Genomic DNA, 115,343 nt, shown 5'->3' with positions numbered 1-115,343 from the left:
GCCGGTGTGGTGGGCGAGGGTGGTGATGATGGTGGTGCCGCGGCCGTGTTCGTCTGTGGGGCGGGTGGTGGCCCAGCTGGTGGTGGGGGAGGCGGTGTGGGGGCCGCCGTCGCTGACGTGGACTTGGACGCGGCCTGGGCCGTTGGTGGTGGTGTGCAGGTGCAGGGCGACGGGGGGCAGGGCGTGGGTGACGGCGTTGGTGACCAGTTCGGAGATGACCAGCAGGGCGTCGTAGAGCTGGTTCTCATCTAGTCCCCAGGAGGCCAGGATGGGGCGGGCGGCACGGCGGGCGGTGGCCGGTGCGAGCGGTCCGTGTTCCAGTGGCAGGCTGAACACGCGCGCACCGGCCGCGGCGGCGTGCGGCGCGGGGCGCTGCTGCCGGCTGCGGGAGATCGTGGTGGTCGTCATCAAGATCACTGCCTGTCCGGAAGGGGGCCGGAATGCTTCTTCTGGTACTTCCAGCACACTCCCGTCGAGCGCAGGCTCCCTGAGTAGACGATACCCAAAACATAAAAATCGGGCAATCGGCCCGTCCGGCCCTGGGATGACGGGTGGAGTTCGTCCGCGCGGACGACGGTGAGGAGGCATGGGCGGGCGAGAGGGACCCGGCAGTGCCAGGACGTCCCGTATCTGACCTGATGTTCGTCCAGCCCGGTCAGGTCCTTGCCGGACTGGAAGGACTCCTCGATCGTCCCTGTGTCTGGTGATCCGTACCAGGGTGGACAGTGGAACTCGGGTCACCGGCAGCGGTTGTAGAAGTGGTTGCGGCGCGGTCAGAAAAGGGTTGGCTGATGAGCGCCGTCCGGGCCGCGTAGGGGCGTCGTTGCCTTTGTCTCTAAAGCGTGTTGCACAACGCCGTGATGTTGCAGGTCAGGTCCCGACCACGGCTCTAGCCTCAATACCAGTGACTTAGGGTGGTGGCTGGTAGGGTGCGTGGCGGGGAGGTGCCGGGATGCCACGGCCGGGTCAGGTGAAGCCGGAGACGGACGAGCGGTTGTCGGATCGCATCGCGGTCGGGCTGTTGACGCGGTCGTTCCCGCCGGAGCTGGTGGATCGGGTGGTGGCCCAGTGCGGGAGGTCCGGGCAGCGTAACCGGCTGCTGCCGCCGCGCGTGGTGGTCTACTTCGTGCTGGCGATGTGCTTGTTCTCCGGCCAGGGCTACGAAGAGGTCGCTCGGCTGCTGACGCATGGGCTGACCTGGGCGAAGCGCTGGTCGGGGTCGTGGCAGGTACCGACCACGGGGGCGATCTCGAGAGCGCGCGCGAAACTCGGTCCAGAACCGCTGAAGGCCCTGTTCGCCTCGGTGGCCCGGCCGTTGGCCACGGAATCGACACCGGGTGCCTTCTACGGCCGGTGGCGGCTGATGGCCATCGACGGCACAGTCTTCGACGTTCCGGACAGCCAGGAGAACGTGGCGCACTTCGGGCGCCCGAAGACCCACCGCACCCAGCGGTGTGCGTATCCGCAGGTGCGGGTGGTCGCGCTGGCCGAGTGCGGCACCCATGCCATCACCACGGCGGCTCTCGGCCCATGCACCACGTCCGAACTCGTGCTGGCCCGCGAGCTGTTCGGTCACCTGGGCGAGGACGATCTGCTGCTGGCCGACCGCGGCTTCACCGGCCTGGAGCTGTGGCGGGCGGCCTCGGCCGGCGGTGCGGACCTGCTGTGGCGCATCCGTTCCCACCAGGTGCTGCCGGTCCGCGAAGAGCTGCCCGACGGCTCGTACTTGTCAGAGATCGTCGCGGCCAGAGACCACCGCAAGCGTGCCGACCCGGAAATGGTGCGGGTGATCGAGTACACCCTGGACGATCCCGGGCAGGACGCCCCTTACCGGCTGATCACCACGGTCCTCGATCCCGATGCCGCCCCGGCCACCGAGCTGGCCGCCCTCTACCACCAGCGGTGGGAGTTCGAGAACACGCTGGACGAGCTGAAGACCCATCAACGCGGACCTGCCCAGGTCCTGCGCTCCCGCTCACCCGAAGGCGTCGAGCAGGAGGTCTGGGCACACCTGCTGGTCCACCACGCCATCCGCACCCTGATGCACGACGCCGCCGAGCAGGCCGGCCTCGACCCCGACAGGCTCTCCTTCACCCGGAGCATCCGCCTCGCACGACGCCAGGTCACCGCGCAGGCGGCCTTTTCCCCTGACCGTCTGACCGCCGCCCTCACCGACGAACTCCGCGAGATCACCGCGCGCCTGTTACCCACCCGCCGCAGACGCTCCAACCCGCGCGTGGTCAAACGCAAGATGTCCAACTTCGGCGTCAAACGCGACGAGCACTACACCTGGCCTCAGCCCACCCGGGACCCAGCAGACGCCATGACCATCGCCCCGCACTGGCGCACCGCCCCGATCAACCCGTCAACCAAAGCCCGACGAAGCTAGGTCACTAAGTCACTGGTATTGAGGTTAGCGCTCGTTCGCACCGTCGCTCCCGAACTCCTCGTGCTGCAGGGCATCGGGCCCATCAGTGCCGCTCAGATCCTGATCAGCTGGTCGCACTCCGGCCGCTTTCGGTCCGAGGCAGCGTTCGCGGCCTTCGCAGGCGTCGCTCCAATCCCCGCTTCGTCAGGGCTGACCAACCGGCACAGGCTCAACCGCAGCGGAGACCGGCAGCTCAACCGGGCCCTCCATACGATCACCTTGATCCGCATCCGTCTCGATCCGATCACCCGTGCCTACGTTGCCCGCCGAATCAGCGAGGGGAAGACCGCGAGGGACGCCCAGCGCTGCCTCAAGCGCGCAATCTGCCGACAGCTCTTCAAGCTCCTCGAACGAGGAGATCAGCCCACACGGCAGATCGCTGCTGATGGTCTCCCTCAAGCAGCTTGACTTGATATAGCAGCCTCGGGGCGACCTTGCAGGTCCGAGCCCCGTGGACCGGGGTAAGCCAGGTTCCAAGATGCATGTCCTGTCCGACGCGAACGGACTGCCCTTACGGGTCGGGCTCTCCGCGGCCAACCCCCACGACAGTCTCGCGCTGAAGCCGATGCTGTCCCATTTCCACGTGGGACACGAATCCCACGCGGCCGACTCCAAACCCGTGCGTCTTCATGCAGACAAGGCGTACGACATCCCCCACCTGCGGCGATGGCTGTGGGGCAAACGCATTGGCGTCCGTATCGCCCGCAAGGGCATTGACTCCAGCGAGCGGCTCGGCCGTCGCAGGTGGGGCATCGAGCGCACCATGTCCTGGCTGACGGGCTACCGCCGTCTCAACCACCGCTACGAGTGGAAGCCAGGCACCTACCTGGCCTTTCTCGGCCTGGCATCCGCTCTCTGCTGCTACAAGCGGTTCCTCAAACTGACCATGTAGGACACTGAGGATTTTCAGCAGTAGCTCTCAAGGGTGAGGACGGCTTTGGCTGCGGTGGTGAGCCAGGTGGGGCTGCAGCGGGCTTTGCGGAAGATCCGCCAGGTCTTCAATCGGGCCATGCCGCGCTCGACCGGGTAGCGCAGGCGGGCATGAGCCCTGTTCAGCGATAGCTGCCGGCGGTTGAGTTCTTTGCCGGGAGAACGTCGGATCGGGGTGGTGATGGTGCCGCCGGCACCGAGGTAGCCGAGGTCGGCCAGGACCGGGATACCGAGTCTGCGGCAGGTGTCGATGATCCGGTGGGTGCGGGCGGCGGTGAGGTCGTGGGTGCGACCGGGCAGCGCCTTCGAGATCCATACGATGGTGCCGTCCGGATCGGTGACGACCTGCAGGTTCACACCGTGACGCCGGTGCTTTCCCGAGTAGTCCCCGCGGCCGTCACCGACCCGGTCGCACTCCGCGAGGGTGCCGTCCACCAGCACGTATTCCGCCCGGGCCTTCACTTCACGCAGGGCCCGCGTCAGCCCCGGAGCCCGGCGCGCCAGCAGGCCCACCACGGAGCGGACATAGGCGTGCGCGGTCCCGACGCTGATGCGGAAACCAGCGGCGATCTGGGCCAGCGTGGTGTGCTGGCGCAAGTACACGAGCGCGACAACCGCACGCGCGGACGGACGGAGCTTGCACCGGCGGTCACCCTCACGAAGGACGATCAGCATCGTGACCGTCTCCACGAGGGCATGCGGGAGGTCGAGTGCGGCAGGATACGTAATCAACGGGGCTCCCCGGCAACCGAGATCGCATGTCAGATACCTCTCTCAACTGCCTGGGAGCCTCGTCCGTTGCCCTGCCAGCCATCCCCTTGCATCACTCGATCAGTGGCCACCCTGAAAACGCTCACTGTCTAAGCTGGCCGTCTTCGAGCCGCCAGTCCGGCAGATCCGCCATAGCCTCGCCGATTTCCCAGGGTGCAAGCCGTTCGCGCTTCACGCTGCTTCCAGCCGGGCGATCGAATCGTCATCACACTCAGCCCAGAAGGTGCCCACCACATTCTCCAGGTGCTCGACAGAATCTGCGCAGAATAGCAGTTCCTGGTATTTTGTAATGTCATACTGGAAAGTGCCCATAGCTCGAAGGTCCAGGGGGCGAATGTGCATCGTCCTGAATTTTTCAATCTCACCGCAGGAAGATAGGATCCCTGCACCGTATGCCCGCAATTCGCCGCTCTCTTTCATCACGCCAAATTCCAGAGTGAACCAGAATATTTTGGATATAAACTCCAGAGCGGACTGGGTCTGGACCCTCCTGGCTGCCTCACCAGCCAGCCGGTATAGTCGGGCGAAACGGTCGGACGCGAGCATGTTCGCATGACCGATGACCTCGTGGATAACATCCGGCTCGGGTGTATAGAACGGCATGCTGATGTGCCGTATGTACTGCGTGGAGTGGAAGTATCCATCGGCGAGAACCTCGTAGAACTCGCGGAGCGGCACCAGTCCTGCGGCTGGCAGATATCGGAAGCCCGTCAAAGGCTCCAGCGCCTCGCTGACTTCCTGAAGCTGGGGAATCCTGTGCGCAGGAAGCCCCAGCCGCTCCGTCCCCTGCAGGAATTCTTCAACAGCGTACTTCTGATGCTTAGGGGAGAGTTCCTTACTGACATGGGCCCAAAGGGCATCCTCAAGGGCGGTGTACTCGACCACCGGAACCGGCTGCTCCCTTGCGTGCCCGAGCGTCAAGGCCGCGATGTCGTTGCGGCGCGCTCGGTACACTGGATCGCCGAAGCCCGGGTCGCTCTGCGCGAGTTCCACCACAACACCGCCGACCGTCTGCGAGACGGGCGCGAAATACTGCGCTTCTTCAAACATGTACCCGATGAGAACATCTCGCGACGTCGATAGGCAATCGCGGCACCGTACAGTAGAGCTCGACCAACGGCATTCCCCGTGCTGGCGTCGTCAGCTTCACGTTCCTGGCAGGGGTGGGCTGTCGGTGGTGTCCCGGATCCAGATGGCGTGTTCGGGTGTGTCCCGGATCGCTGGGGTGGTCTTGGCGATGTTATCCGCTTCCAGCGGCCGCAGTCTGCCGAGGGCCAGGTTCCGCAGAGCGGCCATTGCCCGCGGCGCGCTGCCGGTGTGGACGGTGGAGGCGTCCTTGGCGAACACCACATCTCTGACATGGTGGCTGGAATTTTTGATTGCCCGGTGCCCGCGCACGTATCCGCCCAGCTGGGCAGGGCTGGCCTGGTGGGTATCGAGGCTGGTGACGGCGTAGATCGTCTCCCGGGTGTGCCGCTTGCCGCTCTCTTGTCGGCGCTGGTGGATGCGTAGGGCCGTGCCGTGCTTGCGGGAAGGCGATCGGGTCCAGGTTCGCCGCGGTGGCCGTGGTCTTGGCCGAGTGGGATTCCCGCTGCCCGTGCCCGGTGCCGGAGACGGTGTGCGCTACGGGCATCTGTTCCCACGGCAGGGCTTTGACCTGGGCCGACGCGGTCGGCTGGGTTCCCTTGATCGGGTGAGGGCGGGGGCGTGGGTGACGGCGGACAGCAGGTGCCGGTGGCGCTGCTGCCGGTGCGCGGAGCCGGACAGTGCCTTGCCGTCCACCGCGATCGCCGGCCGCGCTTTCCCGTGCAGCAGATGCGTACCTGCGCGGGAGTAACCACGCCGGGCTTCTACCACTGGAGATCGAGGCCGATGTCGGCCACCGCGAAGCGCCGTGCGGAGCTGAGGGCAGTCATCCTCCAGGTCTTCTCCGACTCGCATGAGACCTACGGCTACCGGCGTGTCCACGCCGCGCTCCAGCGAATGAACGTGCAGCCGAAGCGGAACTGGTCCGTGCGCTGATGCGCGAGCTCGGCCCGGTGCCATGCCAGCCGCGGCCCCGGCGGGCGACCACGATCGCCGATGATACGGCGCCAGCCACCCCCGGCCTGCTGGCCCGTGAATTCACCGCTGACGCGCCCGGACACAAACTGGTCAGCGACATCACCTACGTTCACACCCGGGCCGGGTTCCCGTAGCGCGCGACCGTCATCGACTGCCACACCAAAGCAGTGGCCGGCTGGGCGATGGCCGTCTTCATGAGTTTCCGCAGGAAGCGCCTGGCCGCGGGCTCGTCGCGGCGGTTCTGCAGCAGGATGTCGAGCACGTTGCCGTCCTGGTCCAGGGCCCGCCACAGGTACCGCTGCCGTCCCTGGATCGTGACGAAGACCTCGTCGAGATGCCACTTGTCGCCCGGCTTCGGGCGCCAGCAGCGCAGCGCGTTGGCGTACGCGGGGCCGAATCGGCGGGTCAACTGGTGGATCGTCTCGTAAGACGGGTCTTCGACGTTAAAGTGGTGCAGGTCGCCTTTCGCCCTGACCGGTCGTCACGTCCGTGACTGTTGGGCTGTTTGTTCGTCCCTGGATGCGGGGCGCCCGTGGTCCTGGGTGATCATTTCTGTTCTTGACGCAGAACGATCATCTGGGGAGCCACGGGCGTGGTCAACGATACGAGGTTGTTGCTGGACCTGGCCGGGGTGTCCGTCGTCCGGGTCGAGCGGTTGGAGGACGGTGGGCGCCGGGTCCATCTGGCCACGGCAGACGAGACGGCCAGGGCGTGCCCGGTGCGCGGGTCTTTTCCTCCCGGGCGAGAGGGCCGGTGACCACCCGGCCGCGCGACCTTCCGTACGGCGAGAGCGGGCTGGAGTTCTTCTGGCACAAGCGCCGGTGGTGGTGCGGGGAGGTAACCTGTCCGCACAAGTCGTTCACCGAGCAGGTTCCGAAGATACCGGCCGGATCTGGATCACGACGCAGCTGCGGGCCTGGGCCGGACGCCGGGTGCGGGACGCCGGTTCCACGGTCGTGCAGGCCGGCCGTGACCTGGGCCTGTCCTGGCCGGTGGTGATGGGCGCCTTCCGTACCACGGCTTTGATGGTGGTCGAGGCGCCGCTGCCCGAGGTCGAGGTGCTGGGCATCGACGAGACCCGGCGCGGTGGCACCCGCTGGGAGCAGGATCCCGACACAGGGAAGTGGAAGCTCACGCGGGATGGGTGGCATACGGGGTTCGTCGACGCGCTCGGCACCGGTGGGCTGCTCGGCCAAATCGAGGGCCGCAGTGCCGCCGACGTCCTGGCTGTCCACTCCGCCCCTGGCCTGGCGCAAGAGCATCCGGTGCGTGGCCTTCGACATGTCGGCCACCTACCGGGCCGCGATCCGCACCGGACTCCCGGGCGCTGTGAGCGTGGTCGACCACTTCCACGTCGTCCAACGCGCGAACAAGGTGCTCTCCACCGTGCGGCGTCGCACCACCGCCGGGGTCCGGGGCCGGCGCGGACGGGCCACCGACCCAGAATGGACAGCCCGCCGACGGCTGCTCCGCAACCGCGAGAACCTCACCGACGAGCAGTTCGCGAAGATGTGGAACCCGCTGCTGAACGAGGGACCGATCGGGCAGAGACTGCTGACCGTGTGGATCGCCAGGGAAAGCCTGCGTACCCTCCTCGCCCTGGCCCGCACCGGCGCCGACCGTGAGCAAGCAGGCCATGCCCGGTGGAAGTTCCTTACCTGGTGCGCCGACTCCGGCATCCCCGCGCTCGCCATCACCGTCGACCGCTGGTGGCCCGAGATCGCGGCGTTCATCGATAACCGGACACGCGCTAAGAGTGAAGGAATCAACCGCGTCATCAAGCTTGTCGCCCGCAACGCCCTTCGGCTTTCGCAACGCAGACAGTCAACGCCTACGCACACACGCTGCGTCACCACTCGTCGAGCCCGCGGACACCTCCGCACCGCTTAACTTCGAAAACCCCGTAGAACACCTCGATGCCGCGCTCGAGCGTCAACTCCTCGACGTCGCGCACACTCGGCCTGAAGCTGATCCGGGCCTGGCTGCGGATGGGAGTCTTGGAGGGCGGGGTGACGTCCCCCACCGGGGCCGGTACCCCGCAGGGCTCACCGGTTCCCCGTTGCTGGCGAATATCGCGCTGCACGTTCTCGATGAGGCGTGGCAGAACGAAGGCCGCCGGCTGGGGATGCTGGTGAGGTACTGCGATGATTTCGTAGTCCTCTCGCCGACGGAGCAACGGGCCCAACAGGCTCGCGAGTTAGCGGCACGAGTGCTGGAACAGCTCGGAATGCGATTGCACCCCGAGAAGACCGGCATCGTCTGCCTCACCCGAGGCGGGCAGGGTTTCGACTTCCTCGGCTTCCACCACCGGAAGATGGAATCGTGGAAATGGCGGGGCAAGTACTACTTGCAACGCTGGCCCTCGGCCAGAGCGATGAGGGTACTGCGGGACAAAGTCCGCGCGGCGACCGCTCGTTCGAAGGCTGAACGGCCGGTATCCGCCGTGGTAGCCGATCTCAACCCCGTGCTGCGGGGCTGGGCTGCGTACTTCCGTAACGGCAACTCCGGACGGAAGTTCAATGTGGTCGACGGCTATGTCCACGAGCGGCTGGCGATCTTTGCCAGCGGGAAACACAGACTTGCGGGCAGGAACTGGACCACCCGTTTTACCTGGGATGGATCACTCGGCTCGGTGTCTACCGTCTTACCGGAAACGTGCACAGGGCGACGGCGCATGCCAGCCGGTGAACGATGTCGGAAAGCCGTGTGCGGGAGAACTGCATGCACGGTTTGAAGCGGCGGGGACTGGAAACGGGAGCATCAGCCGCCGCGCCAGTCCCCGACCCTACTGCAGTTACACCTCCCTGCACCGGGCGCGCGCCAGCAGTCGACGAGCTGCGTTCCACATATTTGAGTATGAGTTACCCGCTTCGCTTCGGCGTGAAGGGTGTGATTCTATGGTCGAGAATTTCCACACCTGAAATCCTGTGCTGTTTTGCAGATCGGCAGAGAGAAAGGCGTGGCCAACCTAAACGGCTGCGATGAATATTAGTGAACCGCTCTTCTTGAAGCGCCGCACCTTGGGGTCTTCCCAGCAGTCGGATGATCGATTGGGATTTAGTGAATCAACGTCTAAAATTTCCCGCCATTTCTGTACGTATTTCAGCGGACCTAGAAAGGGCCCGGCAGCGTAATATCGCCTGGATGTGCGAGCACAGCTTGTTGGTAACCGCTGAAGAGATCAACGGCTTCAACTCATGGCGCTTGCCGGAGCTGATTGCATACGCTTTTCCGAAGGCCCACGGGAAGGAACTCGACATATTGGTTGACATGCTCGGATGGTATACATTTGTCGATGACTACTTCGATGGCCCGGTGGGTCACTCTCGGATCTCTTCGAAAAATATCATCAAACCCATGATTGATACGCTGCATAATGACGCTTCGGACGTGGCAGGGGATATTTCCGTCCCAGTCCTTGCTGCTTGGGCGGATTTGTGGCATCGGCAGACGGAAGGTATGTCTACAGCCTGGAGAGGAAGGGCAGCAAAAGAATGGAAAGCATGCCTCGGGACATTTATAGATGAATCCTCTTACCGTGAGACGCGAAGCTTCATCAGCACAGAGGACTTGGTACCGCTACGCCGTCACGCCAGCTGCCTTTACCCTTTCATGAATATGCTTGAGCGCGTGTTGGGAGACGAGGTCCCCTCTCTTCTTCTCGATGACCGGGAAATGAAATATCTCCGTGCTCATACAGCCGATATCGCGACCTGTATAAATGACTTGTACTCCCTGGAGCGAGAGGAACGACAGGGGGAGCAGTTCAATATGGTGCTGAATTTGCAGCGAGTTCATGGCTGCGGTCGCGATGAGGCCATGGCGGCCACGCGTGCAAAAATTTATCAGCTTCTAGACGAATGCGTTCAATTGTCATCCAGTATCACCCAGTCTTATCCATCGAGCCTGCGATACGTGGAGGGGATTCAGGCTATGGTCAATGGCATTTATCTCTGGACTTCGAAGACGGATCGTTATGCACTTCCGGCGGATGTTGGGTTCGTCTCCGAGATATCAAAATAAAGGGCATTGTCAGGTTCTATGAAGGACCTCTGCTCTGGGATGATCGTCGGGTTCGTTGATCATCAGGGAGGAGGGGAATCCACCCTGGGGCCTAACCTCAATACCGGGACTCTGTTGGTGATCTTGTTAGGGGTGCTGACAGGTCGTCTGTTCGGCGGTTCGCTGGTGTGTGGCGGGGTGGTTCCGGAGAGAGGGCCGTGTCCTTACGGGCGCGGGGTTACCAGCGGATTCCGATGCGGGCGGCGTGGGCGGCGTGGGCGGCGTGTCCGAAGGGCACGCCGGGGATGCTGATGCGGGACCGGCTGGATGTGGTGTTCGAGGACGAGGGCTTCGCGGACCTGTACCCCAAGGACGGTCGGCGGGGCCTGTCGCCGGGACAGCTGGCGCTGGTGTCGGTGCTGCAGTTCGCGGAGAACCTGTCCGACCATACGGCCGCGAACGCGGTCCGCACCAGGATCGACTTGAAGTACGCGTTGCGCCTGGAACTGGGCGATCCCGACTTCGACCACTCGGTGCTGTGCGAGTTCCGGGCCTGGCTGGCCTGGGGCGACGCGGCCGACCGGCTGCTGCAGATGATGCTGCACCGGCTGACCGAGGCAGGACTGCTCACATCCGGTGGCTGGCAGCGCACCCGATGCGACCCATGTGCTGGCGGCGGTGCGCACACTGAGCCGGCTGGAGCTGGTCGGCGAGAGCCTGCGGTCCGCCCTCGAACAGCTCGCCCAGGCGGCCCCGGACTGGCTGCTCGGGCTGGTGGAACCGGAGTGGGACGAGCGCTACGGGCGCAAGGTCGACATCGGTAAGGTCCCCGGCGGGAAGGCCGGGGTAACCGCCCTTGCCGAGGCCTTCGGCCAGGACGGACGCAAGGTCCTGGCTGCCGCGTGGGCGGCGACGCCCCGCCCAGGCACCGGACGCTGGCGCAGGTAGAGATCCTGCGGCAGGTCTGGGTGCACCACTACTACCGGGATGTCCGTGGGCGGCTGCGCTGGCGTGGCGTCAAACGGGACACCGCCTGGTACGGCTACCGCACCCTTCACCGAAACGTGCACGTCACAGCTGCCGGAGGCAGTCGTGCACTTGGCCACCACGATCGCCCCGGTCCAGGACGGCGAACTCACCGCAAAGATCTACGACGACCTTGTGCCAATCGACCTGGCCCCGGCTGAGCATGCGGTCGACGCCGCCTACGTCAGCCCGGCCCAGATCGAACGCGCCCACCGGGTGCACGGCATCACCCTGCTCGGCCCTATCGTGCCGATGGGCCACCCGATACAACACCAGAAGGAGGCGCCAGCATCGGTCAGATCAGCCCGAACTCCTTCGAACAACGATCAGTTACGCTGACCACCGCCGCACGACAACCGGTGTCCACGATCCCGGGACAAGGCACCGCTCACCACGGCCGTCGGCCTCATCTCGGTCAGCGCACGCGAGCTGCTGACCATCCTGCGGGCAACCGCCCTGCCCCGGCTCCGCCACGACACGGCCATGTCCTGCACTGGTCCGCCTGGCGACGCCGACACCAGGCCATCGCGCAAGCCTGCCACCAGCGCTGGAACATCATCACCGCCGCCGCGACCACATGACCCCAGCCGCCTAACCAAGCGACATTGCTCTCAAGAGTGAGACGGCCCGTGGGACCCGCGGGCCGTCTCTTCTGTCTTGGTGCTTTCTCCCGAGATCAAGCCAACAGTACAAACGCGATGGGGTGGGGTTATCCATCGTGAAAGGGGCACAGGGCTCAGGTTGTCAATCCCAGTGATCGCGGCGTTTCGTTCATGAATTCTATTGCTTGGTCAGAAACTGTAGGTTGAAGCCAGTGTCAACGTAGGAGCCGGATGGGTTCTTGCAAAACAGTGTGACCTGCTCGGTCATGTTACTGGTGCTGTAAGAGCCCATCACGGAGCAGCGTGCCGCAGACCCGTCAGCCGTAGCCATGACACTTGGCCGAGTAATTCCCAAGGCCTGTTTCGGAAGGTTGACTACGTACACCCCCGGGGCGTTGCGGTTGACTGTTACTGTAAGGTTTTCCAGGCCATAGATTTTATTGTATGCCTGATCTTTCGTAAGGGCGGTCCACCCAGTATTGGTCATTTTGGGTGCGGACATATACGCCTCCCCAAGGTTGGCCCGACCGAGAATGTTCACGCCGCGAGCGTAGGTGACGCTCACTTTGGTATCGGCTGGCTGTCCCGTTACGGCGTCTGTGCAGGAAACGTCGACTCTGCGTGCCTGGCCGAGGCTTGTCTTCGCAATCGTCTTCTTGGTGACGCCACAGGTGACATCCCGTAGTTGCGTGCCGTACCACGGGCTGCCTGAGGCGAGCGCAGTGATTGCGAAGGTCTCCACTCCGGCGTTGCTCAGGTAGGGCAGGTCGAAACTATAGGCACCAGTACCAGAACGGTTGTAGGTTACGCTACCGGAGACGCTGGACTGCTGATATTGGGCAGTTCGCTGACCTGATGATGTAGCGAAGTCGTCATTGGTCAGGGCAGACACTACTTCGCCTGCAGTGTCAGATGCCCCTCCGGTATAGGTGATGGTGAACGGATTGTCAGCGTAGTGTCCGTTCGAGTCGAAGCAGACCACTGGTACGGCGACATAAGAGAGGCCATTGGCGTAGCCCTTGGTGACGGTGTGCTCGGGCACACAGTTGGCATCATTGATGGCTCGAACGTGTACCCCTACGGCTTTCATGGCCGTCGTCGCCGTGACCAGGCCTGGGAAACGGACCTGATAATACCCTGCTTTCACATGAAAGACGGATGCAGGGGGCCCTATTGGGTTGGCGCTGTTGTAAGCTGCGTTAGCTGACATGCCAATAAGCGATCCTATCGGCTCGTTTCCGTCAATCACAGCAAATCCAGCCGCTACTTGACCGGAGGCTGCGGCTGGGGAGACAGCACCGAGGGACAGGCCGCCGAGGCTACTGATGGCTGCGGCTGCAACACCGATCCGTCGAATGGCAGAACGTCGGAAGAACAAGTGACACTCCTTACCGAGAAAAAACGATCTCCACTATGTCCCGGAGGACGATCGCCTCACCCCTGGGGAGCTAGGTAGTTGATACCTCACTTGAAGTGAGCCTCCTCCTCGAGCCGGGGCGGTTGCAAGTTCCGGGATCGCATAGATCGTCGGTGTCGGCGGGAGCTGACGCAGCAAACACAGCCACCGGCCGCGTCTGGCCAGCCAGGCCACGAACTCGTGGGTGCCACCGCTGGAATCGTCCGGATCAGTGTGTGATGTCCGCGCCGGTACTTCTTCGGCAGCTGGGCCAGGGCGAGTTGGGCGGTGGTGATGTGGTCGGCGGCGGTGTTGCTGCCCACGTTGCCGGGCCGCAGCAAGCCCGCGACCGGTTCCCTGCTGCCGCCCCGGCCGTGATCGACGAAGGCCATGAGCGGGTGGTGTCCGAACGTCTTCCCTCCAGGTCGCGGTGGCGTCCTGTTTCTCGGAGTGGGCCAGGACGAGCACGCCGTCGATGTCCACGATCACCTGTCCGCCGACGTCCGGTGCGCTTGCCCGGCTAGTAGGCTGTCGCGACTAAGTGTCTTCCTGGTTGGTGGAGTTGGCCGAGCGAGCGTCACTTGTCGCTTCCGTTCGGCCGGGCAGGGGTGCCGTGTCCTCGCAGAAGAAGTATCCGGTCGCGTTGTGTGCCGAAGATCGTCGGGCTTTGGAGCGCGTGACGACGACGGGGGTCCGCAGCGCGTCGATGATCAGGCGGGCGCGGGTGCTGCTCGCGTTGGACACCTCGGCCGGCGCGGTCGCTCCGCGGGTGGTGATCGCGGACCGGGTCGGGGTCTCGTGCGATACGGTCCGCCTGATCTCGAAGCGGTACGCGGAGACCGGTGGTGATGTGTGGGCCACGGTCGGCCGGAAGGCACGCGCACTCCCGCCGGTACCCTCCGCAGTGACCGGCGAGGTCGAGGCGCGGTTGATCGCACTGGCCTGCTCGACGCCGCCCAAGGGACACGCCAGGTGGTCGCTGCGCCTGCTGGAGAAGCACGTCGCGCTGGTCGAGGACATCCCGGACCTGGACCACTCCACGATCGGCCGGGTGTTAAAAAACGGAATTGCGTCCTCATGTGAAGAAGTGCTGGACCATCCCGCCGGCTGCGAATGCGGCTTTCGCCGCGGCGATGGAGGACGTCCTGGCGGTCTACCGCCGACCCTTCGATCCGGCGCGCCCGGTGGTGTGCATGGATGAGAAGCCGTACCAGCCGCTCGGTCACGTCCGCGATCCGCTTCCCGCACGGCCGGGCCGTGACCGGCGCGAGGACAACGAGTACGTCCGCTCGGGGACCTGCTCGATCTTCTGCTGGGTCGAGCCGCTGCGCGGATGGCGGCGCGTGGACGCGCAGTCCCGCCGGACCAGGGTCGACTGGGCGCACCAGGTCGAGCACCTGCTGACCGTGGACTACCCCGACGCCGCCACGGTCGTGCTGGTCATGGACAACCTCAACACCCACACCACAGCCTCGCTCTATGAGGCGTTCGACCCGGCGAGGGCCTTCGCGCTCGCCCAGCGCCTGGAGATCCACCACACACCCAAACACGGTTCCTGGCTCAACATCGCCGAGATCGAGTTGTCCGCACTCACCCGCCAGTGCCTGGACCGCCGCATCCACGACCTCGCCGTGCTCAACACCGAACTCGCCGCCTGGCAGCAGTACACCAACAGCAACCAGCGCCAAGTCGACTGGCACTTCACCACCGACGACGCACGCGTGAAACTGCGCCACCTCTACCCAACAACACAGAGAAATTAAGGCGCGACAGTCTACTAGCACCAGCAGCCAGGTTCCCTCACCGACCACAAAGAGTCCCCCGGCCTAGAGACAAAGGCAACGACGCCCCTACGCGGCCCGGACGGCGCTCATCAGCCAACCCTTTTCTGACCGCGCCGCAACCACTTCTACAACCGCTGCCGGTGACCCGAGTTCCACTGTCCACCCTGGTACGGATCACCAGACACAGGGACGATCGAGGAGTCCTTCCAGTCCGGCAAGGACCTGACCGGGCTGGACGAACATCAGGTCAGATACGGGACGTCCTGGCACTGCCGGGTCCCTCTCGCCCGCCCATGCCTCCTCACCGTCGTCCGCGCGGACGAACTCCACCCGTCATCCCAGGGCCGGACGGGCCGATTGCCCGATTTTTTATGTTTTGGGTATCGTCTACTCAGGGAGCCTGCGCTCGACGGGAGTGTGCTGGAAGTACCAGAAGAAGCATTCCGGCCCCCTTCCGGACAGGCAGTGATCTTGATGACGACCACCACGATCTCCCGCAGCCGGCAGCAGCGCCCCGCGCCGCACGCCGCCGCGGCCGGTGCGCGCGTGTTCAGCCTGCCACTGGAACACGGACCGCTCGCACCGGCCACCGCCCGCCGTGCCGCCCGCCCCATCCTGGCCTCCTGGGGACTAGATGAGAACCAGCTCTACGACGCCCTGCTGGTCATCTCCGAACTGGTCACCAACGCCGTCACCCACGCCCTGCCCCCCGTCGCCCTGCACCTGCACACCACCACCAACGGCCCAGGCCGCGTCCAAGTCCACGTCAGCGACGGCGGCCCCCACACCGCCTCCCCCACCACCAGCTGGGCCACCACCCGCCCCACAGACGAACACGGCCGCGGCACCACCATCATCACCACCCTCGCCCACCACACCGGCACCACCCCCAACACCAACAACGACAACGACACCAACACCGACACCGACGGTCTCATCGACCACTGGGCCGACCTCGGCGCCGCCTGACCCCACCAGGCATCCTGGAAGAACCCCGCCCCACACGCGGGAGCACCAGGAAGCCAGCCAGCCCTGGCCCACCCGAACATCTCCGGAGGCGGCCATGCGAGCGGACCAACTGCTCCAGACCCACACCCTGTGGCACGGAGACACCGTCCTGCTCCGCCTGACCGGAGAACTCGACCTCGCCACCACCCCACTCGTCCACCAAGCACTCACCACAGCACTGGCCGGACATCCCTGGCGCCTCCACCTGGATCTCACCAACCTCGTCTTCTGCGACGGAACCGGCCTACGCGCGCTGCAACATCTCACTGACACCGTCCACGCCACCAACACCACCCTCCACATCACCAGCCTCCACCCCAACATCCACCGCACCCTCACCCGCCTCGGAACAGCCTCCCCCTGGACCCCACCCTTGCTCCTTGGCCTGACACACGCCACCAGCCCACCAAACAACACCCGTGGCCACGCCCCGCAACGGGACTGAGAGCCACCAGACAGCGGTTATCCCGGCCTGCCGCCGATCAGAAAACAGCCAGTGATCGTTCCCGGGAACGCGAGAGGGGCCAAGCCCTTCCCCAGCCCTTCGATCTTCCGCTCGAACGAGCCCTCCCGGTCACAGGGCACGGCAATCTCGACGGGTCCGACCTCGGTTCAGCACCGTTTCGGAGCGGGTTCCGTTGTGGGAGTTGCCCGTTCTTGCCCGCCGATCATGCCTGTCATTCCGAGGTGATCGGTGATCTCGCCCTCCAGAGCTGACACCAGACGCCCTGACGCACCGCCGGACGCCTCCACCCCCGACAAACGTGACAACGCTTCGCCGACTGGCCCACGCCCCGCTACAGCCGACCCCGTCGCCGCTCTCGTTGCGGCTCTCACCGACGCCACGCAGAACTGACGGATAAGCTGGCCAGGGACGCCCGAAGGAGGAGACGATGACGACCGCGTGGGACGCGCTCCCGCCCTGGATGCTGCCGCCCCGTCCGAGTGGGTGGGAAGCTGACGACCTCGACAACGCACCCGATCTTCCCCGACACACTGAGCTGATCGATGGAGCGCTGATCTTCATGATGTCCCCGCAGCGGTCCTGGCACGCCCGCGTCGTCACTCGCCTTACGACGGCTCTGGACGATCAGGCCCCCGAGGGATTCATGATCGACCGGGAAATGACGGTCAAGCTGAACGAGAAGAACCGGCCCGAGCCAGATGTCCTTGCTGTCACGGTCCCATACGAACCGGACCGTACGCGCTACCTCCCCGATCAGGTCGCTCTCGCCATCGAAGTCGTCTCAGACGAGTCCGCCGACCGGGACCGGTCGCTGAAGCCGTTCAAGTACGCGCAGGCGGGTATCGCGCACTACTGGCGTATTGAGGAGGAAAATGGCCTCCCCGTCATCCACACGTACGAGTTGGACGACACCACCCGCGCCTACGTCGCCACTGGCATTAACCGCGACCGCATGAAGACAGCGGCCCCTTTCGACATCGACATCGACCTGCCCCGTCTCGTCCGTTGATCAGGGGCGGCTCCCCGGTACTACTGCCGGGTGTCACGTGACGTGATCATGATCGTCTCATTGGCAGTGCATGGGGCTGGCACTGCCGCCGGGTCTGGTCCGGCGTGACGAGCTGACCACGGACGAGGTCCGGTGCTGGGATGAAGCTTCCCCTTGATCGTGGACACCTGGAGACTGGGATGTGAGAGCCCAGAGGGAGCAGTGCCAGGTGGGAAGCAAGTACACGAATCGGTACTCGGACGAGTACAAGCGGGACGCGATCGAGCTCGTGCGGTTGTCGGGCCGGACGATGACCGAGGTCGCCCGGGAGCTCGGGTCAGTTCGGAGTCCCTGCGGGGCTGGGTGAAGAAGGCCCGCGCCGCCCAGGACACCGGATCAGCCCCCGCCGCCGGTCAGGCCGGGCAGAGTGCCGCCGACCGGGACGAGGAGCTGAAGCGGCTGCGGAAGCTGACCGCCGAGCAGGCGAAGACGATCGAGATCTGAAGCGTCCGCCTTCTTCGCGAAGGAGAGCGACCGGTAAGCGAGATATGCCGGTTCATCCATGCGGAGAAGGCGAACTACACGCTCGTGCTGCTATGCAAGGTGATGAAGACGGCCCGCTCCACGTACTACGCGTGGGAGGCCGGAGCCGAGGCGGCGGGCCGATGAGGCCCTGGCGCACGCGATCACGGTGATCCACATCGCATCCCGGCGGAACTACGGCGTCCCGCGCGTCACCGCCGAACTGCGCCGGCAGGGCCGACCGGTCAACCGCGAGCGGGTGGCACGGGTCACGCGGGAACACGGCATCGCCGGGAACAGCCGGCGCACCGGCCGCCGCAGCCTTACCAAGGCCGACACCAAGGCAGCCCCGTCGCCGGACCTGATAGGCCGGGACTTCACCGCCACCCGCCCCGGAACGAAGATCGTCGGGACATCACCTACATCACCTACATCCCCACGGCCGCGGGCTGGCTCTACCTCGCCTCGCGGCTGGACCTGGCCATGCGCGAGATCATCGGGTACTCGATGGCCGACCACCACCGCGCTGAACTCGTCGTCGACACCCTGGACATGGCCGCCCACTGGGCCGCCTGGAACCCGGCTGCGTGATCCACAGCGACCGCGGGTCGCAGGGCGGATTCAACTGGTCGTCGCAACACCTTGATCACGGAGGTGTTGGATGGGACGGCCAAGGAAGCCGATGCCGCAGGTGCCGGCCGGGGCACGACGGCAGTGGGCCGCGGATCGGGCGATGCGGGCACCGATGCGCTCGCCCGGCCGCCCGGAGCCGTCGCGCGCTGTGCAACGGGAGTCTGGCGCCTGATCGCGTCCGGGGTCACAACGGTCCAGGCCGCCGAAGGGGTCGGCGTGTCGGCACCGGTCGGGATCCGATGGTTTCGACACGCTGGCGGGATGACGCCGCTGAGCCTGGACGAGCCCACCGGCCGGTACCTGTCGTTCGCCGAGCGTGAAGAGATCGCTCTGCTCAGGGCCCAGGACAAGGGCGTGCGGGAGATCGCTCGCAGGATCGGCCGAGACCCCGGGACCGTCTCTCGTGAACTGCGCCGAAACGCTGCGACCAGGGGCGGCAAGCCGGTATACCGCGCCGTGGTGGCGCAATGGAAGGCGCAGCAGGCCGCAAAGCGTCCGAAGCCGGCGAAGCTGGTGGGCAACGAGCGGCTGCGCGAGTACGTGCAGGACCGGCTCGCTGGCAACGTCCGTGGCATGACGGCACGATCGTCCCGGGCCCCAGGACACCGCCGTGGAAGGGGTTGAACAAGCCCCATCGCCGAGACCGACGGTGGTCGACGGCATGGAGCCCAGAGCAGATCGCGCATCGGCTGAAGGTCGACTTCCCCGATGATGAGTCCATGCGCATCAGCCACGAGGCTATCTATCAGTCGCTGTTCATCGAGGGGCGTGGTGCGCTCAAGCGTGAACTGGTCACCTGCCTCCGAACGGGGCGAGCGTTGCGGGAGCCGAGGGTCAGGTCACGGAACAAGCCCCAAGGGCATGTCACCGCCGATGTCGTCCTCAGCGAGCGCCCCGCCGAGGCCAACGACCGGGCCGTACCCGGGCATTGGGAAGGCGACCTGATTATCGGGACGGACAGGTCCGCGATCGGCACGCTTGTCGAGCGCAGCAGTCGTTCAACGCTCCTGGTCCACCTACCACGCATGGAAGGCTGGGGCGAGAAGCCGTATGTGAAAAACGGGCCGTCGCTCGGCGGCTACGGGGCCGTCGCGATGAACGCCGCGCTCACGGCGTCGATGACCAAGTTGCCCGACCAGTTGCGCAAGACCCTGACGTGGGATCGCGGGAAGGAGCTTTCGGGCCACGCGCAGTTCGCGCTGGAGACCGGAACGCGGGTGTTCTTCGCTGACCCGCACGCACCATGGCAGCGCCCGACGAATGAGAACACAAACGGTCTGCTGCGGCAGTACTTCCCCAGGCACCGACCGGTCGCGCTGGTCCGCTGACGAACTCGAGGCCGTCGCTCACGCGCTCAACAACCGGCCGCGAAGGATCCTCGGATGGAAGACGCCCGCTGAAGTCTTCGAGGAGCAACTACGCTCGCTTCAACAAGTCGGTGTTGCATCGACCAGTTGAACTCGCCCAATACACCTCCGGACAACTCCGTGACAGGATCAGCAAGTTGGGACACCGGCAGAGCATGGGCCGGACCGGGAGCTGCTTCGACAACGCCGCCGAGGAGAGCTTCTGGGCCGTACTCAAAGAGGAGATCGGCACCCGCTTCTGGCCCGACCGGGCCACCGCCCGCGCCGACATCTTCGACGTCCTCCAGCGTCTTGTGGTGCGGCAGCTTCGAGAACAGCAGAGACCGGCGGAAGCGGCGGTCGTCGCGGACCGCGAGTTCCTCGGACAGCACCAAGTCGAGGAAGTCGAGATAGCCGAGCTTGCCCTCCTCGGCCCGGCGGGCCACTGAGGATTTTCAGCAGTAGCTCTCAAGGGTGAGGACGGCTTTGGCTGCGGTGGTGAGCCAGGTGGGGCTGCAGCGGGCTTTGCGGAAGATCCGCCAGGTCTTCAATCGGGCCATGCCGCGCTCGACCGGGTAGCGCAGGCGGGCATGAGCCCTGTTCAGCGATAGCTGCCGGCGGTTGAGTTCTTTGCCGGGAGAACGTCGGATCGGGGTGGTGATGGTGCCGCCGGCACCGAGGTAGCCGAGGTCGGCCAGGACCGGGATACCGAGTCTGCGGCAGGTGTCGATGATCCGGTGGGTGCGGGCGGCGGTGAGGTCGTGGGTGCGACCGGGCAGCGCCTTCGAGATCCATACGATGGTGCCGTCCGGATCGGTGACGACCTGCAGGTTCACACCGTGACGCCGGTGCTTTCCCGAGTAGTCCCCGCGGCCGTCACCGACCCGGTCGCACTCCGCGAGGGTGCCGTCCACCAGCACGTATTCCGCCCGGGCCTTCACTTCACGCAGGGCCCGCGTCAGCCCCGGAGCCCGGCGCGCCAGCAGGCCCACCACGGAGCGGACATAGGCGTGCGCGGTCCCGACGCTGATGCGGAAACCAGCGGCGATCTGGGCCAGCGTGGTGTGCTGGCGCAAGTACACGAGCGCGACAACCGCACGCGCGGACGGACGGAGCTTGCACCGGCGGTCACCCTCACGAAGGACGATCAGCATCGTGACCGTCTCCACGAGGGCATGCGGGAGGTCGAGTGCGGCAGGATACGTAATCAACGGGGCTCCCCGGCAACCGAGATCGCATGTCAGATACCTCTCTCAACTGCCTGGGAGCCTCGTCCGTTGCCCTGCCAGCCATCCCCTTGCATCACTCGATCAGTGGCCACCCTGAAAACGCTCACTGGTCGGTCTGCAGATCCTGACTGGTGGTGAAGCAGCAGAACGGATCGCGGGGACAGGGTCATGTGGAACGAATAGACCTTCGGGATGCTCAGGTGGGCGAGAACCTTGCCCTCGTCGCCCCAGTCGGCCTGGGCCTGGGCCCGGGGCACGACCTCGAGGCGGCGGCGCATCCCCGCCAATTCCCGCGGCGAGATGCCCAGTTCCTCGGCAACTCGTGGACGGGCTTCCTGCAGATAGACCTTGACGCGCCGGTAGTTGATGGTGGAGCCGTAGTTCTTCACCAGGCGCTCGTGCACCACCGCACCCTTGATGAGGATCTCCGCCTTCAGCATCGCGTCGATCAGCAGCGCGACCTCGTCCACCGCCTTCTTGCGTGGCCTGCCGTTCGACACCCTCCTCGGCGGCGCGGCCGGGGCCTGCCCGGACAGATACATGCGGACCGGCTTCCGGTTCAGGCCCGTCTCCTTGGCGACCTCCGTCAGAGTCACCGCACCGGACTCGAACAGGGCACGGAAACGTCGCAGTTCCCACCAGCGTTGCGGGTCCAACACCATCGCCAGCTGCTGCCCTCCGCCGCCCCTTACCAACCAGCAGCAGAGTGCCGAGCAACAGGACTCACCGCATCAACAAGCCGCCCTTTCCACTCGTACGTCACTGGCCGCGTTCAGACGTACGGCGACAGCGAGATGGCTGGTGGAGAAGAAGGCGCACTACGTGCTCGTGGTCAAGCGGAACCAGCCGACGCTCCACGACGTGCTGCGCTCTTTGCCGTGGAACGAGGTGACCGCGCGACACTGCGAACGAGAGGCCAGGCACGGACGGCGCGAGAGGCCGCTCGGTCCGCACCCTCACCGTCACCGACCTTGCTATGGACTTCCCGCACGTGACGCAGGCCGCGAAGATCCACCGGCACCGCACCGACCTCAGGACGGGCGAGATCACCCGCGAGATGACCTGCCGGCACCTGCGGCATCACCGTAGGCCATCGACCAACTCGCCTGCGGTCACTGGGGCATTGAGGCCGTGCACCACGTGAGAGACACCACGTTCGGCGAGGACGCCCCCCGGACGCCCCGAAGATCCGCACCGGGCATGGGCCGGAGAACATGGCCACGCTGCGCAGCTTCGCGATCAGCACCCTGCGCGGCGCCGGACATCACGGCATCGCCGCCGGCTGGCGCGAGATCTCCTACGCGCCTTTCACCCGCCCGCTGGACCTGATCGGCCTACTCCGAGCAGCAACGCCACATGATCGCTGGGACTTTGAATCAGCCCTGGCGCCGGTGCGGGCCAGAGCAAGGAGGGTGCGCAGGCTTTCCTTGGCGATCCAGGCGGTCAGGCCTCCCACCATCACCAGAGTGACGACACCCTCCTGGACCTTCGAGTCCAAGTCGCTCGGGTGTCCAAGACCGGCCCAAGGCCCGACGTGAGTAGCAATTACCTGCGCGGGGCGCGTGAAGCGGTCCGTATTAGGCAGCAACACCACTTCGGTGGCTCGCTTCGGAGGGTGCTTCCTCCAGTCGAATTATAAGGAGAGATCATGTTCCTCACGCGAAGCCTTGCGGGTCTGGCGCTGGGTGCAACCGCTGTTGCCGGTGCGGTTCTCGTCCCGGCCGTGTCAGCCCAGGCCGTGGTTTTGGTTCCGCGGCACCAAACTGTTACCCCGACTTTCAACATGTTCGTCCACGCCGAGTCGGAGAATGCAGCCCCGGATGGCATCACGAATCCCGTACTCAAGTTCGAGGCACCTACGAAGATCGTGGCTTTCCAGAAAACCACCACCTGGACTATGCAGGCGTGTCAGGAAGACTTCACCGGTGAGGCGGTGCGCGTGGTAGCTGAACTGCGAGCAACGCTTGAGCAAGACGGCATGCACACCACAACCAAGATGAGCCTTTTCGACGGAGCTGGGTGCGGCAACACGGACTTCGACGGACTTTCCTCCTTCTCTCACCTTGTGAAGGGAAGGGGCAAGTCGGACGTGATCGGGGGCATGCGGGTGAACAACACAGCTGAGTACTCGTCCACTGCTGGCGACAGCCGGGACTATGCCAGTATGGCGATCAGCCTTAAGCACTGAAATTCACAGGAGGTTCGGCCTCGCCGCAGCCCCGGGGCTGCGGCGTAGTCGCTTGATGCCGCGATGATCTGCGACTTGGTGGGGTTCCGGCGGGAGCGTGACAGGCATGGGCTTCCAAGATCATGGAATTCTCGACGTCCCGTGATCCGAGTGGAAGAACGTGCCTGCCGACGCATCATCGCCGATTCCGTTTGCCTTTGACCGACTCCGCGACTCCGTGGCGCATTTCGCCGCGGGTGGAGGTCGGGTTCGGGAGGGTCTGTGAAGATTTCGGCTCTGGCCCGTAGTCGGTGGTAGTGCTGTGTAGTGCTCATTGAGCCCTTCAGCGGCCACTCCCCCAGGTGAATGGGTGCCGAAGGTTGACCGGGGCACGGCCTGCAGTGATCGGCAAGCTTTGCGGAGACGGCCGTCACCCGATCGTTGCCAAGCTGAAGAAGCTCATTGAGTTTCTTCGAGCTGGGCCCCGATCAGGTGACGCCCACCAAGCGCAGCGAGCGAGGCCTCCGGGCAGTTGATCGAGATGTCTGAGTGGGCGTTCTGCGAGCTTTTGCCGGCTGTCAGTCTGGGTGTGGGGCTGGCTGCGGAAGCGTGAAGAGGCCGGGTTCTGGTTCGGTGAGGATGCCGCGGCTGACCAGGCGTTCCAGCTTGGCGCGGGTGCCTTCAACGTGCCGGGGCTCGGTGCCGGTGTTCAGGGCGAGGCAGACTTCTTTGGGATGGAGGCCGTGTTCGGTGTCCTCGAACAGCGCGAGGATCTGGCGGTAGGCCGAGGGCAGCGGCTCGAGCCCGCCGGGGAGATCCGGGGCGATCTCCAGGATGGTCTCGTAGGTGATGCGCAGCCGCTGCAAGGCCCGTTCGGCGGCCTCGAGTTGGGTAGTGAGCTCGGCGATCTGGGAACGGAGCTTGTCGGCCAGGTCGCGGGCCGCGGCCTCGCGTATCTGGAGCTGTTCCAGGAACTGGTGCATGCTCACTCCGGCTCGTTCCGCTCGTTCCCACCGGGTCCCCGCGGTCGGGCGGGCGGCGGGTCGCGCCAGGTCAACGTCGTAGCGGCGGTGAGGCGGCGGGTCATCACGTCGGTCATCGACCAGCGGATCCATGAGGCCGAGCTGGCGGGCAGCGTTTCGTAGTCGCGGGCCAGGCGGCGGTGCAGCATCAGCGTGCCGAAGGTCTGCTCGACGATCCACCGCTTGGGCGCCGGCGTGAAGCCCTTGGTGTCCGGACCCCGCCGGACCACCTCGACGTCGATGCCCAGGGCGGCGCCATGGTTGATGACCGCGTTCTTGAACCCGGCGTCCACCCAGCTCTTGGTCACCGACGGGTTGTCCGCGGCGACCCGGTCCAGCAATGTGATGCCGATGGCGTTGTCGTGCACGCTCGCGCCCACCACGATCACCGCGATGAGCAGGCCGAGCACGTCAGTGGCGATGCCCCGCTTGCGGCCCCGGCTCTTCTTGCCCGGATCCAGCCCGGTCGTCTCCTTCGGTGCGTTGACCGAGGTGTGCACGGTCTGGGTGTCCATCACGATCGCGGACGGGTCCTCGCTCCGGCCGCGGCTCTCTCGGACCTGCCAGCGCAACAGGTCATGGATCACCTGGTCGGTGCAGTCGTCGCGCCACTTGCCGAAGTAGTAGTACACCGCGGTGTACGGCGGGAGATCGTGCGGCAGGTAGCGCCACTGGCAGCCCACCCGGGCCTGGTACAGGATCGCGTTGACGATCTCCCGCATCCCGTACTGGCCTTCGTGGCCGCTGACCGAGCGGTGCTGCCCCTTCCAGGACGTGATGACCGGCCGGATCAGCTCCCACGCCTCGTCCGACAGATCACTCGGGTACGGCTGCCGCTCGGCCACGTTTCCAGAACACCGCAGGACCGCTCAACCGCAACCCGCCAAACCGGACAACCGGCCACGACGACTCGCAGAACGCCCACTGACGTCTCAACCACGCTGCTCGGGGGCCTCGTTGGTCATCTATCCTGCCGCACTCGACCTGCCAGCATGCGCTCGCACTCGCCCGACTCACCGGCGAGTTCGCCACGCCCCTGACCCCGACCCAGGCCAACGACGACAAGCTCACCCAGTGGATCGCCACAGTCCGCACCGCTGGCCTGCCCCACCTGCACAGCTTCTGCAACGGCCTCGAACTCAACCGCACCGCCGTGAACGCCGGCCTCACCCTGCCCCACCACAACGGCCGGACAGAGGGCGTCAATACCCGAACCGAGAAGATCACGCGGCAGATGCACGGCCGAGCAGGATTCGACCTCCTCCGTCACCGCATCCTCCTGCAATGGGGAGAACGCACCGTCACCACCGACTACGGAACAGAGCCGTTAAATTGACACACCCCAACGACCCTCACGGACCAGCGGACACGCCACCCACGAGTGAAGCTGACTAAGCCCTACTAGCCTGCGCGTTTCACTTGCCGCGGTGTCCGGATCTTGATTTGGAAACGCGAAAGCGCCCTCTGAGCTGGGAAGATGAGGCTTGTCGAAGGTCTCTGTCATCCCAGCAGGAGGGCACTTTCTGCGTGCACACTACCGCCTCGCGCCCCAAGCCCGTCGTCTCGGCCGACGGCCACGGGGTGGTCAGCCATGCCGGGTCCCGGCTGTTGGCCGATCTCGCTGACACCACCGGTCTGACCGCCGCGTTCACCGACGCTCTGCGCCGTCGTCTGCGGCCACGCGGCACCGGAGACAACCCGGGCAGAATCGCGGTGGACCTGGCGGTGATGCTCGCGGACGGCGGCGAAGCCATCGCCGACTTGGCCCTACTGCGTGACCAGGCCGAGGTCTTCGGACCGGTGGCCTCTACTCCGACCGCCTGGCGCCTGCTGTCGGCATCGACCACACGGAACTGGAAGCACTGCACACGGCCCGAGCTGCAGCGCGCGAGGTCGCCTGGATGTAGGCCGCCGAGACGGGCCGCGGCATACCCGCGGCCCAAGCCGGCGGGCGGAACCTGCCCGGGCTGGTCACTGACATGGACGCCACCGTGGTCACCTGCCACTCCGAGAAAGAGCAGGCCGCAGCCACCTACAAGCGAGGCTTCGGCTATCACCCACTGCTGTGCTTCCCGGACAACACCGGCGGAGCCCTGGACCCGACTGCTGCGGCCGGGCAACGCAGGCGGGCGCCAACACCGCCGCCGACCACATCACCGTCCCAGAGCGTTCCTGGCTCACCTGCGGGCCCTGCACGCCCGAGGCGTCCACATATCCTTCTCGGTCGGACATCCCGTCACCGAGCCGGTACGCCGCGCGATCCGCGCCCTGCCCGACAAGGTCTGGCACCCCGCGCTGGAGCAGGATGGCACCCTGCGCGCCAGCGCCGAGGTCGCCGAGCTGACCGGCATGGTCGACCTGGACGGCTACCCCGGCGGCACCCGGATCATCGTCCGCCGCGAGCGCCCGCACCCCGCCGCCCAACTGTCCCTGTTCGACCTGGATGAGGGCATGCGCCACCGGGTCTTCCTGACCGACACCCCTATGGCGAAGGCTCGCTGCAGCACCTGGAAGTCCGCCACCGCGCGCACGCACGCGTCGAGGACCGCATCCGCTGCGGAAAGACCACCGGCTTCGGCCGCTTCCCCTCCCGCCACTTCCCCCTCAACCAAGCGTGCTGGAGCTGTCCCTGACCGCCACCGATCTGCTCGCGTGGACCCAGACCCTGCTGCTCGAAGGAGAGTTGGCCACCGCCGAGCCGAAGAAGCTGCGCTACCGGCTGCTGCACGCAGCCGCCCGCATCACTCGCGGCGGCCGCCGCCTTCGCCTGCGGATCGCCGCGACCTGGCCCTGGCGGCAAAAACTCATCAACGCCTTCGTCCGCCTCACCACACTACCCGCGCCCGACCACCTGAACTGCGGCAATGTCCCTGCCCTCCCACCACCGAGGAACCCGTTGGAGACCCCGGCCCGAGCGTCGGGCCCAAGCCATGCCCACACACCGAACCAGGGCCGACAGCACCAGTCCTCCGCCATCACTCCAGCTCAACCACTCGAAGCGAAACGGGGAGGCTAGCTTGCGCACGCCAGCACGCGGCGAGGCAGGCGCCCGCCCTGCCCGCTAACTCCCTAACCACGCAGCCGAGTTGGTCGGCCAGGCGGGTGGTGCGACGCTGGTAGCGCTCCACGACACAGGGAACCTGCTCACGGAACGTCTGCCGCGTACAGCCGAGCACCGGGCACATCAGCCGGCGCAACATCACCGAGACGACCACCCGACGTCCATCCACCGGCACGTTTGCGACCTCCGTCCCTGGAAGCCGTGCACGCGCCCCGCCGGCTGCCCGCACACCGGGCACGGCACCGGATTCCCGCGTCCGCGCCAACACCCAGATGACGTCTCCCTCGTCCGCCACGACTTCGACGACGAGGCCGACAAACCCGAAAACACCACGCCCACAAGCTCATTGACACCCATCACAAGATCATGATCACGTGCTGCTACTCGGTGTTACCACCGTTTACGGGCCAGAGCCGTTGATTAGACAGTCCCGCGGAAACAGCATGATCAGGGGGTGGTCACCAGGATCCCTTCCTCAAGGGCCTGCGAGAGGAGGTCGAGGATGTCGGCGTGCTCGGCATCAGCAGCGCTCATCACGCCGCTGAGTGTGGTCCGGCCGTCGATTTCGCGTAGGAGGCGTGACCAGGCGGGTGCGTCCTGCTCTCTGATCATGTACTCGACGGTCCCGTCGATGGCCAGGTACGAGATGTCGGAGTCTTTGTCGTCGCGTAACAGAAGCACGTTCTCCGCGAACGCGAGGACCGTGTCGTCGGGGGAATGTCGGCCGAGAGTGACCGACTCGATGTCGGTGCGCTGAGCGGACCACTCGGTTACCGAATAGGCCCGCGGCGCACGAGGTCCGTTTGCAATGATCAAATCAGGCGGGTCGGCTGCCATCGTCGCGAGAAGGCCGAGGTTGATCAACCGCAGCACCCGATCGACCATGTGTGAACTGGGTACGTCGCGCAGTTGCTTCAGCGCGGCGCGCAGGCCATCGGCGTGGAGTAGGTGAGCGGCTGCTGGGGTGGCAAGGGCTTCGTCCAGCAATTCGCCGTTGCTACTCGTAAGCATCTGGGCGAATACAGCCCGAGAGTGGCCGCCTCCGTGACCGAGGATGAAGGGGACCTTCGGGCGCTTGCGTATCGGGTCCGGCAGGACGTCCCGCATGGCGTCGCGGAGGATCCGTTTGTCCCACAGCAGGCGGGCGCGGCGCTGAGGCGGAATGGCTGCGGTCAGCTCGACCAAGCGCGGGTCGAGGAAGGGCACCCGGGCCTCTATTCCGTGGCCTGAGGCACTGCGGTCTTCGTGCCAACAGTTGTACCGTTCGATGTCGTGGTACTTCATGGTGATGAAAGCGGCGTAGGAATCGACAGGGGGAGAGAACGCCGGGAGAGCGGTGTCTCGCAGCAGCGGCTTGTCGGTGGTTTCCCACCACAGGCTCAGTTCCGGAGCGGAGGCCAGAGCGGTACGGCGGCTCATCCCGGTCAACTCGGCGATGAAGCCTTCCCAACCGTCGTCGCCCGCCATGTCCGCGGAATACCCGCCGTTGAACTCGTCCGAGCCCTGGCCGAGCAGCATGACCTTGAGCCCGGGCCGGACGCTTCGGACGTATCGGTACAGCTCGTATTTGTAGAACTGCTCTGGACCGCAGAGTGGTGTCTCCTGCAGCCAGAGCAGGTTCTTCCACTCTTGTCCGCTGGGGATGCGGTCACGTTCGAACAGCACTTGATGATTGGGCAGGCCCAGTCGGGAGGCATGGTGGTGAGCATGTTCGGCGTCGCCGTTCACCGTTGTAGTGCCGTTGAGCACGGTGAATGTATGCATGGCTGGCCCTGCGTCACCGGCCGTGGATGTTGCGAGGGCCGCGAGGGACGCAGAGTCCACGCCCCCGCTGAGCATCAGCCCGATTTCTACATCGGCCATGAGACAGTCGGTGACGGAGGAGCGGAGGATATCTCCATAGTGGCGGACGATCTCTGCGTCGCTCGCCCCTGTCTCGCCATGGCCAGAAGGCGGCGGGAATCGCCAGAAGGCATGCTCTGTGAGGTCTGCGGTCTTAAGATTGAAGTCGAGGATCGTACCGGGCCGGACCGCATCAACGCCTGTGAACCACGTCTGGGGCCGGCGGGTCACCAACAGTGGCTCCCAGGTCAGGGCGCGGTCGGCCAGAGCGTCTTCCCAGGCGATTGTGCGTGGGCACCGGGGATCTTGTAGCAGCGCCTTGATTTCCGACCCGTAAACGAGGCGTTCGCGGTCACGGTGGTAGAACAGTGGCTTGATTCCGAAGTAGTCCCTCGCCAGGAGGAGTCTGGCGCGGCGTCGATCCCACAGCGTTAGGGCGAACATGCCCCGGACGCCCTCCAAGAATTCCAGGCCACGGTGGTGGTAGAGATGTAGCAGCACCTCGCAGTCTGACTTGGAACGCCAAGTAGTGTCTTGCGGCAGGCCCTTGGCGAGTTCGCGGTGGTTGTAGATCTCGCCGTTCACGGTCAGGACGACGGAGCCGTCCTCGCTTACGAAGGGCTGCCGCCCACTGGGCAGATCGACGATGGCCAGGCGGCTGAAGCCCATTGCCACAGAGTGGTCGACGATCATGGCATTGTCGTCGGGCCCGCGCAGTGACAGGGTACGCAGCATTCGGCTGAGGGTCTGTTCGGTCTCTTCAGGGAGTTTTCGGCCACCGAAGGCGGCGTGTCCGGCTATGCCGCACATGCAGTCCCCTTGCGGTGCCTGTTCCATATGCTGCGGAGGATGTCCAGCTCTGACATGATAACTTCTTCGGTGGCGCTCCTGTTGTCGCGCTCGAGTATCACCGCTGCGGCGCCAGTGGTGCCGAGCGCGAAATCCAGCAGTTGCCATACCTCAGCGTCCACGTTGCTGTCGTGGGAGTCGACCAGTAGACCCCTGTAGTGGGCGTGGCCGGCGACGTGGAGGTAAGCGATCCTGTCGCCGTCAAGTGAGCGGATGTAGTCGTATGGATCGAACGAGTTGTTTTTGGCGTCGATGTAGAGATTGTTGACGTCGAGGACCATGCCGCAGTCTGCCGTGTTCAGGACAGTGTTGACGAACTGCGTCTCACTCATCGCGTCGCTTGGCTGAGAGAGGAAAGTGACCGGGTTCTCGATGGCGACGTTCATCTGCGCGGCCTCTCGCAGGGCGGCGATATTCCCGGCGATGCGATCCGCCTCGGCGGCCGTGCGAGTGCAGGAGAAAAAATTGGGCACGGAATATTCACCGACCGATGAATAGCTCAAGTGGTCACTGAGGAGGACGATGCCGTTGTCCCGGGCCTCTGCCAGGAGTAGGCGCAATTCCGGCTGGATCTGAAAGTCCGCCCGGGCTGGGGAGAGCGTCATGGCGTGAGCGGCCTTCTGATGCGGCCACCCGAGCACCTCGGTGCCTTCTTTTCCCACTGGAAACGATCCTTCAAAAAGGATCTCCACGCAGTCCACTACTTCCGCGAGGCGTTGCTGAAAATCCGCGAATTCTGGCCGGTACGAGATGCCGACTCCAGCGAATTCACTCATGTCTCATGTTCCTGTTCATCGCTTTGACGAGAATATAGGAGGCTATTCCCACCGTGGCGACGTAGGCCATGGTGGTCAGTGGTAGCGCGTCCGTTCGCAGCGCGCCGAATATGGTCAACGCAAGCAGTCCCGTGCCGTTGTTCACTAGGTCGCTGAGCGCGATGACGCGTCCCCGATACTGTGCGGGCACGGTAGGAACGATGGCGGCGAACAGCATGACGTTCAGCGTCGTTCTGGCGACTACGACGATGACGAATCCCAGCACGAACACGAGCGGGTCGGAGACACCCGAGATAGCGGCGAAGGCGACGACGGTCGCGGCAATGCATGCGCCTGTCGTCGCCACCTGACGACGATCGAGGATTCGGCTCTTGCTCAAGGTGAGATTCGCTGCGAACGCCGCTCCGAATCCCACCACCCAAAAAGCCGAGTAATGGATCGTTTGGGTGGACGGCATGGCTTGCAGCAGTTGCAACGCTACGCCGGTCAGTGGCAGCCCGAGGAGTCCTGCGCTTGCCTGCAGGCCAAGGAGCATGCCCAGTCTCGGTACAGTCCGGACGAGCCGGACTGCTGCTATAACCTGTGCCAGGATTTGGGTGCGCGGTCCGATTCCGCCGGGTCCGACACTCTCGTTGGCCCCAGGTGTCCGACCTACTCCGTAAGGCAGGCCTCGCGACGCGCAGCCATACAGCACCGCTGCGGCGACGATGAGGGCGGCGTTGAGTAGCAGAGCACCACCCCCGGTCAGGCCGTACACGGCCGGCCCTGCGCCGGTGCCGACCAGTTTGGCGGTGGTCAGCCAGGCCCCTCTTGTGGCGGTCCATCGCACCAGCTCGTCTGGCCCACTGAGGAAGGTGAACCAGACCCGGACCGCGTTTCCGGCGATCGTGGCGGCGATCTGAATGACGACGCTAAGCAAGAGGAACGGCCACACTCGGCCTGGCGACAACGCGACGTAGATCGTAATCAGCCCTGCGGCGCTGACAGCCGACGTGGCGATAATGGTCTTGTGTAGCGAGAAGCGGTCGGTGACAGCCCCGGCGACAAGCGTCGTAACGAGGCCGGCGATTGTCTGCACGGTGAGCAGCCAGGTGAGGAACGAGACTTCGCCCGTGAGGGCGACCACGTAGACGGGCAGGCCTGTCCATGTGAGCGACGTCCCCACTGTCTCGACCGTTCCCGCGACCAATCCCATCCGGACGGCTGCACTATGGGGAGCAACCTGCTCAACGGGTTTCAACGACGGCACCGGCATCGACAAGCATCCTGATCAGTTCATCGCTCACATCCTCGCCGCCTGCCAGGGCTACCCGGACCTCCGCCGAAGAGCGGGGACGGCGCAAATAGGCGAGAAGATCCGCCACGCTGCTGTCTACCTCCGATACGGTGACTGTGTTCTCGCCGCTGCTTTGCAGAACGTAGTGCCGGATCCCGTCGGCCTGACCGATCGTCCACAACTTGTCCGGCGGCGTCTCTAGAAGCTCGTCCAGGTCGAATCCGCTGCGAAACACAGCGGTGCGGGAAGCCCGCCGAAGGGTCCCCGGTTCGCCGTCGACGACCGGGGTCGAGCCGATCACTTGCAAAGTCATCTGGTAGCGGGCCAGGGCGACACCAGCACTGCCAGGAAACTCCTCGCCCAGCCAGGTGCAAAATGCCCGCAAGTCCGCGGAGTCTCGGGAGTCCTTAACCACGACCTGGCGTCTGAAGTTGGCCAGCAGCTGGTCCCATCCATCATCTGACATCCGGCCACGCAGCTCGTCGAAGATCAGACCGAAGAAGACGGCACGCGTGCCGTCGACCACGTCCCTGAAGACGGCGAGCTCGTCAGTGTCGAGCAGCTCTAGCTGTTCCCGATCGGTGGAGTCGAACTGATAGCGGCGGAGTACTCCATGCCTGTCCTGGACAAAATCTTGAAACAGGTGCTCATCAACGATGAGGCCTGCCACAAATCGCTGATACTCGAATACGCTCATCGGGCAACCCCCCTCTGGCCGATCGTTTCGTGCCCGCCCATCCGGACTGCATAATACGCAGCGTACGCCTTTCGGTAAAAGCGCAGGAATTCGTCCTTGTCATCACCTTCCCGCCCTTGGACCATCAGTCGATCGGTGGAGGAATTTTCCAGCACATACTTGAGCATTCTCAAAGAGAGCCCATTAATCCCCGCCCCATATTTGCGTCGCAATACGGGATTCATCGACCCTTCGGGAACGACGGTCACCATTGCGACGTTATCCAGATTGAAGAGCTTCAAATATTCCTCAGGCTCTTGACCGAGGGTAATTGCACTCACCGCGACGCTCTGCAGATTCAGTTGGAGACCGACCCCTGTTTCTTTAAGTAAGGTGTCGATAAAGTCGAGCTCACTGTATTGCGCCTTTGACTGAGTGACCAGCATGGCTACGTTTTCCAGCGCGAATGGACATGGCGTGCTATCCCTGACGACATTCACGCGATCATACAAATAATGCAGCATCTCATCGCTGTATTCTGGCGGCATATAAAGGTCGAGATTGATGTCGCCGGCACCCGTATAAGAGAGATGGTCTGAGTAGTATTCGCAGCCAGTTACCCGTGCAATGCGATCCGTTTTCTCGATCTGAAACCGGTCAAGTTCATTGTCACCACATATGGAGAGCCTCGTCGAGTGCAATACTATGGGATATCTTCCGGCGAGCTCAGTGATGGCGGATTCGACATCTGCGGTTAGATGAATAGCGTGTGGGTCGAGCTCGATGAAATCGAACTTCTCTCCGTCCCGACATACTACCTCGGCGCCCAATTCTGAAGTGAGTGCGATCCCCACCCCCGCGGCATGTGAAATCTGCAAAATCATCCCCCTATTTAGTGACCCACCCGACAGTAAACAGGATCTATTTCCGACCACCGGGCCTTGAATTGATGTGTGCGCAAGACCCGGTGACCGGCTAATTTACTGTCAGCAGAAACAGGTAAGGACAACCTGAGGCTGCTTCTTCAGAACCTTGACGCGCTTCACAATAACACCATCCCTTGACTTTGCATTTTTGTTGATTGGAGTGAATGTACTCATTTGCCAGAATGGGGATGCCACTTGACGTCATGAACCGTACATCGACTTAAAGTTAACCCCGAGGCCATTGCGACGACTTGAGTAATTGCAACTCAATCCGACCAACTCCCTTACATGGAGGGCAACCTGAGTGACCATCATGAGGATCTGTCAACGATGATCGGAGAAAACGCGGTTGACGGTGTTGTGTCCAGACTCTCCTTGTTTAAGGCAAGTGTGACGTCCCGTCAGTTTGCCTTTGTACTGAGCTTGTTCAGCGTGGCCACTGAGCTTCTTCAGCGTTGCTTCTCCAGGGTGAGGACGGCCTTGGCGATTGACGTGAGTGTGTTGGGACTGACGCGGGCTTTGCGGAAGATCCGCCAGGCTTTGAGTCGTGCGAAGGCCCGTTCGACGGGCGAGCGGAGTCGGGCGTGTGCCCGGTTGACGGCCTTCTCTTTGACGGTGAGCTCACGGTTTCGGTGTCTTTTGACGGGTGTGGCGAACGTTCCGCCGGCACCCTGGTACGCCTTGTCCGCGAGGGCGGGGATCTTCAGTCGCTCACAGATGGGGCGATGTTGTGGGTGCGGGCGGCTGTGATGTCCGCGGTCCGTCCGGGCAGGGCCGGCGAGTACCAGACGAGCTCACCGGCCGGGCCGGTGACCGTCTGGATGTTCACGCCGTGCTTGCCGTGCTTGCCTGAATAGTCGTCCTGGCTGTTGCCCACGCGGTCGCATTCGGCGAGCGTGCCGTCGACGAGGATGTACTCAGGGCGGGCTTGCCGCAGCGCGTGAGTGAGAGAGGGCGCGCGGGCGGCCAGGTGGGTGATCACGCTGTGTACATGTGCGTGGGCGGTGCTCTCGCTGATCCGGAAGCCGGCGGCGATCTGGGCGAGGGTGTCGTGCTTGCGTAGGTACACGAGCGTGATGAGGGCCCGCTGAGAGGCCGGCAGTTTGCACCGGCGGTCACCCTCGCGGGTGATGATCAGCATCGTGACCCACTCCACGAGGGCATGCGGAAGGTCGAGTGCGGCAGGATAGGTAACCAACAAGGCTCCCTGACAAATGAGTTGAGACGTGAGTGGGGCGTTCTGCGAGTCGTCGTGGCCGGTTGTCGGGTTTGGCGGGTTGCGGTTGAGCGGTCCTGCGGTGTTCTGGAAACGTGGCCGAGCGGCAGCCGTACCCGAGTGATCTGTCGGACGAGGCGTGGGAGCTGATCCGGCCGGTCATCACGTCCTGGAAGGGGCAGCACCGCTCGGTCAGCGGCCACGAAGGCCAGTACGGGATGGAGTGGGCCATCGCCTGCTCGCGGGTCGGTGAGGTGCTGGCCCCGGCGGGCGAGAGCGGGCAGGACCGCGCCCGGGTCGAGGGGACCGCGTCGGCCGCCGGGGAGCAGACCGGAAAGAGGTCGCAGGTGCCGGATGCGGCGAATATGAAGCCGCTGGTGCCGGTGTGGCGTGAGGGGCTGGCCTGGTCGGTGCTGTCGGTGGACTACCAGCGCATCCTGCAGGTGCTCGCGGACCGCCACCGGCTCCATCAAGGGCCGCTGACCTGCCAGGAGAGGGCCGCGGCGTTCGGCATGGAAGCAGTTGACCGCGTGCGCTGTGGTCGGCTTCGACGAGACCGGCACCCGCATCGCCGGACGCACCTGCTGGGTGCACACCGCCTGCACCCGCTCGCTGACGCTCTACCTGGTGCACACCCGGCGCGGGGTGGATGCGTTCGAGGCGATGGACGTGCTGCCCGACTTCACCGGGCTCGCGGTCCATGACGGCTGGAAGCCTTACAAGACCGACGCCGGCGCCGTCCATGCCCTGCAACGCGCACCACCTGCGCGAACTCGCGGCCGCGGTGGAGAACGCGACCGAGGACTCGCCGCAGGAGTGGGCCCAAGACCTCGCCGGGCTGCTGGTGGAGGTCTGGGACCAGATCAAGGACATCCGGGCCACCCACGAGCAGGCCTGCGGCTTCACCGTGAAACACTGGAGCGCATCACGGCCCGCGAGGAGATCATCGCCGCCGGACGGACCCTGCACCCGCCGCGCGCACCCGGCCAGCCCCGCCGGAAGCGGTCGAAGCCGGCGAACCTGCTCGACCGGTTGGACGCCGAACGCGACCAGGTGCTGCGGTTCGCCTTCGACTGGCGGGTGCCGTTCGACAGCAACACCAGCGAGCAGGCCATCCGGATAAACAAGGTGCAGCAGAAGATCACCGGCGGCTGGCGCACGATGCCCGGCGCCGAACGCTTCTTACGCGGCTACCTGTCCACCGCCACGAAACAGGGCAAGAACCTGCTCGACGCCATCATTCGGCTCTTCGACGACCGAGGCGCCTGGATCCCCACCCCGACCTGACCACCAAACCAGTCACACCCGGGAAAGACCTCACACTCAAACAGAAGTGCGTCAACCGGGCTCACTCGCGAGTCCGTTGGTCTGTTGAACGGACCATCGCGGAGATCAAGACCTGGCGCATCCTCCGCAAAGCGCGCTGCCACCCCACCGCAATCACGTCAATCACCAAAGCCATCCTCACCCTGGAGACTCATCGCTGAACAAGCTCACTGAGCTTCAAAGCGTGGTGTCGGCACGGGCTGACGGCTCATGATCCCTGCGGTATGCCGACCTGCATGAGGTATGTGCAAGGGGGCGGGCTGACCGGCGAGCGGCAGGCGTTCCGCGAGAAGTTGAGGTTGGAAACGGCCGTGCGGTTCGCCCAGGGCGACGAGAACGTGGTCATCAGGTACGACCTGCGGGTGAGCGTCCGGTCGGTTCAGCGCTGGCGCAGGGTGGTCCCAGGACGGGCCGAGAGCCCTGGCCTCCAGAGGGCCGGCGTCGTTGCCGCGGCTCAGTGACGAGTTGTTCGCCGTGCTGGAACGGGAGCTGGCCAAGGTCCGGTGGCACACGGCTGGCCGGACCAGACCTGGACCCTGTCACGGATCAGGACCCTCATCGGGCGCCGGTTCCATAAGAGCTACACCGTGCAGGGTGTAGCCGCGCTGCTCAAGCGGCACGGCTGGAGCTGCCAGGTCCCCGCCCGGCGGGCGATCGAGAGGGACGAAGAGGTCGTCGAACCGGGCCGCGTACTCCTCCAACGGACCCGGCGCGGGCGGACACGGGCGGCGAGCAGCCATCTTCAGCCCCCAACAAGGCAGTTGACTCCTACCACCGGCCTATGACCAACCCAACCCGTCGTCAATCCCCACCACCGGCCGGATTTAACGAACTACCGTTACTGACTTCGGCTCGTTAGGGTGAATCTTCGCGAAGTCCCTGAGGGGCCTGTGGTGGTGGCTGTATTCCGTGGTGTGTGAGGTATGCGGATGGGGGCGGGCTGACCTCTGCGGGGCGCCGGCGCCGGGAAACGATACGGATGCGGGCAGCCGAGTTGTTCGAGCAGAAGATCAAGCCGCCGGAGGTTGCAAGGCGCCTGCGGGTGAGCCTGAAATCGGCTTACCGATGGCACCAGTTGTGGCGGGACGGAGGTCGTGAGGCTCTGACCTCGCGTGGCCCGAGCGGGTCGCGATGCCGTTTGTCACCGCGCTGCCTGGAGAAGCTCGCCGGGTATCTCGAGCAGGGACCAGCCGCGCATGGATGGGTGGAGGACCAGGTGTGGACCGCTGCTCGGGTGGCCACGCTGATCGGCAGGAAGTTCCACCTCTCCTACAGCGTCTCGGGAGCCACCAGGCTGATGCACCGGCTCGGCTTCAGCCCACAGGTCCCCGCGCGGCGGATTGCCGAACGCGACGAGCAGGCCGTCACCGCGTGGAAGGAGACGACCTGGGCGGAGATAAAAGAGCCCGGGCGGCCTGCGGAGGCTACATCTGCTTCGAGGACGAAGCGGGTTTCACCCGCCGACCGCCCAAAGGGCGAACCTGGGGCCGGCGCGGCCGCACCCCGGTCGTGACGGTCAGCGGCCGCCGCTCGGGGCGCCTGTCGGTGGCCGGGCTGATCGCCATGCGGCCAGGCTCACGAACCCGGCTGTGCCACCGCCTGCGCACCCACCCCGCAGGCAAGGGCAAGCGCCGCAGCATGGGCGAGCGCGACTTCATCGCGCTGATCGACGGCGTCCACCACCTCCTCAAGGCGCCGATCGTGCTGGTGTGGGACCGGCTCAACACCCACGTCTCCCACGCCATGCGTGAACTGATCGCCGAACGTGAATGGCTCAAGGTGTTCCTGCTCCCCGCCTACTCACCCGACCTCAACCCCGTCGAGTGGGTATGGGCGCACGTCAAACGGAGCCTGGCCAACCTCGCCGTCGTCGCCCTCGACCGGCTCCAAACCCTCGTTCGCAACCGGCTCAAACGCCTCCAGTACCGGCCCGACACCCTCGACGGCTTCATAGCCGGCACCGGCCTGACCCTCGACAATCCAGCGTCACCCTGACAAGCCGAAGTCAGTAACGCCCACGGCACCACGTCGTAAGGCCTTCGAGCGCGAGAACGACGGGCCGCGATCCAGAACACTGCCGTCACTCAATTGCCAATGCCCGGCCTTGACCAGGCAGTATGGGCGTTTCGCCGCGTTTGGGTAGTGGTTGCTCACCCCTCCCACCGCCCTGCGGGTGTGTCCTTAAAAACAGGTCCACCAGATCTCCGTCCACCCGGATCAGGCAGTGATTACCGATGACTCCCCCCACCACCACACCTCCCCGACAGTCGCAACGCGCAGCATCCGACCAGCCGCGCCTCTTCGACCTGCCGCTGGAGCACGGGCCGACCGCTCCGGCCGCAGCACGTCACCAAGCCCGCCCGGTCCTGGCCTCCTGGGGCCTCACCCAGACACAGGTCTACGACACGCTGCTGGTGATCTCCGAGCTGGTCACCAACGCCATCACCCACGCGGCACCCCCGTCACCCTGCACCTGCAGGCCGCCACAGCACGCGGCCAGCTACACGTCCGCGTCAGCGACGGCGGCCCCCAGCCCACCCCCGCCACCTGGGCAGCCTCCCGGCCCGGAGACGAACACAGCCGCGGCACCACCATCATCAACGCCCTCACCCACCAGACCGGCGCCCACACAGACCCCGACCCCCGCAGGCCTCATCAACCACTGGGCAAACCTGACCGCCGCCTAAAACCATCAGGACACAGCAAAGACCATCCCACAGCACACAGGCCTGTCGGCCAGGTGGCACGCAGGTGGGCCAGCGCACCAACACGACCTGCTCCACATCCACACCCAGCGCCGCATCACCGGTGAACTCGACATCGCCACTACCCCCTCCTCGACGACGCAGTCACCGCCTGCATAACCCACCCCACCCGCCACCTCTGCGCCGACCTCAGCAGCCTCATCTTCTGCGACACCACCGGCCTCCAGGCCCTGCCCTGCACCGCATGACAGTGACCATCAACACCACCCAAGCCCAGGGCCCCGGCGTGTGCCTGGATCGTCCGGTTTGGTTATGTGATGCCGTAGAGGGCGAGGACGCGGGGGCGCTCGGTGTGGGCTCGTCGTCCGGCGGCGGTGTTGACGTAGCCGGCGAGCTTGAGCGCGCTGCGGATCAGGTCGCGGAGGGTAGCGAGTACGGCGGGCGCGTTGCGGGTTCTGACCTGGGACTTGTCCTCGTTGAAAGTGACATCTCGACACCAGTGGACGGTATTTTCCACGGTCCAGTGCCCGCGAGCCCAGGACGCGATCTCGGCTGCGTTCGCTTCCTCGGCGGGCAGGTCGGTGATGGCGTAGACGGTCTCGCTGGACCATTTTTTCGCCCCGTAGAGACGGCGTCGGCGCTGGATCCGCAGGACCTGGGCCGCGTGCGGGAAGAGCAGGCCCTCGACGGTGACGACCTGCACGAGCCGCTGCTCGTGACGGCCGTGGCCCCGGGCGTCGTCGCGGTGGATCACAGGGATCTCCTTCCAGGGCAGGGCGTGGAGTTGACGGGCCTGGCCGCGCTGGTTGTTCTTGATGGTCAGCAGGTAGTGAGCGCCGCGTTCGCGCAGGTAGATGGCGTGGTCGCGTTGGGCGTGGAGGGCATCGGCGGTAACGACCACCCCCGTGAGATCCGCGTCGTCGATCTGGTCGAGGAGAGGTGCGAACTCGGGGATTTCGTTGGTCTTCGCGCCGATCTCGCGGGAGGCGAGAGTGACACCGTCGCCGTGACGGACGGCGGACAGGACGAAGACGCGGCTGCCGTCCGGGCGCCTCGCGCCGCGCAGGCACTTGCCGTCCACCGCGATCGCCCGCCGCCGGAGCCGTACCGGCTCGGCGCGGGCGGCCGCCCGGTGAGCCCGGCGCTGTTCACGTTCGGTGCCACCGTCGGGCATCACCGGCTCCGGCCGGCGGGGCTGTGCGGACAGCAGAGGCCGAAGGTAGTCGTAACCGGCCGCGCCGATCTCACCGGGATCGAGTCGCCCCAGGACGCTGCGCAGGGTTTTCTCGCTCGGCACCCGGTAGCGGCCAAGGAGTGGGTGGTAGGGCAGGCCGAAGGCGGCCAGTTCCTCCGGCGCCGCACGTCGGCACCACTCCGCCGCCGCGGTGATCGAGTCGTGGCCGGACGGGGTCATCGCGCAGACCACCAGGGCCAGCAGCGAGGAGAGCCGGTACCGCACTCCGCAAGCCCCTCTCGGATCGGTGACCGACTCGAACTCGGCGACCAGGCAGCGCACTTGCTCCTTGGCGGCACCCTCGCCGAGGGCTTCCAGGCAGGGCGCACAAGGCACGGGGACAGCGACAAGGGATGATGGAGAAACGAACACGGCACCTTCGTGGATCTTGCAGCGTAGAGAACTACATGATCCACAGGTGCCGTGTTCACCTGCTTCCGGGGCCCACCACCGAGATCAACACCCCAGACCGGGACGATCCAGGCACTCGCCGGGGCCCTGGGAGAGTGCTCCTTTCCGTACAGCCAACAAGACCCTGAGCAAGTCCCCATCGTTGCAGTTCAGGAGCACTCTCCGCTTATTTGGTCAAGGCATGGACGGGCACGCTCGTGAAAGCGCGAGGCTAGAGACCTGAAAGATCATCAGAAGTCGCGCTGGTTTGCCACCTCACCCCGAACGGGCAACCAGTCAAACTGGGCGTGTCGCGTGAAGCAGGAACAACGCCGGGGCCGTGGCACGCAGGACGTATGGGTGTCTGATCAGTATGGGCCGTTGACGTTGTCGATCGAGCCGTACTTGTCGGCAGCGTAGTTGCAGGCTGCCGTGATGTTGGCGACTGGGTCGTAGGGGTCCATCGACGTGCCGGCCACGTGGTAAACCTGGAACGTGGGGTCGATTACCTGGAGGAGGCCCTTAGAGGGGGTGCCCGCGGCCGCGTTGGAGTCCCAATTGTTGATGGCGAGCGGATTGCCGGAAGACTCGCGCATCACGTTGCGGTAGATGCCGTCGTAGCTGCCCGGAATACCGGCCTTGGCCATGATGGCCAAGGACTGCTTGATCCAACCGTCGAGCTCGTTGGCGTAGGTAGTGGAGGTTGAAGCGGCAGGTGTTTCCAGAACTGACTCTATCGCCGCAGGTTCCAGCGTTTTGGTTCCCACGGTCAATGTCAAGCCCGCTCTGATGAGGGCGGGGTTGTCACCAATGACCGCACGGTTCGCCCAGTACAGCTTCTTCCAGCCTCCGCTCGACGGGAATTTCTGCGCGACTTTGCGCAGGGTGTCGCCCGCAACCGTCTTGTAAGTGATGAGCTGGACGTTGGGGACTACGGCGGCACTGATGAGTTCGAGAGCCCGCGCCGGGGTCGCCGCGTGGGCGCTGGTCGCACTCACGAGCGGGAAGGCAAGTGCGATGCAGCCCGTGCCAGCGGTGACCATGCCCCGGGTGATGAGGCCGGTCTTCGTGCGGCGATGCTTACCTCGTGCGGTCATGGCGAATGTCCTCTCTGGCGCCCGCGAGGCGAGCTGTCGGGTTCCGGCGGGAAATGCCCGGTCGCGTTCTGGGCGGGGTTCACCCCTAGCCGGTCTGGTGTCCGGATCGGCGGCTTGCCTGCAAGTCCCTCTCACCCCTGCCATGCGCGGGTGGGTGGGGGTAGCCGGGCGGTGGCAGGATTCAGCGATCTCCCCAGGATCGACGAAAAGGTATGTGAAAGCACATGTCCGGAACAAGGCATAATGCCGCCACTAAGATCACTTTGTTGCATTGGGGGCAAGGCAGTGAGTCTCAATCGTCCAGAATCGAGTCATCAACTCGCCTGCCGAGAACGGATGATGGAGGGAGACTTGCCGCGTAACCATCCGACCCTTACGTGACTCACTTCACGCGGCCAAGGAGCCTCAGGCCTTGTCACCGCAGGCAGGCCGCGCAGAATCCCGATGAACCCCTCGAGCGGAGGTCAATGCGGACTGTGCCGGCGAGCGCCCTGTCCTCTACTGACTTCGGCGTAATAGGTTCACTTTGGTCTGTCGAGTGCGAGGCCTGTCCCCGGCGAGGAATCCGTCGAGAATGTTGTGCCTGTACTGCAGCGCCTTGAGCCGCCTGCATGGTAGAGAGGGCCAGTCCGCCGAGTAGCCGAGGGGATTTTCACCCCTCGGCCCTCACAGATCCGTACGTGACGATCTCTCGTCATACGGCTCTTGTCGTTCTGGTCACCAGACGCGGGGGGCATGGGTGGTCCAGGCCCAGTGGGCGAAGAACCGGGGTCGCCGTGCGACGGCCTGGTTCCACGCCGTTTGGGCTTTCTTCCTGCCCCGCAGCCGTTTGAACTTCTTGCGCATCCACCGCATCAGGTAGGCGTTGACGCGTTCCAGGAGGGGATGGAGGGCCGACTGGTAGAAGGCTCCGTAGTACGTCATCCACCCGCGAATGATCGGGTTGATGAACCGTGCGAGGTCTGCTTCGGTCAGGCTGGTGCGGTGGTGCAGCCGCCAGGACCGCACTTCGGAACTGATCCTGCGCAGGGCTTCCCCGCTGATGGCGGGGAGGAACGACCGGAACATCTGGCCGTCCTTGCGTACCGCGGAGCGGGTGCGGAAGGTGAATCCCAGGAAGGTGAACTCGGTGTGCTCGTACGAGGCACGCCGGTTGGCATCCTGGCAGTACACGATCCGCGTCTTCTCCGGGTGCAGTTCAAGCCCTGCCTCGGCCATCCGCTTCTCGATCGCCTTGAGCACGAAGCGTGCCTGGCGTTCGCTGACGCAGTGGACCACCGCGTCGTCCACGTACCGTTCGAACCCGATGGCGGGGAAGTTCCGCGCCATCCAGGCGTCGAAGGCGTAGTGGAGGAAGAGGTTGGCGAGGACCGGCGAGACCGAGGAGCCCTGGGGCGTCCCCCGGTCCCGCTCGCGCCGTGTCCCGTCGGGCAGTTGCAGCGGTGCGGCGAGCCAGCGTCGCACGTACAGCAGGACCCAGGACTGGGACGGATTGGACGGATCAGTGTGGGCGGCGACCGCCTTGAGTACCAGGTCCCACGGAACGCTGTCGAAGAATGCGCGGATATCCAGGTCGATGACCCAGTCCGCCTTCCAGCAGCGCTCCCGGCACCGGCCCACAGCATCAATCGCCGACCGCCCAGGACGGTAACCGTAGGAGTCGGGATGAAAGACCGGCTCGGCCTTGGCCTCCAGCACCCCGGCAACCACCGTCTGGGCTATACGATCCCCGATCGTGGGCACGCCCAATATCCGGACGCCCTCTTTCTTGGGGATCTCCACCGCACGCACCGGAGGCGGAAAATAGGTGCCGGAGGAAAGATGATTCCAGATCTTGTATAGATTGTTCTTCAGATCCTTCTCGAATTCTTCCATCGACACCGCATCCACGCCCGCTGCGCCCTTGTTCGACCTGACTTTCTCGTACGCCTCCCAGACGGACTGCTTGGAAATATTGAACGGCTTGCCTGACGCTTTCACCTCGTTCACACGACTCCTCCCGGGTAACGTCCGGTTGATCGAATAAACACAGTCACGAACGACCCGGCCCCTTCGCTCCGCCCCCGTTACAGGGGTTTCATCACTACTACGAGCCGGTCCGCCGGCGTACTTGGCGTCGGTACTCAGTCCCTCACGGCTTCGGACCGCCCGGGACGCTCCCTCTCTCCCCGCTCACCAGCGGAGACGTATCCAAGCCCGCCTTCTCCTGTTCCGTACGAAGGCCGCAGACCGGGCTCGCGTCGCCTGCATGCCGGACACCGCCTGGCCAATAAACGGGCACCCGCCAGACTCATCCCGGGACTGCCTTGACACCCCGGTTCTGATGTCGACTCTACTTTTCGACACGTCAGCAGCGATTCGCTTGCGCTCGCCTTCCCGATCCCCACCTGACGTCTCAATGGACGCCTTTTCCTCATCGTTCACCACGGCAGTCTTCAGCTAGCGCAGCATGAGGTGGTTTAAATTCTCCCCCCGCAGGGTGAATTTGAAGGGCCATACCTTCATCCTCCGTACAACATCGCTACAAGAAGAGTTCCTACATGCTTCTTCCTTTCACGTTCAGGACACAACAAGGCCGGGTAGTTAGGGCTTGCAGATCAGTGAGCTTCTTCAGCGTTGACGCTCCAGAGTGAGGACGGCTTTGGCATTGACGTCATGCGGTTGGGACTGCATCGGGATCTGCGGAAGATCCGCCAGGACTTCAGGCGGGCGACGCCGCGCTCGACCGGTGCCCATGCCGCGGCCAGGGCCCGGTTGACGGTCTTCTCGATGGGGGTGAGTTCCTGTAGTGGTCTGCGTTTGATGCCGGTGGTCAGCCAGGGGCGGCTGCCCTGATGGGCGAAGTCGGCCAGGATGGGATGCCCTGGCGTGAGTCCGGCCCGGCAGTGCGGGTGAGCGCCACCGCAGCCGGCCGTCCGGGTCGGTAACCACCTGCACGTTCACTCCGTGCCGCGGTGCTTGGCCGAGTGGTCGGCCCGGGTGTCGCCGACCCGGTCGCACTCGGCGCGCGTGCCTTCCAGGACTCTGTTGCTCAATTTTCGGGGTCTGGTTCCGGTGAGTGGGTGATGATCTCTCGTGCGGTCGCTTTCCTTGTCGTGCGGTAGCGGGGGTGATGCGGGTGTCGTTGCAGGCGAAGGGGTTGCCGTCGGTTTCGAAGCGGACGGTGAAGGTGACTCGTGCCGCTTTCCCGAAGGGGAGTCTGCCGATCCGGGTGCGGGATCGGCTTGGGGAGGTCTTCAGGGACGATCCGTTCGCGGACGCGTTCGGTGTCCGTGGGGCGCCGGGGTTGTCTCCAGGGGTGTTACTGACTTCGGCGCATCAGGGTGACGCTGGGTCGTCGAAGGTCAGGCCGGTGCCTGCTATGAAGCCGTCAAGAGTGTCGGGCCGGTACTGGAGGCGTTTGAGCCGGTTGCGTACGAGGACTTCGAGCCGGTCGAGGGCGACCACGGCGAGGTTGGCCAGGCTGCGCTTGACATGTGCCCATACCCACTCGACGGGGTTGAGGTCGGGCGAGTAGGCGGGCAGCAGGAATACCGTCAGCCATTCACGCTCGGCGATCAACTCACGTATGGCGTGGGAGACGTGGGTGTTCAGCCGGTCCCAGACCAGCACGATCGGGGCCTTGACGAGGTGGTGGACTCCGTCGATCAGCGCGATGAAGTCCCGTTCGCCTATGCTGCGGCGTTTGCCTTTGCCCGCGGGATGGGTGCGCAGGCGGTGACACAGCCGGGTGCGGGAGCCGGGCCGCATCGCGATGAGTCCGGCCACCGACAGGCGGCCCGAGCGTCGCCCGCTCACCGTGACCTGCGGGGTGCGGCCGCGCCGGCCCCAGGTGCGTCCTTTGGGCGGTCGTCGCGTGAAGCCCGCCTCGTCCTCGAAGCAGACGTAGCCCCCGCACGCCGCCCGGACTCTTTTACCTCGGCCCAGGTCGCCTCCTTCCACACGGTCACGGCCTGCTCATCGCGCTCGGCCACCCGCCGCGCGGGTACTTGAGGACTGAAGCCGAGCCGGTGCATCAGCCTCGTGGCACCCGAGACGCTGTAGGAGACGTGGAACTTCCTGCCGATCAGCGTGGCCACCCGGGCAGCCGTCCACACCTGGTCCTCCACCCAGCCATGCGCGGCAGGCCCCTCATCGAGAAACGCAGCCAGCTTTTCCAGACAGCCCGGGGACAGACGGCATCGCGATCCACTCGAGCCACGAGAGACCAGAGCCTGCACGCCACCGTCCCGCCACATCTGCTGCCACTGGTAGGCCGACTTCGGGCTCACCCTCAGGCGCCGTGCGACTTCCGGCGGCTTGATGTCCTGCTCGAACAGCTCCGCCGCCTGCATCCGTACCGTCTCCCGGCGCTGACGTCCCACAGGGGTCAGGCCGCCCCCATCCGCATACCTCATACACCACGGAATACAGACAACACTCCAGACCCATCAGAGACGTCGAAGAAGATCACCCTAACGAGCCGAAGTCAGTAATTCGTGCGGCTGAGGGTGCTGGTGGGAGTGGGTGGGCAGGTTCCTCCTGTGCCGGGAGGGTCCGGCCGGGGAGGGGCTCGTTTTGTCGATGTCGCCGCGGTCGTGGCCGGAACCGTCGCCGGAGATCGCTGCGGCGGTGCGGAAGATATACGCGCGTAAGGAGCCGCCGCTCGCGGTGGCGATCCGGGACCAGTTGCCCGAGGTGTTCCCGGACACGGAGTTCTCCGGTGCGTTCGGTGCACGGGGCCGACCGGCACTCTCGCCGGGCCTGCTGGCGCTGGTCACGGTGCTGCAGATGGTGGAGAACCTCACCGACCGGCAGGCCGCCGATGCCGCCCGCAAGGACCTCACCTGGAAATACGCGCTCGGGCTCGGCCTGGCGGACGAGGGGTTCGACGCGTCGGTGTTGTCGGAGTTCCGCACCCGGGTGGTCGAGCACGGCCTGGAGGAGCGGGCCTTGGACCTGCTGCTGGCCGCGTTGAAGGAGAAGGGCCTGGTCAAGCCGGGCGGGAAGCAGCGGACAGACTCCACTCACGTGATCAGCGCGGTGCGGGACATGAACCGCCTGGAGTTGGCCGGTGAGAGTGTGCGGGCCGTGCTGGAGGCGCTTGCGGCCGCGGCACCGGGCTGGCTCGCCACGGTCGTGGACGTCGAACCATGGTCCAGGCGTTATGCGGCCCGGGTCGGTTCCTGGCGGCTGCCCGTCACCGCGTCCAAGCGCGCCGACCTGGCCGTCGCGTTCGGAACGGATGCGGTCACACTGCTGGAAGCGGTCTACCGCGCCGACGTGCCGGGATGGCTGCGCGAGCTGCCCGCGGTGCAGGTCTTGCGGACCGTACTGGTGCAGAACTACCAGGTCACCGACACCCCCAGAGGACGGGAGGTGCGGCGGCGGGCGGGGGACGAGGACGGTCTCCCGCCGGCCAGAGTCCGTCTCGGCTCTCCGTACGACACCGACGCCCGCTGGGCGGCCAAGGGCGAGGACTTGTTCTGGCTGGGATACAAGATCCACCTGTCCGAGACCTGTGACGACGATGATGGCGACAACCGCGCCCCGAACCTGGTCACGAACGTGGCCACGACCGATGCCACCGTGCCGGACGCGTCGATGACCGAGCCGATCCACCAGACCCTGGCCGGCCGGAAACTGGCTCCGGGCGAGCACTACGTCGACTCCGGCTATCCCTCCGCGGCGCTTGTCGCCTCCTCGCTCAAGGACTTCGGCACCGTGCTGATCAGCCCGCTGTTGGGCGACTGCTCGCCCCAGGCCAGAGCCGGTGCCGGCTACGACCGGGCCGCGTTCGCCATCGACTTCGAACAGCAGAACGCCGTCTGCCCGCAGGGCCGCACCAGCTCGTCCTGGAGCCCCTGCACCCAGCGCGGCACCGACGCCGTGGTCATCAAGTTCGCCAAGACCACCTGCCAGCCGTGCCCGGCCCGGGGCCGGTGCACCACCTCGAAGGCCGGATACCGGCAGCTCACCGTCCTGCCCCGCCAACTCCACGAGCTCCAGCACACCGCCCGCCTCGCCCAGGCCACCCGTGACTGGCAGCACGAATACCGACGACGAGCAGGCGTCGAGGGCACCATCCGCCAGGCCGTCGCGGTCACCGGCACCCGCCGTGCCCGCTACCGCGGCCTGGCCCGGACGCACCTCGAGCACGTCTACTCGGCCGTCGCTCTCAACCTCATCCGACTCCACGCCTGGTGGAACGGCCACCCCATGGACCGGACCAGGACCAGCCACCTCGCCCGCCTCGAACTCGCCCTCGCGGCTTGACCCCGAATTAACCATCAGGGTCGAAGTTGGACATCTTGCGTTTGACCACGCGCGGGTTGGAGCGTCTGCGGCGGGTGGGTAACAGGCGCGCGGTGATCTCGCGGAGTTCGTCGGTGAGGGCGGCGGTCAGACGGTCAGGGGAAAAGGCCGCCTGCGCGGTGACCTGGCGTCGTGCGAGGCGGATGCTCCGGGTGAAGGAGAGCCTGTCGGGGTCGAGGCCGGCCTGCTCGGCGGCGTCGTGCATCAGGGTGCGGATGGCGTGGTGGACCAGCAGGTGTGCCCAGACCTCCTGCTCGACGCCTTCGGGTGAGCGGGAGCGCAGGACCTGGGCAGGTCCGCGTTGATGGGTCTTCAGCTCGTCCAGCGTGTTCTCGAACTCCCACCGCTGGTGGTAGAGGGCGGCCAGCTCGGTGGCCGGGGCGGCATCGGGATCGAGGACCGTGGTGATCAGCCGGTAAGGGGCGTCCTGCCCGGGATCGTCCAGGGTGTACTCGATCACCCGCACCATTTCCGGGTCGGCACGCTTGCGGTGGTCTCTGGCCGCGACGATCTCTGACAAGTACGAGCCGTCGGGCAGCTCTTCGCGGACCGGCAGCACCTGGTGGGAACGGATGCGCCACAGCAGGTCCGCACCGCCGGCCGAGGCCGCCCGCCACAGCTCCAGGCCGGTGAAGCCGCGGTCGGCCAGCAGCAGATCGTCCTCGCCCAGGTGACCGAACAGCTCGCGGGCCAGCACGAGTTCGGACGTGGTGCATGGGCCGAGAGCCGCCGTGGTGATGGCATGGGTGCCGCACTCGGCCAGCGCGACCACCCGCACCTGCGGATACGCACACCGCTGGGTGCGGTGGGTCTTCGGGCGCCCGAAGTGCGCCACGTTCTCCTGGCTGTCCGGAACGTCGAAGACTGTGCCGTCGATGGCCATCAGCCGCCACCGGCCGTAGAAGGCACCCGGTGTCGATTCCGTGGCCAACGGCCGGGCCACCGAGGCGAACAGGGCCTTCAGCGGTTCTGGACCGAGTTTCGCGCGCGCTCTCGAGATCGCCCCCGTGGTCGGTACCTGCCACGACCCCGACCAGCGCTTCGCCCAGGTCAGCCCATGCGTCAGCAGCCGAGCGACCTCTTCGTAGCCCTGGCCGGAGAACAAGCACATCGCCAGCACGAAGTAGACCACCACGCGCGGCGGCAGCAGCCGGTTACGCTGCCCGGACCTCCCGCACTGGGCCACCACCCGATCCACCAGCTCCGGCGGGAACGACCGCGTCAACAGCCCGACCGCGATGCGATCCGACAACCGCTCGTCCGTCTCCGGCTTCACCTGACCCGGCCGTGGCATCCCGGCACCTCCCCGCCACGCACCCTACCAGCCACCACCCTAAGTGGTCTGAGTCGTAAGTCCTTCGGGGGTTGACTTCGGAGCTGGTTGTGGGTGTGCGCGGTCAGGTGTCGAGGGCGGTGAGGTGGAGGTGGCAGGCGGTGTCGAGGGCGTCCTCGGGGGTGCCGCTTGCGCTGCCGGTGGGCAGGAGGGCGTCCTGGTAGCGGTCGCTGGCCGGGTCGTGCGGGGCGAAGCCCCAGCGGCTCGCGGTGCCGTGGTAGCGCAGGCGCATCAGCTTGATGCACTCGCCGTCGGCCAGTTCGCCTTCCACGTAGGCGAACTGGCCCCGGTGGCGGACGTGGAGGCCGGCCAGCTGCGGCCAGGCGGCCTGGGCGCGCATATTCAGGTACAGCTCAAGCTGGAGCCGGGTATGTTCCGAGGGCGTTGGCACAGCGGACATCCTGCCGCAGGGCCGGGGACCGGGATGCGGCAGGATGCGGCCTGTCCTGATCCACTTCTCGTGATCGGCATGTCTGCCTTGCCCGTTGCCTCCGCCTGCCCGATCACTCTGACCGCCTCCGAGCGCAAGCGGCTCAAGACCATGGCCTACGGTCACAAAACCGAGCACCGGCACCGCCAGCGCGCCCAGGTCGTCCTGCACGCGGCCCGGAACCGCTCCAACGCCCGCATCGCCCGGGAGACCAGGCTGCACCTGGACACCGTCCGCACCTGGCGCGGCCGATTTGCCGGGCACCGGCTGCCCGCCCTGTCCGACCGCAAGCGCTCCGGCCGTCCGGCCTCCTTCACGCCGCTGCAGGCCGCCCAGGTCAAGGCCCTGGCCTGTCAGCTGCCCGCCGAGAGCGGGATGCCGCTGTCGCGCTGGTCGGCCCCGGAGCTGGCCCGCGAGGTCGTCGCCCGCGCCATCGCCGGCGCGATCTCCGCCTCCACCGTGCGGCGTTGGCTCAAGCAGGACGCGCTCAAGCCCTGGCAGTACCAGTCCTGGATCTTCATCACCGACCCCGCCTTCCGCTCCAGGGCCGAGCGCGTGCTCGACCTCTATGCCCGCATCTGGAACGGCGAAGCGCTCGGCGCGGACGAGTACGTGATCAGTGCGGATGAGAAGACCTCCGTCCAGGCCCGCTGCCGCTGCCACCCCACCCTGGCCCCTGGGCAGGCCAGGGCGATGCGGGTGAACCACACCTACGGACGCGGTGGAGCGCTGGCCTACCTGGCCGCCTACGACGTCCACCACGCGAAGATCTTCGGCCGCTGCGAGCCGAGAACCGGCATCGCCCCGTTCATGGCCCTGGTCGACCAGGTCATGACCCAAGAGCCCTACGCCAGCGCGAAACGCGTGTTCTGGGTCGTGGACAACGGCTCCTCCCACCGCGGCAAGAAGGCCGCCGGCCGGCTCACCGCCGCCCACCCGAACGCGGTCCTCGTCCACACCCCGGTCCACGCCTCCTGGTTAAACCAGGTGGAGATCTACTTCTCCGTCGTGCAGCGCAAGGTCGTCTCGCCCAACGACTTCACCGACCTCAACGAGGTCGAGAACCGGCTCCGAGCCTTCGAAGACCGCTACAACGCCACGGCACAGCCGTTCCAATGGAGGTGCACCACCTCCGACCTGGACGATCTGCTGGCCAGGCTCGACCGGCACACCGCCGATCACCCAGAAGAATCCTCCGCGACGCCGGAAACATGATCAACCCCCGAAGGACTTACGACTCAGACCACTAAGTCACTGGTATTGTGATTAGCCTCGATCTTTCGTGAGGGTCCGCCGACGGAATCGGTGGGCCCCTTTCCCTTTCCGGAGCGGGCTGGCGGGCCGGTGGCCCGGCTGTCGCGTCGAGTGGGCGCCGGGTTCCACTGCCCGGGGCGGGTGATGCTGTCGCAGGGACGGTGGGTTGCTGGTCAGCCGGGGTCGGGCAGGAGCGCGAGTCGTTCGAGGGCGGCGGTGATCTCGTCGGTCCAGGGCCAGTGCCGGGCGAGGCGGAGAATCCTGCGCCGACCGGTTGTGATGAGCTGGCCGGCCGCGGAGAACAGGCGAAAGCGCAAGCGACGCGGTTCCCAGAGCCTCGCCCGGTCGGTCAGCGCGAGCATGGGCATCCATGCCAGCAGGTCGAGCGCGATCTGGACGATCTCCATCCAGACCCGGTTCTGGGCGGTGCCGTGCAGGGGCAGGTTGCGCAGGCCGGTGGCCCGGGCGGCCCGGATCCGGTCCTCAGCCCGTGCCCGGAGCCGGTGACGCAGCTCGAGGGCGGCGATCGGCCGGCCGGTGGTGTTGGTCGCGAAGCATGTGATCCGCATGCCGTCCGCGTCCGTGATCCTCAACTGGGCGCCAGGATGAGGCCGTTCCTTGCGGACGATGAGCCGCATGCCCTTGGGCCAGCCGTTAAGGAGCTTGCCGGTGAGCTCGGCGACCCAGGCCCCGTCCCGCGCCTCACCGTCGGTCTCGATGGCGGGGTCCAGGCCGAGGCGGGGACCTTCAGCACGTGTTCGTGGATGGCTTCGCTGACCGTCATGCCGACCGAGTAGGACAGCCATCGGCCCCGCTTCGCGAGCCAGGACACGAAGTCGTGGGTGCCGCCGGCGGAGTCCGTGCGGATCAGCGTCTGCCGTCCTCGTCGGTATCGCTTGGGCAGTTGGGCCAGGGCGAGTTGGGCGGTGGTGATGTGGTCGGCAGCGGTGTTGGAGCCCGCGTTTCCCGGTCTGAGGAGGGTGGCGACCGGCTCTCCGGTTCCGCCCGGTCCCTGGTCGACGAAGGCCGTCAGCGGGTGATGGCCGTAGGTCTTCTTCCACGTTGGCGCCGCGTCCTGCTTGTCGGAGTGGGCGATCACGAGGACGCCGTCGAGGTCGACGGTGACCTGACCGTCGGCGTCCGGGGCGTTCTCGCCGGCCAACGACCAGGCACGATGGCGGACTTCGGAGCGTGCGGACCGGATGGCCTGCAGGGCTTTCTCGCCGGACGCGGCGAGGGTGTCGATCAGGCGGGAGACGGTCGGATCGGAGGCGACCGGGCCGAAGATGGCCGGCTCACACCGCAGCATCGCGACGTCCGCGAGGCAGTCCCCGCCCAGTGCGACCGCCAGGGCAACGTCCAGGAGGATCTTGCCGGGATCGTGGACGGCCCGCGGTTTGCGCCACGGAGCCAGAGCTGCGGATATCGCCTGGTCAAGGCCCGTCTTGCGGACCGTCTCCAGCAGCAGGACCGCACCGGCCTGCGAGACCACCTGCCGACCGTCTCCCCGGACACGGACATGTGGGTACGACGAGATAGGCTCTCTCACCTGGAAAGTGCTCTTTCCCTTGCAGCCAACAGGACCCTCAGCAAGTCCTATCGTTGCAGGTCAAGGGCACTTTCCGTGTTTCTGATCAACGCTTGGACAGCCCACCTCGTGAAAGCGCGAGGTTAAGCTGCTTGCTTTTTTCCGCCGGTTCCGACCGTGTCCGTTTTGACCTGCTTGCCGACGGGGTGCTGGTGTGCACGACGCTGGTTGGGACCGGCGCCTTTTCGCCTTTGCGCGCAATCCGGCCGTGCAGGCCGCGTTCATCGAGCAGGGTGCGGGTCTTGTCGGAGTCGTAGCCGGCGTCCAGGTGGATGGTGATGTCATCGGGCAGCGGTCCGAGGTCGTCCAGGCGGTCCAGGGTCGGGGCGAGCAGCGGGGAGTCATGCCGGTTGGCTCCGGCCAGGACGCGGCCCAGCGGAATGCCGTAACCATCCGTCATGCCCGAGCGTTTCAGGTCTTGTTTGCCGCGGTCCACGGGGGAACGCCCGGCGACCTCGCCGCCGCCGGGGGCCTTGGTTATCGAGCCGTCGACGGCGATCTGGTCCAGGACGAGGCCCACGATCCGGTCGTAAGGGCTCAGTGTGATTTAACGTCTGCGGGTTCGGGAGTGTCGGCGGGTGGGCTGATGGTGTAGTTCCACTGGCCGTGGGTTTCGTGACGGGTCAGCGGGAGGGCCTTCATGGCCTTGTCGCTGATCTTGATGCCTGTGGGGTAGACACCGGTGTCCAGGGCCGCGGACACGGTCAGGCCGGTCTCGGTCGTCGTCGCACCGATCAGGGAAACGGCGGCCTCGTGGCTGGTCAGTGGTGTCCCGCGCCAGTTCATGGTGATTGCGGAGAACAGCCGGTGCTCTATGCGATTCCACTTCGAAGTACCCGGCGGCAGGTGCAGCACGGTGATCGACAGGCCGGTCTCGGCGGCGAGGGCAGCCAGCCCGGTCTTCCAGGCCCGTAGTCGGCTGCCGTTGGATCCGCCGCTGTCCGCGGTGATCGTCAGTGTCGTGGCCTGCGGATATGCGGCCCGGCCGACGTTGTTCCACCAGGTCCGCAGGGTGTTCACGGCGAACGCGGCGGTGTCGTGATCCATGCCGACGCTGACCCAGCCGGCGTTGGCGCCGATGTCGTAGACGCCGTAGGGGATGGCTTTGCCGGCCGGTCCGGGGAAGTCGTGGACGTTGACCTTCACCGGGTCCCCAGGCGGTCGCCATTCCTTGCCGACGTTCTTGAAGTTCCCGATCAGTTCCTTTTTCTTGCAGTCCACGGACACGACGGGCTGTCCGGCAGCGAGGGCCGCCCTGACCTGATCGTTGAGGTAGCGGAACTGGGCGTCGCGGTCGGGGTGCTGCTTGCCCTCGACGGTTTTGGCGTTGCCCTGCAAGGAGTAGCCGGCCTCGTGCAGCAGTCGGGCCACGACGTTCTCGGTGCACCGGTGTCCCCGATTGACCAGCTCGGCAACCAGGTGCGACAGCGATTTCGTGGTCCAGCGCAGCGGGTTCATCGGATCACCACGAGTCTCCGGCTCGACCAGGGCATCCAGGTCCACGGCCAGTTGCGGGTCCAGGACCTCGGCCCGTCTGCGGCCGCCTCCCGGCCCCCGGGACCGCCCGACCGCCAGCGGCTGCGGATCGTCCAGTTCCCCGCGGCCCCGTCGGATCGTGTCCTGGGACACCCCGGTCGCCTCACAGACGATCCGTGCACCGCCGCCACCCAGCTCACGAGCCTCGTTGCCGAGCCACAACCGTCGCTGCCGCTCGGTCAGGTGATCCCGGATCGCCTCGTAGCGCCGGGCCAGGGACTCCATATCGATCGGCATAGCAGGAAACGTACGCGCCGCGCGACTGATTCATAACTTGTTTCGCTACGAGCCCTAAGACTCCAGCGCGATCTGCTTGAACCTGGCGAAGACGCCGAGCCGGATCCACTCGTTGCGGCGGTTGCGGATCGTTGTGGCCGAGCACGTCGTGTCGGCGATCGCCTGGTAGGAGCAGCCGAAGCGCAGCAGCTGCAGCATCCTGTCGAAGATGATCCTGTCGCTGATGCGCCGGCGGTGGCAGCCCAGCGGATGGTCCGGGTGGTATTCCGGTCGTTCGGGCAGCAAGGCAGCGAATTGGCCCCAGAGCGGTTCGGTCAGCCATGATGGCAGCGCAGGCACAGGTCTACCCAGTGATCACAGAGCGTCGTAACTCCATGATCGCCAGGACCTGTGCCTGTCTCACTGCCGGGGTACCCGCACCACGCCTATCTGCCCGACCTCTAACTTCGAAGACCCGGCTTTCTTGTTCCGCATCCGGGCTCTGGCCATCTCCGCGAGGACGTTCGGGTTGCGCTGGCCGGCGATCAGGGCGTCCATCATGGCGCGGCCGGAGACGCCGAAGATGTCGGTGGCCACGGTGGAGAGTTTGATCTGGGCGTCTTCGAGGAGCTTCTCCACGCGCTGCTTGTGCCGGGTGCGTTCCTCGGTGAGCACGGTGCGGGTGCGGGTGAGGTCCCGGAGCTGCCGGATCGGTTTCGGGGGCACGAACGAGGGCCGGAGCATGCCGCGTTCGGTGAGCTTGGCCAGCCAGATCGCGTCCAGCTTGTCGGTCTTGGGCCGGCCCGGGACGTTCTTCACGTCGCGGGCGTTGACCTGCATCAACGTGAAGATCCGCGAGGGCCAGGTCGCCAACAGGCCGATATACATGGCCCTGGCAGTCGGCCGATTGCGGAGTGATTATCGATTATTGAGGACAATCCCTCCGAAGGGCATTGTCAGACATCCCATGGCGTTGGGTGTCAACTCGTGGCGAGGTTGGCGTGGTGGGCCCAGGCGGTGGCCTCGTCGTAGCGGGTGCGGGTCTTGAGGCATCCGTGGAGGATGCCGACGAGGCGGTTGCCGACCTGACGCAGGGCGGGGTTGTAGTCGAGTTCGCGGGCTCGCTGCTTGTCGTAGTAGCGGCGGACTCCGGGTGAGTTCTGCAGCGCGCAGAACGCCTGGCGCTGCAGCGCGTCGGCGAGGCGGTTGTTGCGGACGAAGCGGGCCTGGACGGTGTGGCTCCTGCCGGAAGCGCGGGTGACCGGGCTGGTGCCGGCGTAGTTCTTGCGTGCCTTCGCGGACGCGTAGCGGGCGGGGTCGTCCCCGAACTCGGCGAGCACCCGGGCCCGGACGATCTCGCTGATGCCGGGCATCGACAGGTAGATCTCAGCGTCCGGGTGTGCCCGAAAATGTGCCTTCACTTCACCCTCCAACGTGTCTATCTGCTCGTTGAGGGCAATCAGCAGCCGGGCGTGCGCGGTCGCCGCGGCTGCGTAGGCGGCGGTCACCGGGGCCGCGACGTCGAGCTGGGGCTCGCGCAGCGCGGCCGCGATCGTCGCGGCCCTCTGGTCGCGGTTGCGGCGGCGGTGCCGGGCCAGCACCGCGGTGATCTGCTGTTTCGTCAGCTTCGACGCCCGCTCGGGTGTGGGGGCCTTGACCAGCAGTTCCAGGGCGTCGGTGCTGGTCAGCTCCAAGCTGGCGTAGGCAGTGAGCGCGCCGGGTACTCGCGCAGCGTGTTCCGCAGGCGCTGGAAGGTGCGGGTGCGTTCCCAGATCAGGGTCTGATGGGCGCGGGCAACGACCTTGACGGCCTGGGCCTGCTCGCTGTCCCCGGCGATCGGCCGTAACTGATCGCGGTCGATGCGGGCCATGTCCGCGAGCGCGTGCGCGTCGCCCTTTTCGCTCTTCGCGCCGGAGGTGCCGTAGCGTTCCTTGAACCGGGCCGCCTGCCGCGGGTTGACCGCATAGACCTGGTAGCCAACCGCGAGCAGGGCCTGCACCCACGGCCCGCGGTCGGTCTCGATCCCGACCACTACCTGCCCCGGCTCCAGGTCCTGGCCACCGTACCGGGCGACCAGGGCGTGCAGCTTGGCGATCCCTTCGACACCCTCCATCAGCCGGGCGGTCCCGAGCCTGCGGCCCGAACCGTCCTGGACCTCGACATCATGGTGGGGTCGGCGCGGAGCGCGGTACTGGGGTTCCTCCCAGCCCGTTTCTCCGCGCCGCCCTCCCGAACCGGACGTGCGAGTTGGCCCCGCATCCGGCTCTCCACAAGCCCTGTTGAGCAGTTGCTTTCCTCAGGTCGTGCTGGGCCAGGGCGACGGAATGGTCGTCCCTCTGGGCCGGTATCGCGTGGTGACTACCGAGCCGGGGTTGAACAGGACGACGTCGCCGTCGTGTGGCCACCATCCGCCGTCGCAGTAGCGGCGGCGGAGTTCCTTCCATCCGGTTCCGAGGTGTTTGCGGCGGAGCCATCCGAAGACCTGACGCCAGACGATCATGCGCAGGTATTGAAAGGCCCGGGCAGACACCCCGGGGCGGAAGTAGGCCGTCCAGCCCCGCAGCACTTGGTTGAGCTTGTGCAGCAGGACTGCCAGCGGCAGGCTGACGTTCATCCGGCAGAGCGCCTTCGTCTTGGCCTTGATGGACCGAAGTGCCTTCTTGGCCGGGTAGTTGTAGACGTACTGCCGGTCGGTTCCCCGCTTCTGGTGGCGCTGGATGCGCCAGCCGAGGAAGTCGAGGCCCTCGTCGATGTGCGTGATCAGTGTCTTCTCCTCCGACAGCCGCAGGCCGACGGTGGAGAGGACCTCCGCCACTTCGGGAAGCAGTGCTTCCGCGTGAGCTCGGGTGCCCGAGACCAGAATGACGAAGTCGTCCGCGTACCGGATCAACCGGTAGTTGGCCAACCCCTTCTGGCGCCGGGTGAACCGTCGCTTCGGGCTGGTCTGTGGTCCGCCCTCGATCTTGGTGAAGTGCTCGTCCAGGACCGAGAGGGCCACGTTGGCCAGCAGCGGCGAGAGAATCCCGCCCTGCGGAGTGCCGGTGACGGTCTCCCTGGAGGTGCCGACCTCGGTGAGGATGCCCGCCTTCAAGAACGCCTTCACCAGCGCGAGCACGCGCTTGTCCCCGATCCGAACCCGCACTCGGTCGATCAGGGCCGAATGCGAGATCTCGTCGAAGCAGGCCTTGATGTCGCCCTCCAGCACCCACTCGTAGGTCTTGGATGCCAGAAAGCGCGTCTCGGCCATCGCGTCATGCGCACGCCGGTTGGGCCTGAAGCCGTACGAGCACGGCGCAAAGTCCGCCTCGAAAATCGGCTCCAGCACCAGCTTCAAGGCCGCCTGGACCACCCGGTCGGCCACGGTCGGAATCCCAAGGCGCCGCCGCTTGCGCGACCCCGGCTTGGGGATCATCCGTTCCCTGACCGGCACCGGACGGAAGCTGCGGGATTTCAACTGCTCCCGCAGTTCGGCGAGGAACTGAGCCTCGCCAATCCGTTCCCGGACGAAGGTGACGGTCATGCCATCCACTCCGGCCGAGCGCGCACCCTTGTTCCCCGCGACCCGCTCCCAGGCCATGGCCAGGAACGCGGGATCGCAGACGAGGTTGTACAGATCGTCGAACCGACGATGAGGATCGTCGTTCGCCCAACGGTGCAGCTTGGTCTGGATCTCCAGTACCCGCCGTTCAGCCCGGAACGAGCCGAGCGGCAGATCACTCGTATTCACCAGCGGTCTCCTGGTCTTCCAGTACGTCCACTACTGACTTGCTGGCCCCCTTCGCCATGCGGCCGGCTTTCCCGGCCTCGGACTACTACGGAGCCTCCGCCCCGCCCGGCGCCGAAAGCTGACGACGTGCCTGTCCTTCCGCCGCACTGGCTGCGCGGGGCGAGGACGACACCGGACGGTTCCCACGTTCACTTGAGAGTCGATCGACGGGTGAGGCGCCCAGCTCTACCCCTGCGGCATCGCCACGACTACGCCGCAGACATTCACCGTGGCCTCCTGGCCGTTGATCACATGGCGACCAGGAGTTACCCGCTCTCGCACGAGGAGCAGGTATGCACCGCGACCAGCCCATATCCGCCAGATTTGAGCTGGTGGGCCGTTAAGGGGCGTCAGACACTGGTTCCTCTCGTACACCTTCCCGTCTCGCTGACCGGACCCGCGCCATCTGGCAGTACTGGCACGTCCCGACGTTGTCAGGGCTGCTCCCACCCTCCCCGGCGTCTCCCGGATCAGGCTGCCCTCAGCTTCACCCAGCCGCTGCGACGGCCAGGAGTCGAAGGTCTCTCACCCCCGCTCGACTTCAAGCGCCTCGTGGCGCACGTGGTCTTCGGCCCAGTCGTCGCCGACGAACAGCACCCGCTTCTCCAACAGGGCCCCGGCGAGTGCCTGGATCGTCCGGTTTGATCATGTGATGCCGTAGAGGGCGAGGACGCGGGGGCGCTCGGTGTGGGCTCGTCGTCCGGCAGCGGTGTTGACGTAGCCGGCGAGCTTGAGTGTGCTGCGGATCAGGTCGCGGAGGACGGCGAGTACGGCGGGCGCGTTGTGGGTCCTGACCTGGGACTTGTCCTCGTTGAAGGTGACATCTCGACACCAGTGGACGGTATTTTCCACGGTCCAATGCCCGCGAGCCCAGGACGCGATCTCGGCTGCGTTCGCTTCCTCGGCGGGCAGGTCGGTGATGGCGTAGACGGTCTCGCTGGACCATTTCTTCGCGCCGTAGAGACGGCGTCTGCGCTGGATGCGCAGGACCTGGGCCGCGTGCGGGAAGAGCAGGCCGTCGACGGTGACGACCTGCACGAGCCGCTGCTCGTGGCGGCCGTGGCCCCGGGCGTCGTCGCGGTGGATCACGGGGATCTTCTTCCAGGGCAGGGCGTGGAGTTGACGAGCTTGTGCGCGTTGGTTGTTCTTGATGGTCAGCAGGTAGTGGGCACCGCGTTCGCGGAGGTAGGTGTGGCGTGGTCGCGTTGGGCGTGGAGGGCATCGGCGGTCACGACCGTCCCCGCGAGATCCGCGTCGTCGATCTGGTCGAGGAGAGGTGCGAACTCGGGGATCTCGTTGGTCTTCGCGCCGATCTCGCGGGAGGCGAGCGTGACACCGTCACCGTGGCGGACGGCGGACAGGACGAAGACCCGGCTGCCGTCCGGGCGGCGGGCGCCGCGCAGGCACTTGCCGTCCACCGCGATCGCCCGCCGCCGGATTCGTACCGGATCGGCGTGGGCGGCCGCCCGGTGGGCCCGGCGCTGTTCACGCTCGGTGCCACCGTTGGGCATGACCGGCTCCGGCCGGCGGGGCTGTGCGGACAGCAAGGGGCGAAGGTAGTCGTAGGCCGCCGCACAGATCTCACCGGGATCCAGGCGTCCCAGGACGCTGCGCAGGGTCTTCTCGCTCGGCACCCGGTAGCGGCCGAGCAGTGGGTGGTAGGGCAGGCCGAAGGAGGCCAGTTCCTCCGGCGCCGCACGTCGGCACCACTCCGCCGCCGCACTGATCGAGTCGTGGCCGGACGGGGTCATCGCGCAGACCACCAGGGCCAGCAGCGAGGAGAGCCGGTAGCGCACCCCGCAAGTCCCTCTCGGGTCGGTGACCGACTCGAACTCGGCGACGAGGCAGCGGACTTGATCCTTGGCGGCACCCTCGCCAAGGGCTTCCAGGCAGGGTGCATGAGGCACGGGGACAGCGACAGGCGATGATGGAGGAACGAACACGGCACCTTCGTGGATCTTGCAGCGTAGAGAACTACATGATCCACAGGTGCCGTGTTCACCTGCTTCCGGGGCCCAGCACCGAGATCAGCATCCCAGAACGGGATGATCCAGGCACTCGCCGGGGCCCTGGCTTCTCCAACCTCTCGACGTACAACGTGCACGTGGCCAGCGGAAGACACAGCTCGCGCCCTAATGGATCCAGTGCTCACGCCGCCACAGCCCCGGCGGGCACGCCATCCCATCAGCAGTCGGGCCTTCCGGTCGGACAGCAGGGGCACGGTCTGACAACAGAGCTCGTACAGCTCCGGTGGAGATAGTGCTCACCTGCTGGCGGCCACTCATCGAGTCTCGCCTACGACCCGACGAGCCCCATTAGGTTGAGTGGATGCCTTCTCCGGTGGCATGGTCATCCGTCTGGTCGGATCGCTGGAGGGGCTGCTCGTGGACACGGTGTCGTGCCGGGGGTTCCGCTTCCCGCCGGAGATCATCTCCCACTGCGTGTGGCTGTACCACCGGTTCAGCCTGAGCCTGCGCGACGTCGAGGAGCTGATGCCCGAGCGCGGCATCGAGGTCAGCCACGAGACCATCCACCAGTGGACACGCCGGTTCGGCCCCGCCTTCGCCAACGCGCTGCGCCGGCGCCGCCCGCGGCCGGGCGACACATGGCACCTCGACGAGGTCTTCGTGAAGATCAACGGCGTGCAGAAGTACCTGTGGCGGGCCGTCGGCCAGGACGGGAACGTGCCGGAAACTGATGACGAAGACCCGCACCGTGCCGAGGGTGATCGTCACCGGCAAACTCCGCAGTTACGGCGCCGCCCACCGCACGGTGATGCCCTCGGTGGAGCACCGCTCGCACAAGGGCCTGAACAACCGCGCGGAGAACAGCCACCAGTCGACGAGGCAACGCGAGCGCGCCAGGAAGGGCTTCCGCTCCGTCGGCGCCGCGCAAGGGTTCCTGGCCGCGTTCAGCGGCATCTCACCCCACTTCCGACCCCGACGCCACCTGCTCACCGCACCCGGCTACCGCACCGAAATGATCATCCGCTTCGCCGTCTGGAACCAGATCACCGGCACCTCGCCCTCCCCACCGCAGCCTGAACTAGACGCCACGACTACGGCTGAAAACGTCCCGAACCGACCACCCCAACGACTCACTCAACCTAATGGGGCTCGTCGGGTCGTAGGCGAGACTCGATGAGTGGCCGCCAGCAGGTGAGCACTATCTCCACCGGAGCTGTACGAGCTCTGTTGTCAGACCGTGCCCCTGCTGTCCGGCCGGAAGGCCCGACTGCTGATGGGATGGCGTGCCCGCCGGGGCTGTGGCGGCGTGAGCACTGGATCCATTAGGGCGCGAGCTGTGTCTTCCGCTGGCCACGTGCACGTGGTACGTCGAGAGGTTGGAGAAGCGGGTGCTGTTCGTCGGCGACGACTGGGCCGAAGACCACCATGATGTCGAGGTCCAGGACGGTTCGGGCCGCAGGCTCGGGACCGCCCGGCTGATGGAGGGTGTCGAAGGGATCGCCAAGCTGCACGCCCTGGTCGCCCGGTACGGTGGCCAGGACCTGGAGCCGGGGCAGGTAGTGGTCGGGATCGAGACCGACCGCGGGCCGTGGGTGCAGGCCCTGCTCGCGGTTGGCTACCAGGTCTATGCGGTCAACCCGCGGCAGGCGGCCCGGTTCAAGGAACGCTACGGCACCTCCGGCGCGAAGAGCGAAAAGGGCGACGCGCACGCGCTCGCGGACATGGCCCGCATCGACCGCGATCAGTTACGGCCGATCGCCGGGGACAGCGAGCAGGCCCAGGCCGTCAAGGTCGTTGCCCGCGCCCATCAGACCCTGATCTGGGAACGCACCCGCACCTTCCAGCGCCTGCGGAACACGCTGCGCGAGTACCCGGCGCGCTCACTGCCTACGCCAGCTTGGAGCTGACCAGCACCGACGCCCTGGAACTGCTGGTCAAGGCCCCCACACCCGAGCGGGCGTCGAAGCTGACGAAACAGCAGATCACCGCGGTGCTGGCCCGGCACCGCCGCCGCAACCGCGACCAGAGGGCCGCGACGATCGCGGCCGCGCTGCGCGAGCCCCAGCTCGACGTCGCGGCCCCGGTGACCGCCGCCTACGCAGCCGCGGCGACCGCGCACGCCCGGCTGCTGATTGCCCTCAACGAGCAGATAGACACGTTGGAGGGTGAAGTGAAGGCACATTTTCGGGCACACCCGGACGCTGAGATCTACCTGTCGATGCCCGGCATCAGCGAGATCGTCCGGGCCCGGGTGCTCGCCGAGTTCGGGGACGACCCCGCCCGCTACGCGTCCGCGAAGGCACGCAAGAACTACGCCGGCACCAGCCCGGTCACCCGCGCTTCCGGCAGGAGCCACACCGTCCAGGCCCGCTTCGTCCGCAACAACCGCCTCGCCGACGCGCTGCAGCGCCAGGCGTTCTGCGCGCTGCAGAACTCACCCGGAGTCCGCCGCTACTACGACAAGCAGCGAGCCCGCGAACTCGACTACAACCCCGCCCTGCGTCAGGTCGGCAACCGCCTCGTCGGCATCCTCCACGGATGCCTCAAGACCCGCACCCGCTACGACGAGGCCACCGCCTGGGCCCACCACGCCAACCTCGCCACGAGTTGACACCCAACGCCATGGGATGTCTGACAATGCCCTGGCAAAGACTCAGTAGCAGCTTGATCTTTTGCGAGCCATTGGAAGTGAGTATCGTATACCTGGATAGCTCGGGTTGAAGATACGTATATGGAACCGTCTTCCTTGCCTCGGATCCACACTCGCCACTCTTGTGATATCGATGCAACAATCAGGATGCCGTATTCTGCGCGAAGGGGTATTTATGAAACTGAAAGTTGGCAGATTTTCGTGTCCTCCGACTGTCGTCGGACTGGTCGCTTTAATGATTACTTGCATCATTGCTGCACTTTGTGCAGTGCAATCGCAGGACAGGAGAATACGTGCGATAGACTACTCCAGTCACATAGGAGGCGGAGCAGCTTTGGCAATTTCTGTTTTCGGCGAAAAAGCTTATGGTTATTTGTGCGATGGCCATGAAGTGGGAGATTGGTTCAGTGGGGCCGCTTCCGGAGATGGCGCATTTGAACTGAATGGACCGGATGGAGCGCGCCTCTCAGGAAAGGCGAGGAACGACCACGCGTCCGGGATCCTTGAGCGACACGGTAGTTCCACAGCCTTTGACCTCAAAACTGGTCGATCTGTCGCCATGTATAAAGCAGTATCAGTAACCGAAGGCCATGATATTGATGCGGGCTGGATATTCCTGCCGGATGGTACTCAGACTGGCGTGGTGAACCGGAATGCTACTCGCATTTCAGCTCCGCCACTTTCTCTGCCAGCCTCACGGGTCACCATCACCGGAACCGTTCTGAACGTGATTCGAATCGGCCGAAACCCTCGAAGTTCACCCGCTAAGACGTTGGTGCCTGAGCCGTCGCGTGGTGAGCCGGAGAAGACGTTGGTGCCTGAGCCGTCGCGTGGTGAGCCGGAGAAGACGTTGGTGCCTGAGCCGTCGCGTGGTGAGCCGGAGAAGACGTTGGTGCCTGAGCCGTCGCGTGGTGAGCCGGAGAAGACGTTGGTGCCTGAGCCGTCGCGTGGTGAGCCGGAGAAGACGTTGGTGCCTGAGCCGTCGCGTGGTGAGCCGGAGAAGACGTTGGTGCCTGAGCCGTCGCGTGGTGAGCCGGAGAAGACGTTGGTGCCTGAGCCGTCGCGTGGTGAGCCGGAGAAGACGTTGGTGCCTGAGCCGTCGCGTGGGTAGAGGTCTTGGGTTTGATCCGCTTTGACGGACATCCTCAGGGGCCCCGGGAGGTGTTGTCAGACATCCCATGGCGTTGGGTGTCAACTCGTGGCGAGGTTGGCGTGGTGGGCCCAGGCGGTGGCCTCGTCGTAGCGGGTGCGGGTCTTGAGGCATCCGTGGAGGATGCCGACGAGGCGGTTGCCGACCTGACGCAGGGCGGGGTTGTAGTCGAGTTCGCGGGCTCGCTGCTTGTCGTAGTAGCGGCGGACTCCGGGTGAGTTCTGCAGCGCGCAGAACGCCTGGCGCTGCAGCGCGTCGGCGAGGCGGTTGTTGCGGACGAAGCGGGCCTGGACGGTGTGGCTCCTGCCGGAAGCGCGGGTGACCGGGCTGGTGCCGGCGTAGTTCTTGCGTGCCTTCGCGGACGCGTAGCGGGCGGGGTCGTCCCCGAACTCGGCGAGCACCCGGGCCCGGACGATCTCGCTGATGCCGGGCATCGACAGGTAGATCTCAGCGTCCGGGTGTGCCCGAAAATGTGCCTTCACTTCACCCTCCAACGTGTCTATCTGCTCGTTGAGGGCAATCAGCAGCCGGGCGTGCGCGGTCGCCGCGGCTGCGTAGGCGGCGGTCACCGGGGCCGCGACGTCGAGCTGGGGCTCGCGCAGCGCGGCCGCGATCGTCGCGGCCCTCTGGTCGCGGTTGCGGCGGCGGTGCCGGGCCAGCACCGCGGTGATCTGCTGTTTCGTCAGCTTCGACGCCCGCTCGGGTGTGGGGGCCTTGACCAGCAGTTCCAGGGCGTCGGTGCTGGTCAGCTCCAAGCTGGCGTAGGCAGTGAGCGCGCCGGGTACTCGCGCAGCGTGTTCCGCAGGCGCTGGAAGGTGCGGGTGCGTTCCCAGATCAGGGTCTGATGGGCGCGGGCAACGACCTTGACGGCCTGGGCCTGCTCGCTGTCCCCGGCGATCGGCCGTAACTGATCGCGGTCGATGCGGGCCATGTCCGCGAGCGCGTGCGCGTCGCCCTTTTCGCTCTTCGCGCCGGAGGTGCCGTAGCGTTCCTTGAACCGGGCCGCCTGCCGCGGGTTGACCGCATAGACCTGGTAGCCAACCGCGAGCAGGGCCTGCACCCACGGCCCGCGGTCGGTCTCGATCCCGACCACTACCTGCCCCGGCTCCAGGTCCTGGCCACCGTACCGGGCGACCAGGGCGTGCAGCTTGGCGATCCCTTCGACACCCTCCATCAGCCGGGCGGTCCCGAGCCTGCGGCCCGAACCGTCCTGGACCTCGACATCATGGTGGTCTTCGGCCCAGTCGTCGCCGACGAACAGCACCCGCTTCTCCAACCTCTCGACGTACCACGTGCACGTGGCCAGCGGAAGACACAGCTCGCGCCCTAATGGATCCAGTGCTCACGCCGCCACAGCCCCGGCGGGCACGCCATCCCATCAGCAGTCGGGCCTTCCGGCCGGACAGGCTTAATCATCCGATTTCGGGCGGCGCCGGCGCAGCGCCGCGGCGTAGGCGGGGCCGAACCGGCGGGTGGCGTGGATCTGCTTCAAGGAGGGCGAGGAGCCCCGGATGATCTAGCGGTCAAGCCGTCGGGCGGCTACACGAAGAAGGACTTCCCCCGCTTCCCCGCCCTGCTTCACCGTCGTCTGGAGGGCCCGGTCACCATCGTCTGAGATGTCTGGTCACCGCCGCCGACATCGCGCCCCCGGCCTGTGTCGAGGTGGCCGGTCGTGATGTACCTGCGCAAGCAGGGCCCGGGCTCCAGCTTGCCCTTGCCGTTGAGGGTGGCGAGGACCAGGTCGGGGTTGTGGGTGTCCATTCCTCAACATCAAGCAGCTGGTCGTCTCCTCGGAGCACGACGACGACTCACTCAACGACAACATCGATCACGAGTCACATCAGGGCGACTCTGCTGCGCAATTCGCTGCGAAGAGTGGCGTGTTGACGAGGTGATCGTGCCCGTGGCCGCTTTCCTGCCGTGCGGCTGCGGGGGAGATGATGCGGATGTCGTTGCAGCCGAAGGGGTTACCGGAGGTCCCGGAGCAGACCGCGGCGGTGGCCCGGGCGGCTTTCCCCAAGGGGAGCCTGCCGATTCGGGTACGGGACCGCCTGGCGGAGGTCTTCGCCGACGAGCCGTTCACCGGCGCCTTCGGGGTCCGTGGCGCCCCGGGGATGGCACCGGCGGTGCTGTCTCTGATCACGGTTCTGCAGTTCGCCGAGAACCTGACCGACCGGCAGGCCACCGTGATGGCTGTCCGGGCGATCGACTGGAAGTACGCGATCGGGGCGGAGCTGACTGATACCGGCTTCGATCCCAGCGTGCTGGCCCGCTTCCGCGCCCGGTTGGCCGGGCATGGCCTGGAGCGGGTGGTCTTCGACCGGCTGGTCGACCACTGCCGTGAGGCCGGGCTGGTCGGTGCCGGCAGCAGACAGCGTACCGACGCCACCCACGTCATCTCCGCGGTGCGGAACCTGAACCGGCTGGAGCTGGCTGGAGAGAGCGTACGCGCGGCGCTGGAGGCCCTCGCGGTGGCCGCCCCTGCCTGGCTGGCCGACCAGATCGACGTCGCCGAGTTCGCTCACCGCTACGGACCGAGGGTCAACGGCTGGACCTTGCCGTCGTCCAAGACCAAGCAGGACCGGCTGGCGCAGGTGTTCGCGCAGGACGGCTATGCGATCGTGCGGGCCGCCTACGATACTGCCGCCCCGATGTGGATCCGCGAGGTCGAGGCCGTCCAGATCTTGCGGCAGGTGCTGGTGCAGACCTACTGCCTGCGCACCGATACCCGGGGGCGGGAGGTGATCGTGAAGCGGGACGCCGACGACGAGGGCGTCCCGCCCGGCAGACGCCGTCTGGCTTCCCCGTACGACACCGACGCACGCTGGGCGGTGAAAGGTGAGGATCTGTTCTGGTGCGGATACAAGATCCACCTGACTGAGAGCTGCGATACTCAAGCCGGAGCCGGAGCCGGAGCCGGAGCCGGAGCCGGAGCCGGACGGCGCGCCGGCCCACGGCCGAATCTGATCACCGACGTGCACACCATCGACGCCACCGTGCCGGATGTGAAGGCCACGACCGGTATCCAGCAGCGGCTCGCCGAACGCGACCTCGCCCCGGGCGAGCACTACCTCGACTCCGGCTATCCCTCGGCCGACCTGGTCACCGCCGCCGCGAAGAACGGCATCGCCATGGTCACCCCGCTGCTGGCCGACCGTTCCCCGCAGGCCAGGGCCGCCGAGGGGTTCGCCAAGAGTGCCTTCCACATCGACTGGAGGACCCGGACCGTCGGCTGCCCCGAAGGACACGCCAGCACCGGCTGGCATTCCGTCACCCAGCACGGACGCGACGCCATCGTCATCGAGTTCGCCAAGTCCGACTGCGGCAGCTGCCTGGTCAAGGACCGGTGCACCAGCGCCGCCCGCGGCAACCGCATGCTCACCCTGCGGCCCAAGGAGATCCACGAGACCACCGCCAAGGCCCGCACCGAGCAGAACACCCCGGCCTGGCGGACCAAGTACGCCCTGCGCGCCGGCATCGAGGGCACCGTCAACCAGGCCCTGGACGTCACCGGCCTGCGCCGGGCCCGCTACCGCGGGCTGCCCAAGGTCCGCCTCCAACACGCCTTCTCCGCAGCCGCGGTCAACGTGGTGCGGCTGGACGCCTACTGGAGCGACCAGCCCCTCCGCCGGGTCCGCACCAGCCGCCTCGAACGCCTCGCCTACCGGCTCACCGCGTAGACCTCACCAATTGCGCAGCAGAGTCGCCCTGTCGCGTAACCCTCGACCGAAATGCGCAACGGAGTCGAGTCGGGGGTCAAAGTCGGGGTGTTCTCAGTGAGCGTTTTCAGGGTGGCCACTGATCGAGTGATGCAAGGGGATGGCTGGCAGGGCAACGGACGAGGCTCCCAGGCAGTTGAGAGAGGTATCTGACATGCGATCTCGGTTGCCGGGGAGCCCCGTTGATTACGTATCCTGCCGCACTCGACCTCCCGCATGCCCTCGTGGAGACGGTCACGATGCTGATCGTCCTTCGTGAGGGTGACCGCCGGTGCAAGCTCCGTCCGTCCGCGCGTGCGGTTGTCGCGCTCGTGTACTTGCGCCAGCACACCACGCTGGCCCAGATCGCCGCTGGTTTCCGCATCAGCGTCGGGACCGCGCACGCCTATGTCCGCTCCGTGGTGGGCCTGCTGGCGCGCCGGGCTCCGGGGCTGACGCGGGCCCTGCGTGAAGTGAAGGCCCGGGCGGAATACGTGCTGGTGGACGGCACCCTCGCGGAGTGCGACCGGGTCGGTGACGGCCGCGGGGACTACTCGGGAAAGCACCGGCGTCACGGTGTGAACCTGCAGGTCGTCACCGATCCGGACGGCACCATCGTATGGATCTCGAAGGCGCTGCCCGGTCGCACCCACGACCTCACCGCCGCCCGCACCCACCGGATCATCGACACCTGCCGCAGACTCGGTATCCCGGTCCTGGCCGACCTCGGCTACCTCGGTGCCGGCGGCACCATCACCACCCCGATCCGACGTTCTCCCGGCAAAGAACTCAACCGCCGGCAGCTATCGCTGAACAGGGCTCATGCCCGCCTGCGCTACCCGGTCGAGCGCGGCATGGCCCGATTGAAGACCTGGCGGATCTTCCGCAAAGCCCGCTGCAGCCCCACCTGGCTCACCACCGCAGCCAAAGCCGTCCTCACCCTTGAGAGCTACTGCTGAAAATCCTCATCGAACGCAATACAGCCGTGCGCCGCTTCGAGATCCCCTCTCTCGCCACACACCTGAGCGCGGCGATCGCCGTCGCCGAAGGCTATGCAGACGCCGACCAAGGCAAAGGCGTCGGACTGACCGACGCCATGAACGTCGCCCTCGCAGCCGCCTACCGGACCGAGGTCCTTCTCACTACCGACCGGCATTTCCGCATGATCCGGCCGCTGACCGGCCACCAGGCATTCCGCCTCCTGCCCGACGACCTGTAGACCGAGCACCTACGCGACGCGGCCGCCTCCACTGGTCCGCCCAGGAGGTTCCCGGTGCTAGGAGTGGCGGCACCATCCAGGTCTACCAGGAGGCGGGTCTCTCCCACCTCGACCCTGGCTAGATCTATGTCTCGGACGCCGGCCAGGTCGCCAACCTGCTCTTCCGCCGCCTGACGCAGTTCCAGGAGGACGGCAAGGGCGGCGTCTCGGTCGTCGGCGACCTCGCCACCGACTCGGGCAAGTCCTCCGACGGCGCAAGACCTGGACTTCACTATGAAGCACAGGCACACCGCATTTTCGTGTCAGAGCCACTTCAGCTCGTACGCCGACGACACCGGCCACCGCTACTCGGCGATGCATGCCCGCCGAGCCGAACAGCAGCCGCGGGCAGGCGCGGCACCGGGCACCAACTGGCCAGCGCAGCGCGGTAGGCCCTCGCCGCGGCCAACACCGCACGCTGCGCGACCCACATCGAGTCACGGCCCGCCGTGACGTGGGCACGGGAGGACAAGATTTTCCAGGCCGCCGAGCGCGCGTGGGCCGACATGGTCGAGCACGGCACCCCCGTGACGTCTGCCACTCGCTCGCTCAGCGCCCCCGTGCGCCACGGTGAGCACCAGCTGCTCACGCCGCGCCCCGGGATGCGGCGGAACCTGGGAGACCAGGCCCGTTCTGACCCGTTCGACCGTGGGCACACCGGGCGGATTTCCCATCAGGAATGTGTGACGCAATGGGCACGACTTCACAACTTTCGGCCGGACCGGTGGCCGAGAAAGTGATCCGAGTGTGGGCACAGGCCCTGTTCTGCTCGCCCCTGCGCCCACCGGACCAGATCAGTACAAAGACGGTGTGCGCGGCGGTCGCCGAGGAGCTGGCCCGCCACGCGACAGTGCCCGGCGGGTGCGCGGGAGCGGTCGCGCAGCGGGCCGGGGACTGCCCCGAGCTCTTCACCGCGCGGATGGCCTGGTGCCTGGAACAGGCCACCCACGCCTACACGGCGCCGGCCTGCGGTGGATGCCAGGCATGACCAGCCCAGCAGGCGCCCAGCCGGACAACGCAGGCTCCTGCACCACAGCCGCGAGCGGCATGCCCTGCGGGGCGGAAGACGCCGCACGCAGCCAGCTCTGGTGGACCGTCCACCAGGCAGCCGGCGGCCCCGGACGCATGCCCGCCCACACCGACCGCCTGCGCCGGTGGTCCGGCCTGCTCATCGACGCCCTCCTGGCCTTCCATGACGATATGACGCGCCTGCCCGGATCGCAGGCCCGTATCTGGCAACTACGCCTGGCGCTGACCACCGAGCAGCGACTCCGGCCCGTTACCGGTGGCATCCCGGCCCACCGCTGGCTGGTCCACGCCCGCCACCGCACCCAGACTCGCCCCAATCCCACGCTCGACCGACGGCTCTACCAGTCCTGGATCCCGCACCTGGTCGCCGCGGTCCGCGACCTCATCAACGAAACCGCCGCAGCAATCGCACACACCGCAAACACCGAACAAGACCCCGCCACCACGGTCCACCTCCTGCAAGCCCGCCACATCCTGCAGCACACCTGCCGCCACCTGAACAGGCCCCACGAACTACGACCACCGCCAGCCAGGAACAAATGAGGTCAGTTGATCGGGCAACTGGTGGACCGCGCGAAGGCTGGCGGGATCAAGTTGACCGGTGAGGGCGGGCTAATGCAGCAGCTGACGAAGAGGCTCTTGGAGTCCGCTCTCGAGGGTGAGATCGCCGATCATCTCGGCCACGAGAAGCATGACAGGGCCGCCGACGGCAACACCCGCAACAACACTCGTTCGAAGACCGTGGTGACCACGTGAGGTCGTGAATGCGCATCGCTCACTACGACAGTCTTCATCCACGCAGGATGAGGCGGTTTGGCATCTCCCCCCGCAGGGCGAAGCCGAAGGGCCATGATTTCCTTCATCTCCCGCACAGCATCACTTCCAGAAGCTGCCCTACAACCAACTCCTTTTCGTGTTCAGGACACAAGACCTGCAAGTTCACTCCGTGACGGCGGCGCCTGCCCGAATAGTCGGCCCGGCTGTCACCTCTCGCCGTCGCCCGAATCCTGGTTCTGGATCACTTTCAGTGCTGGGGCCACGGAGGGTCACCGAAACCGCGATCATGAACGGTCGTGGGTGATGTTCTCCTCCAGAACCTGTGGTTCCACCAGGTCCAAGGTGTCGTGATCGAAAACGTTGTGCCTGACGGCGAGTTGGTGGCCGTGCGGGCCCGGGCGGTTGCGGAGCGGGTCGTATGTCCAGCGTGCGGGACGCTGTCGTCTCGGGTGCACAGCCGGTACGTACGGCGGCTCGCCGACAGCTCGGTCAGAGGGCGTCCGGTGCTGATCGAGTTACAGGTGCGGCGGTTCCGCTGCGGCCAACGTTTGTGCAGACAGGCGACGTTCGCCGAGCAGGTCGACGGACTGACCGTCCGGCACGGCCGACGCAGCGCCGGGCTGCAGACAGTGCTGGAGCGTGTGGCGGTGATGCTGGCCGGCCGTGCCGGTGCCCGCCTCTCCCAGACTCTGGCCGCCGGGGTGAGCAGGTCGACACTGCTGCGGTTGATCCGTCGCCTGCCGGAGCCCGAGACCTCGACACCGCGGGTGCTCGGGGTGGACGACTTCGCGCTGCGCAAGGGCCACAAGTACGGCACGATCCTGATCGACATCGAAACCCGTCAGCCCATCGACCTGCTGCCGGACCGGACGACGTCGACGGTCGCCAAGTGGCTCGCCGACCATCCCGGCATCGAGGTGATCTGTCGGGACCGCTCCACCGCCTATGCCGAGGCCGGACGGCTCGGCGCCCCGAACGCCATCCACGTCGCGGACCGATGGCACATCTGGTCGAACCTTACTGAGGCCGTCGAGAAGACAGTCGTTCAACACCGCGCTCTGCTACGTGAGCCGCACGACGCCGCCACGGCCCAGGCCGTCGCGGACACGGAGAACACGAACCTCGATCCGCCCTCTCCCAGAGGGCCGCGGACAACCGGCCGACTCTCCGACCGCATCCGGGAACAGCACGCGGCTATCCACGCTCTCCTCGAGCAGGGCATCGGACTGCGCGCGATCGCCCGCCAACAGGGGCTGGCCCGCAATACCGTCCGCCGCTTCGCCAACGCGGCAAGCGCGGACGAACTCCTGGTTGGCCGGTGGACCGGCCGAGCCAGCATTCTCGACCCCTACAAGCCTTACCTGCACCAGCGGTGGGCGGAGGGCTGCACCGTCGCCCGCCGCCTGTTCGAGGAAGTACGCGAACGTGGCTACCCCGGCGGCGAGAACGTGGTGAAGGTCTACGTGGCCAAACTCCGCGAGAACTTTCCGCACGACCCGCCCCACAAGACGCCGTCCGTGCGGAATGTGACCAGCTGGCTCACCCGCCATCCCGACCGCCTCACCGAGGACCAGACCCAGCAGCTCAAAGCGATCCTGGCTCGCTGCCCCGCGCTCGACCGCACCGCCCACCACGTCCGCACGTTTGCCGAGCTCATGAACAACCGTCAGGGCCGGGACCTGAACAAGTGGATCACGAGCGTCCGGGCCGAGGACCTGCCAGCCCTTCATACCTTCGTCACCGGTCTCGGCCAGGATCTCGATGCCGTCGTCGCCGGCCTCAGCCTTCGCTACAGCTCCGGCGCGGTCGAGGGTCAGAACAACAAGATCAAGATGTTGAAGCGGCAGATGTTCGGCCGAGCCAACTTCGACCTGCTCCGCAAACGGGTCCTCCTCACCGCGCGATGCCGTTCATGATCGCGGTTTCGGTGACCCTCCGTGGCCCTAGCACTGAAAGTGATCCAGAACCCAGGTTCAGCCGACGCCGACATCACCGACCCGGTCGCACTCGGCGAGCGTCCCATCGAGCAGAGGTAGCGGGCGTCGGAGTTTCGCAGGGCTGCGGTCAGGCCCGGTGCCCGGGCAGCCAGGAGAGCCGCGACAGCGTGGACGTAAGCGTGGGCTGTGCCCAAGCCCACGCTGATCCCGAATCAGGCGGCGATCTGGTGCAGCGTGTCGTACTTGCGGAGGTACACCAGTGCGCCAGTGAACGCCGTGTGCTCATACGAGACCCGCCGGTTCGCGTCCTTGCAGTAGACGATCCGGGTGTTGCCGGGATGCAGACGCAGCCCGACCTCTTCTATCCGGTTCCCGATCGCCTCCACCAGTTTTCTGGCCTGGCTCTGCGCAGGGCCTTGAAGGTGGTCTTGAGTAGGGAGTTGGCGCGCTCGCTGAACGCGGGCAGGAAGCGTTGCGCTCCTCCGGCGGAGCGGGAGCCCTTCATCGCCCGTTCGCGCTGTCTCGTCGGCTGGTGGCTGTTCTCGGTGCGGTTGTTCAGGCCCTTGTGGGAACGGTGCTCGACCGAGCTCATCAGCTCGCGGTGGGCGACGCCGTAGGAGCGGAGCGGACACTGGACCGTGGAAAACACCGCCCACTGGGTACGAGATGTCGTCTTCGGAGAAGATAAATCCTAGGTCAGGACCCGTAACACACCTGCCGTACTCGCTGCCGCCCGCGACGTGATCCGCAGCGCGCTCAAGCTCGCCGGATACGTCAACACCGCCGCCGAACGCCGAGCCCACACCGAACGCCCACGCGTCCTCACCCTCTACGGCATCACATGATCAAACCGGACGACCCGGGCAAACGCCGGGGCCCTGCCGCGCGCAGTGAGGATTTTCAGCAGTAGCTCTCAAGGGTGAGGACGGCTTTGGCTGCGGTGGTGAGCCAGGTGGGGCTGCAGCGGGCTTTGCGGAAGATCCGCCAGGTCTTCAATCGGGCCATGCCGCGCTCGACCGGGTAGCGCAGGCGGGCATGAGCCCTGTTCAGCGATAGCTGCCGGCGGTTGAGTTCTTTGCCGGGAGAACGTCGGATCGGGGTGGTGATGGTGCCGCCGGCACCGAGGTAGCCGAGGTCGGCCAGGACCGGGATACCGAGTCTGCGGCAGGTGTCGATGATCCGGTGGGTGCGGGCGGCGGTGAGGTCGTGGGTGCGACCGGGCAGCGCCTTCGAGATCCATACGATGGTGCCGTCCGGATCGGTGACGACCTGCAGGTTCACACCGTGACGCCGGTGCTTTCCCGAGTAGTCCCCGCGGCCGTCACCGACCCGGTCGCACTCCGCGAGGGTGCCGTCCACCAGCACGTATTCCGCCCGGGCCTTCACTTCACGCAGGGCCCGCGTCAGCCCCGGAGCCCGGCGCGCCAGCAGGCCCACCACGGAGCGGACATAGGCGTGCGCGGTCCCGACGCTGATGCGGAAACCAGCGGCGATCTGGGCCAGCGTGGTGTGCTGGCGCAAGTACACGAGCGCGACAACCGCACGCGCGGACGGACGGAGCTTGCACCGGCGGTCACCCTCACGAAGGACGATCAGCATCGTGACCGTCTCCACGAGGGCATGCGGGAGGTCGAGTGCGGCAGGATACGTAATCAACGGGGCTCCCCGGCAACCGAGATCGCATGTCAGATACCTCTCTCAACTGCCTGGGAGCCTCGTCCGTTGCCCTGCCAGCCATCCCCTTGCATCACTCGATCAGTGGCCACCCTGAAAACGCTCAGTGATCGAGGAACTACAGCGAAGCCGCCGATCTCCCACTGAAGGGTAGCGTGTACGTCCTTTGAGGAACGAAGCAGTAGTTCTCACCGAAAGCCAATGGCCTGCAATACATTGGGGTAAGCGGCTACGAAGTCTGCATTTTGCTCGGCGGTGCCTACCGTAACGCGTATCCCTTCGCCCGCGAAGGCGCGCACAATGAATCCTCGTTGCTCAGCCTCGTAACCGAAGGCTGCAGCTAGATCGCCAATAGGAAGCCATATGAAGTTGCCCTGGGAATATGGCACCTCGGGCGTATGAAGGCGCACCATCGCAAGCAACGCATCTCGCTCAGCGGCAATTTCAGCCGCCCTCCGGCGCATCTCTTCTTCTTGGCTTAGAGCGGCGACTGCGGCTGCCTGCCCGATCCTACTAACGGAAAACGGAAGAATACATTTTTGGATGCCCCGAGCAAGGTCTGGACTACTATACGACCAGCCCACTCGAAGTCCTGCAAGACCCCAAGCCTTGGAAAATGACCGCAAGATAATAAGGTTCTTCACCCTAGAGGCGAGTGGCAAGGTATCAAAATGGGGGCGTGGGTGAATAAATTCGCGATATGCTTCGTCCAGCACAACAAGTACACTGGGAGAGACGCTTGCCAAGAACGTTTCGATCTCTCGTAACGGCATGTATGCACCCGTAGGATTACTTGGATTGCAAATTATGATAACTCGAGTTGCTGGAGTGATTGCTTTGAGTACTCCAGCCAAATCGTGGCCGTGATCCGCGGCTCGGGGAACCGGAATCGGCTTGGCTCCCGCCATCGTGGCAATTAAGGGATATGCCTCGAAGGATCTCCACGAGTACACGACCTCATCATACCCAGAGCAAGTTACCCCTTTCACAATTGCTTCGATCAATGCGGCCGAGCCGTCTCCTACACACAGCCCCTCAGATATCAGCCCATAGTGATGCGACAGAGCGTCGACTACAAGGGCGTTTGTCATGTCAGGATAGTAATGCAGCTTTCCCAGTTCTGCCTGCACGGCCTCAGCCACACCGGGAAGTGGAGGGTAGTAGATCTCATTAGTGTCCAGTTTGGCCACACGGTGCAGACCCAAATTCTTTGCTACAGCGTTCGGGTCAGGAATTTTCTGATAGCTGGAAAGTTGGTTTACTTCATCACGGAAATAGTTACTCATTTTCGCCGCCAGTTTCGTAAATTACTTGCCTTTAAAGCCGGCGATAGTTTCTACGCGATCACCCACGGGGGGAAGAACGGTCGAATCAATCATAACTTCAATCACTCCTGGCTCGCCAGTTTTGAGCGCTTCCTGCACTGCATCTTGTATGGCCTGGGGCGCGTCGACCCGCCAAGCCCGCAATCCCATGGCCGAGGCGATTTCAGAAATGTTCAGTGCTTCTTGGCAAACAGGTCCGCGCCTGTCCTGTCGGGCGCCTGACTGAAGCGGGCGACCGCCGGATACCACCGGCCCGGGTCGTCCGGTAGGTCGCCGGTGGCCTCACGCTGATACCGGGCAAGCAGCGCCGCGCCCGCGCGGATGCTCTGCCCGGCATCACTCTGCAGCAACTTCGCGGGCTCGTGGACGAGTTCGGCCGCCTTGTCCAGCGAGTGCAGCCGGGGGTCACCCGTGTCGACGTGCTCGTCAGAGAGGCTGGTGAGCGCGCGTTGAGGGTTGAAGTGCTTCTCGACGGCCGGGTCACCGCTCATGTTGAGATGCGTGAGCCGGTGTTCGCCGGTCTCCTCGCCGTCCTCTACGTCGGCGGGCATCACCCGGGTTAGACCCATGACGTTGTACGCGCCGGTTGTGCTCGGCAGCCCGCCGTGGCTCTCCCAGCGCGTCTGCCGGTACGAGACCGCCATCAGCACGCTCTGCGGAACGTCGAACTCCTGAGCGGCTTCCTTGAACTGGGTCTGGAGCTTGAGATTCGGAGCCAATCCCTTGCCGTCCGTCCGGCGCGGGAACTCGGACGATGCCATAGCGAGGGTGCCCACGGCGGCGGTGGCGACCACAGCTGAGGCGACACCGTAGACGATCAGCTTTTTCCTGCGGTCCCTGCGGTGCTTCTGTCTCAACGCCCACCCCGGTCAATGTGATCTTCGGACTCATCAACCGCAGCGCTGTGACGACGGGCTGCACGGCCCCGCTACCGGAGATATTTGCTGCCATCGCCGCACCAAGGCTGCAAGGTATCCACCCCCATTAGCACCAAAGGCGAGCAGGCGTTACTCAACTGCCGCCTACGGTGCCGTGATCCCAGCCACAGTCCATGCGTTTCGAGGAGGTTGTGGGCGATGAGGCTGCAGAAGATGCAGTGCTCCGGCACCCGGCGATCAATCCAGGTCCCACCGACAGTGTTGAGTAACCCCTCGGCCACCCTGGCCTGGAAAAAACACGCAGCGTCCGCCATCATCAAGCGCTTCGAGGTGCTGGTCGACGGGTCCGCCGCGGGCCACCGCAAGCAAGACCGCCACCTTCACCGTGCGGACAAGCGCAGAAGGTGACTTGTGCGCCGCTCAGCAGGTGATGGTAGCCGCGGAAGAGTGCGCCGCCACCGTCGGCTCGGCCGATTGCCTCGAAGCTGAGTATCGCCGAGGTCAAGGCCCATTACGGCATGTGGCCTGGGGGCACATCCAGGCCTGGATCTCTTTGCCCTCGGGGCTCAGTCCAGTGCGGTCGGCGTGTTTCTCGCATGCGACTGCCGCGTTCGCGTTGCCTCGTCGGCTGGTGGGAGTTCTCCGCCCGATTGTTCAGGTACTTCGACTGCCGGTGCTCCACCGAGGGCATGGGCTACCGGTGTGCAGCGCCGTAGCTGCGGAGCTTGCCGCACCAGCACTCGCGGCACCCGCCGCTGCTCCTCCATCAGCTTGACCATGAACCGCCTGGCGGCCTTGGCTTTCCGCCGGGACTGGACCAGGATGTCCAGGACGTTGCCGTCCTGGTCCACCGCCCGCCACAGGTACCGCCACTCGCCGTTGATCTTCACGTAGACCTCGTCCAGATGTCACTTGTCGCCGGCCTTCGGCCTCCGGCGGCGCAGGCCGGCCGCGTACTGGGGCCCGAACTTGGTGCACCACTGCCGGACGGTTTCGTGGGAGACGATCACGCCGCGGGCGAGCATGAGCTTCTCGACCTCGCGGAAGCAGAGCGGGAAGCGGTGGTACAGCCACACGCAGCGGGACATGACCTCCGCCGGGTACCGGTACCCCTTGTACGACGGTGTCGCTCCGGCCTCCACGACAACCCCTCTCAGATGTTCACGCCCCATTGACCCACAGCTGCCGTGTTCGGGGAGGAGGCTCGCTTCAAGTGAGGTATCAACTACCTAGCTCTTCAGGGGTGAGGCGATCGTCCTCCGGGACATAGTGGGACCCGCCCAAAACTCAGAACATGACCTATGTGTTCGAGAAGCGGGGGACTTCAGGAGAGTTTCATCAGTGACCACCAGCATCGAACCTGTCCCCCAGCCCCGCCCTGGTCACGGCCAGGAGGGATTGGAACGAATGGCCGTTCTGCCGTCGATCGCCATGATGGGCACCGCGCATCACGCCACCGGCGAGGAACTGCTGGCTGAGCTGCGTCCTGGCAAAGTGTTCATGATGGGTGACAACCCTGCTCTGCCCCCGATGCCCGAGCGTCCGACTCTGGCGGACTTCTTCCGGCTGCGCCTTGAGCCCTTCACCGCCCGGCATATGCTGCACAGCGCCCGCCGGGCCCGAGACTTGGGGCTGAACGAGGAGGTGGTGCTGGCCTGTCTCCTCCACGACATCGCTGTGGGCGGCCTGCTGCGCAGCCACCATGGACACTGGGGCGCCCAGCTGGTGGCCCCTTACGTCTCCGAGAAAGTCGCCTGGGCTATCCGCCAGCACGAGATCCTGCGTTTCTTTCCCGACCCGTCGGTTGGCTACGACTACCCCGAGGCATACCGGACCTTCTTCGGCCCGCAATACGCCCCACCCGCACACATACACAGTGCCTATGAGCACATTCGTGCACACCGTTGGTACATGACAGCGCGTCTGGTCACCCTCAACGACCTGTACACCTTCGACAACGAAAACGACATCGACATCGCCGAGTTCGAAGACATCATCGGCCGGCACTTCCGGCAACCCGATCAGGGCCTGGGCTTTGATGGCTCACCGGTCGCACACATGTGGCGCACCATGATCTGGCCTAACAACTTCCTGTAACGCGGCCAGGGCGGTGCCTTCCGGCAGTCGGCCGGCTTGCCGGACACGGGCGCGGAGCGGGCCCTGGTGCGGGAGGTGGAGCTTGAGGGGCCCCGAAGTTTCCGGACAGGGACCCAATAGGGTTGTCCTGAACAGGAAACGAGGAAGAAGTGGCGCCACCCAGTAAGTACTCGCCATAGTTCCGTGAGGAAGCAGTCCAGATCGCGTTGAGGTCAAGCAAGACGATCTCCGAAGTTGCCCGGGAGCTTGAGCTGAACTCGGAGACGCTACGCGGCTGGGTGAAGAAGCACCAGAAGCAGCAGGAACCGGCTCCCGATGCAGAATTCACGGTGAACGAGCGGGTACGCCTGAAGGAACTCGAACGGCGGAACCGTGAGCTGGAGATGGAAAACTCCTTCCTGAAAAAATGCGCGGCGTACTTCGCGAAGGATCCCCGGTAGCAAGCAAGTACAGTTCATCGATGAGATGCGGCTCGACACTGCGGAGTGCGCATACAGCGTCGAGTTCATGTGCGGCAGACTCGGCGTCTCCAGATCCGGCTACTACGACTGGCGATCCCGCCCGGAATCCGCGACGACACAGCGGCGCGAGGAACTGAAACTGCTCATCAAGAAAGCCTTCGACATTTCCGACAGCACCTACGGCCACCGTCGCATCCAAGCCCAGCTGCACCGCTGGGGCATCAGCGTCGGCCTGGAACTGGTCCGCCGCCTGATGCGCGAGCTGGGACTTGAGTCCTGCCAGCCACAGCCGAAGAGGTTCAACCTCACCAAGGCCGCGGCCGGCCAAGTGCCGGACCTCGTCGGCCGCAACTTCACCGCGGACGCACCCGGCGAAAAGCTCGTCGGTGACATTACTTATATCGGGACCGGGGAAGGCTGGCTGTACCTCGCGACGGTAATCGACTGCTGCACGAAGGAAGTCATCGGTTACGCGATGGACGACCACTACCAAACCCCACTGATATCCAAGGCGATCCGTAACGCGGCACGGAACAGGAACCTCTCGGCCGACGCGATATTTCACTCGGATCGCGGAAGTAACTACATGTCAGCCGAGTTCGGGAGGACGCTGGACCGGTTCGGGCTCCGCAGATCTGCCGGCCGCACCGGGATCTGTTTCGACAACGCCATGGCCGAATCATTCTTCGGCGCCCTGAAGAACGAGCGCGTATCAAGGGTGACTTACCTGACCCGCGAGGTCGCCCAGCAGGACATCACTCGCTACATCGAATTCTGGTACAATCGCAAACGCCTCCACTCGGCGGTGGGGTACCGCCCTCCACGCGAAGTCCATGCCGAGTACGAGAAGTTGCGAATCGCCGCGTGAAATAAACGGTCAGAAGCCTGTCCGGAAAACGCGAGGCCCCTCAGCTCCCGGTCCCCGAATCAGTTGACGGTTGAGTGGAGGCCTTCTCAGCTGGCATGATCATCCGTCTGGCCGGATCGTTGGAGGGGCTGCTCGTGGACGCGGTGTCGTACCGGGGGTTCCGCTTCCCGCCGGAGGTCATCTCCCCCTGTGTGTGGCTGTACCACCGGTTCACCTGAGTGTGCGCGACGTCGAGGAGTTGATGCTCGAGCGCGGCATCGAGGTGGCTTAGCTCGGGCGGATTCAAGCGGTCAGTGCAACGAGTCCTGCGAGATGAGACAGTCGCTGATCACAGGAGGATCCGGATGCAGGGCAAGCATGGTCATATCAGCCGGGAGCAGAAGCAGCTCGCGCTCAGGCTGTATGCGAAGGGCTGGCGGCTGGTCGACATCGCCCGCGAGATCGGCTGCAGCGCGCCGATGGTCGGCGTCATGGCCCGCAGTGGACGGCATCTCGATGCGAAGCCGTTTGGTTGGGGCCTCGTCCCGGCTGCCTGACGATCGACGAGCGTGAGCAGATCCTGCTCGGGCTCCATGGCGGCGATACGTTCACCGCGATCGCCCGTGACCCGGCCGTGGCCGCCGCGGCCCGGGCCTGACCGCCTGGACGGTCTCCCCCGCTGGTTCCGTCCCGTCATCGCCGACACCAGTGACAGGGACCTGACGCTGTTTTGAGATGTCAGACCGGCGTGTCATGTCGCGCACTCCGCCGAGGTCCAGCGATGCGTCGCTGTTGGGGCTGCAGGGTTGTCCCGGCCCCAGCCGGGACAACCCTGCGCCTGACACCTCCGGGGAAACCTGGTGCCCATCACAGATGATCACGGGATTCCGTCTTTTGGGTGAGTGATCACTACTTCATCTGCGATCACGGCCTGGTCCGCGATCGAGCGTGCTCCTGACGATCGGTCAGGCACCCACCCCGGCAAGGCGCTGACCAGCACAGACATCGAAACTACAACTGCCGTGCCGGACCGGCTGAGTCGGTGCACAAACGGCAGCTGTAGTTCTTGATCACGGTTGGTGACAGTGGTGTCGTTGCTGGTGGCAGGCGGTCGCGACGCCTTGGTGGTGGCGGGCGCCGCCAGGCAATCCGGCAGGACGTGCTCGCGGTCGCGGACGGCAGTGGCCGTGAGGGCAAGGACGGCGGCTTCAGGGAGAACAGCGACCAGCGCATCCAGGAGTTCCTACAGGTGTGCAACTGGCGATCACTGATTACGCCTGGGTCGTGGTTTTCTGCCTGAGGCGTTCGTGGGGTGTCTGGCCTCCGAGGCCGCCGTGGGGACAAGGGTAGTTGTAGTCCCGTTGAAGACCTCGGCACCGTCGACGATGACCGAGTGGCCCCGAGACGCTGTAGGAGACGTGGAACTTCCTGCCGATCAGCGTGGCCACCCGCGAAGCCGTCCCATACCTGGTCCTCCACCCAGCCGTGCGCGGCCGGACCCTGCTCCAGATACGCGGCCAGCTTCTGAAGACAGCGCGGGGACAGACGGCACCGCGACCCGCCCGGGCCGCGAGAGGCCAGTGCCTGCACACCGCCGTCCCGCCACAACTGCTGCCACTGGTAGACCGACTTCCGGCTCACCCGCAGCTGCCGCGCGACCTCCGATGGCTTGACCTTCCGCTCGAACAGCTCGGCCGCCTGCAGCCGCACAGTCTCCCGGCGCCGGCGTCCCGCGGCAGTCAGCCCGCCCCCATCCGCATATCTCACACACCCCGGAATACGGCCACCGATCCAACCTCGTCAGGGACTTGGCCGAAGTTCACCCTGACGAGCCGATGTCAGTAACGGACCACGGCCGGTGCCCTGGGCGCCCACTGTCAACGGCCACTCAGTTCTGGCTCTGTCGCGAGTTTGGTGAAAGAGCCCGTTTGGATCTTGGTCAGGTGGTGAGGGCGGGGTTATCGCAGCATTTCTTGTACTTGTGTGTGGAGCAGGGCGATTGCAAAGTCGCGGTGATCTCGTGAGTGTGCTGGTCACGGCAGTGTGACGATGTCGGGAGGGCGCGCGACCGGATGCAACGAAGCTCCGTTGTGGAGGTGACCTTCCCAAGTCGCCGTCCCGCAACGGAGCTTCGATGTGCCGCCAGTCTGCCACCGTCTGCCTGGTCAAGTCGCCCACCCGTCAGCATGGTGCGACGGGTCTGCTGGCCGGGCGGCTGCGGGCACTTGCCGATCCGCGGTGCCGGCGCGGAAAGCGTCACCCCTTCGTGGCAGTACTGCTGATCGCCTGCTCCGCCGTGGTCACCGGTGCGAGGAGCTTCGTGGCGATCGACGAGTGGGCGGCTGACGCGCCGCAGGACGTCCTGGCCCGGCTCGGTGCCCGTACCGCGACCGACCTGTCCGTACGTGTCCCGCCCAGCGGCGCGACCATCCGCCGGGTCGTCAAGGACACCTGCCCCGGCGGCCTGGCCGACCTCCTCGGCCATGACCCGGCCAGCACCGACACCCTCGCCGTCGACGGCAAGAGCGCCCGCGGCTCGCGCCACGGCACCACCCCGGCCGCGCACCTGCTGGCCGCGATGACCGGCACCGGCATGACCGTCACCCCGCTCAGGATTCCCGAGAAGACCAACGAAATCACCTGCTTCGCCGCCCTACTGGACCCCTTTGACCTGCAGGGTGTCACCGTGACCGGCGATGCTCTGCACACCCAGCGCGAGCACGCCCGCTTCCTCGTCGACGTCAAGAAGGCGCACTACGCCTTCACCGTGAAGCGGAACCAGAAGAACCTCTACGAGCAGCTGCGGACCCTGCCCTGGGAGCAGGCGGCGGCGAAGTTCTACGACCGCACCACCGGCCACGGACGTAAGGAGACCCGGGTCGTGCAGGCCCTGACCGTCACCGGCCTCGGCGTCGACTTCCCCCACGCCGCCCAGGCCGCCAAGGTCGTACGCCACCGCACCGACACCAAGACCGGCAAGCAGAGCCGGGAAACGGTCTACGTGATCACCGACCTGACCAGCCGCCAGGCGTCTCCCGAACGGATCGCAACGATCTCGAGGGCGCACTGGGTGATCGAAAACAGGCTCCACTTCGTCCGCGACACCGCCTTCCGCGAAGACGCCTCCAAGATCCGCACCGGGCACAGCCCGGAGAACATGGCCACCCTCCGCAGCTTCGCCATCAACCAACTCCGCGACGCCGGCCACACCAACATCGCCGCCGGACTCCGCACCACAGCCCTCCGCCCCTACGAACGCCCCCTGGACCTCATCGGGCTTAACTGACCTGCAACGATCCGGGATCAGACGACTTTGCAATCGCCCTGGTGTGTGGAGCCGCACCAGCAGGGGGTGTTGCGGGGCGGAGTCCATGGGGTGGCCTGGCCCCGGGCTGCGAGGTCGGCGGCGTAGTGGGCTCGGGTGTCCCCGTCCCCGGGAGCGAGGTTCTCCTCGCGGGTGAAGGACTCGAAGTCGGTCACAGTGCCGTGCGCGATGCCGAGGTGGGGTTCGCTTTCGTTGGACAGGCATTGCAGCATCTGCTCGATGTGGCGGATGTGTTCGTGGTGCTCGGTGCCGTAGTGGTCGGCCAGCTCGGGCCATGTGTCAGCAGCTGGGCGAACTCGTCAGGGCTCCAGAAGAGTGCGCAGGTCAGGTGGGGCCGGGAGAGGGCAGAGCGGCGGGCTTCGACCTCGCGGGACAGTTTCTCGATCGAGGCGATCAGGGCTTGGGGATCCTTGCCTGCTGCTTCTCGCAGTTTCGGGTTGTGGAGGTCGTCGAGGGTGCTGGTCGCGCGAAGTTGTGCCGGGCGGTTGTCGTAGCGGTCGTGTGCGAGCTGGTCGAGGTCGTCGCAGGGCTGGCCGAGGCGGCGCCTGACACGGTGGCGGCTGATGATGAGCATCTCGATGCCGTTGCCATCTGCCGCGTCGTGGACAGCGTCAACGGAGAGAGGGGCGGTGGGGCCCAAGAGGTGGGTCCCTCCGGCGGTGAACCAGTCCGCAGCATCGTGGAGGTGGTCAGCGACCTCGAGCATCTCCGCGATGATCTCCCAAGTGACGGCATGGGCGGGGTGCCGGCGACGCAAGGCTTCGGCGGCTTCGCGGGCCTCGTCGGTGCGTCCTGCATTCCAGAGCGTGTCGATGCGGAAAGCCTGGATGAGGTGGGGATCTCGGCAGTTGGCGTCCAGCACCTGCTGGTAGAGCGCGAGCGCGTTGTCGTGCTGGCCTGCGCGGCTGTAGAACTCTGCGGCCTCGGTCAGGAGTTCTTCCTGGTCCTGGGAATACTTGCGGGCCAGCGCTTCCAACTCTTCGGCTTGCAGGGCATCAGTCCGCTCGACGAGGACGGGCAGGCCGTGTGCGGGGCGGCGCTTGCGGGACATACGACCACACTATCGGCGGAACTCAGCCGGGGCGGTGCGTCGCGCAGTCGGCTGAGGACTCAGAACGGGCGGGGATCACGGCCCGCATCCGCCGTGGCTGGAGCCGGAGCGGCCGAAGATCATCCCGCACCGGCCAGCCAACGTGACAGCGCCCGTTCCGCTGTTCCGGGCCGCTTCTCCTCCCCATCCCCACCAGCCGACGGCGGCAGCCCTCCACGGCGAAGCAGCTCCGGACCGCGCCGTCCGCGTGGCCGCCACGCGCGCTGACAGAGCCTGCCCGCCGCACTCGTCATAACAGGACGACTGTTCCCGGGTCAGCTTGTGGCGCGCGTCCGGCCACGGGCCACTGCCGAGCGAGCGGGCGGAACGCCAGCGGGCCAAACTCACTTCCCGCTCTCGGCCGCCCCGTATACGCGAAGCGAGGTCATCCTCAGTATGGCTCGCCCCAGCACAGCAGGGTCGGGGCAGGTCAGCTGAGCCCGCGGGCTGGCCGCCGCGCCGTTACGGACACCCGAGACCGTGCGCCCCGCGGCCGGTTGTTGAATGGCCGCAGGACGCGCCACGGGTTACATAACACGCCCTGGTTGTCATCCTGGCAGGTCGGACACCGGGCTGCCGGGCCCGGGCCAGAACACGGCGTGAGGACACCGCTGAGCCGCATACCAAACCGTACGAGCGTCAGGCAGCGGCGTAGATTCACGTCCATGCGGGCCCCGGCCCGGCCGCCGCAGGTGAAGTCGGGTTGTCACTCGGCTGCAACTCGACGGGCCGGGCGTCGCCTCATCTCAGAAGGCGAAGCGACTCCGGGGTGAGGGTCGGCTGCGGGGGAACCTCGCCGCGACAACTGGTCTACCTGCGACGGGATGCCTGGGCGGCGGCCAGCAGATTCCGGATCTCGATGATGTGCCTACCGGTGCGCATCGCGATCCGGGCTGCCGACTCCCCACCTTGGTATGCGGCCACGATCGCCGCGGTCAGGTTCCGGCGAGCCGTGTGGACGGCTTCCTGTGCATCGTGCAGTGCCTGGGCTGCCGTCTCCAGCGTGTGCTCCTCGCTCGTCATACGGTCATCGTGCCAGCCAGGGTGCAGGGCCGGTACGGTGGGCGTATTGCGGTGAGCGGACGGCAAAGAGGGTGGCGGTATGGCGGGCGAGACGCTGGTGACGGTGGTGGGCAACCTGACCGCCGACGTGGAACTGCGCTACACCAACTCCGGTATCCCGGTGGCCGGGTTCACCGTGGCATCCACCCCCCGCGTCTTCGACCGTGACCGCAATGAGTTCGTCGACGGGCAAACCCTTTTCCTGCGCTGCTCGCTGTGGCGACAGGCCGGCGAAAATGCCGCGCAGTCGCTGGCCAAGGGGATGCGTGTCATCGTTCAGGGCCGCCTCAAACAACGCACTTACGATGGCAAGGAAGGCCAGCGCCGCACCGTCCTTGAGATCGACGTCGAGGAAGTCGCCGCATCCCTGGCGCATGCGACCGCGACCATCACCAAGACCTACCGCCCAGGAATGCCCGCCCAGGGCCAGCCCGCCCCAACGGCCAGACCCGACTCCGCTCCAGCACAGTCGCCGTCGAGCCCGGCTCCCGCGGAACCGCACCCATTCTGACCAACAGCTGACCAGTCCCAGAACGCCTGACACGGATCGTCCAATAGGGCCAGAGCATCGTCCAGAGACCTGGGCCCTTGCCCCAAGGCCGGGTAGCTACTCTATCGCTGGGCACGGTGTTGCAGTTCGCTGAGGACCTGACCGATCGGCAGGCCGCGGCGATGGCGGTGGGCGATTGATGGGAAGTACGCGTTCGGGATGGAGCTGGAGGACACCGGCTTCGATTTCACGGTGTTGTCAAAGTTCCGTGCCCGCCTGGTGGAACACGGCATGGAGCGGGTCCTCTTCGAACGGCTGGTGGAGCACTGCCGGATAAGGGGCTGGTGGCGGCGGGCGGGAAACAGCGCACCGATGCGACCCATGTGATCAGCGCGGTCAGGGACTTGACCGGCTGGAGCTGGCCGGGGAGAGCGTGCGGGCCGCACTTGAGGCTCTCTCAGCGGCTGCCCCGTCCTGGCTGGCCGGCGTGGTGGACGTGCCCGAAATCGCCCACCGTTACGGGCAGCGGGTCGAAGGCTGGACGCTGCCAGCCTCGAAGACCAAGCGGGAACGGCTCGCTGTGGTGTTCGGGCAGGGTCACGTCCCCTGTGATGGTGTAGGCGATCAATCCTCCGTAGTGTTCGGGGTGTTGGGGAGTGCATGGGTGGTGTGGTCGGCGTGTTCGGCGGCGTAGATGGCAGTCATGCTGCCTTCGGACAGGTAGCGGCGGGGGAAGGCGATCCATTCGTCGTGCATCTCGCTGAGCACGGCGGTGACCAGCCGCTCGAGGGCGGCCGGGTTGGGGAAGACCTGCACGACGTCGGTGCGGCGCTTGATCTCGCGGTTGATCCGCTCCAGGGGATTTGAAGACTGGATCTTCTTCCAATGCGAGATGGGAAAGGCAGCGAAGGCGGTCAGGTCCTCCTTGGCGTCCAGGAGCATCTGCCTGACCTTGGGAAACTGCTGCCCGAGCATGTCGGCCACCGCATCGAGTTGGTGATGGACGGCTTCGGCGGTGGGCTGGATGAAGATGGTGCGGATGGTCGCCGCGACCATTTCCCCGGATTCCTTGGGGATCACGGAAAACACATTCCTCAAGAAATGGACACGACAACGCTGCCAGGCGGCACCGAGCATGACCTTGCGGATCGCTGCCACCAGGCCGCTGTGACTGTCGGAGATGACCAGACGGACCCCGCCCAGGCCGCGTTCGCGCAAGGAGCGCAGGAACTCGCTCCAGAACGCTTCGGTCTCGCTGTCACCGACCATCACACCCAGCACCTCACGGCCGCCGTCCTCACTGATGCCGGTGGCGATGACCACGGCCTGGGAGACGATCCGGTGGTTCACGCGCACCTTGCAGTAGGTGGCGTCCAGGTAGAGGTAGGGGAAGCGGCTGTGATCCAGGGGCCGGCCGCGGAAGACCGTGAGCTGTTCGTCCAGGTCACCGCAGATCCGTGAGACCTCGCTCTTGGAGATTCCGCTGTCCGCGCCGAGCGCCTTGACCAGGTCGTCGACCGAGCGGGTGGACACCCCGTGCACGTATGCCTCCATGATGACGGCGTAGAGCGCCTGGTCGATGCGGCGCCGCCGTTCCAGCAGGCTGGGGAAGAAGCTGCCGCTGCGCAGCTTCGGTATCGCCAGGTCCAGATCGCCGGCCTGGGTGGCCAAGGTCTTCTCCCGGTGGCCGTTGCGGAAGGCGGTGCGGGCTTCGGTGTGCTCGTTCCACTGGGCGCTGATCCGGCCGCTGAGCTCGGCCTCGATCAGCTCTTGCAGCATGCGCTCGGCGACGTTGCGGACGAGCTCGATCCCGTCCGCCGTGCGTAGTGACTCCAGCAGGCGTTGTAGGTCAGACTGGGACAAGGCCATCGGGCACCTCCAGGGTTGAACTGGCCGTTCACCAGGGAGATTTGCACGGTGGCCTGCCTCATGCGCAGGGAGCGGAGACCGTCACCGGATGCACGCCCCGGGCACCCGCCCGCGCACACCCGCACGGTGATCGCCTACACCATCACGCGGGACGCCATCTCGGGCAGGACGCGCTGGCGGGCCTGGCCCCTTGATTCTGGACACACGAGACACTGGATCCTGAGGATCTGAGAACGGCCATCTCCTGGTCATGAAGAACTATCCGCCGCAGTTCAAGCTGGACATCCTTTGCAAGGCCGCCAAGTATTTCGCCAGAGAGACGAACCGGTGATCAGCCGCTTCCAGTTCGTTGACGACCACCGGAACACCTACGAAGCGAAGCGGCTCTGCCACGTCCTGCACGTGAACCGGTCCAGTTACTACAAGTGGCTCGCCAGCGCCGAGGCCCGGGCCACCCGGCAGCACAAGGACCGGATCCTGGCCGACTGATCCGCGCAGTCCACGCCGAGTCCGGTGGTACCTACGGCTCCCAGCGCGTGACCGCCGAGCTCCGCGCGAAAGGGCGGCGGGTCAACGAAAGAGGGTCGCCCGAATCACGCGGACGTTCTCCATCACCTGCATCCGCCTGCGCAGACGCGTGCGCACCACCATCCGGGCCCCGGCCACCTCACAGGTTGCGGACCTGTTCCAGCGGGACTTCACCGCCACCGAACCCGGCCGGAAATACATGGGCGACAGCTTCAGCCGCAAGGCCGTCGGCTGGTCCATCGCCGACCACATGCGCACCAGCCTGGTCGCCGACGCACTGCGGATGGCAGCCGCGACCCGCGGCCGCCTGGACGGCGCCGTGTTCCACCCCGACCGCGGAGCCCAATACGGATCCCGGGCCATCGCCGACCTCTGCGACCAACTCGGCGTCACCCGGCCGATGGGCGCGGCCGGCACCAGCGCCGACAACGCGGCCTGCGAAAGCTTCCACGCGTCCCTGAAACGCGAGGCCCTTCAGGGCGCCCACGACTACGGCGACGCTGGCACCTGCCGCAGGACCGTCTTCGCCTGGCTCACCCGCTACAACACCCGCCGCCGGCACTCCACCAATGGCACCAACGCATACAACACCGACACCACACCGCTCAACTCACGCTCGCCGCGTGATCAATAACCGCGTGCCCACCATCACGGGGGAAGACCCCCTCACGCAAAGGTCCTGTCTGAGCAGGGATTGCTCAGGTGGCCGGGTGTACGGAAGCATAAATGTGGCAGGTGCAAAGGGGAGCACGGGCTCCCAGTGGCCGCTGGAAGCCCGTGTACCTTTTCTCTGTGCCCCCCGATGTGACCCTCTACGGACTCCACAACCAGACTTGACCACCAAATCAACCCTGCTGCAACAGTGGCGCGTCGCAGATCAAGGAGCGCGCGATGCTGCTTGCAGCGTCTGCTTAGCCGCCTCAACACATAGGCATCCTGCCCCACACTTGACCATTTGCGGTGCCTGAAACATCTCGGCGGCTTCTAGCCAGGCTGTACGGGGCGCTGGTTCGCCGCGCGTCGTGCCGAATCTATCAGCATGCTTGATGGCCATGCTGTGCTGGAGACCCGTATGGCGCTGGTCACCCTGTTAGGGGTGGGTTGGGGTTGCACAGGGTGCCGTTGCGGAGCGTCGACTCAGCTGCCTGGTGAGAGATTTGTTTGAGCTTGACTATTTTTTCGAGCAATCTTCGGCGTAAGCCGAAGGGTAAGCCATATTGCCTGTGGTCTGCTATGGCCGTGAATGAGCGACAGAAGTGACATACATCGTGGGCGCTCTCTACGAGCCTGATGTACGGAGCGGGTAAGGGAATTAAGGATGACTCGAAGAGGCAGAAAACACGCCAAAAGAGGAATGTTAAGATGGTTTGTGATGTTTTATCGGCAGATTGTCGCCGAACTGAGCAAGGTAGTCTGGCCCAAGCGCAGCCAACTCATGGCCTACACGTCCGTAGTGGTCGTCTTCGTGATGGTCATGATCGCTGCCGTGATCGTTTTCGACTACGGCTTCCGAACGACCGTCACGTACGTCTTCGGCTAACCTCAATGCCAGTGGCTTAGTCACTCCAGCAGCGTTTCGCTATTTGGCCTTGTCAGAGGCGTCGTCGGGAGTGTAGATGGCTGAGGGTGGGCCAGGGGCGGTCTTGGCGGACTGCCCCTCCAACGAGTGCATTGAGAACTGTCTGGGATGCGATCCGGGCAGCCTTCCAATGTGATCGACGACCTCGCGGACGCGGCCTGGAAGGGGGAACTCAACGACCTCTTTCTCCGTATCGGGCACCGCTTCGACCGCGCCAACGCCCGACGCCGAATGCGCGACTATGTCCGGTCCTGCTCGGTCCGGTCGGCCGCAAGAACGGCTGGTAACTGGCCGAATACGCCGGCCACCCCCGACGGCCTCCAACGGTTGCTGAGTGGGGCCACCGGGAATGCCGACGATGTCCGTGATGACCTGGTGACTACTTACTGACCTTGAATGCGTGATGTCGTCATGGTGGCTGGCGCCGGAGGCCGGTGCCGGTGAGGCAGCCGTCGAGGACGTCGTGGCGGTACTGGAGCTGGCGTAGGCCGCGTCGGACGGCAGTGATCAGGTCGTCGGGGTTGGCGAAGGCGCGGTTGGCTGTGGTCGTGCGTCGCAGGACGGACCAGATGCCCTCGACCGGGTTGAGGTCGGGTGCGTAGGGCGGGAGTTGGAAGACCGTGAGCCAGTCGCGGTCGGCGATGTAGCGGCGCATGCCGGCGGTGAGGTGGGTGTTGAGGTTGTCCCAGACCAGCACGATCGGGCCGCCAAGCTGCTGGTGGGCGGTCTGGATCAGGTCGCGGTAGTCCTTCCAGGAGAAGCTTTTGCGCCCATCGGGCCGGGCGTCTGGGCAGGGCCGGTAGATCAGCCGCGAGGGTTCGCCGGTCTTGTAGCAGGCCACGGCGGCCACCGATAAGCGGCGGCGGGAGCGGCCCCGGACGCGGACCACAGGGGTGTGGCCGCGGTGGGACCAGGTGCGGATGATCGGCGGCGTCATCGAGAATCCGGCTTCGTCCTCGAAGACGAGCCAGGCGTCGAGCGCCGCCACGGTCCTTCCACCTGGGGCCAGGTCTCCTTCACCCAGCCGGCCACCACGTTCTCGTCCCGCTCGATCGCCCGCCGGGCGGGAACCTGGCAGCTCCAACCGTGCCGCTTGAGCAGGGCGGCGACCCCTTGCACGGTGTAGCTCTTGTGGAAGCGGCGCCCGATCAGCGTCCTGATCCGCGACAGGGTCCAGGTCTGGTCCGGCCACCCGTGTGCCACCGGCCCCTTGGCCAGCTCACGCTCCAGCACGGCGAACAGTTCGTCATTGAGAAGCGGCAGCGATGCCGGGCCCCTGGAGGCCAGGGCCCGGGGCCCGTTCTGCGACCAGGCTCTGCGCCACCGCTGTACCGACCGGACGCTGACCCGCAGGTCGTGAGCGATGACCGGGTTCTCGTCGCCCTGCCTGAACCGCTCGGCCGCCTCCATCCTCAACTTCTCGCGGAAGGCCCGCCGTTCGTCGGTCAGTCCGCCCCCTTGCGCATACCTCATGCGGTCGGCATACCGCAGGGATCAAGAGGCGTCAGCCGCTACGACACCACCCTTTGAAGGTCAGTAGGTATTGATTACGCGTGAGCGGGCGGCAGCCAGACGTTTCCGGCGAAGAGGTCGCGGCCTTGTTTGCGGGCGGTGGAGGGGGAAGGAGCGCACGAGGAGCCAGCGGTTGGCGCTGTCGGGGGTGCGCCAGCCGCGGAGAGCTTCATCTGGATTTTGATCATGCGGATGTCCTGTTCGGCCTGGTTGTTGGCAGGGCCCCGGCGAGTGCCTGGATCGTCCCGGTCTGGGGTGTTGATCTCGGTGGTGGGCCCCGGAAGCAGGTGAACACGGCACCTGTGGATCATGTAGTTCTCTACGCTGCAAGATCCACGAAGGTGCCGTGTTCGTTTCTCCATCATCCCTTGTCGCTGTCCCCGTGCCTTGTGCGCCCTGCCTGGAAGCCCTCGGCGAGGGTGCCGCCAAGGAGCAAGTGCGCTGCCTGGTCGCCGAGTTCGAGTCGGTCACCGATCCGAGAGGGGCTTGCGGAGTGCGGTACCGGCTCTCCTCGCTGCTGGCCCTGGTGGTCTGCGCGATGACCCCGTCCGGCCACGACTCGATCACCGCGGCGGCGGAGTGGTGCCGACGTGCGGCGCCGGAGGAACTGGCCGCCTTCGGCCTGCCCTACCACCCACTCCTTGGCCGCTACCGGGTGCCGAGCGAGAAAACCCTGCGCAGCGTCCTGGGGCGACTCGATCCCGGTGAGATCGGCGCGGCCGGTTACGACTACCTTCGGCCTCTGCTGTCCGCACAGCCCCGCCGGCCGGAGCCGGTGATGCCCGACGGTGGCACCGAACGTGAACAGCGCCGGGCTCACCGGGCGGCCGCCCGCGCCGAGCCGGTACGGCTCCGGCGGCGGGCGATCGCGGTGGACGGCAAGTGCCTGCGCGGCGCGAGGCGCCCGGACGGCAGCCGCGTCTTCGTCCTGTCCGCCGTCCGTCACGGCGACGGTGTCACTCTCGCCTCCCGCGAGATCGGCGCGAAGACCAACGAAATCCCCGAGTTCGCACCTCTCCTCGACCAGATCGACGACGCGGATCTCACGGGGGTGGTCGTTACCGCCGATGCCCTCCACGCCCAACGCGACCACGCCATCTACCTGCGCGAACGCGGCGCTCACTACCTGCTGACCATCAAGAACAACCAGCGCGGCCAGGCCCGCCAACTCCACGCCCTGCCCTGGAAGGAGATCCCTGTGATCCACCGCGACGACGCCCGGGGCCACGGCCGCCACGAACAACGACTCGTGCAGGTCGTCACCATCGACGGCCTACTCTTCCCCCGCGCGGCCCAGGTCCTGCGGATCCAGCGCCGACGCCGTCTCTACGGGGCGAAAAAATGGTCCAGCGAGACCGTCTACGCCATCACCGACCTGCCCGCCGAGGAAGCGAACGCAGCCGAGATCGCGTCCTGGGCTCGCGGGCACTGGACCGTGGAAAATACCGTCCACTGGTGTCGAGATGTCACTTTCAACGAGGACAAGTCCCAGGTCAGAACCCGCAACGCGCCCGCCGTACTCGCTACCCTCCGCGACCTGATCCGCAGCGCGCTCAAGCTCGCCGGCTACGTCAACACCGCCGCCGGACGACGAGCCCACACCGAGCGCCCCCGCGTCCTCGCCCTCTACGGCATCACATAACCAAACCGGACGATCCAGGCACACGCCGGGGCCCTGTGGTTGTTGGTGAAGGGCAGTCAGGTCGTGCAGGAAGCGCAGGATGTCCTCGCGGCGGCGTGACAGGCGGTCGACGAGCTGCCGGGCGAAGATCTTTTTCGTTTTCGGTGGCGGGTCGGGTTGATGGAGCGTCCGGCCTGGACCGCCCCGTCGAACTGTGTTTCCAGGAAGCGATTTCTTCGCTGGTCAGAGCGTCGCGCTCGGTCTCGCGGGCCGTATGCGCGGCGTCGTTTCCGGCGGTGAGGGCGTCGATGGCGGCCTTCGCTCACTGCTGGCCGGTGGGGTCGGCGTGGTGAACGCCGTCCAGGTCGCGCGGGATGTGCGCGTTGCGCAGCGCGCCGGCGCGGCCGTAGCCGAGGTAGGAGGACCAGGCGTCGGTGACGGTGGTGCCGGTGAAGTGCGGCAGCACTCCGGCATCTGCCATGCCGGCCTTGCCGCGCTTGGCGTGTGCCTTGTACCAGGTCAGACGGGGGGTGCAGGCGACGTGCCCAGTGCAGCGAGGAGCTGACGCGGATGCCGGACTCGTCGAAGTGCGCCACATCCGCCAGCTGCAGCAGCGCCACGACGCGTGCACTGAAGGGGATCAGCCGGGCGGCGGCCCGCAGCAGGGCGGTGTGGACGAAGCCCTCGGAGAGGTTGGCGCCGTGCAGGTCGGCCGCGCCGGCCGCGATCCGCAGACAGGGAACGTGCTGGTGGACGAGTTGATAGACGGCCAGTGCGTGCACGCCGGATCCGTACTGGGCTGGCGCCCCCACACCGTGGGGATCCGCGGCGCGTGTGATGTGCCCGCGGTGGCAGCGGACCTTCAGCATCCGGTGCTCGGTGACGATCAGCCCCGGATCGGGAAGCTCGAAGACCTGCGATACCGAGAACTCGACCGCCTCGGCGTCCTGGGGGCCAGGGTGTCCAGGCAGCCGCCGCACGCGGCAGGGCGATGCTCGATGACGGCATCGGGATCGGCGACCGGCGACCGGCTCCAGATTCGTGCCCTCGGCGTTTTCCGCCTCAAGTTCATCAACGCGCGAGGTTCCTCGTACGACACCTGGCGCTTGGTCAGAGCCACGAACAGACCAACGAGACGGTCAAGCGCAGGTCACACAAGGACCTGAGCAGTCACCAGCTGGCAACGCTAGCCTCGCGCTTTCGCGAGTGGGTCTGTCCGGGTCTTGATCAAAAAAGCGGAGAGTGCTGCTGACCTGCAACGATGGGACTTGTCGAGGGTCCTGTCACTGCAAGGAAAGAAGCACTCTCCAGGTGAAGAAGAGTAGCGGGTCGTACCCGCGCGTCCGTGTCGAGGGCGGCGGCCGCGGGGTGGTCTCGCAGGCCGGGGCGGTGCTGCTGGTCGAGACGGCCCGCAAGTGTGGCCTGGACGGTGCGATAGCGGCGGCACTGGCACCGTGGCGCAAGCCGCGGGCCGTGCACGACCCAGGCAAGATCCTGCTGGATGTGGCGCTGGCCGTCGCGCTCGGCGGCAACTGTCTGGCAGACGTCGGCATGCTGCGGGCCGAGCCGGCTGTGTTCGGCCCGGTGGCCTCCGATCCGACCGTCTCCCGCCTCGTCGACGCGCTCGCCGCCTCCGGCCCGAAGGCTCTTGCGGCAATCCGGGGCGCACGTTCCGAAGTACGCACGCGGGTCTGGGAGTTGGCCGGGACAAGCAGTCCGGCCGCCGACGGCCAAGTGATCGTGGACATCGACGGGGTACTGGTGCTCGCACACTCCGAGAAGCAGGACGCCACCCCGACCTGGAAGAAGACCTTCGGCCATCACCCGCTCGTCGCGTTCGTCGACCACGGCCCAGCCGGATCCGGGGAACCGGTGGCCGCCCTGCTGCGGCCCGGCAACGCGGGCTCCAACACCGCCGCCGACCACATCGAAACCGCCCAACTCGCCCTGGCCCAACTGCCCAAACACCTGCGGCGGGGACGGCAGACACTGATCCGCACCGACTCCGCCGGCGGCACCCACACCTTCCTCGACTGGCTCTCCCGCCGGGGCCGGTGGCTGTCGTATTCCGTCGGAATGACCACCACCGACGCCATCCACCAGGCCGTACTGAAGATCCCGAAGAAGGCATGGACACCCGCCTACGACGCCGACGGCACCGAGCGGCCCGGCGCCTGGGTCGCCGAGATCACCGACATGCCCGACCTGAGTACCTGGCCCACGGGCATGCGGCTGATCGTCCGCAAAGAACGCCCGCACCCCGGCGCCCAGTTGCGCTTCACCGACCTCGACGGCAACCGGCTCACCTGCTTCGCGACCAACACGAAAGGCGGCCAGCTCGCCGACCTCGAACTGCGTCACCGCAGACGGGCACGCTGCGAGGACCGCATCCGAGGCGCCCGTGCCACCGGCCTGCGCAATCTGCCCCTGCACGACACGGCCCAGAACCAGATCTGGCTGGAGATCGTCTCCCTCGCGCTCGACCTCCTCGCCTGGATGCCGATGCTCGCGCTGACCGGCGAGGCCCGCCGCTGGGAACCCAAGAAGCTCCGGCTGCGGCTGTTCTCCGCCGCCGCTCAGCTCGTGAACACCGGCCGTCGCCGCTGGCTCCGCCTGCCCGCCCGATGGCCCTGGACCGCTGTCATCAGCCACGCGATCGTCAGGCTCCACGCCCTGCCGAACCCCGGTTGACCAGCCACATCGCCCGTCCCGACAAACCCGCACCACCACACCGGTGAAGTGGAACCCGGCGCCCATCCGACGCGAGAGCCGGGCCCTCGGCCTGCCCCAGCCCCGAAAAGACCCCACCACACAAACGCAGAGTCCCCGTCAACAAACCGACAAGGACTCATGAACGATCGAGGCTAGGTACCCAGTTGTTCGGCTGAGATACTGACGAAAAGGGCACTGGCTCTGGCAGCTATCTGATTATTCTGCGATGTCAGTGTAACCGTTCCGGTGCACTGCATCTTACGACCAGCCGTCTTTATGCAGTGAGCCGCAATTTTGATGCGGCTGCCGATTGGTATCGGTGCCAGAAAGTCCGTTTCTAGCCGCACAGTGACTGCAAATATATTCATCAGCTTAATTGCCCCCGCGAAGACTTCATCAAAGAGGCAGGCCAGCAACCCGCCATGAATAAACCCCGGAGGACCTTGATGATCAACTGTCACCAGAAACGTTGCGTGCGCCTGCTCTGGGCTGTCGCGGACAACGTTGAGGCCAAGGCCTGTTCCATGAGATGGCCCGCACCCGAAACACAAGGAGTGGTGAACCGCAGATTCAAAATCTTGACACATTTAGATAAATAAGCCGTTCGTATTTATTCGTGAAACTTTCCCTCATTAGTGCATCCCAACGCAAGGCGGTATGCGAGAGCAATAACTGCTTAGCCTCAATACCAGTGACTTAGTGACCTAGCTTCGTCGGGCTTTGGCTGACGGGTTGATCGGGGCGGTGCGCCAGTGCGGGGCGATGGTCATGGCGTCTGCTGGGTCCCGGGTGGGCTGAGGCCAGGTGTAGTGCTCGTCGCGTTTGACGCCGAAGTTGGACATCTTGCGTTTGACCACGCGCGGGTTGGAGCGTCTGCGGCGGGTGGGTAACAGGCGCGCGGTGATCTCGCGGAGTCCGTCGGTGAGGGCGGCGGTCAGACGGTCAGGGGAAAAGGCCGCCTGCGCGGTGACCTGGCGTCGTGCGAGGCGGATGCTCCGGGTGAAGGAGAGCCTGTCGGGGTCGAGGCCGGCCTGCTCGGCGGCGTCGTGCATCAGGGTGCGGATGGCGTGGTGGACCAGCAGGTGTGCCCAGACCTCCTGCTCGACGCCTTCGGGTGAGCGGGAGCGCAGGACCTGGGCAGGTCCGCGTTGATGGGTCTTCAGCTCGTCCAGCGTGTTCTCGAACTCCCACCGCTGGTGGTAGAGGGCGGCCAGCTCGGTGGCCGGGGCGGCATCGGGATCGAGGACCGTGGTGATCAGCCGGTAAGGGGCGTCCTGCCCGGGATCGTCCAGGGTGTACTCGATCACCCGCACCATTTCCGGGTCGGCACGCTTGCGGTGGTCTCTGGCCGCGACGATCTCTGACAAGTACGAGCCGTCGGGCAGCTCTTCGCGGACCGGCAGCACCTGGTGGGAACGGATGCGCCACAGCAGGTCCGCACCGCCGGCCGAGGCCGCCCGCCACAGCTCCAGGCCGGTGAAGCCGCGGTCGGCCAGCAGCAGATCGTCCTCGCCCAGGTGACCGAACAGCTCGCGGGCCAGCACGAGTTCGGACGTGGTGCATGGGCCGAGAGCCGCCGTGGTGATGGCATGGGTGCCGCACTCGGCCAGCGCGACCACCCGCACCTGCGGATACGCACACCGCTGGGTGCGGTGGGTCTTCGGGCGCCCGAAGTGCGCCACGTTCTCCTGGCTGTCCGGAACGTCGAAGACTGTGCCGTCGATGGCCATCAGCCGCCACCGGCCGTAGAAGGCACCCGGTGTCGATTCCGTGGCCAACGGCCGGGCCACCGAGGCGAACAGGGCCTTCAGCGGTTCTGGACCGAGTTTCGCGCGCGCTCTCGAGATCGCCCCCGTGGTCGGTACCTGCCACGACCCCGACCAGCGCTTCGCCCAGGTCAGCCCATGCGTCAGCAGCCGAGCGACCTCTTCGTAGCCCTGGCCGGAGAACAAGCACATCGCCAGCACGAAGTAGACCACCACGCGCGGCGGCAGCAGCCGGTTACGCTGCCCGGACCTCCCGCACTGGGCCACCACCCGATCCACCAGCTCCGGCTGTCGGCGTACACCTGAACGTGCCCACCCGCGTACGGATGAATGCGGCCAGTTCCTGAGGCGGTGAGGATCGTTGGTCGGCACTCTGCTGCGTAGTCGATGTGCTGCGGCAGGGGGTGGTTGGCGGTGGTCTTGGATCCACGTCGCTGGTCGGAACTACGGCGGTTTCGGGGGTTGTTGGAGTCCGGGGCGATGAGCCTGTCGGAGATCGCCCGGGAGACGGGGCTGGACCGCAAGACGGTCCGCAAGTACCTCGCGGGTCCGGCGACGCCGCCGCGTCGCTCGGCCAGTGGCCAGTTGGTGCCCAGGAAGATCGACGAGTTCGCGCCGCTGGTCGATGCCATGCTGCGGGCCGAGATCCTGATGAAGGCGTCGGTGATCCACGAGCGACTGGCCGCGGAGTACGGGTTCGCCGGCAACTATCAGCGCGTCAAGCTCTAGCCTCGGCATTTCGGTTGGGGCGATGAGGCGTTGCTGAGGGGCGGCTGTCGGGTGACGGACGCGATTTCGGTGCTCGGGCATGGCGGAATCCCGGCGCGGTGGTCGGGTTCTCCAGGGGCCTTCGGGTCGTGGGCCGGCGGGGTGGTTGCCAGTCAGCCGGCTGGACGGGGCAGTGCGGCGAGGCGGTGGAAAGCCGCGACCAGTTCGTTTCTCCATGGCCAGGTCGCCGATATCCGCAAGCGCAGGCGTCGGCCGCCGCGGGTGAGGCGGGCAGCGACGTGCAGCAGCCGGTAGCGGAGCTTCTTCGGCTCGGCGGTGGCCAGTTCCCCGTCCAGCAGCAGGACGCGCGTCCAGGCGAGCAGGTCGATCGCCGCGAGGCTGAGTTCGAGCCAAACGGCGTTGACACCGAAGCCGCGGGAGGGGAAGCGGCCGAAGCCGGTGGTCTTGCCGCACCGGATGTGGTCCTCGACCGTGGCATGCCCGCGGTGACGGACCTCGAGACCATGTCCTGTCCGGGCGGGCGTTCTCCTCGCTCGAGGAGATGGACGCCGCGTTTTCCGCCTGGGTGCCGAGGCGACGGGACCAGATCCACAAGACGCATCGGGAAGTCATCGGGATCCGGGCCGCCCGCGACCACGCGGCCCTCAAACCGCTCCCGCCCACTCCTTACCTGGTGGCCGAGCGTCATCTGCGGCCGGTCGGCAAGGACTGCCTGGTTGCCTTCGGCGGCAACCTCTACTCAGTGCCCGCACGCAAGGTCCGCCCCCGCCAGCTCGTCGAGATCCGGGCGACGAAGTCCCAGGTCATGCTGCACTCGACCGTCCCCGATGCCAGCGGCGAGACCTTGCTGTCCACCCATCCGCGGGCGGTCGGCCGTGGCGTCCGCGTCGTCGAGGAGACGCACTGGGACGGCCTGCCCACTGGCAAGGGGCGTCGCACCACGACCGGTGAGGTGACACCATCACCGCGTCGCGAACCACCTGCTGGCGGTCAAGTCGGCCCGCTGCAGGCCCTGTTGGACCGGGCCGCAGCCACCCGTGTCGAGGTCGGACGGCGGCCGCTGTCGGTCTACGACGAACTGACCGGCACCCGCCCCTTCACCACCAACTCCCCGACGAAGGAGTCCTCTTGAGCGAGCTGACCGGCAACCGCATCCGCACCACGGCCGGCAAGCTCGGCCTGCCCCACCTGGCGGAGACCATCAACGAGTACACCCGCCGAGCCGACGAGGCGAAGATGGGCTACCTCGACTTCCTCGACCTGGTCCTTTCCGAAGAGCTCGCCGTCCGCGACGACCGCCGCTTCCGCCAGGGCCTGCGACTGTCCAAGCTGCCACACCACAAGACGCTGGACGAATACGACTTCTCGTTCCAGCCCGAGCTCGACCCACGCAAGGTCAAAGACCTCGCCAGCCTCTCCTTCGTCGACGGCAAGGCGAACGCCGCCCTGCTCGGGCCGCCCGGGGTCGGAAAGACACATATCGCCGTCGCCCTCGCTGTCGCGGCCTGCCGGGCCGGCTACTCGATCTACTTCACCAGCCTCGACGACATGGTGCGCAACCTGAAGGCCGCCGAGTCGGCCGGACGGCTGGTCAACAAACTCGGCACCTATCTGCGGCCGAGCGTTCTCGTGGTCGACGAGGTGGGCTATCAGCCCCTCGAACGCGCCGAGGCGAACCTGGTCTTCCAGGTGATCTCCAAGCGTTACGAGAAGGGCTCGATCATCCTGACCTCGAACAAGACCTTCAGCGAATGGGGCCAGGTCTTCGGCGACGAGGTCTTGGCCACCGCCATCCTCGACCGCCTCCTGCACCACTGCGAAGTGATCGCGATCAACGGTCCAAGCTACCGGCTCAAGAACCGACTCCAGGCCATCGAGCGAGAGACCGAAGTGGCCTGACAGCTGGGGACGTTCGCCCGTACACGGCTGGGGAGAAAAGTCCGTACGCCGACACCGGCGGGAACGACCGCGTCAACAGCCCGACCGCGATGCGATCCGACAACCGCTCGTCCGTCTCCGGATTCACCTGACCCGGCCGTGGCATCCCGGCACCTCCCCGCCACGCACCCTACCAGCCACCACCCTAAGTCACTGGTATTGAGGCTAAGGGCGGTCTTGCGGACCGTTTCGACGAGCAGGACCGCCCTGCCTGGGAGACGACCTGGCGGCCGTCGTCCTGGACACGGACGCGGAAGTAGGACCCGATAGAGTGCTTCACCTGGGAAGTGCCTCCGGCGGCGGCAGGAACAAGGACCTCAACAATCCCCATTCTTGCTGGTCAGGGGCACTTTCTGTTTACCTGACCGCCTGCCGACTACCGATCGGGTGACAGACAAGGGCTCGTAACGGACAAGGCTCCCGGACAGTTGAGCGAGAGATCTCACGTCTCAACTCATTTGTCAGGGAGCCTTGTTGGTTACCTATCCTGCCGCACTCGACCTTCCGCATGCCCTCGTGGAGTGGGTCACGATGCTGATCATCACCCGCGAGGGTGACCGCCGGCGCAAACTGCCGGCCTCTCAGCGGGCCCTCATCACGCTCGTGTACCCACGCAAGCACGACACCCTCGCCCAGATCGCCGCCGGCTTCCGGATCAGCGAGAGCACCGCCCACGCACATGTACACAGCGTGATCACCCACCTGGCCGCCCGCGCACCCTCTCTCACTCACGCGCTGCGGCAAGCCCGCCCTGAGTACATCCTCGTCGACGGCACGCTCGCCGAATGCGACCGCGTGGGCAACAGCCAGGACGACTATTCAGGCAAGCACGGCAAGCACGGCGTGAACATCCAGACGGTCACCGGCCCGGCCGGTGAGCTCGTCTGGTACTCGCCGGCCCTGCCCGGACGGACCGCGGACATCACCGCCGCCCGCACCCACAACATCGCCCCATCTGTGAGCGACTGAAGATCCCCGCCCTCGCGGACAAGGCGTACCAGGGTGCCGGCGGAACGTTCGCCACACCCGTCAAAAGACACCGAAACCGTGAGCTCACCGTCAAAGAGAAGGCCGTCAACCGGGCACACGCCCGACTCCGCTCGCCCGTCGAACGGGCCTTCGCACGACTCAAAGCCTGGCGGATCTTCCGCAAAGCCCGCGTCAGTCCCAACACACTCACGTCAATCGCCAAGGCCGTCCTCACCCTGGAAAAGCAACGCTGAAGAAGCTCACTGGTCAGCACCTTGTCGGGGTGAGTGAGGCCTGGATCCACCCGCACGATAGTCAGTCTGTGGACGGCGAAATGAGAAGAGGTGCCCGCTGACTTGGGGTGATGGGAGTTCCTACGCCCTCGTCAGTCCCACGAAGCGAGTCCAGTCACCAAACCTCGTGCGTGAGCCCTCACTGATAAGCGTCCTCGCTGCAAGATCTGCCGTGGCGAAGGCACGACTCGCCCCGGCCCCCAGTCGGCAGCATGCTGGAAGACGTGACTGGCGCGCCGATCGTCGTCCACCGGCCGTCCCGCACCGGCGGTCGGAGAGTCACCGTGCACAGGCAGGGCCGGGACGAGATTCTTGGCACCGCCTACAGCGACCACGACCTGGTGGTGTTCCTTGAAGCCAAGGGCATCAAGGATCCCGACGGCGTGCTGGACGATCCCAGGTGGGTGGAGTGGCGCGGAGCCAGCCCACACCAATGGAGCGCAGTCTGAGAAGCCGTATTCCCATCGGTCAGGAAGACGGTTCTGGTCGAACAGGGTGCCTGGTTGGGTGATCTTGGCCGGGTGGATGCATGAGAGCAGGGCCCCTTGGTAGCTCGGGGTTGTGACGCCACTCGAGTATCAGAGGCCCTGTTGTTCCAGCCTTGCGTGACGGCCCTCGTTCCTCCAACTCCTGCGTGTCGGTGTGCGATTGCCTCGCTCACCGGTTCGGGAACGCGGCCGACCGGCCCGAGAGGGTACGGCGGTATCCGTCGGACATGACGGATACGGAGTGGGCGGTGGTGCGTGACGCGCTGCCGGTGCCGGCCTGGCTGGAGGGCCGGGGCGGGGCGGGGCGGGGCGGGGCGGGGCGGGGCGGGGCGGGGCGGGGCGGGGCGGGGCGGGGCGGGGCGGGCAGCCGGAACGCTACTGCCACCGGCAGACGCTGGATGCGGTCTTCTACGTCACCGACAACGGGATCAAGTGGCTCTCGGTTCCTGCCGATTTCCCTGCTTGGGACCGCGTGTATGCCTTCTTCCGCAGGTGGAGGGAGAACGACCTGGTCAAGGAGTTGCACGACACAGTTGCGCGGGAAGGTCCGTGAGGCCGAGGGTCGTCAGACCGAGCCGAGCGCGGCGATCATCGACTCGCAGTCGGTGAAGGGCGCCGCCTCGGTGCCGTCCGCCACGCGCGGTTACGACGGCGGGAAGAAGATCAATGGCAGGCGCTGGCACGTCGCCACGGACTGCCTCGGCCTGCTGCTCCTGGTGCTGGTGTGCCGCGGACGCCGACCGGCAGGCCGCCCGCATCATGCTGCCGCCCCCGCTGCGGACGCGGCTCAGGAAGATCAGCCTGGTATGGGCCGACGGCGGCTACACGGGCGTCCTGGTCGACTGGGCGAAGGAGAAACTCCGGCTCAGCCTGCAGACCGTCAAGCGGAGCGACGACGTGAAGGGGTTCGTGGTACTGCCGAGACGGTCGTTGGTGGAATGAACTCCGGGATGGCTGTTGCGCACGAGGCGTCTGGCCCGGGACTACGATAGGCTACCCGCCAGCAGCGAGGCGTTCATCCACTTCTCGGCCACCATGCTCATGACTCGCCGCCTGGCCCGCGCCACTGCCCACGGCCGGACGGTCAGGACGCCGCGTCGGCAGCGGACGGCACTCGCGGCCTGAACCGGCCTGACGGTGAGGAGGCCAGCCAGCCCCGCTCAACGAGCCGCTTCGCCTTCGACCGCATCCCCTCGATCTTCGCCGGCACCAGCTCGAGCCCGAGCCGGGCCGTCATCTCCTTCGCCTCAATCCCTCCCTATCATCGGGGAGTTCGGCCTCCAGCAGCTCCACGATCCGCCGGTAATCCGGCGCGAGCGCCACCGCCGTCATCCCCTCTCGCCACCGCTGCACGACCGACCCGGCAACCGCAGCCCTCGCCCGCCCCGGCCGGCGGCTCCGGCGCCCCCTCCTGGGCAGACGCCTCCGCGGCAGCGCCCGGCGCGGCCAGGGCCTCGGCCAGCTCGACCCGGGCGATCACCCGACGCTCCAACACCGCCTCCGCTTCGGCGAGTTCCGCGAGAATCCGGTCCGCTTCCGCCTGAAGCCCCTCCGCCCGCACCCGGGCAGCCGTCTCACGTTCCTCCAGCAAACCCATCACCGATGTCACCGGCCATCTCCGCACCGCGAGAACGATCTGATCGCCCGAACCCTCCCGCAACGACGCCCGAACCATGCCTGAGCAGCAGAAACTCAGCGAACACATCCGGAAAGACAACGGCTTCTAAGCCGTACCGTCACGGTCTCCACATCAGCATCCTCGAGCCCGAACCACAGCTACCCACAGTCACAGGACGACCGTCACACCCCGCCGAGACACCCTCTGCGGGTCGTTGGGCGGTGCCTCACCAGATCAGGCACCAGTAATTGCGGCTGGTGCCTATGCCGATACGGCCGCCTTGTGGGACCAGGTCAGGGTCAGGCTGGCCGACAGCTGCCATCGAGCACACTGGGTCCCCGACAGCGCCAACTGCGGCCATTCGCTCAGCGGCAGCCACTGCGGCCGGCGATGTATACCACGTCGTGATCATCGGCTCATGGCCGTCGGTCGCCGGTAGCGCGGATGGCCTGGCTTGTCTTGGTGCCGTCGCACTACGTGAGGGCTCGGAGGATATGAAGCGAGTTGCTGTCGGTTTTGCTCTCGGCGTCCACACGGCCGACGAGTCAACTGCTGTCCGGCGGGGCGTCAGCCGGTCGCTTGGTGGTACTGGCTGTCGGGGATGGCTCATCGTCGGTTTCGGCGCAGGTATGTCCGTTGTCGGTCCTGCCTTATCTGAAGCCCTTGGGTGAGGCGTCCAGGGCGGCAAAGGATTCAAGGTTGGCACAGACAGATTGGCCGAGGCCGACGGCGTCGGGTCGGGCGTGCCGCCGTCCTGCGCTACCAGTGTCCACACGCCAAGGCCCCCCATGGCGAGCACGGCGACACCACCCGCGATCCAGGGGACCCGCCGCGGCGGGCGTCGGTGACGGCTCATGGCATTCACTGTCCTCTGCGATGAGCCGCCCCTCAAGCCCTGGGCGGACAACCTCCCCCGGTATCGCGACCTCATCTCGGCGTGCCGAGGCGTGCCCAACTGTTCGCCACCTACAGGAAGCACTCGCGCACGTCGTGGGTGCCGCCGGGCAGGGCGGGCGAGATCCACAGCAGCCTGCCGTCATCCGCGGTGATGACCTGCAGGTTCACGCCCTCGCGGTGGCTTTGCCGGAGTAGTGGCCGGCAGCGGCCACCCGGTCGGTCTCCGCCGAGGGGTGCGGACCCTCGGTGAGCGCACCGCCGCCAAGCTCAAAAAACGCTGGCGAGCGCTCAAACGCATGACCCTCACCCCCTGCCAAATCAGCGACATCACCCGCCCTCGCCCTCGCCCTCGCCCTCGCCCTCGCCCTCGCCCTCGCCCTCGCCCTCGCCCTCGCCCTCGCCCTCGCCCTCGCCCTCGCCCTCGCCCTCGCCCTCGCCCGAACCTAAAATCAGATCCGTTGAGACCGCAATAGACAATCGCAGCCCAACCTCGTCCTTTATGAGTCCTCGTCGTCTGGCCAACGGGGACTCACTTTTGCGCGTTGCGGTCGTTTGTGAACCGCGCACGTGCGCCGCGCACCCTGCTGACCCACGGCGGTCACTAGGTCCGGTGGGTGAGTGCGGTGATAATCGTGGCGCCCGTGCTCGTCGTCGCTCCGGTGCAATGCCGAGGTGACGGGGGTGGCTGGGGGCCGCCGTCGCTATCGCGGACCTGTACCTGGCCGCCGGCTCGCGGTGGCACCCAATGCTAATAAGCGATGATTACTCAGGTAGAGGAGACATGGGAACTCGATAATCATTCGGTACATAGCCCTCCCCCTGACTAGGTATGCCTTGCGACTCCAATTGCGGCGCAATCGCTTCTTCAGCCTCTCGCGCCAAAGCCTGACGTCCGTAGCCCTCGTAGCATGCCTGTCCACCGCGGCGGCCGCGGGTTCACCGACCGGCATTTCCAGGCCGCGCGAGGACAAGCCGACTCCCGACACGAACAGCCCGCAAGCTGAGCCCCGGAGTGACGGCGTGTTGGACTTGCCGAACCTGAACACTGAGGGGAATGCGCCCAGCGGAACCGACACGGACCTGGGGATCCCCGCTACGGCCCTGCATGCATACAAGCGGGCCGAGCAATCCGTCGCGACCGCTGTCCCGGACTGTAACTTGAAGTGGGAACTCGTCGCGGCCATCGGCCGGATCGAGTCAGTGCACGCCTCCGGCTACGGGCTGCGCGAAGACGGATACACAGACAAGGCGATCCGCGGGCCTCAGCTGAACGGACAGCAGTTCGCACTGATCCGCGACACCGACGCTGGCGTGTGGGACGGCGACAGGCAGTACGATCGCGCGGTCGGCCCCACTCAGTTCATTCCCTCCACCTGGAAGCAGTGGGGCACTGACGGCAACGGCGATGGCAAGCGGGACCCGAACAACATTTACGACGCTGCGCTTGCTACCGGCCTGTACCTGTGTGCTGGCGACCGCAATCTGTCGACGTCCGAAGATCTCAAGACCGCCGTCCTCAGTTACAACCGCTCCACCCAGTACTACGACAACGTGTTGTCGTGGATGCGGACGTATGAGGGCGGGGGCGTTGCCGAGCTGCCGAACACTGGCACGGGTACGCGTTTGCCACATTTGCCAACGCTGCCCACTCCCCCGGTGAGCCCGTCGGCACCCAGCACACCCGCCATGCCGTCGGCACCTGGTGCGCCGCCTACACCCACAACACCAAGAACGCCGCCTGCCCCTCCAAAACGAGATGCCCCGGTGGAGCCAGAGCCTCCGACCAGGCCTACCACGCCTCCCCACACGACCGACCCGAAGCCCCCGAAACCCGTCCCCATCGGCAAGCTCACCCGAGTTGGGGCCTCCTCGTTCACAGCGGACGCAGGCACCGTCTTCCTGGGAAGAGCCAAGGTCATGGCTGTGCGCACCAACGGAAAGGCCGCAGCAGGACAGAAAATCCGCTTCGCCGTGATCGGTGACACCGATGCCCGTTTCACTGGTGGCCTGCGCACAGTGACCGTCACCACCAGCGCCCAAGGCGTGGCCATAGCCCCTTGCATCGAGGCTGGTGACCGCCCGAGCACGTTCACGATCCGCGCTCATCTCGTGAGCACACACATCGAAGGGGTGACTCCGGTCGCATTTGCGGGCACGGTCCTGCCTGCCGCGGACAAGCTGACTCGCACCAGCGACACGGCGCTGGAGGCTTCGTCCTCAAGTACGTTCGGCAAGGAAATCGGCTTCAAAGCAACGCTTAACGGTAAGGCTGCGGCTGGCGTTGCCCTGGTCGCTCGGGTTGTCGCTGACGGCGGTACAGAACCGGTCAGCGCAGGCCCTTACTTTAAGGACGCCAAGGACCGTCCACTTCGTACCTTGACACTCACCACGACCGGCACCGACGGGCTTGTCTTGCTGCCTGAGTTGTTTACGGACGAGAATGCGGGCGCCTACCAGCTCGTCCTGACCGCTACGAACGGCGTCACGGTTACGGTCGACTTGACCGTAACGGAGACGACCGCTACTCCGTCCCCACAGCCCTCTACAGCTCCCTGACGGACCTTTAGCCTCGATCTTCCTTGAGGGTCCGCCGACGGAGTCGGTGGGCCCTTTCCTTTCCGGAGCGGGCTGGTGGGCAGGCCGGTGGCCCGGCTGTCGCGTCGGGTGGGCGCCGGGTTCCACTGCCCGGGGCGGGTGATGCTGTCGCAGAGACGGTGGGTTGTGTTTCAGCCGGGGTCGGGCAGAAGCGCGAGCTGTTCAAGAGCCGTGGTGATCTCACCGGTCCAGGGCCAGTGGCGGGCCAGGCGGAGGATGCGTCGCCGACCGGTGGTGACGAGCTGGCCGGCTGCGGTGAACAGGCGGAACCGCAGGCGACGCGGTTCCCAGAGCCTCGCCCGGCTGGTCAGGGCGAGCATCGGAATCCAGGCCAGCGGGTTCGGGTGCGATTTGGACGATCTCCAGCCAGACCCGGTTCTGGGTGGTGTAGTGCAGGGGCAGGTTGCGCAGGCCGGTGGCCCGGGCTGCCCTGATCCGGTCCCCGGCCCGTGCCCGGAGCCGGAGCCGGTGACGGAGCTCGAGCTCGGCGAGCGGCTCGTCAGGGATGTTGGTCGCGAAGCACGTGATCCGCATGCCGTCCGCGTCGGTGATCCTCAACTGGGCGTCGGGATAGGTCGTTCCCTTCGGACGATGAGCCGCATGCCCTTGGGCCAGCCGTCCAGGACCTTGCCGCTCGGCGATCCAGGCCCCGTCCCGGGCCTGACCGTCGGCCTCGACGGCCGGTGTCCATGCCGGGGCAGGGAGCTTCAGTACGTGTTCGTGGATCGCTTCGGTGATCACCATGCCGACCGAGTAGGACAGCCAGCGCCCGCGCTGGGCGAGCCAGGACACGAAGTCGTGGGTGAGGCTGATCCTTTGGAGTGGACACCCTGACAATGGGTCTTGATGGTCCGGAGAGGGGTGTCCGGGTGGGACGCAAGTCTCCGTGTCCGGAGGGGTTCAGGAAGGACGCGGTTGTGCTCTACCGCGCCGCGGCTGGCAAGCGGACGTACGCGGCGGTGGCCGCGGATCTCGGCATCACCGCGGAGTCGCTGCGGACGTGGGTGCGCAGGGACGAGGCCCAGGCCGTGCCCGGACACCGTGACGCGGGCGGGAGCGTGGCGGAGGAGCTGGCCCGGTTGCGGGCGGAGAACGCCCGGCTGCTCAAGGCCGAGAAGGAGTGGCATCTGGAGCGCGGGATCCTGCGCCGGGCAGCCGCCTATTTCGCTCGGGAGGTGAAGTGAGCCCCCACCGCTGGGACTTCATCTCCGACAACCGTGCCGGCTTCGGCGTCAAGCGGATCTGCCGCGTCCTTGGAGTATCCCGCGCCGGCTACTACCGGCACCTGGCGGCCGGGCAGGCCCGCGCCGAGCGCCAGGCCGAGGAGAAACGGACCGTGAGCGAGATCCGCGCTGTCCACGCCGGGCACCAAGGCGCCTACGGCGCCCCACGTGTCCATGCCGAGCTGCGTGCGAGGGGACGGAAGATCAACCGCAAGCGCGTGACCCGGACGATGCGGATCAACCACATCGTCGGCCGACACCTGCGAAAGAAGAAGCGGACGACGATCGCGAACAGGACCGCGCCGCCCGCGCCGGACCTGGTGATGCGCGACGTGACCGCGGACACGCTGAATACCCGGTGGTGCGGCGACATCACTTACACAGCCGTTGGCGCGACATGGCTCTACCGCGCCACGGTGATCGACATCTGCTCGAGGAAGGTGGTGGACTGGTCGATCGCGGACCACCTGCGCACCTCGCTGGTCACCGACGCGATCGAGATGGCCGTGGCCGCCCGCGGCGGCCGGGTCCACGGCGTCGTTTCCACACCGGCAGGGGCTCCCAGGGTGGATTCAACTGGTCGTCGCAACACCCTGATCTCGGAGGTGTGCGACGTGGCCACGGCGGACTGGAGTTTGAAGACCAGCGATGTTCCGGAGGGGCGGCGTCGGCAGTGGCGCGCTGACCGTGCGTTGCGGCCGGCGATGCGTTCGCCGGGGCGGCCTGATCCTTCTCGGGTCGTGCAGCGCCAGTTCTGGCGACTGATCGCCACGGGGGTCACGACGGTGGAGGCGTCGTTGGTGGTCGGCGTGTCGTGGCCGGTGGGTGCGAGGTGGTCGCGAACTGCGCCGCAACGCCGCCACGCGCGGCGGCAAGCAGGAATACCGCGCGACGGTCGCCCAGTGGAAGGCTCAGCAGGATGGCGTCCCGCGTGATGGTGTAGGCGATCACCGTGCGGGTGTGCGCGGGCGGGTGCCCGGGGCGTGCATCCGGTGACGGTCTCCGCTCCCTGCGCATGAGGCAGGCCACCGTGCAAATCTCCCTGGTGAACGGCCAGTTCAACCCTGGAGGTGCCCGATGGCCTTGTCCCAGTCTGACCTACAACGCCTGCTGGAGTCACTACGCACGGCGGACGGGATCGAGCTCGTCCGCAACGTCGCCGAGCGCATGCTGCAAGAGCTGATCGAGGCCGAGCTCAGCGGCCGGATCAGCGCCCAGTGGAACGAGCACACCGAAGCCCGCACCGCCTTCCGCAACGGCCACCGGGAGAAGACCTTGGCCACCCAGGCCGGCGATCTGGACCTGGCGATACCGAAGCTGCGCAGCGGCAGCTTCTTCCCCAGCCTGCTGGAACGGCGGCGCCGCATCGACCAGGCGCTCTACGCCGTCATCATGGAGGCATACGTGCACGGGGTGTCCACCCGCTCGGTCGACGACCTGGTCAAGGCGCTCGGCGCGGACAGCGGAATCTCCAAGAGCGAGGTCTCACGGATCTGCGGTGACCTGGACGAACAGCTCACGGTCTTCCGCGGCCGGCCCCTGGATCACAGCCGCTTCCCCTACCTCTACCTGGACGCCACCTACTGCAAGGTGCGCGTGAACCACCGGATCGTCTCCCAGGCCGTGGTCATCGCCACCGGCATCAGTGAGGACGGCGGCCGTGAGGTGCTGGGTGTGATGGTCGGTGACAGCGAGACCGAAGCGTTCTGGAGCGAGTTCCTGCGCTCCTTGCGCGAACGCGGCCTGGGCGGGGTCCGTCTGGTCATCTCCGACAGTCACAGCGGCCTGGTGGCAGCGATCCGCAAGGTCATGCTCGGTGCCGCCTGGCAGCGTTGTCGTGTCCATTTCTTGAGGAATGTGTTTTCCGTGATCCCCAAGGAATCCGGGGAAATGGTCGCGGCGACCATCCGCACCATCTTCATCCAGCCCACCGCCGAAGCCGTCCATCACCAACTCGATGCGGTGGCCGACATGCTCGGGCAGCAGTTTCCCAAGGTCAGGCAGATGCTCCTGGACGCCAAGGAGGACCTGACCGCCTTCGCTGCCTTTCCCATCTCGCATTGGAAGAAGATCCAGTCTTCAAATCCCCTGGAGCGGATCAACCGCGAGATCAAGCGCCGCACCGACGTCGTGCAGGTCTTCCCCAACCCGGCCGCCCTCGAGCGGCTGGTCACCGCCGTGCTCAGCGAGATGCACGACGAATGGATCGCCTTCCCCCGCCGCTACCTGTCCGAAGGCAGCATGACTGCCATCTACGCCGCCGAACACGCCGACCACACCACCCATGCACTCCCCAACACCCCGAACACTACGGAGGATTGATCGCCTACACCATCACAGGGGACGTGACCCTCAGCAGGCGGCCAAGCGCCCGAAGAACGCGAAACTCCTGGGTAACGACCGGTTGCGTGAGTACGTAGAGGACCGGCTCGCCGGCAGCATCCGTCGCCCCGACAACATGACCGTCACCGGGCCCAAGACGCCCGCATGGAAAGGGCTGAACAAGCCGCACCGTCAGGACAGACGTTGGGCGACGGCATGGAGTCCGGAGCAGATTTCGCACCGACTCCGTGTCGACTTCCCCGATGATGAGTCCATGCGCATCAGCCACGAAGCGATCTACCAGGCGCTGTTCATCGAAGGCCGTGGCGCGCTCAAGCGGGAACTGGTGACGTGCCTGCGCACCGGCCGGGCGCTGCGGGCTCCCCGTGCACGGTCGCAGAACAAGCCGCAGGGGCATGTCACCGCGGACGTCGTCCTCAGCGAACGCCCCGCCGAGGCCACGGACCGCGCGGTCCCCGGACACTGGGAAGGCGATTTGATTATCGGGACGGGCCGCTCCGCGATCGGCACGCTTGTCGAGCGCAGCAGCCGCTCCACGCTCCTGGTGCACCTGCCCCGTCTGGAGGGCTGGGGCGAGAATCCGCCCGTGAAGAACGGCCCCTCGCTCGGGGGCTACGGCGCGATCGCGATGAACGCGGCGCTCACCACGTCGATGACGCAATTGCCTGAGCAGCTACGTAAGACCCTCACCTGGGACCGTGGGAAGGAACTCTCCGGTCATACCCAGTTCGCTCTCGATACCGGGACGAAGGTGTTCTTCGCCGATCCGCACTCGCCCTGGCAACGACCGACGAACGAGAACACGAACGGGCTGCTGCGCCAGTACTTCCCGAAGGGCACCGATCTCTCCCGCTGGTCGTTCACGGACCTCGAAGCCGTCGCCATGGCGATCAACAACCGGCCCCGCAAAGTCCTGGGTTGGCGGACGCCGGCCGAGGTCTTCGAAGAACAGCTACGCTCGCTGCAACAGCCCGGTGTTGCAACGACTGGTTGAACTCGCCCAATACAGTGCGGCCGCCTTCGCCGGGGTGTGCGGCCGGCACGGCATCCGGCGCAGCATCGGCCGGGTCGGCTCAAGCTATGACACCGCCCTCACCTGTCTGGAAGACCGTGAGCTTGTTCAGCGGTGAGTCTCCAGGGTGAGAATGGCTCTGGCGATTGACGTCATCCGGCTCGGGTTGCAGCGGGCTTTGCGGAGGATCCGCCAGGTCTTGACCGATGCGATGGATCTCTCGACAGGCCACCGCAGACGCGAGTGCGCCCGGTTGACGCATCTCTGTTTGACGGTGAGGTCTTTGCCCGGTCGTATGGGGCACGACGACGATGTCACCGGCGCCCTGGTAGCCGCGGTCGGCCAGGATCGGGATGCCCAGGCGGATACACGTAGCGATGATCCGGTGCCGTCTGGCCGCGGTCAGATCGTGGGTCCGGCCGGGCAGCGCGGGCGAGATCCACACCAGCGTGCCGTCCGGAGCGGTCACCACCTGCAGGTTCACGCCGTGCCGGCGGTGCTTTCCCCAGTAGTCCGCCCGGCCGTCGCCGGTCCGGTCGCACTCGGCGAGTGTCCCCTCCAGCAGCAGGTAGCGGGCGTCGGGGCGATCTCAGGGCCGCGGTCAGACCGGGCGCGAGCTCTGCGAGGTGGCCGATCACGGCGTGCACGTGGGCGTGTGCGGTGCCCAGGCTGATACCGAAGCCGGCCGCGAGCTGACACATCGTGATCGTCAAAGGCAACCAGAAGAAGCTCCGCAAGCAGCTCAGATCCCTTCCGTGGACAGAGATCCCGCTGCAGGGCCGTGTGAAGGGCATCGGCCACGGCCGCTCGGAGATCCGACGGATCAAGGTGGTCACGGTCAACGGCCTGCTCTTCCCCGGAGCCCGCCAGGCCGCCCAGATCAAGCGTCGCCGCACCGACCGCAAGACCGGCAAGACCACCATCAAGACCGTCTACGCCGTCACCAGCCTCACCGCTGAGCAGGCCGGCCCCGCCCAGCTGGCGGCCCTGATCCGTGATCACTGGCAGATCGAAGCCCTGCACCACGTCAGAGACACCACGTTCGCCGAAGACGCCTCACCACTGCGAACCGGCAACGCGCCCCGGGCGATGGCCACTTGGCGCAACCTCGCCATCGGCACCCTGCGGCTGGCCGGCGCCACCAACATCGCAGCAGCTCTGCGACACAACGCCCGCAACGCGGACCGCCCGCTCGCCCTGCTCGACCTCAAGTGATCACGAAACGGACACCCACCTACTTCGCCGAAGCCCTGACCCTTGGGCCAGGCTCGGTGGATGCATCCTTGATGCGGGCTGACCGCGAGCTATCCGGTCGACACCCAAACAGATTCCGCTCAAATAAGACGCTACACGTCTCGGATCATGCAAGTTATTCGGGACGTGCAGAGTTTTCGCTCTTGTTCGTCAACTATGACAACTTCGTAACTCGCTAGATTCCGGCCAAGATGGAGCGGTATGGCAATTCCGGTAACGAAGCCTGAGCTCGCTGCGCGGTGATGTGTAGCATTGACATCCACGCCCACTGCAGTTTTCCCAAGCCCAGCATGCAAGTGGCAACCAATGGTGCCCAAACTCTCAGCTAGAGCCACAGAAGCACCTCCGTGGAGTCGGCCATGCGGGGTCCTGTTGCCTTCCACAGGCATTGTCGCCACAATCCTGCGGATGGAAAGTGTAGTGAAAGTTATGCCCATTCGATCCGCAAATTGACCGCTCGTAACATCTGCAGGCAGTGGCTTTGCAGCGGAACGATTAAGCAGCTCCTTGGGCAGGCTGGCAGGTATGAGACCTCGCTGTTTTACCACGGTGCACAACTCCTGATCTTTTGTCAGCAGTATGAATGTCAGCTTCGATCGCTGTTAACGGAAATCAGTCAAGTTTTCTTGTGGGGATGCTTCAGTTACGCGCAGTGAAGGCAAGCTTGACCTGGAGCCGGAGCACGAACCCGCTCACCGACTATGCGGCCTATCACTGCAAGCCACTCTTCCACGGCATCGAGTTCCACAATGACGTATTGAGCCTTTTCATACTCCTCGGAGTGAACGGTCCTCTTAGGTCGATTTCCTGGCAGAACTCGAATCCCACGGAAGCAACTGTCACCCGATCGGCAGCCACTCTAAAAATGCCCATTCATTCTTTCGCCTGATTTGCACTCCGCAGACCCAACAGTGGGTCTAGTCGGTAGCTCAGCGAGTCCATACGCAGATGGCCAACGTGCGAGCTTTCCGGTGAGTGCCACAACGGCGGTCAGGAGGAGGGCTGAAGCTCACGCCGACGCTGAAGTTATGGGTGTTAAACACGCCGGTCGCCTTTCCCGGCTGGGGGGCACGTGCTCAAGCGGCAGAACGGTAACCATCAGACCGGGGATCAGCAGCACCGCGTTGGCGGGTCCGGCGAAACGGGGCGGTACGAGTATCGAGCCGGTCGAGGACGCAGGTGATCACATCGGTGCAGGATATAAGCCGCGAAGCGGAGGATGTGCATCCGAACCCCCAGCGGACCGGCACATCCTTTCCCTGCCGGCAGCACCACCCGGAGCCAGCCGTGGAACTTGGCGCCCACTCCACGAGCAAGAGGCACGTCAGCAAGCGGACGACCCTTGTGCAAAATCGAGGTTGCAGGTCGTCCGACTCAGAACCTTACTCGGGTTGTGAAGAATCGAATGCCTCCCCATTGGCCCCCTGAGTTCCCTGCGGGTTACATTTGAGTAGCCCTTGAATTCGCCGCAAATAACCAAGCCTACATAAACGAGAGCAGAAATTACCCCACCCCAGACCTCCACCTGGCGTACGATAAGATGATCCACATTCGCCGCAACACTTCATTTCCGCCCGACCAATCTACAGTATGGCAAACGTGACAGTGGGCGGCCTGGAGTCCACAGGCGAAACAATGCAAACTGAATTACAGCTCATTATAAACAGAACCCCCCCCCCTTCCACCCATGGTTGGTTTCCTATCGCGCTTTCGTATTAGATCACGGACGCTGTTGATGTAATTAAGCAAAAGCTACTCTATGGGGTCAGATCTGCCGGTCATCGCACCGCCGGTGAAAGATGTGGTCGACCGGAGTGGGGCGGGTCCGTGAGTCGGGTGATCGTTCTGATCTCGGCGAAGCTGAGGCGGATGAGCTGGGAGGGTCCGTTTCTGCAGCATCCGCGTCGAGTTAGCGGGCGCGGCAGGACTATCAGGCAGGCAGAACTGCTCCGGCCAGGGTCATGTGGCTGTGCCAGCCTGGAGAGCAGCAGACCTGGTAGTCGTCCAGACTGCACTCCTGCTTCGCGGTCGGGAACATTCCTACACGGCCCACCGACTGCTCTTCCGGGCGGCTGACGCTGCGGCGGGCGATCACCCAACGCCAGCGCTCGGGGCGGCGCCAACGGCGGACCTCAACTCGGGCCAGTGAGCTTGTTCAGCGGTGAGTCTCCAGGGTGAGAATGGCTCTGGCGATTGACGTCATCCGGCTCGGGTTGCAGCGGGCTTTGCGGAGGATCCGCCAGGTCTTGACCGATGCGATGGATCTCTCGACAGGCCACCGCAGACGCGAGTGCGCCCGGTTGACGCATCTCTGTTTGACGGTGAGGTCTTTGCCCGGTCGTATGGGGCACGACGACGATGTCACCGGCGCCCTGGTAGCCGCGGTCGGCCAGGATCGGGATGCCCAGGCGGATACACGTAGCGATGATCCGGTGCCGTCTGGCCGCGGTCAGATCGTGGGTCCGGCCGGGCAGCGCGGGCGAGATCCACACCAGCGTGCCGTCCGG

At 65.9% G+C, this 115,343-nt stretch carries 88 protein-coding genes and 49 pseudogenes (2 of these 137 running past the window's edge); 72 read left to right on the top strand and 65 right to left on the bottom strand.

Annotated elements, in window-relative coordinates; genetic code table 11:
• On the bottom strand, positions 1-408 hold the 5' portion of the coding sequence (locus OG985_RS46575; RefSeq protein ID WP_371666610.1) for an ATP-binding protein. The gene continues 87 nt to the left of window position 1, outside the view; the window shows 408 of its 495 coding nt (coding positions 1-408); it begins with the start codon at positions 406-408; its stop codon lies off the left edge, out of view.
• Between the two features lie 544 nt (positions 409-952).
• Between OG985_RS46575 and OG985_RS46570 the strand changes: the two are divergent.
• The 3 genes and pseudogenes from OG985_RS46570 to OG985_RS46560 form a co-directional block, all read left to right on the top strand.
• Positions 953-2,149: pseudogene (locus OG985_RS46570) on the top strand (IS4 family transposase); the annotation flags it as partial.
• Between the two features lie 300 nt (positions 2,150-2,449).
• A complete protein-coding gene (locus OG985_RS46565) occupies positions 2,450-2,836 on the top strand; it encodes a transposase (protein WP_371666611.1) in 387 nt (128 codons plus the stop codon).
• Positions 2,837-2,855: 19 nt separating this feature from the next.
• A pseudogene (locus OG985_RS46560) lies at positions 2,856-3,320 on the top strand (IS5 family transposase); the annotation flags it as partial.
• 14 nt (positions 3,321-3,334) lie between these two features.
• On the opposite strand, the gene OG985_RS46555 reads toward OG985_RS46560, so the two are convergent.
• The 3 genes from OG985_RS46555 to OG985_RS46545 form a co-directional block, all read right to left on the bottom strand.
• Positions 3,335-4,090 carry a transposase family protein gene (locus tag OG985_RS46555; RefSeq protein ID WP_371666485.1) on the bottom strand — a complete coding sequence of 252 codons (756 nt, stop codon included), beginning with the start codon at positions 4,088-4,090 and terminating at the stop codon, positions 3,335-3,337.
• Positions 4,091-4,300: 210 nt separating this feature from the next.
• Positions 4,301-5,179, bottom strand: coding sequence for a phenylalanine 4-monooxygenase (locus OG985_RS46550; protein ID WP_371666612.1), 879 nt, complete (start codon positions 5,177-5,179; stop codon positions 4,301-4,303).
• Positions 5,180-5,275: 96 nt separating this feature from the next.
• Positions 5,276-5,479, bottom strand: a complete 204-nt coding sequence (locus tag OG985_RS46545) for a hypothetical protein (RefSeq protein WP_371666613.1) — start codon at positions 5,477-5,479, stop codon at positions 5,276-5,278.
• A 357-nt stretch (positions 5,480-5,836) separates the two neighbouring features.
• Between OG985_RS46545 and OG985_RS46540 the strand changes: the two genes are divergently transcribed.
• Positions 5,837-6,151, top strand: a complete 315-nt coding sequence (locus tag OG985_RS46540) for an IS3 family transposase (RefSeq protein WP_371666614.1) — start codon at positions 5,837-5,839, stop codon at positions 6,149-6,151.
• A gap of 214 nt (positions 6,152-6,365) precedes the next feature.
• Here the strand turns inward: OG985_RS46540 and OG985_RS46535 are convergent.
• Positions 6,366-6,623 (bottom strand): annotated as a pseudogene (locus OG985_RS46535) (DDE-type integrase/transposase/recombinase); the annotation flags it as partial.
• Between the two features lie 779 nt (positions 6,624-7,402).
• Between OG985_RS46535 and OG985_RS46530 the strand changes: the two are divergent.
• From OG985_RS46530 to OG985_RS46505, 6 genes and pseudogenes are all read left to right on the top strand, one after another.
• Complete coding sequence (locus OG985_RS46530) at positions 7,403-8,083, top strand: transposase (RefSeq protein WP_371666615.1); 681 nt, start codon at positions 7,403-7,405, stop codon at positions 8,081-8,083.
• Positions 7,977-8,927: a group II intron maturase-specific domain-containing protein gene (locus OG985_RS46525; RefSeq protein ID WP_371674228.1), complete on the top strand. Its 951-nt coding sequence runs from the start codon at positions 7,977-7,979 to the stop codon at positions 8,925-8,927. The genes OG985_RS46530 and OG985_RS46525 overlap by 107 nt, the downstream gene beginning before the upstream one ends.
• A gap of 308 nt (positions 8,928-9,235) precedes the next feature.
• A complete protein-coding gene (locus OG985_RS46520; RefSeq protein ID WP_371666616.1) occupies positions 9,236-10,216 on the top strand; it encodes a terpene synthase family protein in 981 nt (326 codons plus the stop codon).
• 233 nt (positions 10,217-10,449) lie between these two features.
• A pseudogene (locus OG985_RS46515) lies at positions 10,450-10,761 on the top strand (transposase); the annotation flags it as partial.
• Positions 10,762-10,831: 70 nt separating this feature from the next.
• Entirely contained in the window at positions 10,832-11,143 is a 312-nt protein-coding gene (locus OG985_RS46510) for a hypothetical protein (protein WP_371674711.1), read from the top strand.
• A gap of 150 nt (positions 11,144-11,293) precedes the next feature.
• Positions 11,294-11,560, top strand: coding sequence for a hypothetical protein (locus OG985_RS46505; protein WP_371666617.1), 267 nt, complete (start codon positions 11,294-11,296; stop codon positions 11,558-11,560).
• A gap of 441 nt (positions 11,561-12,001) precedes the next feature.
• Here the strand turns inward: OG985_RS46505 and OG985_RS46500 are convergent, their stop codons facing one another.
• Together OG985_RS46500 and OG985_RS46495 are read right to left on the bottom strand one after the other, a co-directional pair.
• A complete protein-coding gene (locus tag OG985_RS46500) occupies positions 12,002-13,201 on the bottom strand; it encodes a hypothetical protein (protein ID WP_371666619.1) in 1,200 nt (399 codons plus the stop codon).
• Between the two features lie 180 nt (positions 13,202-13,381).
• A pseudogene (locus tag OG985_RS46495) lies at positions 13,382-13,732 on the bottom strand (transposase); the annotation flags it as partial.
• A gap of 163 nt (positions 13,733-13,895) precedes the next feature.
• Between OG985_RS46495 and OG985_RS46490 the strand changes: the two are divergent.
• The 8 genes and pseudogenes from OG985_RS46490 (at position 13,896) to OG985_RS46455 (ending at position 20,078) form a co-directional block, all read left to right on the top strand.
• Positions 13,896-14,420, top strand: a complete 525-nt coding sequence (locus OG985_RS46490) for a helix-turn-helix domain-containing protein (RefSeq protein WP_371674165.1) — start codon at positions 13,896-13,898, stop codon at positions 14,418-14,420.
• Positions 14,317-14,982: an IS630 family transposase gene (locus tag OG985_RS46485; protein ID WP_371674226.1), complete on the top strand. Its 666-nt coding sequence runs from the start codon at positions 14,317-14,319 to the stop codon at positions 14,980-14,982. The genes OG985_RS46490 and OG985_RS46485 overlap by 104 nt, the downstream gene beginning before the upstream one ends.
• Before the next feature lie 495 nt (positions 14,983-15,477).
• A complete protein-coding gene (locus OG985_RS46480; protein ID WP_371666610.1) occupies positions 15,478-15,972 on the top strand; it encodes an ATP-binding protein in 495 nt (164 codons plus the stop codon).
• 94 nt (positions 15,973-16,066) lie between these two features.
• Positions 16,067-16,456 (top strand): STAS domain-containing protein, encoded by a 390-nt coding sequence (locus OG985_RS46475; protein WP_371666622.1) that lies wholly within the window; start codon positions 16,067-16,069, stop codon positions 16,454-16,456.
• 448 nt (positions 16,457-16,904) lie between these two features.
• Positions 16,905-17,486: a Uma2 family endonuclease gene (locus tag OG985_RS46470; protein WP_371666623.1), complete on the top strand. Its 582-nt coding sequence runs from the start codon at positions 16,905-16,907 to the stop codon at positions 17,484-17,486.
• Between the two features lie 342 nt (positions 17,487-17,828).
• Complete coding sequence (locus OG985_RS46465) at positions 17,829-17,969, top strand: hypothetical protein (RefSeq protein WP_371666624.1); 141 nt, start codon at positions 17,829-17,831, stop codon at positions 17,967-17,969.
• Between the two features lie 169 nt (positions 17,970-18,138).
• Positions 18,139-18,282: pseudogene (locus tag OG985_RS46460) on the top strand (IS3 family transposase); the annotation flags it as partial.
• Positions 18,283-18,669: 387 nt separating this feature from the next.
• A pseudogene (locus OG985_RS46455) lies at positions 18,670-20,078 on the top strand (IS30 family transposase).
• 181 nt (positions 20,079-20,259) lie between these two features.
• Here the strand turns inward: OG985_RS46455 and OG985_RS46450 are convergent.
• The 3 genes and pseudogenes from OG985_RS46450 to OG985_RS46440 all read right to left on the bottom strand — a co-directional run.
• Positions 20,260-20,406, bottom strand: a pseudogene (locus OG985_RS46450) (ATP-binding protein); the annotation flags it as partial.
• 15 nt (positions 20,407-20,421) lie between these two features.
• A complete protein-coding gene (locus tag OG985_RS46445) occupies positions 20,422-21,177 on the bottom strand; it encodes a transposase family protein (protein WP_371666485.1) in 756 nt (251 codons plus the stop codon).
• A gap of 130 nt (positions 21,178-21,307) precedes the next feature.
• A pseudogene (locus tag OG985_RS46440) lies at positions 21,308-21,857 on the bottom strand (IS21 family transposase); the annotation flags it as partial.
• Between the two features lie 552 nt (positions 21,858-22,409).
• On the opposite strand from OG985_RS46440, the gene OG985_RS46435 reads away from it, so the two are divergent.
• On the top strand, positions 22,410-22,733 hold the full coding sequence (locus tag OG985_RS46435; RefSeq protein ID WP_371666625.1) for a hypothetical protein: 324 nt from the start codon (positions 22,410-22,412) through the stop codon (positions 22,731-22,733).
• A gap of 110 nt (positions 22,734-22,843) precedes the next feature.
• Positions 22,844-23,383 (top strand): hypothetical protein, encoded by a 540-nt coding sequence (locus OG985_RS46430; protein ID WP_371666626.1) that lies wholly within the window; start codon positions 22,844-22,846, stop codon positions 23,381-23,383.
• 557 nt (positions 23,384-23,940) lie between these two features.
• Here OG985_RS46430 and OG985_RS46425 read toward each other — a convergent pair.
• Positions 23,941-24,345, bottom strand: coding sequence for a hypothetical protein (locus OG985_RS46425; RefSeq protein WP_371674229.1), 405 nt, complete (start codon positions 24,343-24,345; stop codon positions 23,941-23,943).
• A gap of 2 nt (positions 24,346-24,347) precedes the next feature.
• Positions 24,348-25,229 (bottom strand): IS5 family transposase, encoded by an 882-nt coding sequence (locus OG985_RS46420; protein ID WP_371666627.1) that lies wholly within the window; start codon positions 25,227-25,229, stop codon positions 24,348-24,350.
• A 158-nt stretch (positions 25,230-25,387) separates the two neighbouring features.
• Between OG985_RS46420 and OG985_RS46415 the strand changes: the two are divergent.
• Both OG985_RS46415 and OG985_RS46410 read left to right on the top strand, forming a co-directional pair.
• Positions 25,388-25,720, top strand: a pseudogene (locus OG985_RS46415) (transposase); the annotation flags it as partial.
• A gap of 161 nt (positions 25,721-25,881) precedes the next feature.
• A pseudogene (locus OG985_RS46410) lies at positions 25,882-27,235 on the top strand (IS1380 family transposase); the annotation flags it as partial.
• Positions 27,236-27,371: 136 nt separating this feature from the next.
• On the opposite strand, the pseudogene OG985_RS46405 reads toward OG985_RS46410, so the two are convergent.
• The 7 genes and pseudogenes from OG985_RS46405 to OG985_RS46375 all read right to left on the bottom strand — a co-directional run.
• Positions 27,372-27,775, bottom strand: a pseudogene (locus OG985_RS46405) (transposase family protein); the annotation flags it as partial.
• 117 nt (positions 27,776-27,892) lie between these two features.
• Positions 27,893-30,097 (bottom strand): asparagine synthase (glutamine-hydrolyzing), encoded by a 2,205-nt coding sequence (gene asnB / locus OG985_RS46400; protein WP_371674178.1) that lies wholly within the window; start codon positions 30,095-30,097, stop codon positions 27,893-27,895.
• Positions 30,085-30,912, bottom strand: a complete 828-nt coding sequence (locus OG985_RS46395) for a DUF692 family multinuclear iron-containing protein (protein ID WP_371666629.1) — start codon at positions 30,910-30,912, stop codon at positions 30,085-30,087. The genes asnB and OG985_RS46395 overlap by 13 nt, the downstream gene beginning before the upstream one ends.
• Positions 30,905-32,167, bottom strand: a complete 1,263-nt coding sequence (locus tag OG985_RS46390; RefSeq protein WP_371666630.1) for an MFS transporter — start codon at positions 32,165-32,167, stop codon at positions 30,905-30,907. Before OG985_RS46390 ends, OG985_RS46395 begins: the two co-directional genes overlap by 8 nt.
• Entirely contained in the window at positions 32,139-32,885 is a 747-nt protein-coding gene (locus OG985_RS46385; protein ID WP_371666631.1) for a hypothetical protein, read from the bottom strand. The genes OG985_RS46390 and OG985_RS46385 overlap by 29 nt, the downstream gene beginning before the upstream one ends.
• Positions 32,882-33,748 (bottom strand): DUF692 family multinuclear iron-containing protein, encoded by an 867-nt coding sequence (locus OG985_RS46380; protein ID WP_371666632.1) that lies wholly within the window; start codon positions 33,746-33,748, stop codon positions 32,882-32,884. Before OG985_RS46380 ends, OG985_RS46385 begins: the two co-directional genes overlap by 4 nt.
• A gap of 491 nt (positions 33,749-34,239) precedes the next feature.
• Positions 34,240-34,988: pseudogene (locus tag OG985_RS46375) on the bottom strand (transposase family protein).
• Positions 34,989-35,101: 113 nt separating this feature from the next.
• Here OG985_RS46375 and OG985_RS46370 point away from each other — a divergent pair.
• The 7 genes and pseudogenes from OG985_RS46370 to OG985_RS46340 form a co-directional block, all read left to right on the top strand.
• Positions 35,102-35,227 (top strand): annotated as a pseudogene (locus OG985_RS46370) (IS5/IS1182 family transposase); the annotation flags it as partial.
• A 301-nt stretch (positions 35,228-35,528) separates the two neighbouring features.
• Entirely contained in the window at positions 35,529-36,293 is a 765-nt protein-coding gene (locus tag OG985_RS46365) for a transposase (protein ID WP_371666633.1), read from the top strand.
• Positions 36,272-36,493, top strand: a complete 222-nt coding sequence (locus OG985_RS46360; RefSeq protein WP_371674697.1) for a transposase family protein — start codon at positions 36,272-36,274, stop codon at positions 36,491-36,493. Before OG985_RS46365 ends, OG985_RS46360 begins: the two co-directional genes overlap by 22 nt.
• 75 nt (positions 36,494-36,568) lie before the next feature.
• Positions 36,569-37,117, top strand: a pseudogene (locus OG985_RS46355) (winged helix-turn-helix domain-containing protein).
• Positions 37,118-37,305: 188 nt separating this feature from the next.
• Entirely contained in the window at positions 37,306-37,845 is a 540-nt protein-coding gene (locus OG985_RS46350) for a winged helix-turn-helix domain-containing protein (protein ID WP_371674231.1), read from the top strand.
• Positions 37,761-38,327, top strand: coding sequence for a transposase (locus OG985_RS46345; RefSeq protein ID WP_371674232.1), 567 nt, complete (start codon positions 37,761-37,763; stop codon positions 38,325-38,327). Before OG985_RS46350 ends, OG985_RS46345 begins: the two co-directional genes overlap by 85 nt.
• 239 nt (positions 38,328-38,566) lie before the next feature.
• Positions 38,567-39,019, top strand: coding sequence for an ATP-binding protein (locus OG985_RS46340; protein ID WP_371666634.1), 453 nt, complete (start codon positions 38,567-38,569; stop codon positions 39,017-39,019).
• A 328-nt stretch (positions 39,020-39,347) separates the two neighbouring features.
• Here the strand turns inward: OG985_RS46340 and OG985_RS46335 are convergent, their stop codons facing one another.
• The 6 genes and pseudogenes from OG985_RS46335 to OG985_RS46310 form a co-directional block, all read right to left on the bottom strand.
• A complete protein-coding gene (locus tag OG985_RS46335; RefSeq protein ID WP_371666527.1) occupies positions 39,348-40,643 on the bottom strand; it encodes an ISAs1 family transposase in 1,296 nt (431 codons plus the stop codon).
• Between the two features lie 386 nt (positions 40,644-41,029).
• Positions 41,030-41,758, bottom strand: coding sequence for a transglycosylase SLT domain-containing protein (locus OG985_RS46330; RefSeq protein WP_371666635.1), 729 nt, complete (start codon positions 41,756-41,758; stop codon positions 41,030-41,032).
• Positions 41,759-42,475: 717 nt separating this feature from the next.
• Positions 42,476-43,747 carry a group II intron reverse transcriptase/maturase gene (gene ltrA / locus OG985_RS46325; RefSeq protein ID WP_371666636.1) on the bottom strand — a complete coding sequence of 424 codons (1,272 nt, stop codon included), beginning with the start codon at positions 43,745-43,747 and terminating at the stop codon, positions 42,476-42,478.
• 621 nt (positions 43,748-44,368) lie between these two features.
• A pseudogene (locus OG985_RS46320) lies at positions 44,369-44,781 on the bottom strand (transposase family protein); the annotation flags it as partial.
• Between the two features lie 295 nt (positions 44,782-45,076).
• Entirely contained in the window at positions 45,077-45,700 is a 624-nt protein-coding gene (locus OG985_RS46315) for a transposase (RefSeq protein WP_371666576.1), read from the bottom strand.
• Positions 45,700-46,155: pseudogene (locus OG985_RS46310) on the bottom strand (transposase); the annotation flags it as partial. The pseudogene OG985_RS46310 and the gene OG985_RS46315, both read right to left, overlap by 1 nt.
• A 214-nt stretch (positions 46,156-46,369) precedes the next feature.
• Between OG985_RS46310 and OG985_RS46305 the strand changes: the two are divergent.
• The gene (locus OG985_RS46305) at positions 46,370-48,013 is read left to right on the top strand and encodes an IS1182 family transposase (RefSeq protein ID WP_371674176.1); all 1,644 of its coding nucleotides are present in this window, start codon (positions 46,370-46,372) and stop codon (positions 48,011-48,013) included.
• Between the two features lie 136 nt (positions 48,014-48,149).
• On the opposite strand, the pseudogene OG985_RS46300 reads toward OG985_RS46305, so the two are convergent.
• Positions 48,150-49,346: pseudogene (locus OG985_RS46300) on the bottom strand (IS4 family transposase); the annotation flags it as partial.
• A gap of 103 nt (positions 49,347-49,449) precedes the next feature.
• Positions 49,450-49,776, bottom strand: a complete 327-nt coding sequence (locus OG985_RS46295; protein WP_371666639.1) for a hypothetical protein — start codon at positions 49,774-49,776, stop codon at positions 49,450-49,452.
• A gap of 78 nt (positions 49,777-49,854) precedes the next feature.
• Here OG985_RS46295 and OG985_RS46290 point away from each other — a divergent pair, with 78 nt between their 5' ends.
• Positions 49,855-51,030 carry an IS630 family transposase gene (locus tag OG985_RS46290; RefSeq protein ID WP_371666640.1) on the top strand — a complete coding sequence of 392 codons (1,176 nt, stop codon included), beginning with the start codon at positions 49,855-49,857 and terminating at the stop codon, positions 51,028-51,030.
• Positions 51,031-51,242: 212 nt separating this feature from the next.
• On the opposite strand, the pseudogene OG985_RS46285 reads toward OG985_RS46290, so the two are convergent.
• The 8 genes and pseudogenes from OG985_RS46285 to OG985_RS46250 form a co-directional block, all read right to left on the bottom strand.
• Positions 51,243-52,618, bottom strand: a pseudogene (locus tag OG985_RS46285) (IS1380 family transposase).
• Positions 52,619-52,703: 85 nt separating this feature from the next.
• A pseudogene (locus OG985_RS46280) lies at positions 52,704-53,204 on the bottom strand (transposase); the annotation flags it as partial.
• Positions 53,205-53,236: 32 nt separating this feature from the next.
• Positions 53,237-54,430 (bottom strand): annotated as a pseudogene (locus tag OG985_RS46275) (ISAzo13 family transposase); the annotation flags it as partial.
• Positions 54,431-54,487: 57 nt separating this feature from the next.
• Positions 54,488-54,769 (bottom strand): annotated as a pseudogene (locus OG985_RS46270) (transposase); the annotation flags it as partial.
• Positions 54,770-54,892: 123 nt separating this feature from the next.
• Positions 54,893-55,252 (bottom strand): annotated as a pseudogene (locus OG985_RS46265) (transposase); the annotation flags it as partial.
• 137 nt (positions 55,253-55,389) lie between these two features.
• A pseudogene (locus OG985_RS46260) lies at positions 55,390-56,579 on the bottom strand (IS110 family transposase); the annotation flags it as partial.
• A gap of 126 nt (positions 56,580-56,705) precedes the next feature.
• Positions 56,706-58,136, bottom strand: a complete 1,431-nt coding sequence (gene ltrA, locus OG985_RS46255) for a group II intron reverse transcriptase/maturase (protein ID WP_371666641.1) — start codon at positions 58,134-58,136, stop codon at positions 56,706-56,708.
• Between the two features lie 684 nt (positions 58,137-58,820).
• A pseudogene (locus OG985_RS46250) lies at positions 58,821-60,118 on the bottom strand (ISAs1 family transposase).
• 402 nt (positions 60,119-60,520) lie between these two features.
• Here OG985_RS46250 and OG985_RS46245 point away from each other — a divergent pair.
• The 3 genes and pseudogenes from OG985_RS46245 to OG985_RS46235 all read left to right on the top strand — a co-directional run.
• Positions 60,521-61,187: pseudogene (locus tag OG985_RS46245) on the top strand (IS6 family transposase); the annotation flags it as partial.
• A gap of 343 nt (positions 61,188-61,530) precedes the next feature.
• Positions 61,531-62,753: pseudogene (locus OG985_RS46240) on the top strand (IS110 family transposase).
• 163 nt (positions 62,754-62,916) lie between these two features.
• Complete coding sequence (locus tag OG985_RS46235; protein ID WP_371666642.1) at positions 62,917-63,903, top strand: hypothetical protein; 987 nt, start codon at positions 62,917-62,919, stop codon at positions 63,901-63,903.
• Between the two features lie 80 nt (positions 63,904-63,983).
• On the opposite strand, the pseudogene OG985_RS46230 reads toward OG985_RS46235, so the two are convergent.
• Together OG985_RS46230 and OG985_RS46225 are read right to left on the bottom strand one after the other, a co-directional pair.
• A pseudogene (locus OG985_RS46230) lies at positions 63,984-65,206 on the bottom strand (IS110 family transposase).
• 314 nt (positions 65,207-65,520) lie between these two features.
• On the bottom strand, positions 65,521-65,703 hold the full coding sequence (locus OG985_RS46225) for a hypothetical protein (protein ID WP_371666643.1): 183 nt from the start codon (positions 65,701-65,703) through the stop codon (positions 65,521-65,523).
• Positions 65,704-65,888: 185 nt separating this feature from the next.
• Between OG985_RS46225 and OG985_RS46220 the strand changes: the two genes are divergently transcribed.
• The 8 genes and pseudogenes from OG985_RS46220 (at position 65,889) to OG985_RS46185 (ending at position 72,620) form a co-directional block, all read left to right on the top strand.
• On the top strand, positions 65,889-67,622 hold the full coding sequence (locus OG985_RS46220; protein ID WP_371666644.1) for an IS1182 family transposase: 1,734 nt from the start codon (positions 65,889-65,891) through the stop codon (positions 67,620-67,622).
• Positions 67,623-67,843: 221 nt separating this feature from the next.
• Entirely contained in the window at positions 67,844-68,599 is a 756-nt protein-coding gene (locus OG985_RS46215) for a transposase family protein (RefSeq protein ID WP_371666485.1), read from the top strand.
• A gap of 26 nt (positions 68,600-68,625) precedes the next feature.
• A complete protein-coding gene (locus OG985_RS46210; RefSeq protein WP_371666646.1) occupies positions 68,626-68,859 on the top strand; it encodes a hypothetical protein in 234 nt (77 codons plus the stop codon).
• A 15-nt stretch (positions 68,860-68,874) separates the two neighbouring features.
• Positions 68,875-69,127 (top strand): annotated as a pseudogene (locus OG985_RS46205) (ABC transporter substrate-binding protein); the annotation flags it as partial.
• 495 nt (positions 69,128-69,622) lie between these two features.
• Positions 69,623-69,886 (top strand): hypothetical protein, encoded by a 264-nt coding sequence (locus OG985_RS46200; RefSeq protein WP_371666525.1) that lies wholly within the window; start codon positions 69,623-69,625, stop codon positions 69,884-69,886.
• Positions 69,883-70,470: a hypothetical protein gene (locus OG985_RS46195; RefSeq protein ID WP_371666647.1), complete on the top strand. Its 588-nt coding sequence runs from the start codon at positions 69,883-69,885 to the stop codon at positions 70,468-70,470. Before OG985_RS46200 ends, OG985_RS46195 begins: the two co-directional genes overlap by 4 nt.
• Positions 70,471-70,476: 6 nt before the next feature.
• Positions 70,477-70,677: pseudogene (locus tag OG985_RS46190) on the top strand (transposase); the annotation flags it as partial.
• A 323-nt stretch (positions 70,678-71,000) separates the two neighbouring features.
• The gene (locus tag OG985_RS46185) at positions 71,001-72,620 is read left to right on the top strand and encodes an ISL3 family transposase (protein ID WP_371666483.1); all 1,620 of its coding nucleotides are present in this window, start codon (positions 71,001-71,003) and stop codon (positions 72,618-72,620) included.
• A gap of 233 nt (positions 72,621-72,853) precedes the next feature.
• Here the strand turns inward: OG985_RS46185 and OG985_RS46180 are convergent, their stop codons facing one another.
• Together OG985_RS46180 and OG985_RS46175 are read right to left on the bottom strand one after the other, a co-directional pair.
• Positions 72,854-73,027: a hypothetical protein gene (locus OG985_RS46180; RefSeq protein ID WP_371666648.1), complete on the bottom strand. Its 174-nt coding sequence runs from the start codon at positions 73,025-73,027 to the stop codon at positions 72,854-72,856.
• Between the two features lie 53 nt (positions 73,028-73,080).
• A pseudogene (locus OG985_RS46175) lies at positions 73,081-73,266 on the bottom strand (DDE-type integrase/transposase/recombinase); the annotation flags it as partial.
• A gap of 1 nt (position 73,267) precedes the next feature.
• Between OG985_RS46175 and OG985_RS46170 the strand changes: the two are divergent.
• Positions 73,268-73,486: pseudogene (locus OG985_RS46170) on the top strand (ISAs1 family transposase); the annotation flags it as partial.
• Between the two features lie 55 nt (positions 73,487-73,541).
• Here OG985_RS46170 and OG985_RS46165 read toward each other — a convergent pair.
• The 4 genes from OG985_RS46165 to OG985_RS46150 all read right to left on the bottom strand — a co-directional run bounded on the left by OG985_RS46165 (position 73,542) and on the right by OG985_RS46150 (position 76,434).
• Complete coding sequence (locus tag OG985_RS46165; protein WP_371666485.1) at positions 73,542-74,297, bottom strand: transposase family protein; 756 nt, start codon at positions 74,295-74,297, stop codon at positions 73,542-73,544.
• Between the two features lie 206 nt (positions 74,298-74,503).
• Entirely contained in the window at positions 74,504-75,601 is a 1,098-nt protein-coding gene (locus tag OG985_RS46160; protein ID WP_371666649.1) for an aminotransferase class I/II-fold pyridoxal phosphate-dependent enzyme, read from the bottom strand.
• Positions 75,602-75,622: 21 nt separating this feature from the next.
• Positions 75,623-75,790 (bottom strand): hypothetical protein, encoded by a 168-nt coding sequence (locus OG985_RS46155; protein WP_371666650.1) that lies wholly within the window; start codon positions 75,788-75,790, stop codon positions 75,623-75,625.
• Positions 75,791-75,813: 23 nt separating this feature from the next.
• A complete protein-coding gene (locus OG985_RS46150) occupies positions 75,814-76,434 on the bottom strand; it encodes a hypothetical protein (RefSeq protein ID WP_371666651.1) in 621 nt (206 codons plus the stop codon).
• A 282-nt stretch (positions 76,435-76,716) separates the two neighbouring features.
• Here OG985_RS46150 and OG985_RS46145 point away from each other — a divergent pair, with 282 nt between their 5' ends.
• Complete coding sequence (locus tag OG985_RS46145; RefSeq protein WP_371666652.1) at positions 76,717-76,926, top strand: hypothetical protein; 210 nt, start codon at positions 76,717-76,719, stop codon at positions 76,924-76,926.
• A gap of 190 nt (positions 76,927-77,116) precedes the next feature.
• On the opposite strand, the pseudogene OG985_RS46140 reads toward OG985_RS46145, so the two are convergent.
• A pseudogene (locus OG985_RS46140) lies at positions 77,117-77,690 on the bottom strand (IS6 family transposase); the annotation flags it as partial.
• 169 nt (positions 77,691-77,859) lie between these two features.
• On the opposite strand from OG985_RS46140, the gene OG985_RS46135 reads away from it, so the two are divergent.
• The 5 genes and pseudogenes from OG985_RS46135 to OG985_RS46115 all read left to right on the top strand — a co-directional run.
• On the top strand, positions 77,860-78,615 hold the full coding sequence (locus OG985_RS46135) for a hypothetical protein (protein ID WP_371666653.1): 756 nt from the start codon (positions 77,860-77,862) through the stop codon (positions 78,613-78,615).
• 206 nt (positions 78,616-78,821) lie between these two features.
• The gene (locus OG985_RS46130; protein WP_371666654.1) at positions 78,822-79,055 is read left to right on the top strand and encodes a transposase; all 234 of its coding nucleotides are present in this window, start codon (positions 78,822-78,824) and stop codon (positions 79,053-79,055) included.
• 25 nt (positions 79,056-79,080) lie between these two features.
• Positions 79,081-79,944 carry an IS3 family transposase gene (locus OG985_RS46125; RefSeq protein ID WP_371666655.1) on the top strand — a complete coding sequence of 288 codons (864 nt, stop codon included), beginning with the start codon at positions 79,081-79,083 and terminating at the stop codon, positions 79,942-79,944.
• A 95-nt stretch (positions 79,945-80,039) separates the two neighbouring features.
• Positions 80,040-80,162 carry a hypothetical protein gene (locus OG985_RS46120; RefSeq protein ID WP_371674712.1) on the top strand — a complete coding sequence of 41 codons (123 nt, stop codon included), beginning with the start codon at positions 80,040-80,042 and terminating at the stop codon, positions 80,160-80,162.
• Between the two features lie 126 nt (positions 80,163-80,288).
• A pseudogene (locus OG985_RS46115) lies at positions 80,289-80,545 on the top strand (helix-turn-helix domain-containing protein); the annotation flags it as partial.
• Between the two features lie 775 nt (positions 80,546-81,320).
• Here the strand turns inward: OG985_RS46115 and OG985_RS46110 are convergent.
• Positions 81,321-81,627, bottom strand: a pseudogene (locus OG985_RS46110) (transposase); the annotation flags it as partial.
• A gap of 430 nt (positions 81,628-82,057) precedes the next feature.
• Here OG985_RS46110 and OG985_RS46105 point away from each other — a divergent pair.
• Positions 82,058-83,209, top strand: a complete 1,152-nt coding sequence (locus tag OG985_RS46105) for an ISAs1 family transposase (protein ID WP_371666656.1) — start codon at positions 82,058-82,060, stop codon at positions 83,207-83,209.
• Positions 83,210-83,226: 17 nt separating this feature from the next.
• Here the strand turns inward: OG985_RS46105 and OG985_RS46100 are convergent, their stop codons facing one another.
• The 3 genes from OG985_RS46100 to OG985_RS46090 form a co-directional block, all read right to left on the bottom strand.
• The gene (locus tag OG985_RS46100) at positions 83,227-83,403 is read right to left on the bottom strand and encodes a hypothetical protein (RefSeq protein ID WP_371666657.1); all 177 of its coding nucleotides are present in this window, start codon (positions 83,401-83,403) and stop codon (positions 83,227-83,229) included.
• Positions 83,400-84,299 (bottom strand): hypothetical protein, encoded by a 900-nt coding sequence (locus OG985_RS46095; RefSeq protein WP_371666658.1) that lies wholly within the window; start codon positions 84,297-84,299, stop codon positions 83,400-83,402. The genes OG985_RS46100 and OG985_RS46095 overlap by 4 nt, the downstream gene beginning before the upstream one ends.
• Before the next feature lie 849 nt (positions 84,300-85,148).
• Entirely contained in the window at positions 85,149-85,361 is a 213-nt protein-coding gene (locus OG985_RS46090; protein WP_371666492.1) for a hypothetical protein, read from the bottom strand.
• A 79-nt stretch (positions 85,362-85,440) separates the two neighbouring features.
• Between OG985_RS46090 and OG985_RS46085 the strand changes: the two genes are divergently transcribed.
• A complete protein-coding gene (locus OG985_RS46085) occupies positions 85,441-85,911 on the top strand; it encodes a single-stranded DNA-binding protein (protein ID WP_371666493.1) in 471 nt (156 codons plus the stop codon).
• Positions 85,912-86,109: 198 nt separating this feature from the next.
• Positions 86,110-86,277, top strand: coding sequence for a hypothetical protein (locus tag OG985_RS46080; RefSeq protein WP_371666659.1), 168 nt, complete (start codon positions 86,110-86,112; stop codon positions 86,275-86,277).
• A gap of 237 nt (positions 86,278-86,514) precedes the next feature.
• Here OG985_RS46080 and OG985_RS46075 read toward each other — a convergent pair whose 3' ends face one another.
• Positions 86,515-87,759, bottom strand: a complete 1,245-nt coding sequence (locus OG985_RS46075) for an IS256 family transposase (RefSeq protein ID WP_371666661.1) — start codon at positions 87,757-87,759, stop codon at positions 86,515-86,517.
• A gap of 327 nt (positions 87,760-88,086) precedes the next feature.
• On the opposite strand from OG985_RS46075, the gene OG985_RS46070 reads away from it, so the two are divergent.
• The 5 genes and pseudogenes from OG985_RS46070 to OG985_RS46050 all read left to right on the top strand — a co-directional run bounded on the left by OG985_RS46070 (position 88,087) and on the right by OG985_RS46050 (position 90,256).
• Complete coding sequence (locus OG985_RS46070; protein WP_371666662.1) at positions 88,087-88,248, top strand: hypothetical protein; 162 nt, start codon at positions 88,087-88,089, stop codon at positions 88,246-88,248.
• A pseudogene (locus OG985_RS46065) lies at positions 88,245-88,295 on the top strand (hypothetical protein); the annotation flags it as partial. The gene OG985_RS46070 and the pseudogene OG985_RS46065, both read left to right, overlap by 4 nt.
• Before the next feature lie 101 nt (positions 88,296-88,396).
• Positions 88,397-88,921: a DDE-type integrase/transposase/recombinase gene (locus OG985_RS46060; protein WP_371666663.1), complete on the top strand. Its 525-nt coding sequence runs from the start codon at positions 88,397-88,399 to the stop codon at positions 88,919-88,921.
• A gap of 622 nt (positions 88,922-89,543) precedes the next feature.
• A pseudogene (gene secE / locus OG985_RS46055) lies at positions 89,544-89,827 on the top strand (preprotein translocase subunit SecE).
• A gap of 171 nt (positions 89,828-89,998) precedes the next feature.
• Positions 89,999-90,256 (top strand): hypothetical protein, encoded by a 258-nt coding sequence (locus OG985_RS46050; protein ID WP_371666664.1) that lies wholly within the window; start codon positions 89,999-90,001, stop codon positions 90,254-90,256.
• A 19-nt stretch (positions 90,257-90,275) separates the two neighbouring features.
• Here OG985_RS46050 and OG985_RS46045 read toward each other — a convergent pair whose 3' ends face one another.
• Complete coding sequence (locus OG985_RS46045; RefSeq protein WP_371674223.1) at positions 90,276-90,803, bottom strand: transposase; 528 nt, start codon at positions 90,801-90,803, stop codon at positions 90,276-90,278.
• Positions 90,800-91,339, bottom strand: coding sequence for a winged helix-turn-helix domain-containing protein (locus tag OG985_RS46040; protein ID WP_371666577.1), 540 nt, complete (start codon positions 91,337-91,339; stop codon positions 90,800-90,802). The genes OG985_RS46045 and OG985_RS46040 overlap by 4 nt, the downstream gene beginning before the upstream one ends.
• Positions 91,340-91,724: 385 nt before the next feature.
• On the opposite strand from OG985_RS46040, the gene OG985_RS46035 reads away from it, so the two are divergent.
• On the top strand, positions 91,725-93,020 hold the full coding sequence (locus tag OG985_RS46035; RefSeq protein ID WP_371666665.1) for an ISAs1 family transposase: 1,296 nt from the start codon (positions 91,725-91,727) through the stop codon (positions 93,018-93,020).
• 301 nt (positions 93,021-93,321) lie between these two features.
• Here the strand turns inward: OG985_RS46035 and OG985_RS46030 are convergent, their stop codons facing one another.
• Positions 93,322-93,480: a hypothetical protein gene (locus tag OG985_RS46030; RefSeq protein ID WP_371674713.1), complete on the bottom strand. Its 159-nt coding sequence runs from the start codon at positions 93,478-93,480 to the stop codon at positions 93,322-93,324.
• 139 nt (positions 93,481-93,619) lie between these two features.
• Positions 93,620-93,868, bottom strand: a pseudogene (locus OG985_RS46025) (hypothetical protein); the annotation flags it as partial.
• Positions 93,869-94,310: 442 nt separating this feature from the next.
• On the opposite strand from OG985_RS46025, the gene OG985_RS46020 reads away from it, so the two are divergent.
• Positions 94,311-95,690, top strand: a complete 1,380-nt coding sequence (locus OG985_RS46020) for an IS1380 family transposase (protein WP_371666514.1) — start codon at positions 94,311-94,313, stop codon at positions 95,688-95,690.
• 173 nt (positions 95,691-95,863) lie between these two features.
• On the opposite strand, the gene OG985_RS46015 is transcribed toward OG985_RS46020, so the two are convergent.
• Together OG985_RS46015 and OG985_RS46010 are read right to left on the bottom strand one after the other, a co-directional pair.
• Entirely contained in the window at positions 95,864-96,298 is a 435-nt protein-coding gene (locus OG985_RS46015; RefSeq protein WP_371666666.1) for a PaaI family thioesterase, read from the bottom strand.
• 117 nt (positions 96,299-96,415) lie between these two features.
• The gene (locus OG985_RS46010) at positions 96,416-97,756 is read right to left on the bottom strand and encodes an IS4 family transposase (RefSeq protein ID WP_371674175.1); all 1,341 of its coding nucleotides are present in this window, start codon (positions 97,754-97,756) and stop codon (positions 96,416-96,418) included.
• A gap of 201 nt (positions 97,757-97,957) precedes the next feature.
• On the opposite strand from OG985_RS46010, the gene OG985_RS46005 reads away from it, so the two are divergent.
• Positions 97,958-98,206 (top strand): hypothetical protein, encoded by a 249-nt coding sequence (locus OG985_RS46005; RefSeq protein WP_371666669.1) that lies wholly within the window; start codon positions 97,958-97,960, stop codon positions 98,204-98,206.
• 152 nt (positions 98,207-98,358) lie between these two features.
• Here the strand turns inward: OG985_RS46005 and OG985_RS46000 are convergent.
• Positions 98,359-98,739, bottom strand: a pseudogene (locus OG985_RS46000) (transposase); the annotation flags it as partial.
• Between the two features lie 8 nt (positions 98,740-98,747).
• On the opposite strand from OG985_RS46000, the gene OG985_RS45995 reads away from it, so the two are divergent.
• From OG985_RS45995 to OG985_RS45980, 4 genes and pseudogenes are all read left to right on the top strand, one after another.
• Positions 98,748-99,338 carry an integrase core domain protein gene (locus OG985_RS45995; RefSeq protein ID WP_371674174.1) on the top strand — a complete coding sequence of 197 codons (591 nt, stop codon included), beginning with the start codon at positions 98,748-98,750 and terminating at the stop codon, positions 99,336-99,338.
• Positions 99,335-100,105 (top strand): IS21-like element helper ATPase IstB, encoded by a 771-nt coding sequence (gene istB, locus OG985_RS45990; RefSeq protein ID WP_210582092.1) that lies wholly within the window; start codon positions 99,335-99,337, stop codon positions 100,103-100,105. The genes OG985_RS45995 and istB overlap by 4 nt, the downstream gene beginning before the upstream one ends.
• Positions 100,106-100,618: 513 nt before the next feature.
• Positions 100,619-101,367, top strand: a pseudogene (locus OG985_RS45985) (transposase family protein).
• A gap of 263 nt (positions 101,368-101,630) precedes the next feature.
• On the top strand, positions 101,631-101,855 hold the full coding sequence (locus OG985_RS45980; RefSeq protein ID WP_371674233.1) for a hypothetical protein: 225 nt from the start codon (positions 101,631-101,633) through the stop codon (positions 101,853-101,855).
• 208 nt (positions 101,856-102,063) lie between these two features.
• Here the strand turns inward: OG985_RS45980 and OG985_RS45975 are convergent, their stop codons facing one another.
• On the bottom strand, positions 102,064-102,279 hold the full coding sequence (locus OG985_RS45975) for a hypothetical protein (protein WP_371666671.1): 216 nt from the start codon (positions 102,277-102,279) through the stop codon (positions 102,064-102,066).
• Between the two features lie 9 nt (positions 102,280-102,288).
• Here OG985_RS45975 and OG985_RS45970 point away from each other — a divergent pair, with 9 nt between their 5' ends.
• The gene (locus OG985_RS45970) at positions 102,289-102,447 is read left to right on the top strand and encodes a transposase (protein WP_371674234.1); all 159 of its coding nucleotides are present in this window, start codon (positions 102,289-102,291) and stop codon (positions 102,445-102,447) included.
• A gap of 113 nt (positions 102,448-102,560) precedes the next feature.
• Entirely contained in the window at positions 102,561-102,836 is a 276-nt protein-coding gene (locus tag OG985_RS45965) for a hypothetical protein (RefSeq protein WP_371666672.1), read from the top strand.
• Positions 102,837-102,978: 142 nt separating this feature from the next.
• Here OG985_RS45965 and OG985_RS45960 read toward each other — a convergent pair whose 3' ends face one another.
• The 3 genes and pseudogenes from OG985_RS45960 to OG985_RS45950 form a co-directional block, all read right to left on the bottom strand.
• Positions 102,979-103,131, bottom strand: coding sequence for a hypothetical protein (locus OG985_RS45960; RefSeq protein ID WP_371666674.1), 153 nt, complete (start codon positions 103,129-103,131; stop codon positions 102,979-102,981).
• Between the two features lie 1,362 nt (positions 103,132-104,493).
• Positions 104,494-104,580, bottom strand: a pseudogene (locus OG985_RS45955) (IS5/IS1182 family transposase); the annotation flags it as partial.
• A gap of 156 nt (positions 104,581-104,736) precedes the next feature.
• Positions 104,737-104,886, bottom strand: a complete 150-nt coding sequence (locus OG985_RS45950; RefSeq protein WP_371666675.1) for a hypothetical protein — start codon at positions 104,884-104,886, stop codon at positions 104,737-104,739.
• Positions 104,887-105,567: 681 nt separating this feature from the next.
• On the opposite strand from OG985_RS45950, the gene OG985_RS45945 reads away from it, so the two are divergent.
• Positions 105,568-106,965, top strand: a complete 1,398-nt coding sequence (locus OG985_RS45945; RefSeq protein WP_371666676.1) for a lytic transglycosylase domain-containing protein — start codon at positions 105,568-105,570, stop codon at positions 106,963-106,965.
• Between the two features lie 170 nt (positions 106,966-107,135).
• On the opposite strand, the pseudogene OG985_RS45940 reads toward OG985_RS45945, so the two are convergent.
• A pseudogene (locus tag OG985_RS45940) lies at positions 107,136-107,808 on the bottom strand (transposase); the annotation flags it as partial.
• Positions 107,809-107,873: 65 nt separating this feature from the next.
• Here OG985_RS45940 and OG985_RS45935 point away from each other — a divergent pair.
• The 4 genes and pseudogenes from OG985_RS45935 to OG985_RS45920 form a co-directional block, all read left to right on the top strand.
• Positions 107,874-108,792: pseudogene (locus OG985_RS45935) on the top strand (IS3 family transposase); the annotation flags it as partial.
• Positions 108,793-108,862: 70 nt separating this feature from the next.
• Positions 108,863-109,145, top strand: a pseudogene (locus OG985_RS45930) (IS30 family transposase); the annotation flags it as partial.
• A 159-nt stretch (positions 109,146-109,304) separates the two neighbouring features.
• On the top strand, positions 109,305-110,549 hold the full coding sequence (locus OG985_RS45925; protein WP_371666661.1) for an IS256 family transposase: 1,245 nt from the start codon (positions 109,305-109,307) through the stop codon (positions 110,547-110,549).
• Between the two features lie 31 nt (positions 110,550-110,580).
• Positions 110,581-111,564 (top strand): annotated as a pseudogene (locus OG985_RS45920) (IS30 family transposase); the annotation flags it as partial.
• A gap of 126 nt (positions 111,565-111,690) precedes the next feature.
• On the opposite strand, the pseudogene OG985_RS45915 reads toward OG985_RS45920, so the two are convergent.
• Positions 111,691-112,286: pseudogene (locus OG985_RS45915) on the bottom strand (transposase family protein); the annotation flags it as partial.
• On the opposite strand from OG985_RS45915, the pseudogene OG985_RS45910 reads away from it, so the two are divergent.
• A pseudogene (locus OG985_RS45910) lies at positions 112,285-112,641 on the top strand (ISAs1 family transposase); the annotation flags it as partial. The pseudogenes OG985_RS45915 and OG985_RS45910 overlap by 2 nt on opposite strands.
• Before the next feature lie 287 nt (positions 112,642-112,928).
• Here the strand turns inward: OG985_RS45910 and OG985_RS45905 are convergent.
• The 3 genes and pseudogenes from OG985_RS45905 to OG985_RS45895 form a co-directional block, all read right to left on the bottom strand.
• Entirely contained in the window at positions 112,929-113,273 is a 345-nt protein-coding gene (locus OG985_RS45905; RefSeq protein WP_371674235.1) for a hotdog fold thioesterase, read from the bottom strand.
• 1,328 nt (positions 113,274-114,601) lie between these two features.
• A pseudogene (locus tag OG985_RS45900) lies at positions 114,602-114,979 on the bottom strand (hypothetical protein); the annotation flags it as partial.
• A gap of 12 nt (positions 114,980-114,991) precedes the next feature.
• Positions 114,992-115,343, bottom strand: a pseudogene (locus OG985_RS45895) (transposase family protein); it runs 394 nt beyond the window's last position.

The organism is Streptomyces sp. NBC_00289, from assembly GCF_041435115.1.
Taxonomy (GTDB): Bacteria; Actinomycetota; Actinomycetes; order Streptomycetales; family Streptomycetaceae; genus Streptomyces.
Note: the sequence above shows the minus strand (reverse complement) of the source record. Positions and strands in the feature narration are given on the sequence as shown.

What these genes read in the sequence shown, in the direction of transcription:
- OG985_RS46120 (WP_371674712.1), top strand. Translation starts at nt 80,040, where the DNA reads ATGATCATCCGTCTGGCCGGATCGTTGGAGGGGCTGCTCGTGGACGCG.
- OG985_RS46095 (WP_371666658.1), bottom strand. Translation starts at nt 84,299, where the DNA reads ATGTCCCGCAAGCGCCGCCCCGCACACGGCCTGCCCGTCCTCGTCGAG.
- OG985_RS46475 (WP_371666622.1), top strand. Translation starts at nt 16,067, where the DNA reads ATGCGAGCGGACCAACTGCTCCAGACCCACACCCTGTGGCACGGAGAC.
- OG985_RS46380 (WP_371666632.1), bottom strand. Translation starts at nt 33,748, where the DNA reads ATGATTTTGCAGATTTCACATGCCGCGGGGGTGGGGATCGCACTCACT.
- OG985_RS45960 (WP_371666674.1), bottom strand. Translation starts at nt 103,131, where the DNA reads ATGACGGCCCGGCTCGGGCTCGAGCTGGTGCCGGCGAAGATCGAGGGG.
- OG985_RS46425 (WP_371674229.1), bottom strand. Translation starts at nt 24,345, where the DNA reads ATGCACCAGTTCCTGGAACAGCTCCAGATACGCGAGGCCGCGGCCCGC.
- OG985_RS46395 (WP_371666629.1), bottom strand. Translation starts at nt 30,912, where the DNA reads ATGAGTGAATTCGCTGGAGTCGGCATCTCGTACCGGCCAGAATTCGCG.
- OG985_RS46030 (WP_371674713.1), bottom strand. Translation starts at nt 93,480, where the DNA reads ATGGCAGATGCCGGAGTGCTGCCGCACTTCACCGGCACCACCGTCACC.
- OG985_RS45905 (WP_371674235.1), bottom strand. Translation starts at nt 113,273, where the DNA reads ATGGGCATAACTTTCACTACACTTTCCATCCGCAGGATTGTGGCGACA.
- OG985_RS46225 (WP_371666643.1), bottom strand. Translation starts at nt 65,703, where the DNA reads ATGGACACCCACAACCCCGACCTGGTCCTCGCCACCCTCAACGGCAAG.
- OG985_RS46105 (WP_371666656.1), top strand. Translation starts at nt 82,058, where the DNA reads ATGTGCCGCCAGTCTGCCACCGTCTGCCTGGTCAAGTCGCCCACCCGT.
- OG985_RS46080 (WP_371666659.1), top strand. Translation starts at nt 86,110, where the DNA reads ATGGAGCTGGAGGACACCGGCTTCGATTTCACGGTGTTGTCAAAGTTC.
- OG985_RS46330 (WP_371666635.1), bottom strand. Translation starts at nt 41,758, where the DNA reads ATGACCGCACGAGGTAAGCATCGCCGCACGAAGACCGGCCTCATCACC.
- OG985_RS46550 (WP_371666612.1), bottom strand. Translation starts at nt 5,179, where the DNA reads ATGTTTGAAGAAGCGCAGTATTTCGCGCCCGTCTCGCAGACGGTCGGC.
- OG985_RS45995 (WP_371674174.1), top strand. Translation starts at nt 98,748, where the DNA reads ATGGACGCCGCGTTTTCCGCCTGGGTGCCGAGGCGACGGGACCAGATC.
- asnB (WP_371674178.1), bottom strand. Translation starts at nt 30,097, where the DNA reads ATGTGCGGCATAGCCGGACACGCCGCCTTCGGTGGCCGAAAACTCCCT.
- OG985_RS46160 (WP_371666649.1), bottom strand. Translation starts at nt 75,601, where the DNA reads ATGAGTAACTATTTCCGTGATGAAGTAAACCAACTTTCCAGCTATCAG.
- OG985_RS46340 (WP_371666634.1), top strand. Translation starts at nt 38,567, where the DNA reads ATGACTCCCCCCACCACCACACCTCCCCGACAGTCGCAACGCGCAGCA.
- OG985_RS46430 (WP_371666626.1), top strand. Translation starts at nt 22,844, where the DNA reads ATGTTCCTCACGCGAAGCCTTGCGGGTCTGGCGCTGGGTGCAACCGCT.
- OG985_RS46155 (WP_371666650.1), bottom strand. Translation starts at nt 75,790, where the DNA reads ATGGGATTGCGGGCTTGGCGGGTCGACGCGCCCCAGGCCATACAAGAT.
- OG985_RS46385 (WP_371666631.1), bottom strand. Translation starts at nt 32,885, where the DNA reads ATGAGCGTATTCGAGTATCAGCGATTTGTGGCAGGCCTCATCGTTGAT.
- OG985_RS45925 (WP_371666661.1), top strand. Translation starts at nt 109,305, where the DNA reads ATGGCCTTGTCCCAGTCTGACCTACAACGCCTGCTGGAGTCACTACGC.
- OG985_RS45965 (WP_371666672.1), top strand. Translation starts at nt 102,561, where the DNA reads ATGGCAGGCGCTGGCACGTCGCCACGGACTGCCTCGGCCTGCTGCTCC.
- OG985_RS46075 (WP_371666661.1), bottom strand. Translation starts at nt 87,759, where the DNA reads ATGGCCTTGTCCCAGTCTGACCTACAACGCCTGCTGGAGTCACTACGC.
- OG985_RS46220 (WP_371666644.1), top strand. Translation starts at nt 65,889, where the DNA reads ATGTCGTTGCAGCCGAAGGGGTTACCGGAGGTCCCGGAGCAGACCGCG.
- OG985_RS46040 (WP_371666577.1), bottom strand. Translation starts at nt 91,339, where the DNA reads ATGAGGTATGCGCAAGGGGGCGGACTGACCGACGAACGGCGGGCCTTC.
- OG985_RS46195 (WP_371666647.1), top strand. Translation starts at nt 69,883, where the DNA reads ATGACCAGCCCAGCAGGCGCCCAGCCGGACAACGCAGGCTCCTGCACC.
- OG985_RS46520 (WP_371666616.1), top strand. Translation starts at nt 9,236, where the DNA reads ATGATCGATTGGGATTTAGTGAATCAACGTCTAAAATTTCCCGCCATT.
- OG985_RS46015 (WP_371666666.1), bottom strand. Translation starts at nt 96,298, where the DNA reads ATGTGTCAAGATTTTGAATCTGCGGTTCACCACTCCTTGTGTTTCGGG.
- OG985_RS46085 (WP_371666493.1), top strand. Translation starts at nt 85,441, where the DNA reads ATGGCGGGCGAGACGCTGGTGACGGTGGTGGGCAACCTGACCGCCGAC.
- OG985_RS46480 (WP_371666610.1), top strand. Translation starts at nt 15,478, where the DNA reads ATGACGACCACCACGATCTCCCGCAGCCGGCAGCAGCGCCCCGCGCCG.
- OG985_RS46435 (WP_371666625.1), top strand. Translation starts at nt 22,410, where the DNA reads ATGGCCACGCTGCGCAGCTTCGCGATCAGCACCCTGCGCGGCGCCGGA.
- OG985_RS46005 (WP_371666669.1), top strand. Translation starts at nt 97,958, where the DNA reads ATGAGCCTGTCGGAGATCGCCCGGGAGACGGGGCTGGACCGCAAGACG.
- OG985_RS46470 (WP_371666623.1), top strand. Translation starts at nt 16,905, where the DNA reads ATGACGACCGCGTGGGACGCGCTCCCGCCCTGGATGCTGCCGCCCCGT.
- OG985_RS46045 (WP_371674223.1), bottom strand. Translation starts at nt 90,803, where the DNA reads ATGACGCCGCCGATCATCCGCACCTGGTCCCACCGCGGCCACACCCCT.
- OG985_RS46290 (WP_371666640.1), top strand. Translation starts at nt 49,855, where the DNA reads ATGTCTGCCTTGCCCGTTGCCTCCGCCTGCCCGATCACTCTGACCGCC.
- OG985_RS46125 (WP_371666655.1), top strand. Translation starts at nt 79,081, where the DNA reads ATGCGGCTCGACACTGCGGAGTGCGCATACAGCGTCGAGTTCATGTGC.
- OG985_RS46390 (WP_371666630.1), bottom strand. Translation starts at nt 32,167, where the DNA reads ATGCCGGTGCCGTCGTTGAAACCCGTTGAGCAGGTTGCTCCCCATAGT.
- OG985_RS46090 (WP_371666492.1), bottom strand. Translation starts at nt 85,361, where the DNA reads ATGACGAGCGAGGAGCACACGCTGGAGACGGCAGCCCAGGCACTGCAC.
- OG985_RS46145 (WP_371666652.1), top strand. Translation starts at nt 76,717, where the DNA reads ATGAGGCTGCAGAAGATGCAGTGCTCCGGCACCCGGCGATCAATCCAG.